The sequence below is a fragment of the Micromonospora desertarenae genome, from assembly GCF_056150265.1.
Window position 1 is genome coordinate 56,466 of the sequence record NZ_JAXCFQ010000006.1, and the last position, 114,289, is coordinate 170,754.

The following is a 114,289-nucleotide window of genomic DNA, read 5'->3' on the forward strand; positions in this document are numbered from 1 at the left end:
CTGTTCGCGGCGCCGGCCGCCAACCTCGCGCCGCGCGACCTGCCGGTCGCCGTCGCCGGCCCGGTGCCGGCCACCGCCGAGTTGGCCGGCCGGCTCGCCGCGGCCCGGCCCGGCGCGTTCGAGGTGACCACCCTGCCGGACGCGGCCGCCGCCGACCGGGCGCTGCGCGACCGCGAGGTCTACGCCGCCTTCGTCGCCGGCCCGGACGGGGTCGCCCTGCACACCGCCGCGGCCGCCAGCCCGACGGTCGCGGCGCTGCTCACCGAGGCCGCCGGCCAGCTCGCCGCCGGTCGGCCGGTGCCGGTGGTCGAGGTGGTGCCCGCCGACCCGGACGACCTCCGCGGCGCCGGGTTCGCCGCCGGCTTCCTGCCGCTGGCGCTGACCAGCATGCTCGCCGGGGTGCTGCTCGTCCTGCTGGTCAGCGGCCGGGCGGCCCGGCTGGCCGGCCTGGCGGCGTACGCCGTGCTGGCCGGCGGGGTCGGGGTGGCCGTGCTGCACGGCTGGCTCGGCCTGCTCGGCGGCGACTGGCTCGCCGAGGCGGCCGCGATCGGACTCTTCGGGCTGGCCACCGCGGGCGTCGTCGCCGGCCTCGGCGCGCTGCTCGGCCGTCCGGGGATCGGGCTGGGCGCGCTGCTGGTCTTCCTGGTCGGCAACCCGCTCTCGGCGGTCGGCTCGGCCCCCGAACTGCTGCCGCAGCCGTGGGGCACGGTGGGTCAGTGGCTGCCGGTGGGCGCCGGCGGCACGCTGCTGCGCTCGGTGGCCTTCTTCAACGGCGCCGGGGCCGGCACCCCGCTGGCGGTGCTCGCCGGGTACGCCGTGGTCGGCCTCGCCCTGGTGCTGCTGGCCCGGCGGGCGCCGGTGCCGGCCGGTGCGCCGGTCGCCGCCCCGCGGCCGGCCCGAGCCGCGGCGGCCTGACCCGCGGCCAGGTCTCCGCCACGCCCCCTACTACAAACTGTCGTTGATAGGGGAAGATGGTCGCCGTGGAAGCTCTGAGACTGATCCTTCGCTACATTCACCTGATCGGGTTCGCGCTGCTGCTGGGCGGGGCGATCGTCCAGTACGTCAGCGGGCGGCTGCGGATCAATCCGGCCATGCTCTGGGGCTCGGTGATCATGTTGCTCACCGGTATCGGCCTCTCCGCCCCGCTGCGCGACGGCGACGAGCCCGACCCGGCGAAACTTGTTACCAAGCTGGTGCTCGCCCTGCTGATCTTCGTCATGGTCTTCTTCTCCCGCAAGCGGGACGTGGTCAACCGTGGCCATTTCCTCGCCATCGTCGGCCTGACCCTGGTCAACGCGGCGGTGGCGGTCTTCTGGCGGTAACGTCCCGGACAGGGGACGGCCCCGGAAAACGGACGTTCGCGACGCCGGGACGCCCACCCGTCGGTGCCGAGAGTGACCTTGCCCACCCAAGGGTTACGTAGGGGTAACAGGCACTCAACAGTCGTGCACGATTGTCGGCCGTTGGGTGGGCGCGGGCGTACGCTCCCGTCCGTAACGTGGGACGCCGGCGGCAAGTCGCCAGGCCGGCTAATGGGCTGCCACCGCGCGACCCGCGGTGTGCAATGGAAGGGAGACGTCTTGCGCTCGGTGCGTGGGATGCGGATCGCCTCGGTCCTCGCGGTGGGTGGGCTCGTGCTGAGCGCCGCCGCGTGTGGCGAGGCCCCCGAGGAGAACAACGGCGCCGGTGACGGCGGCAAGAAGTACAGCGCCTGCATGGTGACCGACGTCGGCGGCATCGACGACAAGTCGTTCAACACCTCGGCCTGGCAGGGCCTGGAGGCCGCCAAGTCCGAGAACAGCAACATCGACATCAAGTACGTGGCGTCCAAGGCCGAGGCCGACTACGAGCCGAACCTGACCCAGTACGTCAACCAGAAGTGCGACTTCATCCTCGCGGTCGGCGGCCTGATGGGTGACGCCACCTCGAAGATCGCCAAGGCGAACCCGAACCAGCAGTTCGGCATCGTCGACGCGAAGCTGCCGGAGAGCAACGTCTACCCGATGCAGTTCGACACCGCCCAGGCCGGCTTCCTGGCCGGTTACCTGGCCGCCGGGATGAGCAAGTCCGGCACCGTCGGCACCTACGGCGGCATGAAGATCCCGCCGGTGACCATCTTCATGGACGGGTACGTCGACGGCGTGGCCCACTACAACAAGACCAAGAACAAGACCGTCAAGGTCCTGGGCTGGGACAAGGCCACCCAGAACGGCTCCTTCACCAACGACTTCGTCAAGCAGGACGAGGGCAAGAAGGTCAGCGACGCGCTGGTCGCGCAGGGCGCCGACATCATCATGCCGGTCGCCGGCGGCGCCGGCCTCGGCACCACCGGTGCGGCGAAGGCCTCGGGCGGCAAGTACAACACCATCTGGGTGGACGTCGACGGCTGCGAGAGCACCCCGGACTGCCCGGCGATCATCACCACCGTGGTGAAGAACATCCCGGACGCCGTCAAGGAGGCCGTGCTCAAGGCCGCCGGTGGCGAGAAGCTCAGCGCCAACCCGGGCTTCCTGGGCACCCTGGCCAACAACGGTGTCTCGCTGGCCCCGTACCACGAGTTCGACAGCAAGGTTCCGGCCGAGCTGAAGGCCGAGGTCGACAAGCTGAAGGCGGACATCGCCGCCGGCACCGTCACGGTCACCTCCAAGGCCCAGCCGAAGTGACGCTCGGCCGGCCAGCCGCGGTGAGACGATCACCGGGATAGGCCGGCGAGCGGTACAGCACGACGATCCGGCCGCCCCGGGCGCCGCGGGACCTCGTCCGCGGCGCCGGGGCGGCCGATCCGCTCCACCCGACGACCGGCCACGCGTGGTGACCGGCCGGCAGCTACGCTGCACCATCGCTTCGCACTCCAGGAGGTTGCGCTGAGACTCGAACTGCGCGGCATCACCAAGCGGTTCGGTGATCTGGTCGCCAACGACCACATCGACCTGACGGTGGAGCCTGGAGAGATCCACGCCCTGCTCGGCGAGAACGGCGCCGGCAAGTCGACCCTGATGAACGTGCTCTACGGGCTGTACCAGCCGGACGAGGGCGAGATCCTGGTCGACGGCCAGCCGCTGAAGCTGAAGGGCCCGTCGGACGCGATCGCGGCCGGGATCGGCATGGTGCACCAGCACTTCATGCTGGTGCCGGTCTTCACCGTGGCGGAGAACATCATGCTCGGCGCCGAGCAGGTGCGCGGCGGCATCGCCGGCCTGCTGGACCGGCGCCGGGCCCGGCGCGAGGTCGCCGAGGTCTCCGAGCGGTACAACCTGCGGGTCGACCCGGACGCGGTGATCGAGGACCTGCCGGTCGGCATCCAGCAGCGGGTGGAGATCGTCAAGGCGCTCACCCGCGACGTCGACCTGCTGATCCTGGACGAGCCCACCGCGGTGCTCACCCCGCAGGAGACCGAGGAACTGCTCGCCGTGATGCGGTCGCTCAAGGCCGCCGGCAAGTCGATCGTCTTCATCACCCACAAGCTCGGCGAGGTCAAGGCGATCGCCGACCGGATCACCGTGATCCGGCGCGGCAGGACCGTCGGCACCGCCTCGCCGGAGGCGAGCCGGGACGAGCTGGCCGCGCTGATGGTCGGCCGCAGCGTGCGGCTCACCGTCGACAAGACCCCGGCCAAGCCGGGCCGGCCGGTCCTGGAGGTCGCCGGCCTGGTCGTCGACGACGACCGGCAGGTACGCGCGGTGGACGGGGTGGACCTCACCGTGCACGCGGGCGAGGTGCTCGGCGTCGCCGGCGTGCAGGGCAACGGCCAGACCGAGCTGATCGAGGCGATCATGGGTCTGCGTCCGCTGCTGGCCGGGACGGTCACCCTCGACGGGCAGCCGGTGCACGGTTGGTCGACCAAGAAGGTGCTCCGCGCCGGCGTCGGCTACGTGCCCGAGGACCGCAGCGTCGACGGCCTGGTCAAGGAGTTCAGCGTCGCCGAGAACCTGGTGCTGGACATCTACGACCAGCCGCCGTTCGGCGCCGGGCTCGCGCTGAAGCCGGACGAGATCGCCCGGTCGGCCAAGGAGCGGATCGAGCAGTTCGACGTCCGTACCTCCTCGGCCGAGGCGCCGGTCGGCACGCTCTCCGGCGGCAACCAGCAGAAGGTGATCGTGGCCCGGGAGCTGTCCCGGCCGCTGAAGCTCTTCATCGCCGCGCAGCCGACCCGCGGCGTGGACGTCGGATCCATCGAGTTCATCCACAGCCGGGTGGTCCGCGAGCGGGACATCGGCACCGCCGTCATGGTGGTCTCCAGCGAACTCGACGAGGTGATCGGTCTGGCCGACCGGATCGCCGTGATGTACCGCGGCCGGATCATCGGCGTGGTCGGCCCGGACACCCCGCGCGAGGAGATCGGCCTGCTGATGGCCGGCATCACCCCCGACGCGACCGGCGCTTCCGGCACCCCCGGCGGCGCCCCGGCCCCGGACGGCGCGGCTCCGGCGCCCGAGGTCCCAGGTAGCGAGGACAAGGCATGACGAACCCAGACCCCCAGCCGGGCTCCCCGGACAAGGAGCCGGCGACCGAGGCGCAGGCCGCGCAGACCGCGCTCGGCAACACCGAGCGCGCCGAGACGGCGACCACGCCGAAGCAGCCGGGCGACGGGGGCCGGCCGTCGCTGGGCCGGCTGTTCCTGGACAACCTCTGGGCCGCCAACACCTTCACGGTGACCCTGCTGTCGCTGGTGCTCGCGATGATCGTCGGCGCGGTGCTGATCATCGTCTCGGACCCGGACGTGCTGGCCACCTACAGCTACATCACCGCCCGGCCGTCCGACGCCATCAACTCCAGCTGGACGTTGGTCAGCGAGGCGTACGCCAACCTGTTCAAGGGCGCGGTCTTCGACCCGGAGGCGTTCTCCGGCTGGCTGAACGGCAGCAACGGCTGGGAGGCGGTCCTCGCGCCGATCTCCGAGACGCTCACCTACACCGCGCCGCTGGTCTTCACCGGGCTCTCGGTCGCGCTGGCCTTCCGGGGCGGCCTGTTCAACATCGGCGCCCAGGGCCAGGCCACCATCGGCGTCATCCTGGCCGCGCTGGCCGGCTTCCTGCTGCCGCTGCCGCCCGGCCTGCACCTGCTGGTCGCGGTGCTCGCCGGTGCCCTCGGCGGGGCGATCTGGGGCTTCATCCCGGGCATCCTCAAGGCCAAGGCCGGTGCCCACGAGGTGATCAACACGATCATGCTCAACTACATCGCCACGTACTTCCTGACCTGGCTGATCGTGCAGAACGGCATCCAGGACCCGAACCGGACCGACGCGATCAGCCGGCCGGTGGACGCCTCGGCCCAGCTGCCCCGGCTGCTCGGCGACAACCTGCGGGTGCACGCCGGCATCCTGCTCGCGGTGCTGGCCACCTGGGCGGTCGCCTGGCTGCTCAACCGCTCCACGCTCGGCTTCGAGCTGCGCGCGGTGGGCGCCAACCCGGACGCCGCGCGCACCGCCGGCATCAGCGTCACCCGGACGTACGTGCTGATCATGGTCTTCGCCGGGATCCTGGCCGGCCTCGGCGGCTCGAACATGGTGCTCGGCTCCACCGCCAGCGCGCTGACTCCGCTGGTGGTGGCGCAGATCGGCTTCGACGGCATCCTGGTGGCGCTGCTCGGCCGGGTGAAGCCGTGGGGCGTGGCGCTGGCCGCGCTGCTCTTCGGTGCGCTCCAGGCCGGCGGCAACCGGATGCAGTCGTACTCGGGGATCTCGCTGGAGCTGGTCACCGTGCTCCAGGCGCTGATCGTCATCTTCATCGCCGCGCCGGCCCTGGTGAAGGCGATCTTCCAGCTCCGGGCCGCGCGGGCCGCCCGGTTGCAGACGAGCCTGGCGAAGGGCTGGTAACTCATGTCCACCATGGCTGTCCCCGACGTCGCGGTCGCCCCGGTCGACGAGGGCTTCTGGACCCGTACCCGCAAGATCGGCCTGACCCTGCTCGGCCTCGGCCTCGTCGGCGCGGTGCTCTTCGGCGCGCTCGCCACCGACCAGCCGGCCCGCTTCACGTTGAGCGAGGACGCCGCCGGCGCCGCGCTGAAGATCAATGGCACGGTCGGCGCGATCGGGTTCGGCGTGGTCGCCATCGCCGCCGGCGCGGCGATGCTCGCCGGGCTGCCGAAGCGCTGGTTCACCCTGGTGCTCGGCGTCGGGCTGGTCGGCTTCGTGCTCTCCTTCCTCTGCTGGCAGGTCTCGGCGGCCCCCGCCGGGCAGAACTTCATGCCGCTGGTGAACATGGTGCGCGGCACGTTCGTGCTGGCCCTGCCGCTGATCTTCGGCGCGCTCGCCGGCGTGCTCTGCGAGCGCTCCGGCGTGGTCAACGTGGCGATCGAGGGCCAGCTGCTGATGGGCGCGTTCAGCGGCGCGCTGTTCGGCAGCATCTCCGGCAGCGTCTGGGTGGGTCTGGTCGCGGCGGCGATCGGCGGTGCCTTCATCTCCCTGCTGCTGGCCGTCTTCGCCATCCGCTACCTGGTCGACCAGGTCGTCATGGGCATCGTGCTCAACCTGCTCGCGGTCGGCGTCACCGGCTTCCTCTACGAGCGGCTGATGCAGACCGACGCGCAGCAGTACAACAGCGCGCCGCGGTTCAGCAACTGGGAGATCCCGCTGCTCAAGGACATCCCGGTGCTCGGCCCGGCGCTGTTCCGCGGCAACATCTTCCTCTACCTCGGGCTGCTGCTGGTGCTGGTGATCCACATCGCGCTGTTCCGCACCCGCTGGGGGCTGCGTACCCGCGCGGTCGGCGAGCACCCCACCGCCGCCGACACGTTGGGCGTCCGGGTGCTCGGGCTGCGCTACCGCAACGTGCTGCTCGCCGGGGTGGTGGCCGGCATCGGTGGCGCCTCCTACACGCTGGCGCTCTACTCGTTCACCAAGAACATGATCGGTGGTAAGGGCTTCATCGCCCTGGCCGCGCTGATCTTCGGCCGGTGGAGCCCGACCGGTGCGCTGCTCGCGGCGCTCTTCTTCGGCTTCGCCGACCAGCTCGGCACCTACCTCGGCGCGATCAACAGCGTGATCCCGAGCCAGTTCCTGGCCATGCTGCCCTACCTGGCGACGATCCTGGCGGTGGCCGGCCTGGTCGGCCGGGTCCGGGCGCCGGCCGCGGACGGCAAGCCGTACATCAAGGGCTGACGGGAGCACACCATGGAGATCGACTGGGAACGGCTGCGGACCGCCGCCACCGAGGTGATGCGGCACGCGTACGTCCCGTACTCGAAGTTCCCGGTCGGGGCGGCCGCCCTGGTCGACGACGGCCGGGTGGTGGTCGGCTGCAACGTGGAGAACGCCGCGTACGGGGTGGTGCTCTGCGCCGAGTGCGGGGTGGTCTCCTCCCTGCACGCCACCGGCGGCGGCCGGATCGTCGCGCTGTCCTGCGTCGACGCCACCGGCGAGCCGCTCATGCCGTGCGGCCGGTGCCGGCAGCTGCTCTGGGAGAACGGCGGCCCGGAGTGCCTGATCGAGGCGAAGGACCGGCCGCTGCGGATGGCCGAGCTGCTGCCGCACGCCTTCGGCGTGGAGGACCTGGAGGCCGTCACCGGCGAGACGCCGGTGCCGGTGGTGCCGGAGCGGCTGGCCGCCTGGCGCGGCCGGGGCACCGTCTTCGTCCACCCGGATCTCTCCGCCGGCCAGCAGGTCTGGACGGCGTACTGGGAGCGGTCCGCCGGGGACGACGCGGGCGCCGAGACCGGGGTGCTGGAGGAGGGCCCGAGCTGGGACGACCCGGCCGAGGCGATCACCTGGGGGCTGGCCCGTACGCCGCGGGTGGTGGTGGTCGACGCGTCGGGCACCATCTTCTGGGCGGGCGAGGGGGAGCCGCCGATGGAGATCCCGGTTCGTTGGTCCGGTGCCTGAGCCTGGGCCTTGCGGTCCAGGGTGGTCGCGCTAGGGGATCGGGCCGGCTCTCGGGGCCGGCCGGGCTTCAGGGCCGGGGCCGACCACGCCCGGCTCCGGGCGGTCAGGCTTGATCCCTCCGCCGGGCGCGGTCGACCCCGGCCCGTCGTGCTCATCCGCCGCGGACCGCGCGCGGTGGAACGTCCGCCCTCATCGGCTGGGGTACGCCGGCCGGTCGCGTAACGACTGATAGGAACTTCAAGGTGAGTGCTTTCACGGCGGTTGACGTCATTCGGACCAAGCGGGATGGCGGGGTGCTGTCGGACGGGCAGATCGACTGGGTGGTGGACGCGTACACCCGGGGGCTGGTCGCCGACGAGCAGATGTCGGCGCTGGCCATGGCGATCCTGCTGCGCGGCATGACCCCGGCGGAGATCGCCCGGTGGACGGCCGCGATGATCGCCAGCGGGGAGCGGCTGGACCTCTCCGCGGTGCGGCGCCCCACCGTCGACAAGCACTCCACCGGCGGCGTCGGTGACAAGATCACCCTTCCGCTCACCCCGCTGGTCGCGGCGTGCGGCGCGGCCGTGCCGCAGCTCAGCGGGCGCGGCCTCGGGCACACCGGCGGCACGCTGGACAAGCTGGAGTCGATCCCGGGCTGGCGGGCCGCGCTGAGCAACGACGAGTTCATCGCCCAGTTGCGCGACGTCGGCGCGGTGATCTGCGCGGCGGGCGATGGGCTCGCCCCGGCCGACCGCAAGCTGTACGCGCTGCGCGACGTCACCGGCACCGTCGAGGCGATCCCGCTGATCGCCAGCTCGATCATGAGCAAGAAGATCGCCGAGGGCACTGGCGCGCTGGTGCTCGACGTCAAGGTCGGCTCCGGCGCGTTCATGAAGTCGGTCGACGACGCGCGCGAGCTGGCCCGGACCATGGTGGAGCTGGGCGGCGCGCACGGGGTGCGGACCGTCGCCCTGCTCACCGACATGTCCACCCCGCTCGGCCTGGCCATCGGCAACGCGCTGGAGGTGACCGAGTCGGTCGAGGTGCTGGCCGGTGGCGGTCCCGCCGACGTGGTGGAGCTGACCCTGGCGCTGGCCCGGGAGATGCTCGACGCGGCCGGCCTGCCCGACGCCGACCCGGCGGCCGCGCTGCGCGACGGCCGGGCGATGGACGCCTGGCGGGCGATGATCCGCGCCCAGGGCGGCGACCCGGACGCACCGCTGCCGACCGCCAACGAGGTCGAGGTGGTCCGCGCGGACGCGGACGGCTTCGTCGCGGCGGTCGACGCGTACGCCATGGGGGTGGCCGCCTGGCGGCTCGGCGCCGGCCGGGCCCGCAAGGAGGACCCGGTCAGCGTGCCGGCCGGGGTGCTGCTGCACAAGCGCCCGGGTGACCGGGTGCGGGCCGGCGAGCCGCTCTACGAGCTGCGCGCCGAGCACGCCGGGCGGATCCCGGCGGCGCTGGCCGAGGCGGAGCGGGCGGTGGCCATCTCGCCGACCGCCCCGGCAGCGACTCCGCTGGTGCTCGAACGGATCGGCTGAGCGGGCGCGCCGGTCGGCATGGTGCTGGTTACCTGGGAGCGTTATTCTCCCAGGCCAGGGGGGAAGACCGGCGCTGAGCCGTCGCGAGCAGACAGGAATTTCGGCCGTGATCGTTGCTGCCCCCGACCCCCGAGAGGTGCGCGAAGCCAGCCTGGACGAGCTGTCCCGGCTGCGCCTGCCGCTGCCTCCGCCGCAGTTCCCGCTGGTCTGGGAGCCGGGCGACCAGATCGAGCTACGCCCGACGGCCGAGATCGAGGCGCGCATCGCGGTGCTGCACCTGATCCTGGCCCGCTGCTTCGGGATGCCGCCGCAGGCGGCGATGAGCTGGCTGCTCACCTCGCACCTGGTCGAGATGGTCACCCCGCCGGAGTGGCAGTTCGTCACCGGCGGTCGGGGTGACCACCGGTCCTTCGTGCTGCACCACGACGCGCTCTTCGCGCTGGCCTGGGTGCTCGGGCTGACCAAGCAGCTCGACCCGACAGTGCCGGTGGACGAGCGGCTGGTGGAGCGGATGCCGTACATCGCCGGTGGGGAGACCTTCGGGCAGTGGCGCTCGCGGATCCTGGCCGCGCCGCAGCACCCCGCCGACGCGGCGGCCCTGCTCGACCTGCACTACTGCCTGGACTGGGCGTACCTGGACGTGCAGCGGGCCGGCCGGAAACCGCCGGGACTGGTGGACGCCAACGCGATCGGGCAGCGGCGCTGGGCGCTGGAGTGGGCGGTGATCCTGCGCGGGCCCTACCACGACGAGCCCCCGGGCTGGGAAGAGGTCGACCTCTCCACCTGACCGGTCCGCCCGCCCGGGGCGGGTCGGGGCGGGGTCACCCTGGGATCGGACGCCAGGTGGTGAGCCGGACCGACACGGTCACCCGGACCGGCTCGGCCAGGGCGGTCACCCGGGCGGCGAGCCCGGCCGGGTCGGTGTGCCAGGCGCTCGGCCCCATGCCGACCAGCGTGGCCACCTCCGGGCCGGTCAGCGCCAGCTCCCGGCGCAGCGGAATCTCGCCGTCCGGGGTGAACCGGCCGCCGAGGCTCTCCGCGACCCGGTCCGCCTTGGCCGGGTCGACCCGGAGCAGGTCGAGCGCGCCGACCAGTTCGGCGAGGTGGTCGGCGGCCGGGGTGACCACCAGCAGTGCCCCGGCCGGGTCGAGGACCCGGTGGAACTCCGCGCCGTTGCGTGGCGCGAAGACGTTGAGCAGCACCGCGGTCGAGGCGTCGGCCAGCGGCAGCCGCTGCCAGGTGTCGGCGAGCGCCGCGGCGGCGCGCGGGTGGGTCCGGGCCGCCCGGCGCAGCGCCGGTTTCGAGACGTCCAGGGCCAGGCCGACGGCGTCCGGCAGCGCCGCCAGCACCGCGGCGAGGTAGCTGCCGGTGCCCGCCCCCGCGTCCACCACCAGGGGGTACGCCCCGGCGGCCGGCGCCGCCGCCGCGACCCGGGCCACCGCCTCGGTCGCCGCCCCGGCGAGGGCGGCGGCGATGACGTCGTAGTGCCCGGCGGCCAGGAAGTCGGCCCGGGCGGCCACCATCTCGGCGGTGTCCCCGGCGTGCGGGGCGCGCCCGGCGAGCAGGTTCACGTAGCCCTGGCGGGCGACGTCGAAGCTGTGCCGGCGCGGGCAGCGCAGCGCGCGGGTGGTGCCGGCGGTCGCCTCGGCCAGCGGTTGGCCGCAGACCGGACAGCGCAACCGGTCGACGATGCGGGCGTCCACTCAGGCGTCCAGGTAGGTCAGCACCGCGCGGACCCGGCGGTGGTCGTCGTCGCACTCGCGCAGGTCGAGCTTGGCGAAGATCGAGTTGATGTGCTTGCTGACCGCCTTCTCGGTGACCACCAGCCGCTGGGCGATCGCGCCGTTCGAACGCCCCTCGGCCATCAGCGCCAGCACCTCGTGCTCGCGCGGGGTGAGCCGGCGCAGCGGCTCCGCCCGGGCCGGCCGGGCCAGCAGCTGCGAGATCACCTCGGGGTCCATGGCCATCCCGCCACCGGCCACCCGGTGCACCGCGGCGACGAACTGCGCCACGTCGGCGACCCGGTCCTTGAGCAGGTAGCCCACCGCGCCGGCGCCGTCGGAGAGCAGCTCCCGGGCGTAGAGCTGCTCGACGTACTGGGACAGCACCAGCACCGGCAGGCCGGGCACCCGGGCCCGGGCGGCGAGCGCGGCGCGCAGCCCCTCGTCGGTGTGCGTGGGCGGCAGGCGTACGTCCACCACCGCCACGTCGGGGCGGTGCTCCAGCAGCGCGGCGAGCAGTTCGTCGCCGGTCTCCACGGCGGCCACCACCTCGTCGCCGTACGCGGTGAGCAGCCGGATCAGCCCGTCGCGCAGCAGCACGAGGTCTTCGGCGATCACGATGCGCACGGCAGCTCCACGTCGATCACGGTAGGCCCTCCGGACGGCGAGTCGATCCGGACCCGCCCGTCGAAGGCGGCGAGCCGCCGCCGGATCCCGGCCAGCCCGCTGCCCCGCTCCGGGTCGGCGCCGCCGCGCCCGTCGTCGGAGACGGTCAGCCGGACCCGGTCCTCGGTCCGCCACAGCCGCACCGCCACCCGGCCGGCCCCGCTGTGCCGGGCGGCGTTGGTGACCAGCTCGGCGGCGGTGAAGTAGAGCGCCGACTCCAGCGGTGGCGCCAGCCGGTCGGGCAGGTCGACGTCCAGGTCGACCGGGAGGGCGGCGCCGAGGGCGAGCGCGGCGAGGCCCCCGGCCAGCCCTCGGTCGGCGAGCACCGGCGGGTGGATGCCGCGGACCACGTCGCGCAGCTCGGCCAGCGCGGTGCCGGCGGCCGACCGGGCCTCGGTGACCAGCCCGCGCGCCGCCTCCGGGTCGCGGGCCAGCAGTTCCTCGGCCAGGCCCAGGTTCATCGCCATCGCCACCAGCCGCGCCTGGGCGCCGTCGTGCAGGTCCCGCTCGATCCGGCGCAGCTCGGCGGCCTGGGCGTCGACGGTCTGCGCGCGGGTGTCGGTCAGCTCCTCGACCCGCTCGGTCAGCGTCGCCCGGGCGGTCGGCCCGAGCAGCGCCCGGGTCAACCGCCCCTCCAGGTGCAGCAACCCCCGGGGCAGCCAGTACGCGCCGACCGCCACCAGCAGCCCGGCCACGGTGGCCAGCCCGGCGTTGCCGGGGGAGTCGATCGGGAGGCCGAGGTAGTTGCCGATCGCGCTCGGCCGTACCGCGTGGATCAGCGGCATGGCCAGGCCCTGCGCGGCGCCGAGCCAGATCGCGACGGCGAACAGCGCGGCCGAGGGGGCGTAGGCGAAGTGGACGAACTGGAACGCGAGGTCCCGGTAGGTGGCCGGGTCGCCGGCCATGGCCATCAGCCGGGCGGTCAACCCACCGCGCACCGGCTGGTACGGGGACCGCACCGGCGGCCCGGGCACCCGCCGGCGCTGCCGGTCGAGCAGCGCCCGGGTGCCGCCGAGGGCGCGGTCCAGCAACGGCAGGCCGACGCCGATCAGGCCGAGGGCGGCGGCGGTCAGCGTGGCCATCGCGAGCGCCACGCCCGCGACGGCCATGCCCAGCCCGACGGCCAGCTGGCCCAGCTCCCGCACCGCCCGCCGCGCCCAGCTCATCGGACCATTGTTCCAGCCGTCGCGGCGGTGGCCGGCCGCTCGGCAGCGGGTGTGCGTACCGGGCGGGGGCGGGCCGGCCAGAACGTGGCCCGCCCGGCGAGTGCGGCCAGCGCCGGCACCAGCAGCCAGGAGAGCCCGAACGTGGCGATCAGGATGCCCACCGCGACGGCGAGACCGACCTGCGCCAGCACCGGGGACGCCACGAGCACCCCGAAGCTGCCGGCCAGGATGACACCGGCCGCGGCCACCGCCGGGCCGGCGCGGCGTACCGCCTCCCGCGCGGCCTGGCGGGGGGACCGTCCCGCGCGCAGCTCCTCGCGGAGCCGGGCGATCATCAGGATGTTGTAGTCGGTCCCGATCGCGGTGACGAAGAGGAACACGACCAGCGGCAACTGGAAGTTCAGCCCGGGCTGACCCCCGACGACCTGGAACGCCAGCACGCTCGTGCCGAGGGTGGCGGCGAAGCCGAGGGCGACGGCGGCGAGCAACCCCAGCGCGGCGAGCAGGCCGCGCAGCATCAGCAGCAGGAGCAGCCCGATCAGGCCGGCGGCCACCGGGAAGACCAGCCGGAGGTCCCGGTCGAGCACGCTGCGGACGTCGGCGAAGGTGGCGGTCTCACCGCCGACGTACGCCCGGGTGCCCGGCGGCGCGGCGGCGCGCGCGGCCGGTCGCAGTTGCGCCGCCACCCCGTCGATCGCCCGCTGCGAGTACGGCGGCTCGGCGAGCAGCAGCCGCACCCGGGCCACGTCCCGCTCGACCTCCACCCCGGCCGGGGCCGCCACGACGGGCACCTCGGCGAGCCGGTCGGCGAACCGCTGGGCGGCGGCCGCGTCCACCCCGGCGCCGGTCAGGTAGACCACGGTCGGGGTGAGCGTCCCGGCCGGGAAGCCCGAGCGGAGCGTCGCCAGGGCGCGGGCCGACTCGGAGCCCGGCGGCAGCACGTCGACGTCGTAGCTCGGCCGGTGGAGCAGCGCGCCGAGGCCGAGCAGCACCAGCGCGGTGACCGTGGCCAGCACGACCCGGCCCGGCCGGCGGGCGACCAGCCGCCCGGCCCGGTCGGGCAGCCCGGCCGCCCCGGCACGCTCCACCGCCGGCGCTGCGCTGGTGGCCGGCGCTGAGATGGTGGGCGGTGCTGGGGCGGTGGGCGGTGCTGGGGCGGTGGGCGGTGCTGGGGCGGTGGGCGGTGCGAGCAGCTTGGCCGGCCAGTAGGCCCGCCGGCCGAGCAGCGAGTAGACAGCGGGGAAGAGGGTCAGCGCGGCCGCCACCATGAGCAGCACGGCGACCGCCAGGGCCGGGCCGAGCACCCGGAACGAGGCGAGCCGGGAGAGCACCAGGGCGCCGAACGCCACCGCCACGACCAGCGCGGAAACGGTGATCGCCCCGCCGATCCGGCCGACCGCGTGCACCATCGCGGCCCGCCGGTCGTCGCCGGTCCGCAGCCGTTCCCGGTAGCGGAAGAGCAGGAAGACCGCGTAGTCGGTGCCGATGCCGAGCAGCACGACCGGGAGCAGGCCGGTGGTGGAGGCGTCCAGGGCGTACCCGAAGACCTTCCCGCCCAGCGCGAGCAGGGCGGTGGCGGCCTGGGCGACCAGCAGCACCAGGAACAGGTTCAGCAGCGCGATGGCCGGGCTGCGGAAGATGACCAGCAGCAGGAGCAGGATCACCAGCATCATGCCGCCGTTGACGATCAGGTCGAGCAGGAAGGCGTCGGCCGCCCCGGCGGCCTCGCCGGTCCAGCCGGCGACCAGTCCGGTGCCGGCCAGCGCGGCGTCCGTGGCCTGCCGCAGCCGCTCGACCGCCTGGATGGTCGCCTCCGCGTCCGGGTCGCCGGGGAAGCGGGCGCCGGCCAGTCGTACCCGGCCGTCGGGTGCGAGCGGGCCGGCGGTCACCGCGCTGACGCCGGCCACCCGCAGCTCCCGCGGCAGCCGGTCGATCCGGGCGTTGTCCGCGGCGGTCAGCGGTGCCCGGTCGGTGCGGCGGACGACCAGCACCGCGCTGCTGCCCGCCGGCGCGGGGAAGACCCGCGCCTCGATCCGGGCGGCCTGCGCCGACTCGTACCGGTCGGGCAGGAAGTCGGCCTGGGTGCTGCCGCCCCGCGGTCCGTCGAGCCCGTAGACGGCGAAGGTGGCGGCGCTGAGCGCCGCGATGGCGAGCAGCCAGCCCGCGATCACCCGCCCGGGGCGCCGGACCACCGCCGTGGCCAATGTCGTGAACACCTGCACACTCCCCGCGTCGGCTGTTGGGTTCCACTGCCGACGCTAGGCAGCAGGACGGGCCGGTTCGATGGTGTGCGCATGCCGGTCCGGTGGTGGTGCACGCACCACCACCGGCTCAGCCGCGTGGCCGGTCGAGGCTGGTCAGGTGGTCGACGACGCGGTGGGTGAGCGCGTCCAACGCGGCGATCTCGTCGGGGGTCAGCAGATCCACCAGGTGCCGCCGGACGGCCGCCACGTGGCCGGGCGCGGCGGCCTCGATCGCCCGCCGGCCCTCGGCGGTGAGGACGACGACCGCCCCCCGCCCGTCCGTCGCGCACTCCTCGCGGGTGACCAGGCCGCGCTGCTGCATCCGGGACAGGTGGTGGGAGAGCCGGCTGCGCGACCAGAGCATCCGGTCGGCCAGCTCGCTGAGCCGCAAGCGCTGGTCGGGCGTCTCGGAGAGGTCGGAGAGGACGTCATAGTCGGGCTCGGAGAGCCCCGCGTCGCGCATCAGCTCGCGGGCCAGTTCGAGGGTGAGCAGGCGGCGCATCCGGTTGTAGCCCCGCCAGGCGCGCTGTTCCTGCTCGGTGAGCCAGCGTGGTTGCTCCATGCGGCAATGGTAGCCATCTGGTTGACATGTCATCAACAAGCTCCTAGGGTGTATGACATGTCAACCAAACTTCCGGGGCGACTGGTCCGGCTCTTCGCCGGTCTCGCGCTCTTCGGCGTCAGCGTGGCCCTGATGGTCCGGGCCGACCTCGGCCTCGCGTCGTGGGACGTGCTGCACCAGGGCCTGGCCGAGCGGACCGGGCTGCCGCTCGGCCAGGTGGTCAACCTGGTCGCGGTCGCCGTGCTGCTGCTCTGGATCCCGCTGCGGCAGCGTCCCGGCTTCGGCACGGTGGCGAACGCGGTGGTGGTGGGCGTGACCGCCGACGTCGTGCTCGCCGTCCTGCCGCCGGTCGGGCCGGTCGTCGCCCGCTCGGGCCTGCTGGTCGCCGGCATCCTGCTCAACGCGCTGGCCACCGCCCTCTACCTCGGTGCCCGCCTCGGGCCCGGGCCGCGCGACGGCCTGATGACCGGGCTGGCCGCCCGGGGCCTGCCGATCGGCCGGGTGCGCACCGCCATCGAACTGGGCGTGCTCGCCCTCGGCTGGGCGCTCGGCGGCACCGTCGGGCCCGGCACCCTGCTCTACGCGGTCAGCATCGGCCCGCTCGCGCAGAACCTCATCCCGAAGTTCACCGTCCCGGCCGCCGGCCGGCCCGTCCCCACTGGAGTGACCCCGCCATGCCCCGCCTGAACGTCATCGTCGCCAGCACCCGGCCCGGCCGGGTGGGCCGCCGGATCGGCGACTGGTTCACCGAGCTCGCCACCCGCCACGGCGCCTTCGACGAGGTGCGCCTGGTCGACCTCGCCGAGATCGCCCTTCCCTTCCACGACGAGCCGCACCACCCGTCCGAGGGGCGCTACCTGCACCAGCACACCCGCGAGTGGAGCGCCACCGTCGACGCCGGCGACGCCTTCGTCTTCGTCATGCCGGAGTACAACTACGGCTTCAGCGCTCCGTTGAAGAACGCCATCGACTACCTCTACACCGAGTGGCAGTACAAGCCGGTCGGCTTCGTCAGCTACGGCATGACCTCCGGCGGCCTGCGCGCGGTCCAGATGATCAAGCAGGTGGTGACCACGCTCAAGATGGTGCCGGCGAACGAGGCGGTCGTCGTGTTCCTGCGGGAGGCGCTGGACGAGACCGGCGCGCTCGTGCCGGACGCCGGGCGGGACGCCGCCGCCGAGGTCATGCTCGCCGAGGTGGCCCGGCTGGCCGACGCCCTGGCGCCGCTGCGGGTGCCCGCGTGAGCGCCCGGCTCTGGGAGCTGTTCGGGCGGCGCGGCCGGGGCGTCCTGGTCACCCTGCGCCGGGACGGCCGACCCCAGCTCTCCAACGTGGACTACCTCGCCGAACCCGGCCTGATCCGATCTTCGACCACCGCCGGCCGGGCCAAGGTGCGCAACCTGCTGCGCGATCCGCGGGCCAGCTTCCACGTCACCACCGCCGACGGCGGGGCGTACGCCGTGGCCGAGGGGACGGTCACCTTCAGCCCACCGGCCGCCGCCGAGGACGACGCCACCGTCGAGGAACTGGTCGAGGTCTACCGGGAGATCCGTGGCGAGCACCCGGACTGGGCCGACTACCGCGCGGCGATGGTCGCCGACGGCCGCCTGGTGCTCCGGCTCACGGTCGACCGGGTCTACGGCTGGCGTCCGTGAGGGCCGGTCGGCTCGGCGGCCGGCCCGCCGCCGACTAGGGTCTGAGCATGGTCGCAACGATCCGCTACGAGGACATCGTCAAGGTTCCCAAGGCGCTGCTGCACGACCACCTCGACGGCGGCCTGCGTCCGGCGACGGTCGTCGAGCTGGCCGCCGAGGTCGGCCACGAGCTGCCCACCACCGATCCGGCGGCGCTCGGCCGCTGGTTCGTCGAGGCGGCCGACTCGGGCTCGCTGGAGCGCTACCTGGAGACGTTCGCGCACACCGTCGCCGTGATGCAGACCGCCCCGGCGCTGCGCCGGGTGGCCCGGGAGTGCGCGCTCGACCTGGCGGCCGACGGGGTGGTCTACGCCGAGGTGCGGTTCGCCCCGGAGCAGCACCTGGAGCGGGACCTGACCCTGGACGAGGTGGTCGAGGCGGTGCTGGCCGGCTTCGCCGAGGGCAGCGCGCTGGCCGCCGAGGCGGGCACCCCGATCCGGGTCGGCACGCTGCTCACCGCGATGCGGCACGCCGCCCGCTCGCAGGAGATCGCCGAGCTCTCCGTGCGGCACCGGGACGCCGGGGTGGTCGGCTTCGACATCGCCGGCGCCGAGGCGGGCTTCCCGCCCACCCGGCACCTGGACGCCTTCGAGTACCTCCAGCGGGAGAACTTCCACTTCACCATCCATGCCGGGGAGGCGTTCGGGCTGCCGTCGATCTGGCAGGCGATCCAGTGGTGCGGTGCGGACCGGCTCGGCCACGGGGTGCGGATCGTGGACGACATCACCCCGGGGCCGGAGCCCACGCTAGGCCGGCTGGCCGCGTACGTGCGGGACAAGCGGATCCCGCTGGAGCTGTGCCCGTCCTCGAACGTGCAGACCGGGGCCGCCCCGTCGATCGCCGAGCACCCCATCGGGCTGCTGCGGGACCTGCGCTTCCGGGTCACCGTGAACACCGACAACCGGCTGATGAGCGGCACCTCGATGTCCCGCGAGATGGCCCTGCTGGTGGAGGCGTTCGGCTACGGCTGGCGCGAACTGCAGTGGTTCACCATCAACGCGATGAAGAGCGCGTTCATCCCGTTCGACCAGCGGCTGCGGATCATCGACGAGGTGATCAAGCCGGCGTACGCCAAGCTGCTGCCCTGATCACCGGCGGTGCGGGTGGCCGGCGAGCAGGCCGGCCACCCCGCGCAGCACCTGGCGGGCCCGGGCCGCCTCGGCCCCCAGGCCGGTCTGCCGGCGCAGCACCGCCGGCTCGGCCCGCAGCAGCGCCACCCCGCGCCGGATCAGCACCCGCGGGGCCTTGCGCTGCTCGGCGAGGTCGCGGGCCAGCCGCCGGACGAAGGTCGCGCCGCGCGGGCGCCGCAGGGCGTACGCCCCGGCGAGCAGCCCCCGCCGGCGGCACTCCTCGACGATGTCGGCGGCGAAAATCCCTTCGGCGATGAAAAGTGGCGAACCGGCCACATCAAATGACCGGGTGGCCACCCGTCGATCCGCCTCGATGGCATAGACCGGTACCTCGGCCCGGCCCTCCCGGGCCAGCCGGGAAATGGCCTCCACGGCGGCCTCGGCGTCCCACGACAGCGGGGACTCCCAGTCCACCTGGCCGTTTCGTCGCGGCAACGTAGGGTCATCACCGTCCTTGTAGAAGTCGTCCAGGCACAGCACCGGAAGCCCGGTTCGCTGTGCTATGTACGACTTTCCGGACCCGGAGGGGCCCGCGAGCAGCACGACGCGGTGGGGGTGATCCATTACCTTCAGTGACTCCGGCCAGACGGATTGCTATCAAATCGCATCAACATCTCATCACACCGTCGGCGACGGCCAACCTGGGCTTTCTCTTTGCCGGGCGGCGTGATGGAATCTCGGATGGTCCGACCCGCCGGGTCGGCCGCTGGGCGTTGCCCAAGGGCAACGCGGACGCTGAATCGCGAGGGCGGTGACGTGAGCAAACGGCCAAAGACGGCGGGCTCCTTCCTGTCGCGGCTGCGCCGGCCGGCCGGTCGGCTCCGCGACATGCCGATCTGGTCCAAGCTCGGTCTCATCATGATCGTGCCGACCATCGCCACTGTCGTCGTGGGTACCAGTGGTCTCGTCGACCACCTGCAGACGCTCAACAACGCCAACCGGGCCGGCGAGCTGGCCAGCCTGGTCGGCTACTCGGGAGAGCTGGTCGACACCCTCCAGGACGAGCGGACGGCCGCGCTGCGGCTGCTCGGCGCGCCGCCGGCCCAGGCCGACCCGTTCAAGGACGCGTACAACCAGGCGAACGGCCGGGTGGACCAGGCCCGCGCGCCCTACTCCTCGCAGCGCAGCGAGCTCGACGACCTGCCGGCGAGCCTCGAGGACGACCTCGACGTGATCGACCAGGACCTCAAGGACCTGCCGGCCACCCGTAGCCAGGTGCTCAACGGCAAGTACGGTCTCGTCCCGGCCGTGCAGCAGTACGACGGGATCATCAACCGGCTGTTGGCCGTCCGCGACTCGGCCACCCAGCTCGCCGGCGACAACAACCTCAGCGACCGGATGCGTGCCGCCACCGCCGTCGCCCGCAACAAGGAGTTCCTCTCCCAGCAGCGGAACGTCGTGCACCGGATGCTGCGGGACAGCAAGATCACCGCCACCCTGCGCACCGACTACATCGCCACCGACACGGCGCAGTTGCAGGCCAAGCAGAACTTCGCCGTGGTCGCCAGCCAGGAGGAGGCCGACTTCTACAACCGGACCGTGGCCGGTCCGGACCTGCGCGAGGCGAACACGTACAACTCCTGGCTGCGTAACACCAACACCGAGGACACCCTGAGCGGCGCGCCGTTCGACGCCAACCAGTGGGACGCGGCGATCGTGGCCAACGCCGACCTGATCCGCACGGTGGAGTCGAAGTTCGACCGCGACGTGGTCGTCCTGGCCGACGACCTCCGCTCGGACGTGCAGCGTCAGGTCTTCCTCGAGTCCGGCCTGCTGCTGAGCATGCTGCTGCTGGCCATCCTCTTCGCCTACCTGGTCGCCCGCTCGATGGCCCGCTCGCTGCGCGACCTGCGCCAGGGCGCCCTCTCGGTCGCCCAGTACGGCCTGCCCCAGGCGGTGGCCCGGCTGCGCGACCCGCAGGTCACCGGGCAGCTCACCCCGACCCAGCTGGCCAACCAGATCGCCGAGCCGCTGCCGGTGCGCAGCAAGGACGAGTTCGGCCAGGTGACCGAGGCGTTCAACGCCGTCCACCTGGAGGCCGTCCGGACCGCCGCCGAGCAGGCCGCGCTGCGCGCCTCCGTCGCGACGATGTTCGTCAACCTGGCCCGCCGGTCGCAGATCCTGGTCGACCGGCTGATCGGTCACCTCGACCGGCTGGAGCGCGGCGAGGAGGACCCGGACCGGCTGGCCGAGCTGTTCCAGCTGGACCACCTGGCCACCCGGATGCGCCGTAACGACGAGAACCTGCTGGTCCTCGCCGGCGCCGACTCGACCCGTGTGCAGCGGGAACCGGCCGCGCTGATCGACGTGCTCCGGGCCGCGCAGTCCGAGGTCGAGCACTACACCCGGATCGAGTTCGGGGTCATCGACCGGGACATCGAGGTCGCCGCGCACGCGGTCAACGACCTGGTCCACCTGGTCGCCGAGCTGTTCGACAACGCCACCGCGTTCTCGCCGCCGGATTCGCAGGTGCTGATCGAGGCCCGCCGGGTCGGCGACCGCGCCTCGCTCTACGTCGAGGACCGCGGCATCGGCATCAGCCCCGACCAGCTGCACGAGCTCAACGAGCGGCTCGCCACGCCGCCGCAGGTGGACGTGGCCGTCTCCCGGATGATGGGTCTGGTCGTGGTCGCCCGCCTGGCGTCCCGGCACGGCGTGAAGGTCGAGCTGCGTCCCGGCGCCGACCGGGGCACCGTCGCCGACGTCACGCTGCCGCCGTCGGTGCTGGTGCCCCGGGCGCTCGCCGGCCGGGCCCAGCCGGCCCCGGCGCTGCCCGCCGGCAACGCCCCGTCGTCCGGCCCGGCGCCCGCCTTCGGCGCGCTGCCGGCCCTCGGCAACCTGCCCAACAGCCCGCGCCCGAGCGGCTCCGGCAACCAGGTCACCCTGGGCGGCCGCCCGTTCGAGCCGGCGCCGCCCCGCAACGGCACCGGCGGCCCGACCCCGGCCGGCGCCGGCCGGGGCATGCCGGCCTGGTCGGATCTCACCGGCGCGACCGCGGCCAACAGCGGCGGCGACGCGTTCACCCCGCGCACGTCCAACGGCCAGCCGATCGACCCGCTGCCGCAGCGCCGGTCGGCCGACGGCGACCCGGCCGGCACCGGCCAGCAGCCCGGCATCCCGCGGCAGCTGCCGAGCAGCCCGGAGGCGCAGCCGTACTTCCCGCCGCCGGTGTCGGCTCCGCCGGTGCCGCCGCACTCGGCGCCGCCGTACTCCGGGCCGCCGGTCTCCTCCCCGCCGGTCTCCGGGATGCCGGTCTCGTCGTCCCCGGTCTCCGGGATGCCGGTCTCCGCGTCGCCGGTGTCGGGCATGCCGGTCTCCGGCCAGCCGATCTCGTCGCCGCCCGGTGGCCCGCTGCCGCAGCGCCCGGTGACGCCGCCGCACACCTCGGCGCCGCCGGCCTGGCCGCCGGTCGCCGGGGCGGACCCGGCCACCCCGCCGGTGCCCGAGCGGCTGGCCGCCGCGCTGGACATGACCACCGAGCTGCCGCGGATGCCGCGTACGGACCAGCCGGCCGCGCCGACCCCGAACCCGGCGGCGCCCGCTAACCCGGCCCCGGCGGCCCGCCCGGCCCCCACGCCGGCCGCTCCGCCCGCACCGGCCCGGCCGACGACGCCGCAGCCGCAGAACCGGCAGCGGTACGCGGACGAGACGATGGAGCTGCCGATCTTCCGGGAGCTCGAGTCCGCCTGGTTCCGTACCCGGCGACCGGGGCCGGAGGAGGCGGCCGGCACCCGCCAGCCGGCGAGCAACGGCTCCGCCGCGACCCAGCAGTTCAGCAAGGTCGACGCGGCGGGTCGCGCCGTGCAGCAGACACCACCCGCAACGACAGGTAACGCACCGATGGCACAGACACCGACGGCCGGAGGAGCGCCGCGCGAGAACGGGGCCACATCGAACGGCGGTCCCCGCCCCGCGTCCGCCGAGAGCCTGCCCAACCGTCGCCCGCAGCCCAGCGAGGGCAACGGCTGGGCGACCGCGGCCGACGAGGGCTGGCGGGCGGCGTCGGCCGCCAGCGCGGTGCCGGTGGCGGCCACCACGCCCACGGGTCTGCCGAAGCGCACCCCGATGGCGCAGCTGGTGCCCGGCGCGGTGGAGAAGCCGACCACCTCGGTGCAGCGGCGGACGCCGGAGTCCGTACGCGGTCTGCTCTCCGCCTACCACCGCGGCGTCCAGCGAGGGCGTAGCAACCCGTCCGACAGCAACCCGACCAGCCCGGAGGCGACTCCGGGAGGGCAGCAATCCTCGCAGTCTGGCTCAGGCCCGGTGGCCGGGAGCGGGCAGAAGGAGCAAGAAGGATGACTACTACGCAGGATCTCGGTTGGCTGCTGGCCAACTTCGCCGATCGGGTTCCCGGTGTCGCGCACGCGGTCGCCGTCTCCGCGGACGGCCTGCTCCTCGCTGCGTCACGGGATCTCCCGCGTGACCGGGCCGACCAGCTGGCCGCCATCGCGTCCGGCCTGGTCAGCCTGACCCAGGGTGCGGCCCGCTGCTTCGAGGGAGGCGCGGTGCTGCAGACGGTGGTGGAGATGGACAATGGCTTCCTGTTCCTGATGTCCATCTCCGACGGCTCGTCGTTCGCCGTGCTCGCCGCCCGCAGCTGTGACGTCGGGCAGGTCGGTTACGAGATGGCGTTGCTGGTCGACCGGGTGGGCGACGCGTTGACCCCGCAGCCGCGCGCGGCCGCGGGCATGTTGGGCTGACGTCCTGCTGACCCCGAGGTCGGCGGCGCAGCAACGACGAGAGAGACGGGCTCCAACGGATGGAGCCGGTGCCGGGTACGAAGGAGGTGAGCGGCGACATGGTCGATCGTGACGAACCGACCGGAGCATTGGTCCGTCCGTACGCCGTGACCCGTGGTCGTACCCGCCCCCGACTCGACATCGCGCTGGAGGCGCTCGTCGAGACGACGGTGCGCGGCCGGGCCACTGCCAACGGCAGTGGCGGGCAGGGCCGCGAGCACCAGTACATCGCCGCGCTGTGTGACGGACGCGTGCAGTCGCTAGCCGAGATCGCGGCGCGAATGCAGCTCCCGCTCGGTGTGGCCCGGGTGCTCATCGCCGACATGGCGACGGACGGCCTGGTCGCGGTCCACGAGCCGACCATCCTGGACGACTCGGACGACGCGGTGGGCACTGAACTGCTGGAGAGGGTGCTGAGTGGACTTCGCAGGCTCTGACATGTCGCACCGGCCGCCGACCCCGAGCGGGCGCGTGACGTCGGCGAAGATCGTTATCGCCGGTGGCTTCGGCGTCGGCAAGACGACGCTGGTCGGCTCGGTCTCGGAGATCACGCCGCTGACCACCGAGGCCATCATGACCTCCGCCGGCGTGGGCGTCGACGACAACCGGCAGGTGCCGGGCAAGACGACGACCACGGTGGCGATGGACTTCGGCCGTATCTCGATCGACCGTGACCTGATCCTGTACCTGTTCGGTACGCCGGGTCAGACCCGCTTCTGGTTCATGTGGGACGAACTGGTGCGCGGGGCGATCGGCGCGGTCGTGCTGGTGGACACCCGCCGACTGGCCGACTGCTTCGCGGCGATCGACTTCTTCGAGCACCGGCGGCTGCCGTACCTGGTGGCCATCAACTGCTTCGACGGGATGCAGTACCACGACCCGCAGGACGTCCGGGACGCGCTGGCGATCTCGAACGACGTGCCGGTGGTGGCCTGCGACGCCCGTAACCGGGAGTCGACGAAGCACGTGCTGATCTCGCTGGTCGAGTACGTGCTCACCATGCGCCGCTCGCGCGCGGTCGCGCCGGCCTGATCGTCCCGCCCAGCGCCCGGTGGCTCTTCCGCCAGCGGGCGCTGCGTGCTGCCCGGGGTCCGGCGCCGTCGCCGTCCAGCGCCCGACCGCCACGCCGCCGTCGGGCACGCTCTGCCGTCCGGGTCGGGGGCGGGCGTACCCGGCCTCGGCGGGCGGAGTGCGGTCCTGCCGCGCGTCGCGCAGTCGTCGGCCACTGTGGCCGGTTCCCGTGGCGGTGGCTCCCGCCCGGCGGGGCCGTCCAGCCCCGTGTGGTGCCCGCTGGCGCGCGGACGTGCCATGGCGGCGCCCTCAGGGTGCCCGACTCGCCCCGGCGCCACTGACGGCGGCGTGAGGGCGCTGCGGCCGATGACGTGCGGGCGTTACCGACGGCGGCGTGAGGGCGGCACCGACGGCGGCGCGGGGCCGCCACTGGCGAGGGCGTGAGGACGTTGGCTACTGCCGGCGCGGTAGTGCCGGTGCCGCCGGCCGTGGGGATGCTGGAGGAACCGCCGCGGGTGCCCACGCCGGTCCGGTCGCCGCACGACAGCGCCCCCGGTCACTGTGGACGTCCACAGTGACCGGGGGCGCGCTGTCCGGTGCGGCGTACCGCCGGTCAGGAGCGGTAGCCGGCGGAGCGGTACTCGTACTCCCGGTCGTCGTCGCGGTCGCCGGTGTCGCGGGTGAAGTCCCAGCCGCCGGCGGCCTCGCGGCCCGGCCGGCCGCCGACCGCGAACCCGCCGATCTCCTGGCCGCGACGCCAGCCCCGGAAGTAGCCGGTGGTGTTCTCGGCGAGGCTCGCCGCGTCGCGGACGATCCGCAGTGGACGCTCCTCGCGCAGCGGGGAACCGGGGACGAGGTTGGCCTGCGGCACCCGCTTGGGCAGCCCGGCCTTGGTCTCGGCGCCCACCGACGGCCGCGCGGCCTGCTCGGCCGCCTGCCAGCCGGTGTCGGCGGTGGTGGACCAGTCCAGGTCGGCCGACTCGCCGTGCCCGACGAACCAGGCGGACTTCGCCTGGGCGAAGATCAGCAGGTCACCGTCGCCCTCGTCGGAGACGGGCGGGGGACGCCGCTCCACCGGCGGCGCCGGCCGGTGCTCGGGCGCCGGGTGCTCGGCACGCGGGGGGACAGGTCGGCCGTTGCGGGGGGCGTTCTCCCGGTCGACCAGCCGCAGCGGAGGGTTCTCCAGTTGCGGGTCGGCCGGCGGGTTCGGCCCGTCGCGCAGCGCCCGGTCGGCCATCGGCGGGGGCTCCACGAGCCGCAGCATCGGCGGCTCCTGGGGCAGGTCGTCGGCGAGCCACGGCGGGGTGACCCGACGCTCCGCACCGGGATCGGTCGGCGCGTCCACGCCCCGCCCGCCCCGATCGCCGTACGAGCCGACCACCGGGTTCTTGGCGGAGCTGTCGGCCGGGTCGTCCGGGTTGTTGACCAGCGGCCAGTTGGCCCGGGAGCCCGGTGGGGCGGACTCCTTGCCCGGTCGGGGCGTGGGCACCGGGATGCTCAGGTCGGTGGCGCTGAACCCGCCGGTGGGCGCCTCGCCGTTGGTCTTCGGCCGCGGCGGGATGACCGTGCGCTGCCGCTCGGCCCGGGCGCTGTTGATCGCCGCGGTGGTCAGCGTGGGCCGGAACGGCTCCCCGGCCTCCGCCGGAGGCACCGTGCCGCGCTGCGCCGGTGCGATCGGCGTGATCCCGGGCGGCGGCGGTGGCGGCGCCGAGATCGGCCGGTTGGTCGGGCCGTCCACCCGGCGCGGGGTGGGCTCGGGGTGGGTCGGCCCGCCGGAGACCGGGGTGCCGGCCGACGCGGCCGGGGCGACCGGCGGCGGCGCGACCGGCGGCGGGGTGACCGGGGCCGGCGCTACCGGCGGCGGGGCGAGCGGGCGGGGCGACGGCGGCGCGGTGGTGCCGGAGACCGGCTCCGGACGGCTGCGCCGCCCGCCGGACGGGGTCGGCTGCTCGGCCGGCCGGATGGTGCGCAGCCCGGCGGTGCTGGTGTTCAGGCCGGGCCGGTCGCCGACCGGCTCGGCCCGGCGGCCGGCGGCGCGGCGGCCGGGTGTCGCCGGCGCGGGCGTGCTGACCCGGGCGCTGAGCGCGCCGACCAGCGCCTCGCAGCCGGCGTCGCAGGCCCGCACCGAGGCGACGGCCTGGCGTACGGTCTCGGCGACGGCGGCGGTGAGGGCGCGGTTCACCGTCGCCCGCCGGGGCGTCTCGGAGATGGCCACGCGCAGCGCGGTGACCGCCTCCTCGATCTCCTCGGCCTCGGCAACCCCGTCGGCGGCCAGGTGGGCCGCGACCGCGTCGGCGGCGACCGAGACCTCCCGCCCCCGGGCGACGGTGCCGGCCAGCATGCCGGGCTCCGGCAGGGCGTCGAGGACGGCCAGCGGGATCGGCTCGGCCGGGTCCGGGTAGGCGCGCAGCGCCGCCGGGTAGAGCTCGCGGAGCACCTCGCGCAGCGCCACGGCGGCCGAGTGCCGGCCACTGGCCAGCGCGGCGTGCGCGGCGAGCACCTGCTTGTAGCCGGCGAGGTCGCGGTGCGCCGGCAGGGTGATCGCGGAGAGCGCGCCGGCCTGGAGTGCGCGGGCCAGGCCGACCGCGCGCCGCTCGGCGGGCGGGGACTGCATCTCCTCCAGCGAGTCGTCGTCGGCGAACCGCTCGGCGAAGTCGTCGACCGAGTCGTCGTCGGCGATCGCCAGGGGACGACCCGCGGCGCTGAGCAGCGAGGTGACCGTGTGGTCGTCGCTGTCGGCGGCGATCGCCGCACCGCTCGGCCCGCCCGACCGCTCCACGAGCAGCGCGACCAGCCGGGCGTAGCCCGCCGCGTCGTCGCCGATCTCGCAGACATGCAGCAGACGGCCTGCGTCGTCGACCACAGCGGACGTCAGCGTCGAACCGGCCGAAGCCGGTCGGTCGGCCGGATCCGCCGAGGCCAGACCGCAGTACACGCGCACGAGCGCCACGGCGTCGTCCTCCTCCCGGGACACAGGTCTTTCTCTGCCAGAGACTGATGCTCCCCGTTAAGGGTCAGTCGCGCCAGTCCACGACCGCAGAGATCTTGCCGACAATGGTGCGCCAACCCAGACTTGCGGTTTGTGCCCCGATTTTCTTGAGCCGGCGCCGGCCGAGGAAACCGCCGATGCCGCCGCTGACCGTGGCCCGCAGCGCCTCGTCCAGGTCGTCGAGGCTGGAGCCGGCGGAGAGCATGTCGAGCACGGCCGGCAGGCGCAGCGCGTACGCCAGGTCGCGGGCGATCTCGCCGGCCTCGATCAGCAGCGTGGTGTCCCAGGCGTCGTGCCCGCCGCGCAGGTTCTCGACCACCAGGTCCAGCTCGTAGATGTCCTCGTCCAGCGGAGCGATGTCGGCCGGCTCCACCCGTTCGGACAATTCATTCCAACTGTCCAGTTGGGACAGATCGTTGGGCGCGCCCGAGCGGACGAAGCTGACCAGCGACTCCGGGGTCTTGAAGAGCAGCAGCCGGCCACGGTGGCTGAGGAAGACCGGGACCTCCTCGTCGCCCGCCTCGTCCTCGGCCTCGGCCTCGTCCGCCTCGTCCGCCTCGTCCGCCTCGGCGTCGTCGGCGTCGTCGGCGTCCTTCGCGCCCTTGGCGCGGCGCCGGGCCTTGGCCTCCTCCTCGTCGCTCTCGGCGAACTCCTGGGCGACCTCCTCGTCGAGGATCACGACGGTCTCGTCGTCCTCGTCCTCCTCGACGACCTGGCGACGGGCCAGGAACGGGTCGTCCTGGTCGCGCTCGGCGACGTCGGTGGGGGTCAGCTCCCGGGCCGGCCGGTACGCCCGCAGCGTGTAGCCGGTGCCGGCGGGCAGGGCGATCTCCACCGGGTCGATCCGCAGCTCGTCCCAGAGCGCGCGGGCGGCCTCGGCCGACGCGGACGCGTTGTCGGACTCGACGCTGCCCTCGGTCTCGTCGAGTTCCGGCTCGTCGGCGTCGGGCCGTTGGGGCGACTGACGGGCCACGCTGACCTCCGTGTGCTTCGGGTTGCCCACCCGTCGGCGTCCCGTGCCGGCGAGTGACTCTGGGCACATACCCTAGTGGGCGGCTCCGGGAGGCCGGTGCCCGCACCCCGGTGGCGATCCGGCCCGCAGACAAGTAGCGTAGCTACACATGAAGGCCCAGGCGCTGCACGGCCACCTCGACGCGCTGCTGCTGGCGGTGCTGGAGCGGGGCGCCCTGCACGGTTACGCGATCATCGAGGCGCTGCGCATCCGCAGCGACGGCCACCTGGACCTGCCCACCGGCACCATCTATCCGGCGCTGCGCCGGCTCGAGCGGGCCGGGCACGTGGCCAGTAGCTGGAGCACCGTCAACGGGCGGGAGCGCCGGACGTACGAGCTCACCGACGCCGGCCGGCGGGCGCTGGCCGGGGAACGTTCCGGCTGGCGCGAGTTCAGCTCGACCGTCGGACGCTTCCTCGACCCCGCGGCCCCGCCGGTCACCCCGACCTGACCCGCCGCGACCGGCCGCGCCGGACGGGCGTCAGCGGGCCGGGGTCAGGGCGGCGGACAGCCAGTAGCGGGCTGCGCGGCCGATCCAGAACAGGGCGGCGCCGACCAGGACCGCGCCGATGATCATCGGCGGCCAGGTGAGGGCCGCCTCCCAGAGCCCCATCGACCAGGCGAACAGCCCGCCGCCGGCGGCCGCGGCGAGGACGAGGACGCCGGTCAGGCTGGCGCCGACCGCCCGGTTGAGCACGGCCCCGCCCGGCACGCCCCACCGGCCCGCGCCGGTGGCGACCAGCAGTCCGGCCGCCGCCAGGACGAACGCGCTGATCCACAGCCAGTCCATCGAGGCGGAGAGCAGCAGGTAGCCGGCCGGCGGCCGGGGCCCCTCGCTCCAGCTCGCCCCCTGCCAGGTCAGGTCGCCGGCGACGATCGCGACAGCGGCCACCAGGACGACCCGCAGCGACAGCCCACGCAGCGCGCCGACCGCCAGCTCGGCCTGGTACGCCGGGGCCAGCTGCGCCGGGCTGCCGAACTCGGTCACCGCGCGGCGCTGCGCCTCCGCCGCCGACAGCCCGCCCTCCCGGTACGCCTCCACGGCGTCCAACAGCCCGTGCCGGGCCTCGGTCAGCAGGTCGGACTTGAGCCGTACCGGCCCGCGCAGCCGGTCACCCAGCTCGCGCAGGCGCTCCTCCACCATCACCTCGTCACCGCCGGCCATGGCACCACCCTGCCACGATCGGCGGCCGGGCGTCGTCGGGGACATCCCTGGGCCGACCCGGAGGCCAGGTCAGGGGGTCAGCGCGAAGTACCCGCGTTCGGCCGCCTCCTGGAGCCGCCACTGGTCCCGGTACCAGCCCGGAGTCGCGACCAGGTCGGCGTGCCGGCCGCGCTGCACCACCCGCCCGGCGTCGAGCACCACTATCTCGTCCAGCCCGGCCAGCCCGCTGAGCCGGTGGCTGATCAGCAGCACCGAGTGCCCGGGCGGGGTGGCGGCCAGCGTCGAGGCGAGCACCGCGTCGGCGGCGGCCGGATCGAGCCCCTCGGTCGGCTCGTCGAGCACCAGCACGCCCGGCGCGGCGAGCAGCGCCCGGGCCAGCGCGAGCCGCTGCCGTTGGCCGCCGGAGAGCTGCCCGCCCTCCTCGCCGACCACCGTGTCCCAGCCGTCCGGCTGCTCGCGTACCCAGTCCAGCAGGCCGGCGGCGGCGGTGGCCGCGGCCAGCTCGTCGTCGCTCGCCCCGGCCCTGCCGAGCAGCAGGTTGTCCCGGACCGAGGCGTGGAAGACGTACGCCTCGGCGAGCAGGCCGCCGACCGCCCGCGGCAGCTCCTGTGCGGAGTACGCCGACAGGTCCCGCCCGTCCAGCGTGACCCGGCCCGCCTCGGGCCGTACCGACCCGGTGAGGACGGCGGCGATGGTGCTCTTGCCAGCCCCGCTCGGCCCGACCACGGCCACCCGGCGCCCGGCCGGCAGGTCGAGGTCGAACCCGACCAGGGCGGGCGCGGCGCCTTCCCGGTAGCGCACCGTCACGTCGCTGAACCGCACGTGATGCGGCGCCGTGCTCACCGCGGCCGGCGTCTCGTCGCCTCCCGGGGCAGCGCGGGCGGCCGTGGCTTCGGTCGGGCCGGCGGTCGGTGTGGTGTCGGTCGGGGCGGCGTCGAGCAGGGCGGCGACCCGGGTCAGGCCGGCGCTCAGCTGGGTCCGCTGCCGGGCGGCGCCGACCAGCGCCAGCGCCACCTCCACGGCGGCGAGCGTGCCCACCGCGAGCACCCCGACCAGCACCCCGTCCACGTCCCGGGCCAGCGCGACGAACACCACGGCGGCGGCGCTCAGCCCAGCGACCAGCACGCCGGCCGCGTCCACCGCGAACCCGGTGGCGGCGAGCCGCCGTTCCAGCCGGGCCAGCCGTGCGGTGCGCCGGCCGGCGGCCGCCAGCGCGGACCCGGTGGCGCCGAACGCGGCCAGGTCGGCGGCGCCGTGGGTGAGGTCGACCGCGTCGGCGGCCAGCGCCCCTCGCAGCGGTGCCACCTCGGCGGCGGCCCGCCGGGTCAGCGCGGTGGCCAGCGCGGGCAGCGCCACGCCGGCGACCAGCAGCCCCACGGCGAGCGTGCCGGCGGCGGCCGGGGAGATCAGCGCCGCCGCGCCCACCGCCACGACGCTGACCAGCGCCGCCGCCGAGGCCGGCACGAGCACCCGCAGGAGCAGGTCCTGCACCGCCTCCACGTCGGAGACCAGCCGGCTCAGCGCGTCGCCGGTGCGCTGCTCGGGGGCCCGGCGGGCGGCGAGGGCGGCGAACACCCGGGTCCGGACGTCGGTGACCAGCCGGAGCACCGCGTCGTGCCCGGCGAGCCGCTCGGTGTAGCGGAACACGCCGCGGCTGACGGCCAGGGCCCGGACCGCGACGATCGCCACCGTGAGCCGGTCCAGCGGCGGCCGCCCGGCCGCGCTCATCAGCAGCCAGGTGGCGGTGGCCATCAGGGCCAGCCCGGCGAACTCGGTCACCGCGGCGAGCAGCCCGGCGCCGAGCAGCCGGTTCAGGTACGGCCGGGCCAGGCGCAGCACCGCCCGCTCGGGACGGGTCGCCGCGATCACCGGATCACCTCCGCGGTCGGCACCGGGGTCAGCTCGGTGACCCGGCCCTCCTCGATCCGCAGCACCCGGTCGGCGTCGGAGAGCAACGCGGGGCGGTGCGCCACCAGCAGCGCCGTGCGGCCGGCGACCAGCCGGCGGGTGGCGGCCAGCACGACCGCCTCGGAGGCGCTGTCCAGCCGGGCGGTCGGTTCGTCGAGCAGCACCAGCGGGGCGTCCCGCAGGAACGCGCGGGCCAGCGCGACCCGCTGCCGCTGGCCGCTGGAGAGGCCGTGCCCGCGCTCACCGAGCACGGTGGCCAGCCCGTCCGGCAGCCCGGCGACCACGTCGTCCAGCGCGGCGTCGCGCACCGCGGCGGCGAGCGCGGCGTCGGGGGTGTCGGGGGCGCCGAGCCGGATGTTGTCGGCCAGCGAGGCGGCGAAGAGGTGGGCGCGCTGCGGCACCCAGGCCAGTTGCCGGCGCCACACCTGCGGATCCGCGCCGGCCAGGTCGACCCCGCCGACGGTGACCCGGCCGCTGGTCGGCGTGACGAAGCCCAGCAGCAGCCCGAGCAGGGTGCTCTTGCCGGCGCCGCTGGGCCCGACGATGGCGATCCGCTCGCCCGGCCGGATGGTCAACGTGACGTCCCGCAGCGCGGTGGTGCGCTCGTACTCGACGGTCACCGACTCGAACCGGATCTCCGCCCGCCCGTCCGGGGCGGGACCGCCCCGCTCGGCCGGTGCCGGTGGCGTGGCCGAGACGGTGAGCGCCTCGTCCAGCGCGGTGAGCCCCTCCATGCTGGCGTGGAACCGGGCCCCGGCCGCCCGCAGCGGCAGGTACGCCTCGGGGGTGAGCAGCAGCACCAGCAGCGCGGTCTGCAGGGTCAGCCCGCCGCCGAGCAGCCGCAGGCCCACCGGCACCGCGACCAGCGCCACCGAGAGGGTGGCCACCAGTTCCAGCACCAGGGCGGAGAGGAAGGCGATGCGCAGCGTCTTCATGGTCGCCACCCGGTGCCCGTCGGCCATCCGGCGGACCACGTCCACCTGTGCCTGGGCCCGGCCGAAGGCGCGCAGCGTGGGCAGCCCGGCGACCATGTCGAGGAAGTGCCCGCCGAGCAGCGACAACCGCCGCCACTGGCGTTCGGTGGCGGCCTGGGCCTGCCAGCCGAGCAGCGCTCCGAAGATCGGGATCAGCGGCAGGGTGACCGCGATGATCAGCGCGGAGCTCCAGTCCGCGAGGAAGATCCGGCCCAGCACCGCCACCGGCACGGTGACGCTGAGCACGAGCTGGGGCAGGTAGCCGGTGAAGTAGGCGTCCAGCGCGTCCAGTCCGCGCCCGGCCAGGGTGGCCAACTGCCCGGCGCGCTGGCCGGCGACCCAGCCGGGGCCGTGCCGACCGACCGCGCCGAGCAGTTCCACCCGCAGCGCCGCCTTGACCGTCGCGGCGACCCGCGCCGACACCGTGCCCTGCGCCCAGACCAGCAGCGACCGCGCGGCGACCGCGGCGACCAGGCCGGCCAGCGCCGGCCGGTCCAGCCGCCCGTCGAACGCGGTCGCCAGCAGCGCCGCCAGCGCGGTGGCCTGGGCCACGACCAGCCCTGCGGCGACCACGCCGAGCAGGGCGAGCACGGCGAGGTCGCGCCGGGCCGCGGGGACCCGGCGCAGCAGACGCGGGTCGAAGGGACGGCGGTTCACCAGTACACCGGTGCCCTGCCGTCAGTCCGTCCCCGGAAAACCCACCAGCACATCAGCTGAAAGCCTAGTAGGGCCGGCAGGAGCGGCACCGTCAGCCAGCCCAGCAGCCGCAGCGTGGGGCCGCTCGCCGCCGCGTCGGCAACGGTCAGCGACGCGCCGGGGTCGATCGTGGAGACCAGCGCGTACGGCCAGAGGGCCGCGCCGACCAGCGCCACCAGCGCGGCCAGGGCGGTGCCGGTGGCGGCGAAGGCCAGCCCCGGCCGCCGGCGGGCGAGCGCCGCCCTGGCCAGCAGCAACGCCCCGGCCAGCAGCACCGGCGCGAGCAGGCCGGCGACCGGCTGCTGCACGGTGTCGCGGACCCGCTCGGAGAGCAGGCCGAGGACGGTGGCCGCGCCGACCGCGGCGAGCGCGACCGGGACCAGCCGGCGGGCCAGCCGGCCGGTCGCCTCGGCGTCGGCGGCCGGCAGCCGCAGGGTGAGGAAGGTCGCACCGTGCGCCGCGACCAGCGCCAGCACGGCGAGCCCGGCGGCGGCCACGAACGGCGTGAACAGGTGGGTGACCCCGGCGACGTGCCCACCGGCGCGCAGCGGTACGCCCTGGAGCAGGCCGGCGAGCAGGGCGCCCCAGCCGAGCGCGGCGAGCAGGCTGCCGATCACCACCACTCGGTCCCATCCGGCCCGGGACCGCTCGCCGGCCGGGCGGCTGCGCAGCTGCACCCCGGCGGTCACCAGGATCACCCCGACCAGCGCGCCGACCACGGCCGGGTAGAAGCCGGAGAGCAGTTCCCCCTCCAGCATCGGGAAGGCGCCGAACAGGATGCCGACGGCGGCGACCAGCCACACCTCGTTGCCGAGGAAGAACGGGCCGACGGCGTTGAGCGCCGCCCGGCGGCGGGCCGGGTCGGTGCCCCGGGCGAGCAGCAGGCCGACGCCGTAGTCGTAGCCGCCGAGCACCAGGTAGGCGGCGAAGAAGAGGCCGAGCAGGGCGTACCAGGCGAGTTCCACGGTGTCTCCCTCAGGCGAAGGCGGGCACGGGACGGGTGTCGGCGGGCGGCTGGGTGGGCGGCCGGCCCAGCGCCGGATCGGCGGCGCCCCGGGCGGCGTGCCGGGCCAGCAGCACCCAGTTGGCCACCGCCAGGGCGCCGAGCAGCAGGCTGAAGCCGATCAGCGAGGCCAGCATCACGCCGGGGGCGACGCCGGAGACGGCCTGGTCGGTGGGGAGCAGGCCGTACGCCACCCAGGGCTGCCGGCCGACCTCGCGGGCGATCCAGCCGAGGATCACCGCGACGAACGGCAGCGGCAGGGCGAGCAGGATCAGCCAGAGCGGGAAGCGTAGCCGGATGGCCCAGTCCCGCCAGAGCAGGGGGAGCAGCAGCCAGAGGGTGCCGAGGGCGAAGCCGATCAGGATCATGAAGCCGAGCCCGACGCTGGCCAGCACGGGCGGGGTGTAGTCGCCCTGGCCGAACCGGGCGGTCCACTCGGCCACCAGGGCGTCCGCCTCCGGGCCGCCGCCGAACTTGGTGGGCTGCACCTGCCCGACCGGCCCGAACTGGGCGAAGCCGAAGCCCTGCACCATGGTGATCGACAGTGCCGCGGTGACCAGGCCGATCCGCAGCGAGGTGCGGAACAGCACGAAGTCCGGGGTGCGCCGGATCAGGTGCCAGGCACTGACCGCGGCCATCAGCATCCCGCCGACCAGCAGCGCCGCGAAGACCACGTGCCCGAAGGCCATGCCGAGGCTGGGGTTGGTGAGCAGGGCGGTGAAGTCGGTGAGGTGGGCGATCCCGTCGCGCACTTCGTAGCCGACCGGGTTCTGCAGCCAGGAGTTGGCCACCATGATCCAGAACGCCGAGGCGTACGCGGTGAGCGCGACCCCCCAGAGCAGCGCGAGGTGGACGCCCTTGCGCAGCCGGTGCCAGCCGAAGATCCACATGCCCAGGAAGGTCGACTCGAGGAAGAACGCCACCAGCGTCTCGATCGCCAGCGGGGCGCCGAAGACGTTGCCCACGTAGCGCGACAGCCCGCTCCAGTTCAGCCCGAACTGGAACTCCATCACGATGCCGGTGGCGATGCCCAGCACGTAGTTGATCACGTAGAGCTGACCCCAGAACCGGGTCAGCCGCCAGTAGACCGGTTTGCCGGTCAGCACCGCGGTGGTCTGCAACCCCACCAGCAGGGTGACCAGGCCGAGGGTGACCACCACGAACAGGAAGTGGATCGAGGTGGTGGTGGCGAACTGCAGTCGGGCGAGGAGGAGGGTGTCCATGGCCGGCTCTCCGTACTGTCGGCTCACTTGTCGTAGTGAGCCTACACGTAGATTACCTACTTATAACTACTACGCTACGTCGTAGGAGAGCGTACGACAAAGCGTAGTAGTTCGGGGGGCGCATCCGGCGCGCCGGAATCAGCTGAGGAAAAGGGAGATCGGCAGGGCGGCCAGCGTGGTGGCCACCGACAGGGCGAGCGCGCCGAGCACCCGCGGCGGCCGGTCGGGCACCTGCAGCCGCCGCACCCGGACGTCCAGGTCACGGTCGCCGAGGCCGAGGGCGCCGGCCGGGGTGATCCGGTCGCCGGCCGCGGCGAACCGGCGCAGCGCACGGCCCAGCGCCTCGGGGTGCGCCTCCCGGGCCTTGTCGTCCGCGCGCATCTCGACCAGCAGGGCGACCCGCTCGTGGATCCCGCGGACCCAGCCGAACCAGGGCAGCGCCCGGCAGAGCGCGGTGAACGGCAGCAGCACCAGGTCGTGCCGCTCCTGGGCGTGCGCCCGCTCGTGGCTGAGCACCGCCGCCAGCTCGGCGCGGTCCAGCAGGCTGAGCGTCCCGGCGCTCACCACCACCTGCGGCTTCACCCCCGGCAGGCAGTACGCCGCCGCGCTCGGGTGGTCGAGCACCAGCGCGCCGGGCGCCGCCGGGTCGTTCCGGGCCACCAGGGCGAGCAGCTCCCGGTGCCGGCGCTGGGCCCGCACGGTGTGCAGCAGGGTGCGTACGGTCGTGGTGAGCAGCACCCCGCCGATGCCGAAGCCGAGGGCGACCAGGCTCAGCTGGACGGCCCCCAGGCCGGGCGGCAGGGTGCCGTGCACCAGGTCGTCAGCCAGGGCGAGCAGCGCGCTGCCGGTCGGCCTGTTGTACGGCGCCAGCCCCACCGCGATCGGCAGGCCCATCTCGGAGAGGCCGAGCGCCAGCCCGACCGCCTGCCAGCAGATGATCGCCACCCGGGGGCTGCGCCACGTCCAGGTGGAGCGGGCCAGCACCTGCGCGGTCAGCAGGCAGGCCGCCATCGACGCGGCGAAGTGCAGAGCGTACGCCACGGCCGCCGCCCTACCGGTCCACGGCCTCGTCGGCGACGGGCGGCCGGACCACCGGGTCGGTCGGCGCCTCGACCCGGTCGGTCAGCTCACCCGCGGCGGCCGGCAGGCCGCTGGCGTCGGCGGCCAGCGCGGCGCGCAGCACCTCGGCCTCGGTGCCGGTCACCGAGCGGGCGAAGCGCACCAGCGCGGCGTCCCGGCTGCCGCCGAGGTCCAGCGCGTCGAGCATGAGCTGGGCGATGTACGCCTCGCGGCTGGCCGCGGCCCGGTAGCGCCAGGCCCGGCCCTCCCGCTCGCGCTGCACCATGCCCTTGCCGGCCAGCCGGTCCAGCACTGTCATCACCGTGGTGTAGGCCAGCTCGCGCCCGGGCAGTGCGTCCGCGACCTCCCGCACGGTGACGCCGTCCGACGTGGCGGGGACCGAGTCCCACAGCACGTCCATCACCGCACGTTCGAGATCACCAAGCCGAGTCACAGGGCAATCCTACTCCCGGTAGTAGATCCCTCCCAGGGCGGTACGGAACCGCCCCCCGCCGACGGTCCGCCAACGGTGGGCAGCGGCCGCAAGCCGGAACCCCCGGACGGACCGTGCTCACGACGAGGTTTCCGGGGAGCCCCGCCGCGGAGGGATCAAGCCTGACCGCCCGGAGCCGGCGGGGCTCCCCGGAAACCGTGCGCCCGGACCGGCTCACACCCCCTTGGGGTGCCAGACGGTCTTGGTCTCCAGGAGGGCGGTCATCCGGGTGATGCCGGGGTCGGCGAACCAGTCGTGGTCGACCGGCGCCGGCCGGAGCACCCGCTTGAGGTTCTCCGCCGCCTTGACCTCCAGGTCGGCCGCCAGGTCGGCGTCGGCCACCCCGGTCAGGTCGATCGCGTTGACGTCCATGTGGCTGGCCAGCGTCGGCACGGTCTCCGACAGCCGGCCGGTGAGGATGTTCACCACGCCGCCGGGCAGGTCGGAGGTGGCGAGCACCTCGGCCAGGGTCACCGCCGCCAGGGGCGCCGCCGGCGAGGCGGCCACCACGACGGTGTTGCCGGTGACGATCGCCGGGGCGATCACGCTGACCAGGCCGAGCAGCGCCGGCGCCGCGGGGGCGACCACGGCCACCACGCCGGTCGGTTCCGGCGAGGAGAGGTTGAAGTACGGCCCGGCGACCGGGTTGGCGCCGCCGTACACCTGGGGGAGCTTGTCCGACCAGCCGGCGTACCAGACCCAGCGGTCGACCGCCGCGTCCACCTCGTCGCCGGGCACGCCGAGCGCGACGAACTGCTCGCGCCGGCCCTCCAGCATCTCGGCCGCCCGGTAGAGGATCTGCCCCCGGTTGTACGCCGTGGCGCCGGCCCAGCCCTTGACCGCGGCGCGGGCGGCGACGACGGCGTCCCGCGCGTCCTTGCGGGAGGCCAGGGAGACATTCGCGTCCTGCACGAGATACGACCGCCCCGACTCGCTGCGTGGGAACTTCCCGCCGATGAAGAGCTTGTACGTCTTGCGTACCGCGACCCGCTCAGACATTGAGGTAGCCCTCCAGCCCGTGCCGGCCGCCCTCGCGACCGTAGCCCGACTCCTTGTAGCCGCCGAACGGCGAGGTGGGGTCGAACTTGTTGAACGTGTTGGCCCAGACCACGCCGGCGCGCAGCCGGTCGGCCATCCACAGGATCCGGGAGCCCTTGTCGGTCCAGATCCCGGCCGACAGCCCGTACGGCGTGTTGTTGGCCTTCTCGACCGCCTCCGCCGGGGTGCGGAAGGTCAGCACGGACAGCACCGGGCCGAAGATCTCCTCGCGGGCGATCCGGTGCGCCTGGGTGACCCCGGTGAAGATGGTCGGCGCGAACCAGAAGCCCCGCTCGGGCAGCTCGCACGGCGGCGACCAGCGCTCGGCGCCCTCGGCGGACCCGGCCTCGGAGAGTTCCCGGATCCGGGCCAGCTGGGCGGCCGAGTTGATCGCGCCGATGTCGGTGTTCTTGTCCAGCGGGTCGCCGACCCGCAGCTGGGCCATCCGCCGCTTCAGCGACTCCAGCACCCGGTCGGCGACCGACTCCTGGATCAGCAGCCGGGAACCGGCGCAGCAGACGTGGCCCTGGTTGAAGAAGATGCCGTTGACGATGCCCTCGACCGCCTGGTCGATGGGCGCGTCGTCGAAGACGATGTTGGCGGCCTTGCCGCCCAGCTCCAGGGTGAGCTTCTTGCGGGTGCCGGCCACCGCGCGGGCGATCGCCCGGCCCACCTCGGTCGAGCCGGTGAAGGCGACCTTGTCCACGCCCGGGTGCTCGACCAGGGCCCGGCCGGTCTCGCCGGCGCCGGTGACGATGTTGACCACGCCGGCCGGCAGGTCGGCCTGCTGGCAGATCTCGGCGAAGAGCAGCGCGGTCAGCGGGGTGGTCTCGGCCGGCTTCAGCACCACCGTGTTGCCGGCCGCCAGCGCCGGGGCGATCTTCCAGGCCAGCATCAGCAGCGGGAAGTTCCACGGGATGACCTGCGCGGCCACCCCGAGCGGCCGGGGGTTGGGGCCGAAGCCGGCGTGCTCCAGCTTGTCGGCCCAACCGGCGTAGTAGAAGAAGTGGGCGGCGACCAGGGGGAGGTCGACGTCCCGGGACTCCTTGATCGGCTTGCCGTTGTCCAGCGACTCCAGCACCGCCAGCTCGCGGGAGCGCTCCTGGATGATCCGGGCGATCCGGAACAGGTACTTGGCCCGGTCCCGGCCCGGCATCGGACCCCAGACCTTCTCGTACGCCGCCCGGGCGGCGCGGACCGCGCGGTCGACGTCGCCGGCGCCGCCCTCGGCGACCTCGGCCAGCACCTCCTCCGACGCCGGGTTGATCGACTTGAAGGAGCCGCCGTCGGTGGGGTCGACGAACGCGCCGTCGATGAAGAGCCCGTACGAGGGCTTGATGTCCACCACCGAGCGGGACTCGGGGGCGGGGGCGTATTCGAACATGGCGCTCAGTCCAGGGTGAAGTAGTCGGGACCGGCGTAGACGCCGGTCGTCAGCTTGGTGCGCTGCATCAGCAGGTCGTTGAGGAGGCTGGAGGCGCCGAAGCGGAACCAGTCCGGGTCCAGCCAGTCCGGGCCGACGGTCTCGTTGACCATCACCAGGTACTTGATCGCGTCCTTGGTGGTCCGGATGCCGCCGGCCGGCTTCACGCCGACCTGGCGTCCGGTGGCCGCCCGGAAGTCGCGCACCGCCTCCAGCATCACCAGGGTCACCGGGGGCGTGGCCGCCACCGGGACCTTGCCGGTGGAGGTCTTGATGAAGTCACCGCCGGCCAGCATGGCCAGCCACGAGGCGCGCCGGACGTTGTCGTAGGTGGCCAGCTCGCCGGTCTCCAGGATCACCTTGAGGTGGGCGTCACCGCAGGCCTCCTTGGTGGCCACGATCTCGTCGTAGACCTCCTTGTAGCGGCCGGCCAGGAACGCGCCCCGGTTGATCACCATGTCGATCTCGTCGGCGCCCGCCTCGACGGCGGCCCGGGTGTCGGCGAGCTTGACCTCCAGCGGCGCCTGCCCGGACGGGAAGGCGGTCGCCACGCTGGCCAGGTGCACGCCGGAGCCGCGGAGCACCTCGGCTACGTGCGGGACCATCGCCGGGTAGACGCAGACGGCGCCGACGTGCGGGCAGGACGGGTCGGCCGGGTCGGGGCGCAGCGCCTTGGCGGCCAGCGCCCGCACCTTGCCCGGGGTGTCCGCGCCCTCGAGGGTGGTCAGGTCGACCATCCGGATCGCCAGGTCGATCGCCTGGGCCTTGGCGGTGGTCTTGATGGAGCGGGTGCCGAGCTGTGCCGCCCGCTGCTCCGCGCCGACCTGGTCCACGCCCGGCAGGCCGTGCAGGAAGGTCCGCAGAGCGGTCTCGGATCGTCCCAGCTCGGAGAGATCCGACCGGGCCGACGTCGCTGTCGCCGTCATGCCTGGAAGTCTACGCATCCGGCCACTCAGTGATCTTGGTCACGGCGCCGGTCGGTGAGCGGCGTCGCTGGTCCGCCCGCACCGGCAGTGCCCGGGCCACCGGTTCGGTAGGTTGAGCGACCGTGGACGTACTCGTCATTGACCACCCGCTCGCCCAGTCGCGGCTGACCGCCATGCGGGACGCACGCACCGATTCCGCCAACTTCCGGGCGGCGCTGCACGAACTCACCACCATGCTGGTGTACGAGGCGGCCCGGTCCTTCCCGGTCGAGCGGTACCCGGTGCAGACCCCGGTCACCGGCACCGAGGGCACCCGGCTGGCCAACCCGCCGCTGCTGGTGCCGGTGCTGCGGGCCGGCCTCGGCATGGCCGACGCGGCGCTCGGGCTGCTGCCGGAGTCCTCGATGGGCTTCGTCGGGCTGGCCCGCGACGAGGAGACCTACGAGCCCCGCGCCTACATGGAGTCGCTGCCCCGGGACCTGGCCGGGCTGCCGGTGCTGGTGCTCGACCCGATGCTGGCCACCGGCGGCTCGCTGGAGCACTGCTGCCGGCTGCTGGCCGACCGGGGCTGCACCGACATCACCGTGCTCTGCGTGCTCGCCGCCCCCGTCGGCATCGCACGGCTGGAGCGCTCCGGCCTGCCGCTGCGGCTGGTCACCGCCTCGATCGACGAGGGTCTCAACGACCGGATGTTCATCGTGCCGGGCCTCGGTGACGCCGGGGACCGCCAGTTCGGCGGCATGCCCCGCTTCTGAACCCGCCGGGCGCGCCCCACGCCGAGTTCGTGCGTGGGGTGCGCGCAGCGGCTAGCGTCACGGGCCATGACTGGTGTTGCGCTCGCCGAAGAGCTGCTCCTCCTCGCCTACGACGACGAGACCGGCAAGGCGACCATGCCGCGGATCAGCCTCGACCTGGGGATGGCCGCGGCCGTGCTGATCGAACTGGCCCTCGCCAGCCGGATCGCGTACTCCGAGGGTGCCCTGACGGTGGTCGACCCGACGCCCACCGGCGAGCCGGTCACCGACGCCGTCCTCGAGCGGATGGTCGCGGACACCCCGCACTCCCCGTCGTCCTGGGTGCAGCGGCTGCGTCACGGCCTGCGCGACCGCATCCTCGGCGACCTGTGCCGCCAGGGCGTGGTGCGGGACGTGGACGAGACCGAGCTGGGCTTCATCCACGTGCACCGGTACCCGGTGGTGGATCCCTCGGTGGAGGCGGACACCCGGCGCCGGCTCGCCGCGGCGCTCACCGGGGCGGCCGTACCCGACGAGCGGACCGCCGCGCTGGCCACCCTGGTCGCCGTGCTCCGGATGGAACCGGCGCTCGGGATCAGCGCGGAGGCGACAGCGGACGCCCGCCGCCGGCTGGCGGAGATCGCCAGCGGCGCCGGCTTCTCCGGCGAGGTCAGCCTGGAGGACTCGGTGGTCCGCCCGTCCGTCGGGCTGGTCGTCGCCGCTCTCGGCCAGGCCGTCGACGCCGCCCTCGGCCCCCGCCGCTGACCCTCCCGGCGCGCCCGCCCGGCGCCGCGGCCACCCGACCCCGGTGCCGCGTGCCGTCACCCGGTCCCGTCGCGCGCCGTCGCCCGGCCCCCGAGGTGCGCCCGCGACGGTGACCGCGCCGCCGGTGTACCTCGGCTAGAGCCCGAGCGCGGCGGCGATCTCGGCGCGGAGGGCGGCGACGGAGTCGGTCGCGCGGGTCCGGGCCGCGGCCACGTCGCCGTCCGCGACCGGTTCGACCACCTCGAGGTACGCCTTGAGCTTCGGCTCCGTGCCCGACGGCCGGATCACCACCCGGGCGGCCCCGGTGCGCAGGATCACCACGTCGGCCTCGGGGAGCAGGTCCTGCGCCGAGGTGACCGGGTGGCCGAGCAGTTCGGTCGGGGTGGCGGCCCGGATCCGGGTCATCGCGGCGGTGATCTCCCGCAGGTCCGCCACCCGCACCGAGAGCTGGTCGGTGTGGTGCACACCGAACTCGGCGGCCAGCTCGTCCAGCCGGTCGGTCAGCGTCCGGCCCTCCGCCTTGAGCCCGGCGGCCAGTTCGGCCACGGTCAGCGCGGCGGTGATCCCGTCCTTGTCGCGTACGTGTTCCGGGGCCACGCAGTAGCCCAGCGCCTCCTCGTAGCCGAAGACCAGCGGGGCGCTCCCGCCGCCGGCCCGGACGATCCACTTGAACCCGGTCAGCGTCTCGTCGTAGGGCACGTCCCGGGCGGCGCACATCGCCCGCAGCAGCGACGACGACACGATGGTGGTGGCGTAGAGGCCGGTCACCCCGCGCCGCATCAGGTGGTCGGCGAGGAGCACGCCCACCTCGTCGCCGCGCAGCATCCGCCACCCGGTCGCCGCGTCCCGGACGGCCACCGCGCAGCGGTCCGCGTCCGGGTCGTTGGCGATGGCGAGGTCGGCGCCGGTCGACTCGGCGAGCGCGACCAGCCGGTCCACCGCCCCCGGCTCCTCCGGGTTGGGGAAGGAGACGGTCGGGAACGCCGGGTCCGGCTCGGCCTGCTCGGGCACCACCCCGGGCACCGGGAAGCCGGCCCGCGCGAAGGCCGCGGTGAGCACCGCCGCCCCCACCCCGTGCAGCGGGGTGTACGCCACGGCGAGGTCCCGCGGCCCCTCCGGTGCGATCACCGCGGCGGCCCGCTCCACGTAGGACGCCACCAGGTCGTCGCCGAGCACCTGGCCGGGCGGGCCGAGCGGCACCTCGGCCAGCGGGCCGACGGCCCGGATCGCCGCCTCGATCCCGGCGTCGGCCGGGGGCACGATCTGCGCCCCGGCGCCCAGTTCGCCGCCCAGGTCGGCACCGAGGTAGACCTTGTAGCCGTTGTCCTGCGGCGGATTGTGGCTGGCGGTGACCATCACCCCGGCGACCGCCCCCAGGTGGCGCACCGCGTACGCCAGCACCGGGGTGGGCAGCGGTCGGGGCAGCAGCAGCGCGGGCCGGCCGGCGCCGGTGGCCACCTGCGCGGTCCGCTCGGCGAACTGGCGGGAGCCGTGCCGGGCGTCGTACCCGATCACCAGCGGGCCGGTGCCGCCCTGGGCGGCGAGCCAGTTGACCAACCCGGCGGCGGCCTGGGTGACCACCGCGAGGTTCATCCCGTTCGGGCCGGCGCGCAGCGGCCCGCGCAGCCCGGCGGTGCCGAACGTGAGCGGCCCGGCGAACCGGTCGGCCAGCTCCGGGGCGCTGGTCGGCAGCCGGTCGAGCACCGCCTGGAGTTCCGCCCGGCTGGCCGGGTCCGGGTCGTCGTCGAGCCAGCGCCGGGCTTGCTCGCGAATGTCGTCGATGTCAGTGGTGTCCGCCGGCATGCCTCTTGATAGCACGCCGGCGGATCACCCCGTCCGCTTCCCCTGCCTCAGCCGGCGTCGGTGAGCTGGAAGGTCCGCACCATCTCGTCGAAGATCGGCTTGCTCTCCTCGAACTTGGCGTCCGTGGAGGTCAGATAGAACGAGTAGACCCGGCCGTCGTGCACCACGCCGCGCCACACGCCGTGCCGCATGGTGTCGCCCTCGCCGCAGGTGTACTCCAGCTCGGCCGCCGGCTTGCCGGCCAGCGTCTGCTCGGTCATCGCGATCTGGTTGTACGGCTTGACGCAGGAGCTCTTCGAGCCCTTCAGGACGCCTTCGGCCACCTCGGCCCAGCGCATCGAGCTGCTGCCGCCGAACTTCTCGCTCAGCACCCGGACCTTGCGGCCGTCGTCCTCCGGGTCCAGGTAGTCGATGTACACGCCGCCGGTCGCCTTCTCCCAGCCCTTCGGCACCATCACCCGGACGCCCTTGCCGGAGTGCTCCTGCATCTCCATGCCGGGCCCGGCCGGGGTAGCGGTGGTGGGCTGGGCCTGGGTCGGCGGCGGCGCGGGGTCGTCGCCGCCGCCGAACAGGACGACCGCCCCGATCAGCAGCACCACGGCCAACCCGCCGGCCGCGGCCAGCTGCACCTTGCGGGGCCAGCCCTTGACGGTGCTGACGAGTTCACCGCCGACCCGCCGGGCGCGGTCGACCGGGCTGCCGGCGGCGGCGGGCGCGGCGGCCGGCGTGGTCCACGGCTGGCCGGTGCCCGGCACCGACCACTGGCCGCCGCCGTAGGTGCCGCCCACCCGCTGGGTGGCGTCCGGCGCGGCGGCGTAGGGAACCGCCTGGGTGGCGTCCGGTCGGGCGCCCCAGACGACCCGCTGGGTCGCGTCGGGCTGCTCCGGGCCGCCCACCCGCTGGGTGGTGTCGGCGCCGCCGTAGGTGCGCCCGGTACGCGGCGCGGCCGGCGGCGACATCGCGCCGGTCGGCGTGTGCAGCGGACCGGCCAGCGCGTCGGCGCTGGTCTCGTCCAACGCGGCGGCGCTCGGCGTGGCGGCCTGGCCGGGGCGCTCGCCCCGGCGCAGCGCGGCCAGCCGGTCGGTCAGCGACTCGCCGGGCGCGAGCATCGCCCGGCCGCCGATCTGCCCGGTGGGCTTCGGTTCCGGCTGGGCCGGCGGCGGGGTCGGCACCGGCCGCTGGACCGGCACCACCGAGTACGGGTCGGTCACCGAGTTCACCGCGGCCGCGGTGCTGGTCAGCGGGCCGGCGAGCAGCTCGCGCAGCATGGCCCGGGCGGTGTGCACGTCCAGCCGGCGGCTCGGGTCCTTCTCCAGCAGGCCCATCAGCACCCGGGTCAGCGGCCCGCTGCGCTGCGGGGTGGCGGGCGGGTCCTCGACCACCGCGTGCATGGTCTCGATCGGGTCGCCCTTGTCGAACGGGGGCCGCCCCTCCACCGCCGTGTAGAGCGTCACGCCCAGCGAGAAGAGGTCGCTCGGCGGGCCGAACTCCTGGCCCATGGCGCGCTCGGGGGAGATGAAGTGCGGCGAGCCGAGCACCATCCCGGGTGTGGTGAGCTGTACGTCGGTGGGCATCCGGGCCACCCCGAAGTCGGTCAGCACGCACCGCCCGTCGGAGCAGATCAGCACGTTGGCCGGCTTCACGTCACGGTGCAGCACGCCGATCGCGTGGGCCACCTCGAGCGCGCCGAGCAGCGCGATACCGATCTTGGCGACCACCCGGGGCGCGACCGGCCCGTCCTCGATCACCATGTCGGCGAGGCTGCGCGCGTCCAGCAGCTCCATCACGATCCACGGCCGGCCGCCCTCGGTGACCACGTCGTAGACCTGCACCACGGCGGGGTGCTGGATGGCCGCGGCGGCCCGGGCCTCGCGCAGGGTGCGCTCGTACATGGCGTCGCGGTCGCTGGGCGCCAGCCCCGGCGGGAGCACGACCTCCTTCACCGCCACGTCCCGGCGCAGGAGTGTGTCTGTGGCACGCCAGACCGTGCCCATGCCGCCGTTGCCCACCGCCGACCGCAGCGAGTAGCGCCCACCGATGGTGGTGCCGGGTGCCGCGCGTCCGGTCGGGGGACTGACTGGTCCGCCGCTCCACGTCGGGATCTGAGTCACAGAAAAGCCACCGGGGGAAATCGAGGGGGCTGGGACACAACCCCCCTATCTTGCTGGTTCCGACGCCCGATGCGAAAGCCGACGCGACGGACGTTTACCTAACTCGACAGTACGTGCCCGGACGTTCACCTTTCGTCGATGCGTGCCGACCCGGTGTGCGGTATCCCTCACCCACCGGGACCGCCCCGCGTCCTACCATCCGGTAATGAGCGAACGGCGGTCAAGCGAGTCCGGTTTCCCGATCAAGGGCGTCTACACGGCGGCCGACCTCCCCGGGGACCTCGACTCCCGGCTGGGCGGCCCCGGCGAGTACCCGTACACCCGTGGCGTCTATCCCACGATGTACACCTCCCGCCCGTGGACCATGCGCCAGTACGCCGGCTTCGGCACCGCCACCGAGTCCAACGCGCGCTACCACCAGTTGTTGCGCGCCGGCACGATGGGCCTCTCGGTCGCCTTCGACCTGCCGACCCAGATGGGCTACGACTCCGACGACCCGATCGCGCACGGCGAGGTGGGCAAGGTCGGGGTGGCCATCGACTCCATCGAGGACATGCGGCTGCTCTTCGACGGCATCCCGCTGGACAAGGTCTCCACCTCGATGACCATCAACGCGCCCGGCTCGGTGCTGCTGCTGCTCTACCAGCTGGTCGCCGAGGAGAACGGGGTGCCCGGCTCGGCGCTCAACGGCACCATCCAGAACGACATCCTCAAGGAGTACATCGCCCGCGGGACGTACATCTTCCCGCCGAAGCCCTCGCTGCGGCTGGTCGCCGACACGTTCGGCTACTGCCGTAAGGAGGTGCCGAAGTGGAACACCATCTCCATCTCCGGCTACCACATGGCCGAGGCCGGCGCGACGCCCGCGCAGGAGATCGCGTTCACCCTGGCCAACGGCGTCGAGTACGTCCGGGCCGCGCTGGCCGCCGGGCTGGCGGTGGACGACTTCGCGCCCCGGCTGTCGTTCTTCTTCGTGGCCCGCACCACGCTGCTGGAGGAGGTGGCCAAGTTCCGGGCCGCCCGGCGGATCTGGGCCCGGCTGATGCGCGGCGACTTCGGCGCCAAGGACCCGAAGTCGATGATGCTGCGCTTCCACACCCAGACCGCCGGCGTGCAGCTCACCGCCCAGCAGCCCGAGGTGAACCTGGTCCGGGTGGCGGTGCAGGGGCTGGCCGCGGTGCTCGGCGGCACCCAGTCGCTGCACACCAACAGCTTCGACGAGGCGATCGCGCTGCCCACCGAGAAGGCCGCCCGGCTGGCGCTGCGGACCCAGCAGGTGCTGGCGTACGAGACGGACCTGACCGCCACCGTCGACCCGTTCGCCGGTTCGTACGTGGTGGAGGCGATGACCGCCGAGCTGGAGGCGGCGGCGAACGAGCTGATGGACCGGGTCTTCGACCACGGTTCGGCGGTGGACGCCATCGAGGCCGGCTTCCAGAAGCGGGAGATCGAGCAGTCCGCGTACCGGATCGCCCAGGAGATCGACTCGGGCGAGCGGGTGGTGGTCGGGCTCAACCGGTTCGCGATCGACGAGGAGGAGCCGTACGAGCCGCTGCGGGTGGACCCGGCGATCGAGAAGGCGCAGGCCGAGCGGCTCGCCGAGCTGCGCCGCTCGCGGGACGGGGCAGCCGTGGAGCGGGCGCTCGCCGACCTGCGGGCCGCCGCCTCCGGCACCGAGAACGTGCTCTACCCGATGAAGGAGGCGCTGCGGGCGCGCGCCACCGTCGGCGAGGTCTGCGGGACGCTGCGGGAGGTCTGGGGGCTGTACCGCCCCTCCGACCGGTTCTGAACCCGACCGCCGGTGGCCGCCGGCGTGTCCCGGCCGGGTCCCTCGCCGGTGGACCTCGGTGCCGGTCCGCGCGGCGCTACAGTTTGTGCAGGTACCCCGCCGCCGATCGGCGGCGCAGGCGTGGAGCGGGCCCGGCGACGCCGCCGGGATCCCCGCGTCCCCCGGGGCGGCGCGGCCCACCGGCCGCGGCGTGTGCCGGGGAGGTTTACGGGTAACCCGGCCGGGTGATCGGGAACGCACACCCTGTGCGGTCGGATGGCGCCCGGACGTGTGAACGTCGGCGGATGCCTCGTTGCGGAGAGTGGTCGGGTAATTGTCGGAGTGTCAGTTCATCGAACCGACTAATGCGACAATTCGGAACAACGGCCCGAGGTCGGCGCTCGACTTCGTGACCCGCGAAACGGTTACGCGTTGTAGGAGGTGTGGGGCAGATGACGGCGTTCAACCGCGATCTACCTGCTGTCCCGCAGATCTACGAGCGCTCTCAGCAGGGCATTCGTGACGCTGTGCGGTCCGATCACTACCGTAACGAGGTTGCGCAGCGTCACCGCCGGAGGTCTAGGCTGTCTGCTGTTCCCGATGATCCATCCATTTCTAGTGATCGAGAATTCGACGTGACGAGTGCGTTGACGCTGCCCACGGGCGGCCAGCTGGCGTCGTCCTGGCCGGAGGCGCCCACCGGGTCCCAACCCCTGCCGTTCGAGCTGGACCACCTTCTCGCCCTCCGGGTACCCGGGCTGATCGCCACCCGCCGTCACATCCACTCGCACCCCGAGCTCTCCGGCGAGGAGTTCGAGACCGCCGCGCTGATCGCCCGGGAACTCTCCCTGGCCGGGCTGAACCCGCGGCTGCTGCCCAAGGGCAACGGGGTCATCTGCGACATCGACGGCCGCCCGGACGGTCCGGTGGTCGCGCTGCGCGCCGACATCGACGCGCTGCCGCTGACCGACGTCAAGGACGTGCCGTACCGCTCCACCGTGGACGGGGTCTGCCACGCCTGCGGGCACGACGTGCACACCTCGATCATGCTGGGCGTGGGCATGCTGCTGGCCCAGCTCGCCGACCTCGGCGAGCTGCCCGGCCGGGTCCGGCTGATCTTCCAGCCGGCCGAGGAGATCCTGCCCTGCGGCTCGCTCGAGGTCATCGAGGCCGGCGGCCTGGACGACGTGGTGCAGATCTTCGCGCTGCACTGCGACCCGAACCTGCCGGTCGGGCAGATCGGCCTGCGGGTCGGCCCGATCACCGCGGCCGCCGACAACGTCACCGTCCGGCTGACCGGGCCGGGCGGCCACACCGCGCGGCCGCACCTGACCGTCGACCTGGTCGACGCGCTCGGCCGGCTGATCACCGAGGTGCCCGCGCTGGTGAGCCGCCGGGTGCCGGCCAACAGCGGGTTGCTGCTGGTGTTCGGCCACGCCTCGGCCGGCACCCGGTACAACGTCATCCCGTCCGAGGCGTGCGCGGCCGGCACCCTGCGGGTGATGGACCGCGACACCTGGGAACTCGCCCCCAAGATCGTGGGTCAGGTGATCCGGGACGTCATCGCGCCGACCGGCGCCACCGTCGACCTGGAGTACCTGCGCGGACGCCCGCCGGTGAGCAACGACTCCCGGGCCATCGGAGTGCTGACCGCCGCCACCGCCGCCGCGCTCGGCCCGGAGGGCGTCGCCGAGACCCCGCAGAGCATGGGCGGCGAGGACTTCTCCTGGTACCTGGAGTACGTGCCGGGCGCGCTGGCCCGGCTCGGCGTCGGCCGCTCCGGCCCGAACGTGGACCTGCACCGCGCCTCGTTCGACGTGGACGAGCGGGCCATCCCGGTCGGCGTACGCGTCATGGTGCAGACCGCGCTGCGGGCACTGGCGGCGGCGCGCTGATCGGCGGCGCCGGCTTGCGACGGCGCCGCCGGCGCAGCACCACCAGCAGCACCGTCAGCGGTACGCCGAGCGCGATCAGCCAGGGCAGCAGCGCGCCCAGCACGGTCAGCAGCAGCGTCATCGAGACGAGGAAGACCTTCCAGCCGCCCTCCAGCCCGACCAGGAAACCGGCCTCCGGCTCCTCCTCCGCGGTGGTCGCGTCCGGGCCGACCAGCGACACGGTGATGGTGGACAGCGCGGTGAGGTCGGCGAGCCGGCGCTTCTTCGCCTCCAGCGAGGCGAGATCGGCCTCCCGGCGGGCCAGCTCGTTCTCCAGCGACACCAGGTCGGTGATCGAGGTGGCCCGGGCGAGCAGGCGGCGGGCGTTCTCCACCCGGGCGCGCTGGCTGGTGATCCGGGCGTCGAGGTCGATCGTCTCCTCGGTGACGTCCTCGGTCTTGATGTCCCGGCGCTGCTGGCGGCCCAGCTTCGCGATCTCGTCGACGACCTCGGTGAACTTCGCCGCCGGCACCCGCAGCTCCAGCTCCGCCACCGCGTCGGCCGCCGAGCTGCGCCGCTCGTCACCGCCGACGAAACCGCCGGCCCGGGTGGCCGCGGCCACCGCCTCCCGCGCGGCGGCGTCCACATCGTCCACCTGCACCCGCATCGTTCCGGTGTAGATGATCGCCCGCTGGTCGATCCGCAGGTCCGGCGCGCCGGCGCCGGCCTGCTCCGGCGCCCCCGGACCGGCCTGCTTCTGGTCCGCCGGGGCACCCCCCTCCTGGCCGGCCGGCGCGCCGGCCGCCGAGTCCCGGGCGCTGCCCGAATCGCCGCTCCCGCAACCCGCGAGCGCCAGCAGCGCGACGAGACCCGCCGCGACCAGCGCCGTCCCGCGGCGACGTGCTTCTCGTCCGTCCATCCCCGTCCCTTCCGTCACCGCCCCGCTCCGGGGCGATACCTCAGACGCGACGCGTCGGCACGTCGGTTCCGGCAGACTGCGCTCAGGACGTCACGATTCGATAATCGAGGAGTCACGATGCAGCTCACCAAGTACGCCCACTCCTGCGTACGGCTCGAGCACGACGGGGGAGTGCTGGTCATCGACCCGGGCGGGTTCAGCGAGCCGGTGGCGCTGGACGGGGCGGACGCGGTGCTGATCACCCACGAGCACCCCGACCACGTCAACGTGGAGGCGCTGGTCCGCCAGCTCGACCGGCGGCCGGTGCCCGTGTACGGGCCGTCCTCGCTGGCCCGCACCCTCGGCGAGGCGGCCGAGGCGCTCGAACCGGTCGAGGCGGGCCAGTCGTTCACCGCCGCCGGCGTGGCGGTCCGCGCCTACGGTGGGCGGCACGCCGTGATCCACCCCGACATCCCGGTGGTGGACAACCTGGGGTACCTGGTTAACGACGTGGTCTACCATCCCGGCGACTCGCTGGTCGTCCCCGACGACGTGCAGGTCGACACGCTCTTCGCGCCGATCCACGCGCCCTGGTCGAAGTTCTCCGAAGTGGTCGACTTCATCCGGGCGGTCGCCCCGCGACGCGCCTTCGCCCTGCACGACGCGCTGCTCAACGACAACGGCTACGGCGTACTCGACCGGCAGTACACCGCGCTGTCCAACTGCGAGTACCAGCGGTTGGAGCCGGGTACCAAGATCGACGGCTGAGGCGATGGCCGGCCCCTCCCGCGACCTCGTCCAGCAGCTCTACAGCACGCCGCCCGACCGGTTCGTCGCGGCCCGCGACGCGGCCGCCGCCGAGGCGCGTCAGGCCGGCGACCCGAAGACCGCCCGGGAGATCGCCAAGCTGCGCCGCCCCACCGTGGCCGCCTGGCTGGTCAACCTGCTCGCCCACCGCCGTCCCGAACTGGTCGCCGACCTGGCCCAGCTGGCCGAGGCGCTCCGTTCCGCCCAGCGGGAGCTGCGCGGCTCCCGGCTGCGCGAACTCTCCGCCCAGCGCCGGGCGGTGGTCGGCGCGCTGGTCGGCGAGGTCCGCAAGCTGGCGGCACAGACCGACGGGGCGCCGCCGGCCGGGAAGCTGCCGCTGGCCGAGGTGGAGGCGACGTTGAACGCCGCGCTCTCCGACACCGAGGTGGCCGAGCAGGTCCGCGCCGGCCGGCTGCTGCGGGCGGCCAGCTACGCCGGCTTCGGCGAGGTGCCCCGCCCGCAACTGCGCCTCGTCACCGGCGGGGAGGAGGCGGAACCGGAGCCGCCGCGCCCGGAACGCGGCCGTCCGGACCGGGCCGCCCTCCGAGCGGAGCAGGCCGAGCGGGCCGCCCGGGCGGAGCGGGCGCGGCAGCGCCGGGCGCTGGAGAAGGAGCTGGCGAAGGCGCGTACCGAGCAGGAGCGGGCGGAGGCGGAGCTGGCCGACGCGGCGGCGGCCGAGCGCGACGGCGCCGCCGCCCTGGACGCCGTGGAGGCGGAACTGGCCGAGCTGGAACGCCGGCGGGCGGTGGTCGAGCAGGAGCTGAGCCGGTCCAAGCTGGCCCGCCGCGCGGCCGAACGGTCGCTCACCGCCGCCCGCCGCCGCACCGGCGAGGTGGAGGCGGCGGTGGAGGCGCTGGACGCCGAAGAGGGGGGCTGACGACGCGGACGGGGCACGGCAGACTGGTCCCCGATGAGCGAGCGGAGCGAGCGAATCATCAGGCTCAGCGCGGCGGGGCCTCATGACGGCACGTAGCGCAGCGGAGTGCCGGCATGAGCGGACGGCGGGGAGCGGGCGGATGACGCCGGAACAGGTCGCCGCGGCCAGCAAGCCGATCGTGCTCGAACTCGGCGACGCGTACACCCGGTGCCCGACCACGCTGCGCCGGGCCCGGCTGCTCGGCATCTCCGGCTGGGCGTTCTACATCACCGGTCGGGCCGGCGCGCTCGGCGACGTCCGGGCCGAGACGGTGGCCGCCGCGCTCGGTTTCATCGAGCCCGGCGCGGTGGCCGACGGCTGGGACGGTGCGGCCCGGACCATCCGGCCCTTCGAGGTGGCCCTCGCCAGCCTGGTCGAGTGCTGCCGCTGGGGCGACGAGCGGCTGGCCACGTCCCCCGGCGTGGAGCGTCTCGCCGACCTGCTCGAACGGGCCGTCCTCGCCGCCGACGCCAGCGGCATGCCGCTCTTCGCCGCCTGGCGCGCGGTGACCGTGCCCGGGGGGACCCCGGGCGCCCGCGCCGCCGCCGGGCTGCGCCTGCTCCGGGAGCACTTCGCCGGTGCGCACCTGCTCGCCGTACGGGCCAGCGGGATGAGCCCGCTGGAGGCGGTGCTGGCCGGGCCGGAGGGGGAGGCCGGCGCGGTGGCCTGCGGCTGGCCGCCGCCGTACCCGCCGGTGGGGCCGCTGGTGCGGCGGCGGCTCTGGGCCGAGGCGGTGACCGACCGGCTGACCACCGCCGCGTTCGCGGCGCTCGGCCCGGCCGACGGCACCGAGCTGCTGGAACTGCTCACCGCCACCCGGGCCCACCTGAGCCCCCGGTGAGACCGGGCCCGGCCGGGCCCCCGGTAATTCGGCGGCGCTCCCCGGGCCGGCCTGCCAGGATCACCCCCGTGAATCTCCCCGCCGGATGGACCGCCCGCCGACCCACCCTCGACGACATCCCCGCGATCCTGGCCGTGGTGCACGCCGCCGACACCTTCGCCGTCGGCTACCCCGACTTCGACGCCGACGACGTGCGGGACGCGCTCACCGCACCCTTCGTCGACCCGCAGCGCGACTCCTGGCTGGTCACCGACCCCGAGGGCGCGGTGGTCGGCTGGGCGATCCTGTCGAACCCGACCGGCGTGGGCCGCGAGTTCGTCGAGGTCTACGTCGACCCGGAGCGCGGCGAGGGGGTGCGCGCCCCGCTGCTCGCCCGGCAGCTCGACCGGATCGCCGAACGGGCCGCCGAGCGGGGCCGGCCGGAGCTGACCGTGCGCACCGCGGTGTTCGCGCCGGAGACGCGCTGGGCGGCCGAGCTGGCCGAGGCCGGGTTCCGTCGCGCCAAGCGGTACGTGCGGATGCGCCGGGAGCTGGCCGACCTGCCCGCCGAGCCGCCGCTGCCGCCGGGCGTGACGGTCCGGCCGCTGCGCGCCGGCGACGAGGCCGACCTGCGGCTGTTCCACCAGATCTACGACACCGCGTTCCGGGACACCCTGGACTACGAACCGGCCGGCTTCGACCGCTGGCGCGAGGCGCTCCGCGCGCACGGGACGCTCTGGGACGAGTGGTTCTTCGCCGAGGTCGACGGGGTGCCCGCGGGGGCGTTGCAGTCCTCCGACCAGGCGCTGGAGCAGGACGAGGGCTTCGTGCGGACGCTGTCGGTGCTGCCCGCGTACCGGCGGCGCGGGGTGGGCGCGGCGCTGCTGTGGCGGGCCTTCACGACGTACGCCGAGAAGGGGCGCAAGTACGCCGGGCTGGGCGTGGACCTGACCAACCCGACCGCCCCGGTGACGCTCTACCGGTCGGTCGGGCTGCGCGAGGTGCGCTGGACGGACATGTACCAGCGGGTCGTACCCGCCACCGGTGTGTGATTGACGACCCTGGCCGGGGCCGCCTGGTCGGGCGGTCCCGGCTGGGAGCAGACTGTGGGTCGTGGGATACGCGCGGCTAGGCCGAAGCGGTGCCGGTGGGGCGGGACCGCAGCTCGGTGACGTAGTCGTCCGGGGCGCCCGCCTTCTCGGCGGCGTTCGCGATCTCCGAGAGGTACCACGAGGTGGGCAGGCCGCCCTCGTAGCCGTCGAAGACGTAGATCCACGCGGTGACGTCCCCGTCGAGGGTGGAGACCCGCACGTGCAGCTTGCGGTACGTGCCGGCGGTCACCCCCTCGATCTCGTCGAGCTGGGCGGCGTCGTACGGGTGGATGTCGTAGAGCGCCACGAACACCCGGTCGCCGGGGGACTCGACGACGGTGCTGACCGCGCCCTCCCAGCCGATCACGTCCTCGCCCGCGAAGGTGAGCCGCCAGCCCTCCAGCCAGCCGGTGCCCACCATGGGCGAATGCGGACAGTAGGCACGCATCCGGGCGGGGTCGAGGTTTGAGCCGTAGGCGGCGTAATGACGCACGGCGATGACGATAGCCCGGCCGGCGGGTGGGGGAGAATACGACGGTGCGTGTCGAGCGCGTTCGGGAGAAGAAAGTCACTGTGAGCATCGACGAAGGGCGAGCGCTGTGAGCCGGATCGTGATCATCGGCGGTGGGCCGGCCGGGTACGAGGCGGCGCTGGTCGCCGCCCAGCTGGACGCTGATGTCACCGTGGTGGAGGCCGAGGGCGCCGGCGGGGCGTGCGTGCTGTCCGACTGCGTCCCGTCGAAGACCTTCATCGCCAGCTCCGAGGTGGTGACCGGCTACCGGGACACCGAGGAGTTCGGCGTGCACTCCGACGGGCTGGAGGCGGTCACCGTCGACGCCCGGGCGGTGCACGAGCGGGTCAAGCGGCTCGCCCTGGCCCAGTCCGCCGACATCCACGCCAAGCTGCTCAAGGCCGGGGTGACCTTCGTCGCCGGCAGTGCCCGGCTCGGCGAGGACACGCTCGGTCACACCCACCGGGTGGTCGTCACGCCGGCCGAGGGCGGCGCCGACTACTCGATCGACGCGTCCACGGTGCTGGTCGCCACCGGCGCCACGCCGCGCCAGCTGCCCACCGCCGTACCGGACGGCGAGCGCATTCTGACCTGGCGCCAGGTCTACGACCTGCCCGAGCTGCCCGAGCACCTGATCGTGGTCGGCTCCGGCGTCACCGGCGCCGAGTTCGCCAGCGCCTACCTGGCGATGGGCGTCGAGGTGACCCTGGTCTCCAGCCGCGACCGGGTGATGCCGCACGAGGACGCCGACGCGGCGATGGCCATCGAGCGGGTCTTCCGCAACCGGGGCATGAGCATCCTGAACAACTCCCGCGCCGACGCGGTCCGCCGGACCGACGACGGCGTCGAGGTCGAGCTCTCCGACGGCCGCAAGGTGTACGGCTCGCACGCGCTGATCGCCGTCGGTTCCATCCCGAACACCGCCAACCTCGGCCTGGCCGAGTACGGCGTCGAGCTGGCCAAGGGCGGCTACGTCACGGTCGACCGGGTCTCCCGCACCAACGTCCCCGGCATCTACGCCGCGGGCGACTGCACCGGCGTGCTGCCGCTGGCCAGCGTCGCGGCCATGCAGGGCCGGATCGCGATGTGGCACGCGCTCGGCGAGGCGGTCCGGCCGCTGCGGCTGCGTACCGTCGCGGCGAACGTCTTCACCGACCCGGAGCTGGCCACCGTCGGCGTCTCCCAGGACGAGGTGGACGCCGGCAAGGTCCCGGCCCGGCAGGTGATGCTGCCGCTCTCCGGCAACGCGCGGGCGAAGATGGCCGACCTGGCCGACGGCTTCGTGAAGCTCTTCTGCCGGCCGGCCAGCGGCCAGGTGATCGGCGGCGTGGTGGTCGCCCCGAAGGCCAGCGAGCTGATCCTGCCGATCACCATGGCGGTGGAGAACAACCTCACCGTCAACGAGCTGGCCCAGACCATCACGATCTACCCGTCGCTGTCCGGCTCGATCACCGAGGCGGCCCGCCAGCTCATGCTGCACGAGCTGGAGTGACCGGCGGTCAGTCCCGGCACTCCAGGCCGACGAGGCCGCGATCGTGCGACGCGGGCCGCAGCGGCAGCCGCTCGGGTCGGGCAGGGCGCTGCCGCCGCGTGCCGAACCAGAGCGCCACGGTGGCGAGCAGGGCCACCTCGGCGAGGATGAGCAGGCGCTCGATCAGGCCGAGCAGGACCCGGTCGCCGGGGTAGGCCGACCAGACCATCACCGCCGCCAGGGCCAGGCTGGCCAGGGCGAACCCGCGTACCCAGCGGCCGGTGGCCGCCGGCAGCCGCCGGGCGAGCAGCCAGCCGCCGACCGGCAGCGCCAGGAAGGCGACCACCGAGGCGTACCGGTGCACGTAGGCGGCGGTGTCCATGGGCAGCCCGGGCTCGTTGGTCGGGACGATCGCCGCGAGCAGCAGCCCGCCGACCCAGGCGGCCAGCAGGATCTCTCCCAGCCGCCCGCCCGCGATCGGACCCGGTCGGGGCCGGCGGTTGTCGGCGGGTGTGACGGCGCGTCGCAGGGCGGGCAGGAGTGCGGCGGTGGCCGCCGCCAGCACCACCATGGCCACGTCGATCACGCCGCCCCGGTCGGAGACGGCGTAGTCGCTGACGGTCAGCGACCAGGGATCCAGGTCCTCGTTGACCTCGAGATGACCGATCACGGCGAGCAGCGCCGCCAGGGCGATGCCGCCGAGGGCCAGCAGGCCGCTGTTCCGGGTTCCAGGCATGCCTCAGCCTGCCGCCGTGGGCGCCTCAGGCGGATCCGGGACGACCACCGAGATCGATCCCGGGGGCGACCCCTAGAGGTCACGCCACGTTGAGGTGGATGTTCCCGATCCTGGCGACCACGTCGAGGTGACCACCGAGGCCCGTGACGTACGCCCGCAACGTGTCGAGGTTGGTGTGTTCCCCGTTCTCGATCTGGCTGATCCGTGCCTGGGAGAGACCTGCCGCCTCGGCCAACTGGCTCTGGGTCATGCCCAGTTGGCGGCGGATCTCCGCCAGCTGGGCGCCGCTCACCGAGGCCAGCATCTGCTCGCGCATCCGGCCGCGCCGGGCCACCCGGTCGGGCTGCTCCCAGGTCGGGTCCAGCTCGCGTGCCCGGGCCTTGACGTCCCGCCAGTCCGATCCGCTGGTCATCGCTCCACCTCGGGATGCAGCCTGACGTCCCACACCCGGTCAATATAAGCCGAGCTTATACCGGTGCGGCCCGAGACACGCTCAGTCGGCGGTCGCCTCGGCCGGGGTGGGGGACTGCTGGCGGGCGCTGAGCAGGGTCATCGCCCAACCGGCGGCGGCGAACCCGAGCGCCGCCACCCCGGCGACCACGGCCAGCCGCCAGGCCGACCCGGTCAGCGCGGTGCCGCCCAGGTGCCCGACCAGCGCCCCGTACGACGCCCAGGCCAGTGCGGCCAGCGTCTCGTAGAGCAGGAAGAGGCGGTACGGGTACCGGCTGCGCCCGGCGGAGAAGCAGGCCGCCATCCGCCCGCCGGGCACGAACCGGCAGAGCAGGATCACCAGCGGGCCGGGGCGGCGCAGTCCCCGGGTGACCCGGCCGGCGACCCGCCGGGCCCGGCCCGGTCGGCCGGGACGGGGCGGTCGGTGGTCGGGCGCGCTCCGGCCGAGCAGGTAGCAGACCAGGTCGCCGGCGAAGACGCCGAGCGCGCCGACGGCGATGGTCAGCGGCAGGTTCAGCCCGCCGTACACGGTGAGCGCGCCGCTGGTGATCATGACGACCTGGGTGGGGATCACCGGCACGAAGGCGTCCGCGACCAGCAGCCCGAGCAGCACGAGGTACGCCCAGGTCGGTGACGCGACCTCAGTGAGTAGTTCGGGCACGACTGCCACCTCGCCGGACGGGGCCGAATGGGTGTACCGAGCCTGACGCCTCCGCCGGCGTCGTCGGGAACGGCCCTGGCCGGTGGTGACCGCCGACACGGCTGCGCCACCCCGGGTTCAACGACCGGACGCCCGGGCCGTGACGCGTGCGCCGGCGGTCGGCGGATCGGCCGCCGTCGGCGTACCGTTGTCGGCGCGCGGCCCAGGACCGTCGGGTCCCCCGTTTCCGACGGCGGGTCGCCGTGGGCCGCCGGCAGGTCCCGTGCCGGCGGCCCACCACCGCCTCCCGTCCGCCCGGCCGCGCTCCGGGAAATGCGGGTGCGGTCCGCGCCGCGGCCGACGTACCGTCGCGGCATGCGCAGTGCGGTGCTGACCACGACGCCGGGAGACCCCGGCGCGCCGTACTGACCTGACCGTCGACGAGGCCCCGGGGCGATCCGCCCCGGGGCCTCGTGGCGTTCCGGACCGGCTCGCCCGTGGGGCGTACCCGAACCAGGAGCGCGACATGATCGATCACCGCAGGCTCGGCCGGGAGCTGGACCTGTTCGTCTCCGACCCGCTGGCCGGCGCCGGGCTGCCGATCTGGCTGCCGGCCGGCGCCGCCGCCCGGCACGCCGTCGAGGAGTACGTGCGGGAGCTGGAGCGCCGGGCCGGCTACCGGCACGTCTACTCCCCGCCGCTGGGCAAACGGCAGCTCTTCGAGATCTCCGGCCACCTCGACTACTTCGCCGACGACATGTTCCCGCCGATGCGGCTCAGCGCCGACGACGAGTTCGTGCTCCGGCCGGCGCTCTGCCCGCACCACGCCCTGGTCTACCGGGCCCGGGGCCGCTCCTACCGGGAACTGCCGCTGCGCATCGCCGAACTGGGCGGGATGTACCGGGCCGAGCGCTCGGGGGTGCTGGGCGGGCTGTCCCGGGTCCGTGCCATCTCGCTCAACGACGCGCACAACTTCTGTGCCCTGGAGCAGGTGGGCGCGGAGGTCGGTGCCATCCTCGGGCTGATCCGCGCGGCGCACGCGGCGCTCGGCGTACGACCCGCCGGCTACCGGCTGTCGCTGCGCGGGCCGGAGCAGCGCTACGTCGGCGACGACGCGCAGTGGGCGCGCGCCGAGGAACTGCTGCGGGAGGCCCTGGCCGGGGTGGAGTACGCCGAGGCGCCCGGCGACGCCGCCTTCTACGGTCCGAAGATCGATATCCAGATCGTCGACGCCGCCGGCCGGGAGTCGACCCTGTCCACCGTGCAGCTCGACTTCGACAAGCCGGCGAAGTTCGACCTCTGGTACACCGACGCGGACGGGGCGCGGCGCCGGCCGGTGATGGTGCACCGGAGCCTGGTGGGCAGCATGGAGCGGCTCTTCGCGTACCTGATCGAGGTGCACCAGGGCGCGTTCCCGGCCTGGTACGCCCCGGTGCAGCTGGTGGTGCTGCCGGTCGACGACGGGCAGGCCGAGGCGGCGGACCGGTTCGCCGCCGACGCCTTGGCGGCCGGGCTGCGGGCCGAGGTCGACCGCGCCGGCTCGCTGGGCGCCCGGGTACGCGACGCCGCCCGGCGCCGGCTGCCGTACGTCGCGGTGATCGGGCCCCGGGAGGCCGCCGACGGACGGGTCTCGCTGCGGCTGCGCGACGGCCGCGGGCTGGACCCGATGCCCGTCGGCGACGCGCTCGGGCTGGTCGCCGGGGTGGTGGCCGCCCGCTCGGCGGACCTGCTCGGCGTCGGCTGAGCCCGCGCCGAGCAGGTCGCCGGCGTCCCCGGCCCGGTCGGTTCCGACCCGGGCCGGGGCGTCCGGCCGTAGCGTGGCGGTCAGGAGGGGACCGTGGCCCACGCAGCTGTCGCGCACCGCACCGTCGACGTCGACGGGATCGACGTCTTCTACCGGGAGTCCGGGCCGCCGGACGCCCCGGTGGTGCTGCTGCCGCACGGCTACCCGTCGTCGTCGTTCCAGTTCCGCAACCTGCTGCCCGCGCTCGGCGACCGGTGGCGGGCGATCGCACCGGACCTGCCCGGTTTCGGCTACAGCGACACGCCGGACCCGGCCCGGTTCGGGTACACCTTCGACGCCTACGCCGCGCTGCTGCGCCGGTTCACCGAGGTGCTGTCGCTCACCCGCTACGTGATCTACCTCCAGGACTACGGCAGCCAGTTCGGGCTGCGGCTGGCGATGGCCGCGCCGGAGCGGGTCGCCGGCCTGGTCATCCAGAACGGCGACATCTACCCCGACCAGCACGGCCCCAAGTACGAGCCGCTGAAGCGGTTCTGGCGCGACCCCACCGACGAGGGCCGGGCCCGCCTCGCCGAGGCGGTCAGCGAGGCGGGCTTCCGCGGCGAGTTCCTCGGCGAGCTGCCGGACCGGTTGACCGACCGGGTCAGCCCCGACCTGTGGCGGCTGTCCTGGGCCCAGGTGCGGGCCGAACCGGCGCGGCGGGACGCCCTGGTCCGCCTCCTGGCCGACCAGGGCAGCACCGTCGCCTGGTTCCCCCGCCAGCAGGAGTACCTGCGCAGCCACCGGCCGCCGACGCTGATCGTGTGGGGACCGCACGACGGCTACATGCCGGCCGGCGCGGCCCGCGCCTACCTGCGGGACCTGCCCGACGCGGAGCTGCACCTGCTCGACGGCGGGCACTGGCTGCTGGAGACGCACCTCGACGAGGTGGTGCGCCTGCTGCGGGACTTCCTCGACCGGGTCCACCGCTGACCGTCACCGCGCCACCGGCTCGGCATCGACCTCGTCGACCACCGGCTGGGCGAACTGGGCCTGGTACAGCCGGTGGTACGCGCCGCCGGCGGCGAGCAGCTCCTCGTGGGTGCCCTGCTCGACGATCCGGCCGTCCTCCATCATCAGGATCAGGTCGGCGTCCCGGATGGTGGAGAGCCGGTGCGCGATCACGAAGCTGGTCCGGTCCGAGCGCAGCGCGGCCATCGCCCGCTGGAGCAGCACCTCGGTACGGGTGTCGACCGAGCTGGTCGCCTCGTCCAGGATCAGCAGCGACGGCTCGGCGAGGAACGCCCGGGCGATGGTGATCAGCTGTTTCTCGCCGGCGCTGACGTTGCTGCCCTCCTCGTCGATCACCGTGTCGTAGCCGTCCGGCAGGCTGCGGACGAACCGGTCCACGAAGGTGGCCCGGGCGGCGGCCAGGATCTCCTCGTCGGTGGCATCGGGCCGCCCGTAGGCGATGTTGTCCCGGATGGTGCCGCCGAAGAGCCAGGTGTCCTGGAGCACCATCCCGATCCGGCCGCGCAGGTCGTCGCGGCGCATCGTGGTGACGTCCACCCCGTCCAGGGTGATCCGGCCGGCGTCCAGCTCGTAGAAGCGCATGACCAGGTTGACCAGGGTGGTCTTGCCGGCCCCGGTCGGCCCGACGATGGCCACCGTGTGCCCCGGCTCGGCCACCAGCGACAGGTCCTCGATCAGTGGCTTGTCCGGCTCGTACCGGAACGACACGTGCTCGAACTCGACCCGGCCGCGCGGGTCGCGGACCCGGGCCGGCTCGGCCGGGTCCGGGCTCTGCTCCTCGGCGTCGAGCACCGCGAACACCCGCTCGGCCGAGGCCACCCCGGACTGGAGCAGGTTGGCCATCGAGGCGACCTGGGTCAGCGGCTGGGTGAACTGCCGGGAGTACTGGATGAACGCCTGCACGTCGCCGAGGCTCATCGCCCCGGTGGCCACCCGCAGGCCGCCGACCACGGCGATCGCCACGTAGCTGAGGTTCCCGATGAACATCATCGACGGCATGATGATCCCGGAGATGAACTGGGCGCCGAAGCTGGCCTTGAACAGCTCCTCGTTCTTGGCGGCGAAGGCGGCCTCCACCTCCCGCTGGCGGCCGAAGACCTTGACCAGCTCGTGGCCGGTGAACGCCTCCTCGATCTGACCGTTGAGCTGGCCGGTGTGCGTCCACTGGGCGATGAACTGGCGCTGCGACCGCTTGGCGATCCGCTGAGTGACCAGCACCGAGAGCGGCACCGCGACAAGCGCGATCAGGGCCAGCAGCGGCGAGATCCAGAACATCATCGCCAGGACGCCGACCACGGTGAGCAGCGAGGTGAGCAACTGGCTCAGCGTCTGCTGGAGGCTGGTCGAGATGTTGTCGATGTCGTTGGTGACCCGGCTGAGCAGCTCACCGCGCGGTTGCCGGTCGAAGTAGGGCAGTGGCAGCCGGTTGAGCTTCTCCTCCACGTCGGCGCGCAGCCGCTGCACGGTCCGCTGCACGACGCCGGTGAGCAGCCAACCCTGCCACCACATCAGCAGGCTGGCGGCGAGGTAGAGCCCGAGCGCCAGCAGCAGCACCCGGCCCAGCGCCGCGAAGTCGACGCCCACCCCGGGCACCACGTCCATCCGGGCGAGCATGTCGGCGAAGCTGTCGTTGCCGGCCGCCCGGGCGGCGGCCACGGACTGCTCGGCGGTGGTGCCCTCCGGCAGTTGCCGGCCGATCACCCCGGTGAAGATCAGGTCGGTGGCGTGGCCGAGCACCTTCGGGCCGATCACGCTGAGCCCGACGCTGACCACCGCCAGCGCGATGATCGCGGTGAGCTGGAGCCGGTGCGGCCGGAGCCGGCCGAGCAGCCGCCGCGCGGACGGCCCGAAGGTCATCGACCGCTCGGCGGGCATCCCGGCACCCATCCACCCGGGGCCGCGCTGCCCACCGCCGGGCAACCGCTTCGGCGTGGGCCCGTCGGCCGCCGGCTTCTGCGCGGGTACGGCCGCCCGCGCTTCCTGCTGCTCGCTCATGCCGGCACCTCCGCCGTCTGCTGGGAGGCGACGATCTCCGCGTAGGTCGGGCAGGTCTTCAGTAGCTGTTCGTGTCGGCCCACCCCGACCACGCCCCCGTTCTCCAGCACGATGATCTGATCGGCGTCGACGATCGTGGAGACCCGCTGGGCCACGATCACCACGGCGGCGTCGGCGGTGACCGGCCGCAGCGCCGCCCGCAGCCGCGCGTCGGTGCCGAGGTCGAGCGCGGAGAACGAGTCGTCGAAGAGGTAGATCTCCGGCCGGCGGACCAGCGCGCGGGCGATCGCCAGCCGCTGCCGCTGCCCACCGGAGACGTTGGTGCCGCCCTGCGCGATCGGGGCCGCCAGCCCCTCCGGCATCGCGGCCACGAAGTCCCGGGCCTGGGCGATCTCCAGCGCCGCCCACAGTTCCGCGTCGGTGGCGTCCGGGTTGCCGTAGCGCAGGTTGCTCGCCACCGTGCCGGTGAACAGGTACGGCCGCTGCGGCACCAGGCCGATCCGGCGCCACAACTCGTCCGGCGCCAGCTCGCGGACGTCGACCCCGTCGACCAGCACCGCCCCGGCCGTCGCGTCGACCAGTCGGGGGACCAGCGACAGCAGGGTGGTCTTGCCGGCGCCGGTGCTGCCGACGATCGCCGTGGTGGTCCCGGCGGTGACCCGGAAGGAGACGTCCCGCAGCACCGGCTCGGCCGCGCCCGGGTACTGGAACCGCACCCCGCGCAGCTCCAACTCGCCGCGCGTCGGCACCTCGGTCACCGGGGCCGCCGGCGGCAGCACCGACGAGTCGGTGTCCAGCACCTCGACGATGCGCTCCGCGCCGACCGCCGCGCGCGGGACCATCATCAGCATGAAGGTGGCCATCATGACCGCCATCAGGATCTGCATGAGGTACTGGAGGAAGGCGGTCAGCGCGCCCACCTGGATCGCCCCGGCGTCCACCCGCTGCGCGCCGAACCAGAGCACGGCGACGCTGGAGACGTTGAGCACCAGCATCACCACCGGGAAGACCAGCGCCATCAGCCGGCCGGTCTGCAACGCGGTCGCGGTCAGCTCGGCGTTCACGGTGGCGAAGCGGCGCGTCTCGTACGGCTCGCGGACGAACGCCCGGACCACCCGGATGCCGGTGATCTGCTCGCGCAGCACCCGGTTCACCGCGTCGATGCGGGTCTGCATGAGCCGGAAGCCGGGCACCATCCGCCGGGTCACCAGCCCCAGCGTGACGGCGAGCACCGGCACGCTGACCAGCATCAGCCAGGACAGCCCGACGTCCTCGCGCAGCGCCATCACCACGCCGCCGACGCTCATGATCGGTGCGGCCACCAGCATGGTGCAGCTCATCAGCACGAGCATCTGCACCTGCTGGACGTCGTTGGTATTGCGGGTGATCAGCGACGGTGCCCCGAAGCGGGCGACCTCGCGGGCCGAGAACCGGTTGACGTGCGTGAAGACGGCGGCCCGGACGTCCCGGCCGAAGCCCATCGCGGTCCGCGCGCCGAGGTGGACCGCGCCGATCGAGCAGACGATCTGCGCCAGGCTGACCAGCAGCATCCAACCGCCGGTACGCAGGATGTAGTCGGTGTCGCCGCGGGCCACGCCCAGGTCGATGATGTCGGCGTTGAGGCTGGGCAGGTAGAGCGAGGCCATGGTGCCGACGAACTGGAGCAGCACCACCGCGGTCAGCGCCCGGTGGTAGGGGCGCAGGTGGTCGCGGAGCAGTCGGATCAGCACGCCGGGCCTCCCGGCAGGTCGGCGCGGCCCGTCACCGGCGGTTCCTCGGCGCTGCCGATGACCTCCAACAGGAACTCGCGGATCACGGCGGCCTTCGCCGGGTCGGCGTCGACCGAGGTGAGCGGGGGATTGGACTGGATCAGGGTGGTCAGCGACCCCAGCCGCTCCCGCCCCGCGTCGGTGATGGCGAGCCGGATGCTGCGCCGGTCGGTCTCGTCACGCTGCCGCTCGACCAGGCCGTCGCGTTCGAGGGTGTCGATGATGCCGGTCAGGGTGGCCGGCCGGACGAAGCAGCGTTGGGCGACCTCGCCATGCGGCAGCGCACCGTGCTTGGCGAGCGTCATCAGCGTGACCATGCCGGCCTGGGTGAGGTTGAACTTCTCCGCCAGCAGGCGGTTCCACCGCTGGCTGACCACATGGCCGGCGACCACCAGGAGCCGGCCGATCGGAACGTCGTCGAGGGTGACCAGATGCACGAGGACTATGTTAGCCCCCTAATCGTCAGGCACCAAACGAAATAGCGGCGGCCACGCCGACGAAGAAGATCTGCTCCACTGTCCGCGGCCCGAGCGGGGTCGCCGGCCGGCCCCCCAGGGTCAGCCCACGCCGCACCGCCGAGACGTTCGCCGGGAACATGGCCAGCATCAGCAGGGCCAGTCCGCCCGCGGCCCAGCGGGCGGTCGCCGGCAGCAGCAGCCCGACCGCGCCCACCAGTTCCAGCACCCCGGTGACCGTCACCAGCAGGTCGGGTCGGGGCAGGGCGGGCGGCACCATCGCGATCATGTCGGCCCGGTAGCCGGGCGCGAAGTGCGCGACACCGGTCACCACGAACATGAGCGCGAGCCCCACCCGCAGCGCGGGATGCCAGCCGTCGAGCGCCCCCAGGCCCAACAGCCCGGCCAGCCGGGCGAGCGCGGTGCCCGACACGAGTGCGATCAGTGGCGCCATCGGTACCTCCCAGGGAACGAATCTTGTCGCCGACAAGATTGCCGGCTACGGTGGCATCTTGTCAATGGAAAGATAGGATCGTCGCATGACCGGCAAACCTGGCTACCATCACGGCGACCTGCGGCGCGCCCTGCTCGCGGCGGCGGTGCAGGCGATCGAGGAGTCCGGCGTCACGGCGCTCAGCCTGCGTGACCTGGCCCGCCGGGCCGGCGTCTCGCACGCCGCGCCGGCACACCACTTCGGCGACAAGGCGGGATTGCTCACCGCGCTCGCCGTCGAGGGCTTCGACCTGCTGGCCGACCGGTTGCACGGCGCCGGCGACGACATGCTGGAGGCCGGTGTGGCGTACGTCGACTTCGCGGTCCGGCACCGCGCCCACTTCGAGGTGATGTTCCGCCCCGAGCTCTACCGGGCCGACGCCGCCGAGGTGCGGGCCGCCAACGCGCGGGCCCGCGCGGCGCTCTACTCGGGAGTGGCGGCGCTGCCGGGCCGGCGGGCGGTCGACCCGGGGCCGGACGCGCTGGCGGCCTGGTCGATCGTGCACGGCTTCGCCACGCTCTGGCTCTCCGGCGCGCTGCCGGCCCGGATCGGCGGCGATCCGCGCGGGGCGGCCCGGACAGTGATCTCCCGCCTCTTCGCCTGGTCTCCGGGCGGACATTGACGTATGTGACGGCCTTACTGTAAACAAGGTGCACCGATGCCTCGAGGAGGTGCCCGATGCGACGGTCCGTCCTGCTCGTGGTGGCCCTGCTCCTCCTGGCCACGGCGGCCCCGCCGGCCGCCGCCGGCCCAGCCCGCTCGCCGGCCGGCACCGCGTCCGGGGCCGGCCCGACGACCCGGGCCGCGACCCCGGTGCAGATCTACGGCGCGTGGCACTGCGGCAACGACTTCTGCACCTGGGGCACGGTCCGCAGCGTCGCCGAGTTCGACGCCCAGAACCGCTGGTTGGTCGACCGGGGCGACGGCCGCCCCTCGGTCAACCTGGTGGTGCTCAGCTTCGTCAACCCGCTGGCACTGCTGCGGCAGACCACCGACCAGGCCACCCTGGACGGGGTGCCGCGGGGGATGACCCCCGAGATCGTCGACTACTTCACCTCGCGGGGCATCCGGGTCATGCTCTCCATCGGCGGGATCACCTACACCGACGACTGGGACGCCGCGCTCGCGGAGAACCCGACGCTGTTCGGCCAGCGCGCCGCCGCGGTGGCCACCCGGCTCGGCGTCGGTATCGAGATCGACTACGAGCAGAACACCGACCCGAACCTCACCGCGCTCCAGGCGTTCATCGACGCCTACCGGGCGGTGCACCCGTACGACGCCACCGGCGCCCGGCCGCAGGCCCGGCTCACCATCGACGTGGCGGCCGGTGACCGCTGGCTGATCGCGCTGAACCGCAAGGCGACCGCCGACTGGCTGCGCACCGACCGGCCGGTGCTCGACTACGCCAACGCGATGGTGACCGCCCGGCCCGCCTCGGCGAGCAGCGCGCAGGCCAACTGGCAGGAACACGTCGACGGCAAGCCGCAGTACAGCCCCCCGGTGCCGCCGCTGGCCCCGGCCAAGTTCACCGGCGGCATCTACATCGCCTACGGCGGCCGGCCGCTGCCCGAGTGCGTGGACTGGGCCACGTCGGTCCAGCGGGCCACCGCCCCGTACGTGCAGACGGTCGCCCCGAACGGCGCGGGCGCGACCGCCGGCATGCTCGGCTTCATGTTCTGGGCCGCCGAACGCCCCGCCACCCGGGGGATCGGCACGGTGCCGCCGTACACCTGCGAGGGCGGCGTCGGTGCCGGCGCCACCGCGCTGGACGTCCCGGTGCCGATGCCGCCGCTGCGGCAGAGCTGATCGGTACGGCGCCCGGGCCGGACGCCGTACCGACCGGCCGTTCACCAGCTGGTGGGCAGCGGCATCCCCTCGGTGTAGCCGGCGGTGCTCTGCACCCCGACCACGGCCCGCTCGTGGAACTCGGCGAGGTTGCGCGCCCCGGCGTAGGTGAAGGCGCTGCGGACGCCCGCGATGATCTCGTCGATCAGGTCCTCCACGCCGGGCCGGTTCGGGTCCAGGTACATCCGGGCCGAGGAGATGCCCTCCTCGAAGACCGCCTTGCGGGCCCGGTCGTACGGGCTGTCCTCGGCGGTGCGGGCGCTGACCGCCCGCGCCGAGGCCATCCCGAAGCTCTCCTTGTAGCGCCGGCCGTCGGGCTCGGTGTAGAGGTCGCCGGGGGACTCGTAGGTGCCGGCGAACCAGGAGCCGATCATCACGTTCGACGCGCCCGCGGCCAGCGCCAGCGCCACGTCCCGCGGGTGCCGTACGCCGCCGTCGGCCCAGACGTGCCGGCCCAGGTCGCGGGCCGCCGCGGCGCAGTCGAGCACCGCCGAGAACTGTGGCCGGCCCACCCCGGTCATCATCCGGGTGGTGCACATGGCGCCCGGCCCGACGCCCACCTTCACGATGTCCGCGCCGGCCTCCACCAGGTCGCGTACACCCTCGGCGGTGACCACGTTGCCGGCCGCCACCGGCACCGCCGGGTCCAGCTTGCGGACCGCCCGCAGCGCGGAGATCATCCGTTCCTGGTGCCCGTGCGCGGTGTCCACGACCAGGGTGTCCACCCCCGCCTCCAGCAGCGCCGCCGCCTTGCCGGTGACGTCGCCGTTGATGCCGATCGCCGCCGCGATCCGCAGCCGGCCCCGGTCGTCGACCGCCGGCCGGTAGAGGGTCGCGCGCAGCGCGCCCTGCCGGGTGAGCACCCCGACCAGCCGGCCCTCGGCGTCGACCACCGGAGCGAGCCGGCGCCGGCCGGCCGAGAGCCGGTCGAAGCCGGTACGCGGGTCGGCGTCCGCCGGCACGGTGTGCAGCTCCGTGGACATCACGTGGCGCAGCTGGGCGAACCGGTCGACCCCCACGGTGTCCGCCTCGGTCACCACGCCCAGCGGCCGGCCCGCCGGGTCGACCACGATCACCGCGCCGTGCGCCCGCTTCGGCAGCAGGTGGATGGCGTCACCCACGGTGTCGGTCGGGCCGAGCGTGATCGCGGTGTCGTGCACCAGGTGGCGCTGCTTCACCCAGCCGACGACGTTCGCCACCACCTCGATCGGGATGTCCTGCGGGATCACCGCGATGGCGCCGCGCCGGGCCACCGTCTCGGCCATCCGGCGTCCGCTCACCGCTGTCATGTTCGACACCACCAGCGGGATGGTGGTGCCCGTACCGTCGCTGGTGGCCAGGTCGACGTCGAGCCGCGAGCCCAGGTCGGAGCGGGCCGGCGCCATGAAGACGTCGTTGTAGGTCAGGTCGTGCGCGGGGACCGCGCCATGAAGGAACCGCACCCGGCCATCATCCGCGACCACCGCTCGGCCCGCCCCCGGTGGTCGCGGAAAACACCCTCGACCCGCCCCGCTCGACCGGTGGGCGGCCCGGTCAGCCGAGCAGCAGCGCGACGGCGAGCGCGGCCATCACGGCGGCGATCAGGCCGTCCAGCAACCGCCAGGCGACGGTACGGGCGAGCAGCGGGGCGAGGCGGTGCGCCCCGATGCCCAGCGCGGTGAACCAGACCACGCTGGCCAGCGCGGCGCCGACGCCGAACAGCCAGCGGTGCGGGTGCTGCTGGGCGATCCCGCCGAGGAGCAGCACGGTGTCCAGGTAGACGTGCGGGTTCAGGTAGGTGAAGGCGGCGCAGGCGAGCAGGGTCGCCCGCAGCGTGGCCGGCGGGCGTTCGGTGGGCAGCAGCGCGCCGGGGCGCAGCGCCCGGCGGGCGGCCAGAGCCGCGTAGCAGAGCAGGAACGCGGCACCGCCCCAGCGGATCGCGGTGAGCAGGACGGGCCGGCCGGTGACCAGGGTGCCGACCCCGGCGATGCCCGCCGCGATCAACAGCGCGTCCGAGGCGGCGCAGGTGACGACCACGGGCACCACGTGTTCGCGGCGCAGCCCCTGGCGCAGGACGAAGGCGTTCTGGGCGCCGATGGCGACGATCAGCGCGATGGACATGGAGAACCCGGCGACGGCGGAGGTGAGCACGGCGACGACGCTAGAGCCGCCGCCGAACATCAGTCCAGCTAAAGATCCTGAGGTGGCTTAAGCTGAACTTATGGAGGGTCTGGACTCGGCGCAGCTGCGGACGCTCGCCGCGGTGGTCGCCGAGGGCAGCTTCGAGGCGGCGGCCCGGCTGCTGCACATCACCCCGTCCGCGGTCAGCCAGCGGGTGAAGGCGCTGGAGGAGACCGTCGGCCAGGTGCTGGTCCGGCGTACCCGGCCCTGCTCGGCGACCGAGGCCGGGCGGCCGCTGCTGCGGCTCGCCGGGCAGCTCGCGCTGCTGGAGCGCGAGGCGCTGGCCGACGCGCGCGGCCCGTTGACCGGCGGCGGCCGGACCAGGGTCGCCGTGGTGGTCAACGCGGATTCGCTGGCCACCTGGTTCCCGGCCGCGCTGGCCCGGCTGCCGCAGCGGTCGGGGCTCTTCTTCGACCTGCGCCAGGACGACCAGGACCACACCACCGAGCTGCTCCGCGACGGCTCGGTGACGGCGGCCGTCACCGCCCAACGCGAGGCGGTGCAGGGGTGCCGGGTGATCCGGCTCGGCGCGATGCGCTACCAGGCGCTGGCCACCCCCGAGTTCGCGGCGGCCCACTTCGCCGACGGGCTCACCACGGAGGCGGTGACCGCGGCGCCGCTGGTGGTCTTCGACCGCAAGGACCGGGTGCAGCACCGGTTCCTGCGCGCCGTCACCGGCCACCCGCTGGAGCCGCCGGTGCACTACGTGCCGTCGGTGCCCGCCTTCAGCGAGGCGATCCGGCTAGGCCTCGGCTGGAGCCTGGTGCCCGAGCAGATCGCCGCCGCCGACCTGACCACCGGGCGCTGTGTGGACCTGGCGCCCGGCCGGCACCTGGACATCCCGCTCTACTGGCAGCACTGGCGGCTGGAATCGGACGTGCTGAACGCCCTCACCGCAGCCGTCCGCGCGGTGGCCGCCGAAACCCTGCGCTGACCGGCGCCGAAACCCCCGCGACCGGCCCGGGTGCGGCCGCCGGACCGGCCGGACGGCAGGGCACGCCCGGTGGCCCGGCGACGGTGCGGCTCGACCCAGCCGGGAGGCGTTCTGCCGGGGTGGGTGAAACGGGGAGCGGTCGCCCGCCCTCGGTCAGGCGATGGTGCAGATGGCCGCGCCCGCGGTGATCACCGCGCCGACCTCGGCGTTCAGGCCGCTGACCGTACCGGCCTTGTGGGCGTGCAGCGGCTGCTCCATCTTCATCGCCTCGAGCACCACGACCAGGTCGCCCTCGGCCACCGTGTCGCCGTCGGCCACCGCGATCTTGACGATGGTGCCCTGCATCGGGGAGGTGAGCGCGTCGCCGCTGACCGCGGTGCCGGTCTTGGCCCCGCCGCCCCGGCGGGCCGGCTTGCGGGCGGCGGGCGCGGCGGTGGCCGTACCCCCGCCGAGGCCGGCCGGGAGGGTGACCTCCAGCCGCTTCCCGCCGACCTCGACCACGACGGTCTCCCGCTCGGCCGGCGCCTCGGCGGCGCCGGCGGCGGCGGTGAACGGCGGGACGGTGTTGTCGAACTCGGTCTCGATCCAGCGGGTGTGCACGGTGAACGGCTCGGCGGTGAACGCCTCGTCCCGCACCACCAGCCGGTGGAACGGCAGCGCGGTGGCCATCCCCTCGACGACCATCTCGTCCAGCGCCCGGCGGGCCCGCTCCAGCGCCTCGGTGCGGGTCTCACCCGTGATGATCACCTTGGCCAGCAGCGAGTCGAAGTTGCCGCCGATCACGTCGCCGGCCGAGATGCCGGTGTCCACCCGCACGCCCGGGCCGCTCGGCAGCCGTAGCGCGGTGACCGTGCCGGGGGCGGGCAGGAAGTTGCGGCCCGGGTCCTCGCCGTTGATCCGGAACTCGATGGCGTGCCCGCGCGGCGTCGGGTCCGCGGTGAACCGCAGCTTCTCGCCGTCGGCGATCCGGAACTGCTCGCGGACCAGGTCGATGCCGGCGGTCTCCTCGGTGACCGGGTGCTCCACCTGGAGGCGGGTGTTCACCTCCAGGAAGGAGATGGTGCCGTCCGCGCCGACCAGGTACTCCACCGTGCCGGCGCCGTGGTAGCCGGCCTCCCGGCAGATCGCCTTGGCGCTGTCGTGGATCTGGGCGCGCTGCGCGTCGGTGAGGAACGGCGCGGGGGCCTCCTCGACCAGCTTCTGGTGCCGGCGCTGGAGCGAGCAGTCGCGGGTGCCCACCACGATCACGTTGCCGTGCTGGTCGGCCAGCACCTGCGCCTCGACGTGGCGGGGCTTGTCCAGGTAGCGCTCGACGAAGCACTCGCCCCGACCGAACGCGGCGACCGCCTCGCGGGTGGCCGACTCGAACAGGTGCGGGATCTCCTCCATGGTGCGGGCGACCTTCAGGCCGCGGCCGCCGCCGCCGAAGGCGGCCTTGATGGCCACCGGCAGGCCGTGGTCGACAGCGAAAGCGATCACCTCGTCGGCGCTGCCCACCGGGTCCGGGGTGCCGGGGACCAGGGGGGCGCCGGCGCGCTGGGCGATGTGCCGGGCGGTCACCTTGTCGCCGAGGTCGCGGATCGCCTGCGGGGTGGGGCCGATCCAGGTGAGCCCGGCGTCGATGACGGCCTGGGCGAAGTCGGCGTTCTCGGAGAGGAAGCCGTAGCCGGGGTGGACGGCGTCCGCCCCGGACCGGGCGGCGACGTCGATCAGCTTGTCGATGCGCAGGTAGCTCTCGGCGGCGGTGTCTCCGCCGAGGGCGTACGCCTCGTCGGCCAGCGTGGCGTGCAGGGCGTCCCGGTCGGAGTCGGCGTAGACAGCGACGCTGCCCAGGCCGGCGTCACGGCAGGCGCGGATGACGCGTACGGCGATCTCGCCGCGGTTGGCGATGAGTACCTTGCGCACCTTGGGGGCTCCTCCCGGGAGGTTACTGACCGGGAGTGTATCGGCCACCCTGATGGCCCTAACGATCGCTCAGTGTGGGATGCCGCACTGTCCAGAGGGCAGTTAGTCAAACTTGTTTATTACGCTTGGTCGGTGTCTGCCACGCGAATGATGATCCTCGGCCTGGTCCGCTGGATGCAGCCGGTGCACGGCTACGACGTCCGCCGCGAGCTGCTCAGTTGGAGCGCCGACAGATGGGCGAACGTGCAACCGGGATCGATCTACCACGCCCTGCGCAAGCTGACCGAGGAGGGGCTGCTGCGCGAGGTGGCCACCGAGCAGGTGGGCGCCCGGCCGGCCCGCACCACGTACGAGGTCACCGCCAAGGGCGAGGACGAGTTCGAGACGCTGCTGCGCGGCCAGTGGTGGCAGGTGCACCAGCCGCAGGACCCGTTCCTGGCCGCGTTCTCCTTCCTGCCCGCGCTGCCCCGGCAGGAGGCGGCGGCGGCCCTGCGCAACCGGGCCAACCTGATGCGGGCCACCGCCGACTCGACCCGCGCGTCGCTGGAGTCCGACTGGATCCGGGCCAGCAAGCCGGCGCACGTGGCCTGGATGTTCGAGCTCTGGGTGGCCCGGGCGGAGACCGAGGCGGCCTGGTGCGAGCGGGTCGCCGAACGCATCGACTCGGGTGTGTCGTACCTGCCTGATGGGGTGGCGGAGGCGGAGGGTTGGAACGGGTGGCAGGAGGGCGGGCACCCGAGCCATGGCTCCGCAACCGAATAGTCAACGTTGACCACAGAAGTTATATCGCGTTAGCCTTTCGCGGTACACGGGGGAGCGCGCGCCGTCCGGCGTCCGTCCCCAGGGGACAGCCGGCCGGCCGCCGCCGGCCCGGACGACCAGGAGCAGAGATGATCGAGACCAGAGGGTTGCGGAAGTCGTTCCGCTCCCGCGCCGGTCGGGAGACGAAGACCGTCGAGGCGGTGCGCGGGGTCGACCTGCAGGTCGCCGAGGGCGAGATCTTCGGCTTCCTCGGCCCGAACGGCGCCGGCAAGACGACCACCCTGCGGATGCTGGCCACGCTGATCGAGCCCGACGGCGGCGAGGCCACCATCGCCGGGGCCGACCTGCGCAAGGATCCGGCCGAGGTGCGCCGCCGGATCGGCTACGTGGCCCAGGGTGGCAGCACCTGGGACGAGTCCACCGCCCGCGAGGAGCTGGTGCTGCACGCCCGGATGTACGGCATCGGCAAGGCCGAGGCGCACCGCCGGGCCGCCCGCGCCCTGGACGCCTTCCAGCTCAGCGAGTACGCCGACCGCAAGTGCAAGACCTACTCCGGCGGCCAGCGCCGGCGGGTCGAGATCGCCCTCGGCATCATCCACGAGCCGAAGATCGTCTTCCTGGACGAGCCGACCACCGGCCTCGACCCGCAGAGCCGGGCGCACATGTGGGACGAGATCCGGCGGCTGCGTACCGAGGGGATGACTGTCTTCATCACCACCCACTACCTGGACGAGGCCGACGCGCTCTGCGACCGGATCGCGATCATGGACCACGGCGAGGTGGTCGCCGAGGGCACCCCGGCCGACCTGAAGCGCGAGATCTCCGGCGACGTCGTGCTGCTCGGGCTGGACGTCGCGGCCACCCCGCAGGCCGCGCAACTGCTCGACAGCGAGCCGTACGTCAACAAGCTGGAGACCGCCGACGAGGGCGGGCTGCGGCTCTACGTCGACGAGGGGGCCACCGCCATCCCGCAGATCCTGCGCCGGGTGGACAACGCCGGCCTGGCGCTGAGCTCCATCGAGCTGCACCGGCCCAGCCTCGACGACGTCTTCCTCACCAAGACCGGCCGCTCGCTGCGCGAGTCCTGACCCGAGACCCGGAGAGACCTCATGAAACTCGCCCGTGACACCTGGCTGATCTTCCAGCGCCAGCTCCAGCTCCTGCTGCGCAACCCGGTCTGGGTCTTCGTCGGCGTCTTCCAGCCGGTGATGTACCTGCTGCTCTTCGCCCCGCTGCTCAAGCCGGCGCTGAACGCGCCCAGCCAGGCCGAGGCCTACAAGATCTTCGTACCCGGCCTGCTGGTGCTGCTGGCCATCTTCGGCGGCCTGTTCCAGGGCTTCGGCCTGATCGCCGAGCTTCGCGCCGGGGTCATCGAACGCTCCCGGGTCACCCCGGTCAGCCGGCTGGCCCTGCTGCTCGGCCGCTCGCTGCGCGACGTGGTGTCGCTGATCGTGCAGGCGGTCATCATCACCCTGCTCGCGCTCCTGTTCGACCTGCGGGTCTTCATCGGCGACCTGCTGCTGGCGTACCTCATGCTGGCCCTGATCGCGCTGATGACCTCGGCCGTCTCCTACGGCGTGGCGCTCAAGGTCAAGAGCGAGGACGCGCTGGCCCCGCTGATGAACACCGTGGCGCAGCCGGTGCTGCTGCTCTCCGGCATCCTGCTGCCGCTCACCTTCGCGCCCGGCTGGTTGCAGGGCATCGCCGACTGGAACCCGTTCTCCTGGGCGGTCGACGGCACCCGCGCGCTCTTCGCCGGCAACCTCGGCGACGACAAGGTCTGGCAGGGGCTGAGCATCATCGCGGTGCTGGCCGCCGCCGGCGTGGTCTGGGCCGCCCGCCAGTTCGCCCGCAGCGTCCGCTGACCCGAGAGTTGCCTCTCATCCGGGGCGGGGTGCCGGCCGAGCGCTTGTAGCGTAAGGCCGGTGCCCCGCCTCACCCGTGACCGCATCACCTGGCTGACCTACGCCCAACTGGGGCTGTGGGGCTTCTTCCTCTACGGGTTCGGCCCGGTCGTGCCGCTGCTCCGCGACGAGCAGGGCACCTCGGCCGCCGTCGCCGGCCTGCACAGCACCGGCATCGCGGTCGGCTCGCTGGCCGGCGGAGCGCTCTTCGCGCCCCTGGCCCGGCGGTTCGGCCGGGGACCGGCCACCTGGCTCGGCCTGGCCGGGGTGGCGGTCGGCGTCGCCGCCCTGGGCACGTTCCGCGCCCTGCCGGCCACGATCACCGCGGTCGCGGTGATCGCCACCTTCGGCATGATGGTGATCAGCGGGGTCAACGTCGTGCTCACCGCCCGGCACGGCCCCGCCGCGCCGGCCGCGCTCACCGAGGCCAACGCCGCCTGCGCCGGCATGGGCATCCTCGCGCCGCTGGTGATCGGCGCCAGCGTCGACGCCGGCTGGGGCTGGCGACCGGTGATGGCCGTCGAGGTCGGCCTCATCACGCTGGTCGCGCTCGTCGCCCTGACCTTCCGGGTACGCCTGCCGGCCGCCGCCGCCGGAGCCCGCGCCGGTTCCGGCGTCCGGGCCGGTGCCGGCGTTGGGGCCGCTTCCGCCGTTCGGGCTGATGCCGGCGTTGGGGCCGGTGCCGGCGTTCGGGCTGGTGCCGGGGCCCGCGATGGCAGCGGGGTGGATCGGCGGCTGTCCCGGGCGTACTGGATCGCCTGGGTGTTGATGGCGGTCACCGGCTCGATCGAGGTGTGCCTGTCACTCTGGACCGCCGACGTGCTCCGCTCGCACGCCGGGATGACCGCCGGCGCCGCCTCGGCCGCGGTCGCGGCGATCGTCGTCGGGATGTTCCTCGGGCGGCTGCTCGGCGGCCGGATCGCGCTCCGGTACCGGCCGGTGCCGCTGCTGCTCGCCGCGCTGGGCGTCTCGCTGACCGGGTTCACCGTGTTCTGGGTGGCCCCGATCGGCTGGCTCGCGGTCGCCGGCCTGGTGGTGCTCGGTCTCGGCAACGCCCTGCACTACCCGCTGGCCATCTCGATCGCGCTCGCCGTGGCCGGGCCGGCGGCCGACCGGGCGGCGGGCTGGGCGTCGTACTCGATGGGGGTCGGCTTCGGCATCGCGCCAGTGCTGCTCGGCTGGGTGGCCGACGGGGTGGGGCCGCACCTGGCGTTCCTGCTGGTGCCCGGCTTCGTCGCGGCCGCCGTGCTGCTCGCCGTCCGCCTCGGCCGCGCGCTGCGCGCGCAGCGCCCGGCCGACCAGCCGCCACTCGCGGCCGTTCCGGGCTGATCCCACCCGTTCCCCGGCCGCCCAGCGCGGCCGGTCGCCCGTTGATCCACACCGTTTCCCGGGCCACCGTCCAGCGCGGCCGGTCGCCTGGGGTTGATCCACACCGTTTCCCGGATATGACGGTGTCCGGATGTCGCGGACACCCCCATATCGCGTATCCCGTGTGGATCAAGGAGCCCACCCGGGGGTGGTGGTCAGCGCACCCGCGCCAGGGTCAGGCCGTCGGCGACCGGCAGCATCACCGCGTCGACCCGGACATCGGCGAGCACCTCGTCGTTGAACGCGGCGATCGCCCGGTCGTCGGCGCTCTGCGGGGCGATCACCCGGCCGCCGCGCAACACGTTGTCGACCGCGATCACGCCGCCTGGACGCATCCGCGGCACCAGCTCGGCCCAGTAGACCGGGTAGCCGGTCTTGTCGGCGTCGATGAAGGCGAAGTCGAGGTAGCGCTCGTGCGGCAGTTCGTGCAGCCGGTCACCGGCCGGCCCGATGCGCAGCTCGATCCGGTCGGCCACCCCCGCCCGGTCCCAGTAGCGCCGGGCGATGCCGGTGAACTCCTCGGAGATGTCGAAGCAGGTCAGCCGCCCGCCCTCGGCCAGCCCTCGGGCGATCGCCAGCGACGAGAGCCCGGTGAAGGTGCCGACCTCCACCGCCTGCCGTACGCCCAGCAGTTGGGTGAGGAAGGTCAGGAAGGCCGCCTGCTCCGGCGCCACCTGCATCTGGGCGTGCTGCGGCAGCACCGCCCGGGTCTCCTCGGCCAGGTCACGCATGATCTCGTCCGGCGGGGCGCCGTGCCCGACCAGGTAGGCGTGCAACTCGTCGGTGAGCGGGATCGACTTGGTGGTCATGGCCGCGACGCTAACCGAGCGGTTCGACCGTCTGGTTGCCGGGCGCGATCTTCGTCCACAGATCGGTGATCCGGCAGTCGAGGTCGGCGAGCAGGCGGCGCAGCAGTGGCAGGCTGAGCCCCACAACGGTGCCCGGGTCGCCCTCGATCCGCTCCACGAACGGCCCGCCCAGCCCGTCGATGGTGAACGCGCCGGCCACCGCGAGCGGCTCGCCCGTGGCCACGTACGTGGCGATCTCGTCGTCGCTGATGTCGGCGAAGTGCACAGTGGTGGAGGCCACCGCCTCGGCCCGCCGGCCCGCCACGATGTCGATCAGGCAGTGCCCGCTGTGCAGCACGCCGCTGCGCCCCCGCATCCGCTCCCAGCGCCGGGTGGCGTCGGCCGCGTCGGCCGGCTTGCCGAGGATCTCGCCGTCGAAGGCCAGCACCGAGTCACAGCCGAGCACCAGGGTCCGCTCGTCGTCGGTCGGGCGCAGCCGGGTGAGCACCGCCTGGGCCTTCAGACGGGCCAGTTCCAGGCACAGCTCCTCGGCCCGGTCGGTGACGACGAGAGACTCGTCCACCCCACTGACCAGCACATCCGGCTCGATGCCGGCAGCCTGGAGGCTCTTGCGACGGGCAGGGCTCGCCGAGGCGAGCACGAGGCGAAGCGGCGCGGCGTCTGACACGTCGCCGACGTTACCGGCCGCCTCGGCCCGGCGTGGGCCGGCGGGCCGGGGAACGGGTTCGCGGGTTGGGAGTCAGCGGCTGATCCGGGGCGGCGGGTCGTCGCTCCTCCGGCGGTGGCGCGCGATCAGCACCCACGCCGTGCCCGCCGCCACCAGCACGCCGAGCGTCACCCAGCCGCGCACGGTGGCCCCGCCGTCGCCGTCGTCGCCCGGGCGGGCGACCGCCGTCGTGCTCGGGGTACCGGCGGCCGGCGCGCTCGCCGTCGCCGATCCGAAACCCAGCGGCGGTACGTCTGCCGTCAGTGCCGCCACCAGGTCGATCACCCCGTAGCCGTACTGGTCGTCGCGGCCGGGCGGCCCCTTGTCAACGGCGGTAGCTGTGAGCCGATGCGCCACCTCCGACGCGGGCAGGTACGGGTACTTCGACCGGATCAGCGCCGCCGCGCCAGCCACGATGGCCGTTGAGTCGGAGGTGCCGGTGCCCTTGCGGTACTTCCCGTCGATGCTCGTGCTGTAGATGTCCACCGCTGGAGCGACTACGTCAATCTCGGGACCGGTGACCGAGACGGCTGCGCGATCGCCGTTTCGATCAATCCCGCCGACAGCAATTACACTCTGCTCCGAGGCGGGGTAGCCCACCGCCGCGTCCTCGGGCCGGTTGCCTGCCGCGGCTACGACGATGACATTCGCTGAGTGCGCAGCGTTGATTGCGTGCCGAAGCCGTTGGTTGGATCCCCCGCTACTGGAAATGGTGATCACGTCGACGCCTGCTCCTATGGCAAATTCGATTGCTTGAGCGAGGTGGTCAGCGTCACCTTCGTTGTTCACCGTTGAAGAGATGATCGGCAGAATCTTTGCCTTTGGGGCTAAGCCCAGCGCGCCCCTGTTTCCGTGACGCCCGTGTGCGGCGACCAGTCCAGCCATTCCAGTGCCGTGACTGTTGTGATCTTGTTGTCCGTCTCCAGATCCGTCGGCCAGCAAGTTGGTGCCTGGGAGAAGGTTCGCGCTGAGATCGGGATGCGGCGCGACACCAGTATCAGGGACTGCGACCGTGACGCCCTCGCCTTGGCTGATTCGATGCGCCTCTGCAACGTTGAGGTACCGAAGGTGCCACTGATCGCCTCGTACACGGTCGACTCCCTCTGGCGTTGGTGCGCTATATGCCGGGACGTGAGACGAAGGGAGAATCTGCAGGAATGACGCCAGCAAGGTGACGAGCGGTATGGCGGCCCAATTTGCCCGAAGCCTCACCGGCTGAAGCCGATGGCAGGACCAGGATCGATTGGACCGTCCTCCTCGGGCGGGCGAACCACTGGGTCTACTCCCTGGTCGGTCCGCCATGGGTGGTCCGGATCCCAGCGGCGTGAATCCTCGTCGCTTTCTTGGCGGCGTCCGTGCCAGCCTTGCCCATCGTTGTGGCGGCTGACATTAGCTGAATTCGACGATGCGCCCCAGCCAGGAGCGCCGCCAAATGGTGGCATTTGGTGGGCTGCGCCGAGGCCACGACCTCCGCCTGGGCGGGAACCAGCTCCGCCGGTTGGCGCGGTGCCCGCTCCACCGCCCCCGATCACTCCGCCGATCGGGTTGATTCGTCGTGGCGGGGTACTACCCGCGCCTGGTTGGCCGAGGCCCATCCCGGGAGCGCCGCCAATCAATCCACCAGGCGGCATCGGTCGGGACGAAGAAGGTTGGGCGACTTGCGACACCCCATTCGTAGCTCCACCGCTCGACTTGCTTGGTGTTCCCGTTTGCTTTTGTCCCGGCGTAGGCACTTCCAGCCGTGGCGTCGCCCCCGGGGGAACGGCTGGCGGTATTCCGACACCGGGGGAGGGTGTTGGCGACGCGGCAGACGTCGCTCCTGCAGGCGGGCCTATCCGTGCTGGTGCAATTCCGGTGGCGGCATTTCCTAAGACCGGTCCGACACCTGGCGCAGTAGGCGTAGGTACTCGCTGCGGAGAACTGGACGTTCGGCTGCTTGAAGTGGGGCTAGGCGTAAGTGCGACCGGGACTGGCACGACTGGGGGGATGGCTGGGGAAGGCCCGCCAGTGTAGATATCGGAGTTCGCGGGATCCTTGCCAATTTGGCGAGGTGCTGTCGGGGGCTTTTGGAGCATTACCTGGGCGTGTTGGAGTTCGGTGCTGAGGCCGTACATGATGCCGCGCGCCTGGACGTTGAGCCGTTCCAGGTCGGCGTCGGTCACCGGCTGGTCCGGGACGCGGCTGCCCATCGCCGCCTTCGGGTCGGCGGCCGTCGCCTCGTACGCCCGCTTCTGCTGGAGCTTGACCGCCCACTCCTCGTACACCTTCTCCAGCTGCGCCCGGCTGCTGCCGATGGCCTGGGTGGCGGCGGAGAGCGCCGTGTAGTTGGCCGTGGCGGCGTCGTGCGTGCGCCGCACCTTGTCGATCAGCTCGTCCAGCTCGCGCAGGTACGCGCGGGCGGCCTCGTTGGTCTCCGGCGGCCATGCCTCGGCGAGTCCGCGCCGGTACTCCTGGAGCCGGGCCAGGTGGGTCTGGGCCAGGTCGCAGACCTTGCGCCAGCCGGCGACCTGCTTCCAGTGGTTGGTGGTGTCGTGGTCCTGCAGGCAGGCCCACATGCTGGCCACGTCCATCAGCCGCCAGTCGGTGAGGCCGGACGTGCGGCCGCTGCCCCGTTCGATCACGGCAGCACCACCGGCCCGCTCTCCGGGCCGGTGGGATCGCCCAGCATCGGCGGGGGAGCGGTCGGCGCGGTCGGGCCGGGGGCGGCGAGCGCCCGCTCGACGTCGGCCACCCGGGCGGAGGAGAAGGCGTCGGAACCGGTGTACTGCTCGGCGACGGTCGCGGCGGCGGCGGCGAGGTGCCCGGTGGCGCCGCCCACGCCCCAGACCATGTCGGCGGTGGCCTGCTGGGTCTCGTGGTGGGTGCGCAGGAAGTCGACCAGCTCGATGAAGGCGTCCGCCGGGTTGGGCACCTTCGCCGTCATGTCCTCGGCGATGTACGACAGGTGCGGTGCGTAGTTGCGTTCCACCTCGGCCTGGAGCCGGTCGGCGAACTCGCGCATCTTGCGGATGTCGGCCTCGATGCCGCCGTAGCCGCGGAGCCAGGACGCTGGGCGGTCCTCCTCGGGGATCATCGGCCCCTCCCTACCTGTTACGGCGCGGTTTCCCTGAGTGAGGTTAGTGGCTGCGCGACGGCGGCGGCAGCCCCCAGGCCGTGGACATCCGTCACCCGGTCTCCGGATCACGGCCAGCGAGCTGCGGTGATCCGTACCCGGAAAAAGTCAGCGGGGCAGGCCGGAGGCGCGCCACGCGCCGGGACCGGCGGCGACGGCCGCGCCGGCCGGTCGCGCGCTGCGCGCCCAGGCCGAGCCGGCGGCCGGCGCGAGCGCGGCGGCCGGCCGCGACCGCACGGCGATCGCGCCCACCAGGGCGGCCAGCTCCTCGGCGGTCGGTACGCCGCGGACGACCCGGAACAGCGGCTCTTCGGCAGACATGCCGCCAGCGTACGCGTCCAGAAGTTGACCTACGCCGCACAGTGGCGTGCCGCCGGTGTGACGGTCGGGCCCTCCGGGTACCGTCTCTGCGATGTCGAACGCGCTTCCCCAACTCGTCGCTGACCGATACCGGCTGATATCGCCGCTCGGTCAGGGTGGCATGGGTCGGGTGTGGAAGGCGCGCGACGAGGTGCTGCACCGGGATGTGGCGATCAAGGAACTGGTCCCGCCGCCCAGCCTCACCGACGACGAGCGCCGCGAGATGCGCGAACGTTCGCTGCGGGAGGCGCGGGCCATCGCCCGGCTCAACCACATCAACGTCGTCCGCATCTTCGACGTGCTCCGCACCGACGGCGACCCGTGGATCGTCATGGAGTACGTGCCGTCGAAGTCCCTGCAGGACACTCTCGCCGAGGACGGCCCGGTGTCGCCCGCCCGCGCGGTGGAGATCGGGCTGGGCGTGCTGGGCGCGCTGAAGGCGGCGCACAAGGCCGGCGTGATGCACCGGGACGTCAAGCCGGGCAACGTGCTGCTCGGCAACGACGGCCGGGTGGTGCTGACCGATTTCGGCCTCGCCACCATCCCCGGTGACCCGAACGTCACCCGCACCGGCATGGTGCTCGGTTCGCCGGCGTACATCGCGCCGGAGCGGGCCCGCGACGGCACCGCCGGGCCGGAGGCCGACCTCTGGTCGCTGGGCGCCACCCTCTACGCGGCCGTGGAGGGCAAGTCGCCGTACGCCCGGCCCTCGGCGATCGCCACGCTGGCCGCCCTCGCCACCGAACCGCTGCCGCCGCCGAAGAACGCCGGGCCGCTCAAGCCGGTGCTCAACGGCCTGCTGCGCAAGGACCCGAACGACCGGATCACCGCCGAGGTCGCCGAGCGGCTGCTCCGCCGGGCCGGCGGCAAGCGGGCACGCACCATCCCGCTGCTCGACGGCGTACGCCGGCCGGGGCCGAACGGCCCGCGCGAACCGCGCCCGCCGCTGGTGCCCGCGCCGCGACCGGCGGAGGAGCACCGGCCGGTCAGCCCGCCGGCGCCCCGGGCGCCGCAGGCACCCGCCTCGACGGCCGCCGCGGGGGCGGCCGCGGAGGACGCCACCGCGAAGGTGCCGGCCGGCTCCGACGCCGCGCCCACGGCGAAGGTCGAGCCGCCGCCGTCCAGCGTGGACGCCGGCCCCACCACGAAGGTCGACCCGCCGGCGCCGGCTGCGGGTGGCGCGAAGGGCGAGCCGCGCAAGCCGGTGAACCCGACCTCCGTCATGCCCGCCCCGGTGAGCCCGCCGTCCGGGCGGGCGCCGGTGCTGGCCTCCGACGGTACGAAGCCGGACAACACCCGGCGCAACGTGCTGATCGGGGTGGTGGTGGCGCTGCTCCTGCTCGGCCTGGTCGTGGTGGTGCCGCTGCTCAACAGCGGTGACGACGAGAACCCGCAGGCCGATCCGACCGGCGCCGCGGCGACCTCGGCCCCGGCGCCGACCTCCGCGGCGGCTCCGCCCCCGCCGACCAGCGCCGCCCCCAGCCCGACCCCCTCCGCCTCGGCGTCGGCGTCCGGCCTGGTCCTGCCGCCCGGCTGGAAGCTGCACAAGGACCCGGCCGGCTTCGCGCTGCCGCTGCCCGAGGGCTGGACCCGCAGCCAGCCTGACGGCACCACGGTGGTGTTCCAGGAGCCGAACGGGGTCCGGGAGCTGCTCGTCCAGTGGACCAGCACCCCGAAGCGGGACGCGGTCGCCGACTGGCGGAGGATCGAGCCGGCGCGGAAGAACGTTGTCAACAACTACGAGTACATCGATATCGTGCGCTGCGACTTCTGGAAGACCTGCGCGGACTGGGATTGGCGGGAGACCCGCGACAACACCCGGATCCGGGTCCGCAACCGCGGCTTCGTCACGGCCAAGGACCGCGGCTACGCCCTCCGCTGGGAGGTGGCCGACAAGGACTGGCAGGCCAACCTGCCCAACTTCGAGCTGATCGCGAAGGGCTTCGTGCCCGACCGCCAGGACTGATCGGCGCGATTTCCGCCGGTGCGAGATTGACTCGCATGGCCTTCCGTTGTCCGGGGTATCTCCACCGGCACGACGGAAGGAGGTACGACATGGGCTACCGACGCAAGGACGCCCGCCCCCGGGTGGCACTGTGGATGCTCGTCGCGCTCGGCGACATCGTCCTGGTCCTGGCCAGCCTGGGGCTGCCGGTGCTGGTCGCGCTGCTCAGCGTCGTGACCGTCACCGTTGCCGGAGTGGCTGGCTGGCGACTGTCGCGGCGCGGCGCCCTCGCCCGCGAGGAGTCCCCGGTCCCGGCGATGGCGAGGCGACGGGCCTGACCCCGGGCCGGGCGGCGTGGCGGCAGCCGGACCAGTTGTCCACCGTACGGTGACAGCCGATCCCGCTGCCGCCAACTGCCTCCCCAGGGGCGGATCAGGGCGGGTCAGGTGTTGTTGGCCAGCGCGATCAGCCGGCTCCGGTCACCGTTCCAGTAGTTGCGGTCCACGTTGCCGGCGATGCCGGCGACGCTGCCGGTGCTGGTGTACTGCCAGAAGCTCCAGAACGGGGCGCCGGGCGGCAGCGTGCCGGGCGAGCTGGCCCACCGGGCGATCCACAGCGGGTGGTTGCCCCACGGGCCGCTCCAGCTGCCGGTGCAGGTGTTCCAGAAGCTGGTGGTGGTGTAGATGACCGCGTACCGGCCGGTGCGGGAGCGGTAGGTGTTCAGGAAGTCCTGCACCCAGTTGCGCATGCCGGTCGTGCTCAGGCCGTAGCAGTAGCCACCGGAGTACGGGTTGGCCTCGAGGTCCAGCGCGGCAGGCAGGGTGCGGCTGTCGGCCGACCAGGCGCCGCCGTTGGAGGCCAGGTAGTTCGCCTGCACGGCGCCGGAGGAGATGTTGGGCCGGGCGAAGTGGTACGCGCCCCGGATGACGCCGGCGTTGTAGGCGGCCACGTAGTTGGTGTTGAACCGCGGGTCCTTGTAGCTGGTGCCCTCGGTGGCCTTGATGAAGGCGAACTGGATGCCGGCGTTGCGGACGCTGGTCCAGTTGATGGCCCCCTGGTAGTGGGACACGTCGATGCCGGGCACGGTGGCGGCCTGCGCGGGTCCGGTGGTGGCCACGAGCCCCGCCGCCGCGGTGGCGAGCACGGTGAGGCCGGCGGCGAGCATTCTGCGCAGCGGTGATCTGGTACGGGTCATGGATGCCTCCAAGGACGCCGATGGGATTGACGCCTATCTTTGGAGGTAAGTGCCCTCGATCACAAGGGGCGCTAAAGAAATCTACATCGATGTCCGACATTGCCTTGCGTCGTTCCGTACGGAATTGGCGCGACGTGTCCAGGTCGACACGCTGCGTGTTGGCGGGGACGCCCGACGTGCCGGGCGCAGCCGTGGCGGGCGCTGCTCAGCGCAGCGATGCGGGGTCGACGCGCCAGCGGAACGGTTCGGTCAGGCTGAGTTCCTCGCCAGCCTTGGCGACCCGGTCCTCGACGTAGTGGGCGTCGTCCAGCCGGAACAGTCGCAACGAGTGGCTCTGGCCGTCCTGCTCGACCAGCAGGTACCAGGGAATCCGGGCGATGGCGTAGAGCTGCATCTTGACCAGCCGGTCGGCGGCCGCGTTCCCCGGTGAGACGATCTCGCAGACCAGGGCGACCTCCCCGGCCTCCACCACGGTGCCCTCGTCGTCGGTATCGGCGACGACCACGTCCGGAATGACGATCCGGTCGACACCGAGCCGGACGTTGACCGCCTCGAACACCGCGAGGCCGTCGGCCGCGGCTTCGACGCTGTTGGCCAGCAGGCGCGACACCCGCTGGTGCCGCTTGCTCGGGACAGGGCTCACGATCAGGCTCCCGTCGAGCAGCTCGATCCGGTTCGGGGTCTCGCCCATGGCGAAGTAGTCGGCCTCCGTCCAGAGTCCGACATGGTTTCCCAGGGGGGCCGCGCTCACCGGCGTTCACCTCCCGCTCCGATCGCCACCCGTCAGTCTCACACGATACGAGCCGACGGACCGCGGTGGACACCTGAACGGGCCGGTAGGCTCGCGCCCCATGGTGTCGATCGACGGGTTGACCGGGATCTGGGACCGCCTCCTGGGGGCGCAGCCGGATCCGCCACCGCTGCTGGTGCTGCTCACCGCCGCCGTCGCGCTGGTGGTGGTCTCGACCCGGCTGCCCTGGCGGATCGCCCGCAACGCGGTCACCATCGCGCACGAGGGGGGTCACGCGCTGGCCGCCCTGCTCACCGGCCGTCGGCTACGCGGCATCCGGCTGCACTCGGACACCTCGGGGCTGACCCTCTCGGCCGGCCGGCCCACCGGCCCCGGCATGATCCTCACGCTGCTCGCCGGCTACCTCGCCCCGCCGCTGGTCGGGCTGGCCGGAGCGTGGCTGCTCGGCGGCAACCGGATCACCCTGCTGCTCTGGGTCGCCGTGGTGCTGCTGCTCGCCATGCTGGTCATGATCCGCAACGTGTTCGGGGTGCTGTCGCTGCTGGTCACCGGTGGGCTGGTGTTCGCCGTCTCCTGGTACGCCTCGCCACAGGTGCAGGCCGCGTTCGCGTACACCGGGGTGTGGTTCCTGCTGCTCGGCGGCGTGCGGCCGGTGCTGGAGCTGCAACGGCTGCGCGGCCGGGGCCGGATGCCGGAATCCGACGCCGACCAACTGGCCGGCATCACCCCGCTGCCGGCGTTCTTCTGGGTGACCGTGTTCGCGCTGGTCAACCTGGCCACCCTGGCCGCCGGCGCGCTCCTGCTGGCCGGCCCGATCCTCACCGACGCCGGCCTCACCCTCTGACCCCACGGTCGCCCGTGGCCGCCGGCGACCGGCACGGAAGCGGGTCACCGGCACGAGCATCGGTGCCCGGCACGAACGACGGCAGGAGACGAGGATGACCGAGCTGATCGAGCGGAACCGGGCGGCGTACGACCGGATCGCGGCGGACTTCGACGCCCGGAACCCCGAGGTGCCGGCGACCTACCGGGCGCTGGTCGACGACTTCCGCGCCCGGGTCGACGGGCCGGTGCTCGACCTGGGCTGCGGCCCGGGCCGGGACCTGGCGTTCCTGGCCGGGCTGGGGCTCGCCGGCGTCGGGCTGGACCTGTCGGCCGGGATGCTGGCCCGCGCCCGCGCCCGGGTGTCGGTGCCGCTGGTGCAGGGCGATCTGCTCCGGCTGCCGTTCCGGCCGGCCACCCTGGGCGGCGTCTGGTGCTCGGCGTCGCTGCTGCACCTGCCGAAGGCCGACGCGCCGGCCGCACTGGCCGGTGTCCGCCGGGTGCTGCGCCCGGGGTGCCCGCTGCTGCTCAGCCTCAAGGAGGGCGACGGCGAGCGCTGGGAACGCTGGCCCGGCGAGGCGGTCGACCGCTACTTCGCCCGCTACCGGCTCCCCGAGATCGAGGCGGTGCTCGCCGGCGCCGGCCTCGTTCCGCTGCGCCGGGAACGGGACAGCTCGCCGGTCGGCGAGTCGTGGCTGGCCGTCCTGGCCGTCGCCGCCTGCTGAGCCGCGCCGGGCACCAGGCAGAATGGCCCCGTGCGATATGTGATCATCGGGGCGGGCGCGGTCGGCGGCACCATCGGCGTACGGCTGGCGGAGGCCGGCCACGACGTCACCCTGGTGGCCCGCGGCGCGCATCTGGACGTGATCCGGCAGCGCGGTCTCACCCTGCGCCAACCGGAGCGCGAGCAGACCGCCCGGCTGCCCGCCGTGGACCGGCCCGGGGATCGCCCATTGCCCGCGGACACCGTGCTGGTGCTGACCGTCAAGTCGCAGGACACCGCCGGCGCGCTCGCCACCTGGGCGGACGCCCCGGTGGCCGGCGGCGGTACGGCGGGGGAGCGGCTGCCGCTGTTCACCGCGCAGAACGGGGTGGCCAACGAACCGGCCGCGCTGCGGCTCTTCGCCGCGGTGCACCCGGTCTGCGTCTGGCTGCCCGCCACCCACCTGGAACCGGGACTGGTGGTGGCCAACGGCCACCCGCACCCGGGGATGCTCCACCTGGGCCGCTACCCCACCGGCTCGGACGCGGTCGACCGGGCCGTCGCCGCCGACCTGACCGGCGCCGGTTTCGTGGCCCCGGTCCGCGACGACGTGATGCGCTGGAAGTACGGCAAGCTGCTGGCCAACCTCGGCAACGGCCTGCAGGCGCTGCTCGGCCGGGACATCCCGGAGGACCTCGCCGACCGGGTGCGCGCCGAGGCCGAGGCGGTGCTCGTCGCCGCCGGCATCGGGTACACCAGCCGGGCCGAGGAGGCGGCCGAGCGGGGTGACCTGGTCCGGCACCGCCCGGTCGGCGGGGAGGAACGGGCCGGCGGCTCCACCTGGCAGAGCCTCGCCCGCGGCGCCGGCTCGGCCGAGGCCGACCACCTCAACGGCGAGATCGTCCTGCTCGGCCGGCTGCACGGCGTACCGACGCCGGTTAACGCCGCGGTGCAGGTGGCGGTCCGCCGCGCGGTACGGGAGCGGATCCCGGCCGGCGGGTTCCCGCTCGCCGAGTTGACGAAGATGATCGGCTGAGCCGGCAACCGACGGCACCGGTTCGCGCGTGTCCCCTGGGACCGCCACGGGGGAGGTAACCAGGTGTCGGACGTCGACGAGTTCGACGAGTTCTACCGCGGCAGCCGGCAACGGCTGCTCGGCTTCGTCTACGTGCTCACCGGCGACTTCGCCGAGGCCCAGGACGCGGTCCAGGAGGCGTACATCCGGGCCTGGCAGCGCTGGTCGACGGTGAGCCGGTACGACGAACCGGAGGCGTGGGTGCGGGTGGTGGCGTCCCGGATCGCGGTGAGCCGGTGGCGCAGCCTGCGCAGCCGGGCGCGGGCCTACCTGCGGCACGGCGCCATCGAGAGCGTCCCCGGGCCGGACACCGACACCGTCGAGGTGGTCGCCGCGCTGCGCCGGCTGCCCGAGGAGCAGCGCACCGCGATCGCGCTCTACTACCTGCTCGGGATGCCGGTCGCCGAGGTGGCCCGGGAGACGGCCGCCCCGGTCGGCACGGTCAAGGCCCGACTCTCCCGGGGGCGGGCCGCGCTCGCCGGGCTGCTCGCCGTCGTTGACCTGGAGGAGGCCGCCGATGCGTGAGGACGTGACGGTCGTCGAACGGCTGAACCGCGCGCTGCGGGAGGTCGACTGGCCGGAGCCGGCCGAGATCCGGGCCCGGGCCCGCCGGCGCAGCCGCCGCACCGCGGTGCTGGCGGCGACCGCCGTGCTCGCCGTGATGTCGGGCTCCGCGTACGTGGCGGCCGGGCGGTCGGTGTCGCCGGAGCCCCTGGTCGCCGCCGCCCCCGTGCCGCCGGCGACCGCCGGGCGGGCCGAGATTCCGCAGGAGGCCCTGCTCGACCCGGGGGACGTGCCGCTGAAGACCGGCACCCGACTCGGTGAGGCCGGCCTGCGGGAGCCGGTGCGCCTCGACCCGATGCTGGAGTCCTGCGGGCGCGAGCGCGGCGTCCCGTCGACCGCCCCCACCTCCCGCTACTCGCGGTCGCAGACCCTGCTGCCGGCGGCGGCCGACGCCAAGCGCCAGCGCCCGCTGCTCACCCAGGACGTCTACCGGGTCGAGCCGGGCCAGAGCCTGGCGGTCTTCGGCCTGGTCAAGCTGCTGCTGCACGCCTGCGCGGAGTGGGAGTTCGACGGTTCCGCCGTGCTGAACGGCCGGGTCGTGCCGACCGTGCAGACCCACCGGTGGGAGGCGCCGGTCAGCGGCTTCGCCGGCGAAGAGTCGGTGATGGTGCGCCACGTGCCGCTGGCGCCGCGCACCCGCCCGGCCGGCAAGCCGATGGCCGAGACCCCGCCGGTCGAGGTCACCATGGTGGTGCGCGTCGGCGACCTGGTCACCGTGGTGGCGACCGGCCCGGACACCGTGGCGGACACGGTCGACGGCAACCGCCCCGACCGCGGCCTCAGCCACGCCGAACTGGAGGCGCTGGGCCGGACCGCGGCGCGCCGGATGTGCGTGGCCGCCAACCCCGCCTGCTGACCGCCGGCGACGATCCGCGCGGCCGCCGGGCAACTCCGGAAGCCGCGCGGCGGGACGGTGCTCAGAGCGGGATGTTGCCGTGCTTCTTGGGCGGCAGGGTCTCCCGCTTGGTCCGCAGGACCCGCAGGGCGCGGACGATCTGGGCGCGGGTCTCGTGCGGCGGGATCACCGAGTCGACGTAGCCGCGCTCGGCGGCGATGTACGGGTTGGCCAGGGTGTCCTCGTACTCGGCGATCTTCTCGGCGCGGACCGCGGCCGGGTCCTCGGCGGCGGCCAGTTCCTGCCGGTAGAGGATGTTCACCGCGCCCTGCGCGCCCATCACCGCGATCTGCGCGGTCGGCCAGGCGAAGTTCAGGTCCGCGCCGAGGTGCTTGGAGCCCATCACGTCGTACGCCCCGCCGTACGCCTTGCGGGTGATGACGGTGACCTTCGGGACGGTGGCCTCGGCGTACGCGTAGATGAGCTTGGCCCCGCGGCGGATGATGCCGTCCCACTCCTGGCCGGTGCCGGGCAGGAAGCCGGGCACGTCGACGAAGGTCAGCACCGGGATGTTGAACGCGTCGCAGGTGCGCACGAAGCGGGCGGCCTTCTCGCTGGCGGCGATGTCCAGCGTGCCGGCGAAGTGCATCGGCTGGTTGGCCACCACACCGACCGGCCGTCCCTCGACCCGGCCGTAGCCGATCACGAGGTTCTGCGCGTAGAGCGGCTGGACCTCCAGGAACTCGCCGTCGTCGAGGACGTGCTCGATGACCCGGTGCATGTCGTACGGCTGGTTCGCCGAGTCCGGGATCAGGGTGTCCAGTTCCCGGTCGGAGTCCGTGACGTCGAGGTCGACGTCCACGGGGTAGACCACCGGCTCGTCCAGGTTGTTCGACGGCAGGTACGACAGCAGCGCCTTGACGTACTCGATCGCGTCCTCCTCGTCGGTGGCGAGGTAGTGCGCGTTGCCGCTGCGGGTGTTGTGCGTCCGGGCGCCGCCCAGGTCCTCCATCGCCACGTCCTCGCCGGTGACCGTCTTGATGACGTCCGGGCCGGTGATGAACATGTGCGAGGTCTGGTCGACCATCACTGTGAAGTCGGTGACCGCCGGGGAGTAGACAGCGCCGCCCGCGCACGGGCCCATGATCAGGGAGATCTGCGGGATGACGCCGCTGGCCCGCACGTTGCGGAAGAAGATCTCGCCGTAGAGGCCGAGCGAGGCGACGCCCTCCTGGATCCGGGCGCCGCCGGAGTCGTTGATGCCGATGACCGGGCAGCCGATCTTCATGGCCAGGTCCATCACCTTGACGATCTTCTCGCCGAAGACCTCGCCGAGGGAGCCGCCGAAGACCGTGAAGTCCTGGGCGAAGACGCACACCTGCCGGCCGTCGATGGTGCCGTAGCCGGTGATGACGCCGTCGCCGTACGGGCGGGTCCTCTCCAGCCCGAAGTTGGTGGACCGGTGCCGGGCCAGCTCGTCCAGCTCGACGAACGAGCCCTCGTCGAGCAGCAGCTCGATCCGCTCGCGGGCGGTCTTCTTGCCCCGCGCGTGCTGCTTCTCCACGGCGCGCGCCGATCCGGCGTGCACCGCCTCGTCGACCCGGCGCTCCAGGTCCGCCAGCTTGCCCGCGGTGCTGTGGATGTTGATCCCGGTCTCGGTAGTCACCCAGGGAATATAACGATGGTTCAGGTCGTCGCCGCTGTGCAGTTCGCCTCAGCTTCGTCGGGGCGACCCGGCGAGCCGCCGACGGGCGGGCCGTAGGCTGGCGGAATGCCGGGCTCGCCGTACACCGATCTGGACCGCCCGCCGCTGTCGGCGGCGCGGCTGCGGCGGGCGCTGGTCGCCCCGTACGGGCCGTGGAACCGGCTGGAGCTGCGGGCGGAGACCGGCTCGACCAACGCCGACGCGGCGCAGGCGGCGCAGGCCGGCGAGCCGGAGGGCCTGGTCGTGGTCGCCGAGCGGCAGACCGCCGGGCGTGGCCGCCGGGGCCGGGTCTGGCAGTCGCCGCCGCGCGCCGGCATCGCGACCAGCGTGCTGCTCCGGCCCGGCGAGGCCGTCCCCGAGCGCGGCTGGCCGGCGGCGCCCTCGACCGGGTACGGCTGGCTGCCGCTGCTGGCCGGGGTGGCGCTGGTCGAGGCGGTGGCCCTGCTGGCGGAGCTGGACGCCGGCCTGAAGTGGCCGAACGACCTGCTGGTCGGCGACGCGAAGTGCGCCGGGATCCTCGCCGAGGCGGTGCCGGCGTCCCGGGCCGGTGAGCCGCCCGCGATCGTGCTCGGCGTCGGGCTGAACGTCACGCTGCGCGCCGACGAGCTGCCGGCGAACCCGACCGGGCTGCCCGCCACCTCGCTCCAGCTGGCGGGCGCGGCGGCGACCGACCGGGATCCGCTGCTGCGGGCCCTGCTGCGCGCGGTCGCCGACTGGTACGACCGCTGGCGCACCGCCGGTGGCGACGCGGTGGCCAGCGGGCTGCGTGACGCGTACCTGGCCGCCTGCGTCACGGTCGGCAAGGAGGTGAAGGTGCTGCTGCCGGACGGGACGGACGTCACCGGCCTGGCCACCGGCGTCGACCCGGACGGCCAACTCCTCCTCCGCACCGCGACCGGTGAGCGCCACCTGGCCGCCGGCGACGTCCTCCACCTGCGGTGACCCCACTGCCCGCGATCGTGCGGTTGACGCCGCGGCGAAAGGGATGAAAGCCCGAGCGAGGGCCGGCGAGTGCACGATCGCGCGTGGCGGGACGTGCCGCCCGCGCGGCTGATGTCCGGGCGCGGGTCGAGCGGTTACGGTCAGCGCGACTGTTCCTGCGAGGAGGTTCCCGTGGCGTTCCCCGAAGACGTGCTCACCGAGGACGAGCACGTCGTGCTGCATCTGCACCCGCACTGGAAGGCCCTGATCCGGCCGGTGGCGGTGCTGGTGCTCGCCGTCGGCGCGGTGGTGGCCGGTGTGGTCCTGCTGCCGTCCGGCGGGGGTGGGTCGATCGCGCTCGCCGTGATCGGGGTGCTGGCCCTGGTGGCGGTGCTCTGGCTGGCGCTCTGGCCGTTCCTGGTCTGGCGCACCACGCACTACCTGTTCACCAACGAGCGGGTGCTGCTCCAGCAGGGGGTGCTCTCCCGGGACCGCCGCGACATCCCGCTCACCCGGATCAACGACCACGCGATGAACCAGCGCTTCGTCGAGCGGCTGCTCGGCTGCGGCACGCTGACCATCGAGTCGGCCGGCGAGCGCGGCCAGTCCGTGCTCCACGACGTGCCCCGGGTGGGCCAGGTCCAGACCAAGCTCTACGAGCTGGTCGAGGCGCACCACGACAAGCACTCGCTCGGCGACGCCGAAGTGCGCGACATCCTCGCCGACCTCAACGAGGGCAAGCCGCTGCGCGATCCCACCACCTGACACCCGCCTGATCTCCGCTCGCCCCCGGCTCCCGGGCCGGTGGGCGCGCGGCGGCTTCGGGTCAGCGGCGTGGCGTGCGGCGGGAGGTGGCCTGGAGTTCGGCGGCGAGTTCGGCCTCGAGCTCGCGGTCCAGGGCGCCGACGCCGGCGTCGAGCGGCACCGGGCGGCCCTGCACCGGGGCGCCCGGGCCGGGCGCCGGTTCGGCGGCCGGTGCGCGTCTCCCGCCGGCCGGTGGCGGCTGGACCTCCTCCAGCTCGGAGATCGACTCGGCCAGCTCGGCCACCGGGTCCATCTCGGCCATGGTGTCCCACTCGTCGCGCGGGATGCTGTGCCAGGTCTGCTCGGCCGGCGCCGGGGCCGGCTGGAAGACGAAGGTGCGGTACGACCAGAACCGGAACAGCGTGGCCAGCAGCACGCCGCCGGTCTTGGCCACGTTCAACGCGAGCAGGCTGGTCACGCCGAGGCCGTACTTGGCCAGGGCGAGCACGCCCAACTCGATGAGCAGGCCGGTCGCATTGAACAGGAAGAACAGGGCGTATTCGCGCCGTAGGGCCGATTTCGGACGGTCGCGGTACGTCCAGTGCCGGTTCATCAGATACGACGTGATCGTCGCCACCACGGTGGCGATGACCGTGGCCTTGAGTTGACCGTCGACAAAAACGGTGAGTGCCAGCGCATTGAACACCGCGTAATTGATGACGGTGTTGATGCCGCCGACGATGCCGAATTTGAGCGCCTCGTGGATGAACTTCTGCCAGCGCTCGGGCAGCAGACGGACAAGACGCATGCGGAACACCTTAGGCCAGTGGACGGGGCCGGCAGGGGCCGGCCGGACGAGGTGGGCGGCAGGTCACGCCTCGGGTCGGTCGTGCGTCACTTCCGGAACGGCCGGAGTTCCCGCTTCCACGAAGACGAACCGTCGGTACGACCAGAATCGGAACAGCGTGCCGAGGCCGGTGCCCACGATGAAGCTGGCGATGTTGTCCGCCAGCGGGGTCTGGAACACCTCCGGCCAGATGCTGCCGAGCCCGTAACGGCTCACCGCGAGGCAGGCGACCGCGATGCCCAGGCCCACCCCGTTGAAGAAGAAGAACAGTGCGTACTCGCGGGCCGGGTTGGCCCCCCTGCGGTGCCGCCACGTCCAGAACCGGTTGCCCAGGAAGGCGACAGTGGCCGCGATGACCGTCGAGATGGTCTTCCCGATGACCGGCTCGACGTCGCGTACGCCGGTCAGGTAGTTGAAGAGCGCGAAGTCGATGAGGAAGGCGATCCCGCCCACCGTGGCGAACTTGCTCATCTCCCGGACGAGATGACCGAACCGGTCGAGCAGCGAGCGGACGAGACCCCGGCGGTTCCCCCGGGAGCTCGGCTCCTGCCGGGAGCTCGGCTCCCCGGTCATCGTCGCGGCCACGGAGCGAGCGTACCGGCTGCCGTCACCCGGTACGGGTAGCAACGGCGAGCCGCCTCGGCGGGTGCGATGTCGATGAACGGAGCGTAACCGTCGGGAGGGGAATCCGGCGTCGATTCGCGGGTAACCAGCCGGCGTGAGCCGGGTCGTACCGCGACGCCCCGGCGGGTCACCGATCCGCCGTCGGTCGAGGGTGCGCGACAGGATTTGCGTGAAACTGCGCGCGAAAGCGGGTATTAGCTCGTGATGCCGCAGCGTGACCGTACCTTGTGCAGTTCTTCACAACCAGTACCACTGACTGGCGAGGTCCACCGGTTTACGCTGAGCCCAATCCCAGGTTTCCACGAAGGCGACGCATCGCGCCGCCGAGACTCGTGCATCCCATACACCGGTCAGCGTCGACCACAAGGAGATGTGTCATGGTTGCTCCGGCTACCGTTCGGGGTATCGATCAGGCCCCGACGTCCCACCCCAAACTTCTCGCCTGGGTCCGTGAGGTCGCCGAACTGACCACCCCCGACCGGGTGGTCTGGGTGGACGGTTCCGACGAGGAATGGCGTCGGCTCACCGATGAACTGGTCGAGGCTGGCACCCTGATCCGGCTCAACCCCGAGAAGAAGCCCAACTCGTTCTACGCGCGCACCGACCCGACGGACGTCGCCCGGGTCGAGGAGCGCACCTTCATCTGCTCCGTCGACGAGGCGGACGCCGGCCCCACCAACAACTGGATGGCGCCGGCCGAGATGAAGCGGACGATGACGGAGCTCTACCGCGGGTCGATGCGCGGCCGCACGATGTACGTCATCCCGTTCTGCATGGGTCCGGTCGAGGCCGAGAACCCCATGTTCGGCGTGGAGATCACCGACAGCCCGTACGTGGTCGCCTCGATGCGCATCATGACCCGGATGGGGTCGAAGATCCTGGAGGCGATGGGCGACGACGCGGACTTCGTCCACGCGCTGCACTCCATCGGCGCCCCGCTCGCCCCGGGCCAGCAGGACGTGGCGTGGCCGTGCAACGAGACCAAGTACATCTCGCACTTCCCGGAGACCCGGGAGATCTGGTCCTTCGGCTCCGGCTACGGCGGCAACTCGCTGCTCGGCAAGAAGTGCTACTCGCTGCGGATCGCCAGCGTGATGGGACGGGACGAGGGCTGGCTCGCCGAGCACATGCTGATCCTGAAGATCACCTCGCCGGAGGGCCGGGTCTACCACATCGCCGGCGCCTTCCCGTCGGCCTGCGGCAAGACCAACCTCGCCATGCTGGAGCCGACCATCCCGGGCTGGAAGGTCGAGACGATCGGTGACGACATCGCCTGGATGCGGTTCGGCCCGGACGGCCGCCTCTACGCGATCAACCCCGAGTACGGCCTCTTCGGCGTCGCGCCGGGCACCGACTGGAAGACCAACGCCAACGCGATGCGGACGCTGGACCGCGGCAACTCCATCTTCACCAACGTGGCCCTGACCGACGACGGGGACATCTGGTGGGAGGGCATGGGCGAGCCGCCGGCACACCTGATCGACTGGAAGGGCAACGACTGGACGCCGGAGAGCGACAGCCTCTCCTCGCACGCGAACAGCCGGTTCTGCACCCCGATCACGCAGTGCCCGATCCTCGCCGAGGACTACTACGACCCGAACGGCGTGCCGATCGACGCGATCCTCTTCGGTGGCCGCCGCCGGGACACCGTCCCGCTGGTGACCGAGGCGCGCGACTGGGTGCACGGTGTCTACATGGGCGCCACGCTCTCCTCGGAGACCACCGCCGCCGCCTCCGGCGCGGTCGGCGTGGTCCGGCGCGACCCGATGGCGATGCTGCCGTTCATCGGCTACCACGCCGGTGACTACTTCCGGCACTGGATCGAGATGGGCAAGGGCGCCGACGGCGACGAGTCCAAGCTGCCGAAGATCTACTACGTCAACTGGTTCCGCAAGGACCCGGAGGGCAACTTCCTCTGGCCCGGCTTCGGCGAGAACTCCCGGGTGCTCAAGTGGATCATCGAGCGGATCGAGGGACGCGCCGAGGCGGTGGAGACCCCGATCGGCATGGTGCCGGCGCCGGACGCGCTCGACGTCGAGGGCCTGGACATGACCCCGGAGGACGTCCGGATCGCGCTCAAGGTGGACCCGGAGGAGTGGCGCAACGAGCTGCCGCTGGTCACCGAGTGGTTCGAGAAGTTCGGCGACAAGCTGCCCGGTGTGCTCTGGGCCGAGCTGGACGCGCTGCGCGCCCGGCTGGACGCCGAGCAGCCGCGCAGGTAGGTGTGACGGTTGCCCGTACCGGGCACCATCGGATCCCATGAGGACGGCCGCCGAGACCGAGGTCCGGCGGCCGTCCGCCGTCCGGGCGCTGACCGCGCTGCTCGCGCTGACCGCGGCGGCCACCGTCGCGGTCGAGCTGCTCAACTGGTGGTACGCCCCGGAGCAGGGCTTCGGGCTGGCCGTCCGGACCGGCTGGGCGATGCTGCGCTCGCTGGGTTTCCTGCTGCTGATCGGGCACGTCCGGCGCGGCCGGACGGTGGCCCGCCCGTTCGGGCTGATCCTCGCGGTGACCACGGTCTTCGCGGTCGGCCGGCTGATCGTGCCCCGGCAGGGGGTGCCGCCGCTGCCGGGCCTGGTCGGCTTCGCCGTGCTCAGCGCACTCTGCGCCGCCGTGGTCTGGCTGCTCTACCGCTCGCCGGCGCTGGCCGGGCACCTGGTGCGGCACCGGCCCCGGCTGGTCATCGACCGGTCGGGAATCTCCTGGCGGGAGACCCCGCCCCGCCGCCCGCAGGTCAGCGGCTGGCTGCTGACCAGCCGCGTGGCCGCGTTCACCTACAGCCCGCTGATGCTGGTCCCGGCGCTGGTGGCCGCCGCCGCGATCCTGGACGGCCGGCTGATCGCCGCGCCGGCGGTGCTGCTCTGGTTCGGCGCCGGCATCGCTACCAGCTACGCGGTGCTGCTCTGCACCGCCTTCCTGATGCGCGGCAAGCGGTGGGCCCGCAGCCTGCTGGTGGTGGTCACCCTCGTCGTGCTCGCCGTCGACATGCCCCTGTGCTGGTGGCTGCTCGGCGTGGACGGCCTGGTCCGCGACGGCGGCCCGCTGGTCGCCGCGGCCGCCCTGACCTTCTACGGCCTGTGGCGCGCCACCCGCGCCGAGCGCACCGCCCCGGCCTGACCTTCTACGGCCTGTGGCATGCCACCCGCGTCAAGCGCACCGGCCCGGCCTGAACGCGACGGGACGGGTGCCGGCCGGTCCCGACCGGTGGCGCTGACCCGGCGGTGCGACGCCCCGGGCGACCACCGCCAGCGGGAACACCACGAGTGCGGTCGGTGCGCTTCAGAGCTGCCCCGTCCATGGGACCAGTGGCCGGCGACCGGCCCTTCGGGCTGGGGCCTGGTCCTTCGGGCTGGGGCCCGGTCCTCTGGGCTGGCGCCCGGTCCTATGGCTGGCGACCCGATCCTCGCGTTCGCGCTCACCCCCGCATGCCCTCACAGACGGGGCAGCTCTGAAGCGTCTGGGGGAGGGGGTAGGCACCTGCCAGCCGGCCGGGGCCAGCCCCGCCAGCCACCACGGGGAGACGCCAGACCCGCTCGCCGGCGTCGAGGTGGCGCTGGGCCAGCCGCCGGGTGACCAGTTCGCCGTCGCGTGGTGTGGTAGCCGTCGCGTGGTGTGGTAGCCGTCGGCGTGGTGCGGTTAGCCGTCGCGTGGTGCGGTTGCCGTCGCGTGGTGCGGTGGTGGAGCGCTGAGACCGGGCGGGGGACTGCTGCGTATGCGGGGAAACGACCGGTCGCCGTGCATCGCCCTGCGGACGGACCCGCTTTCGACCGCCTCGGCGGAAGCCCGTGCGGCCGTGCGACGGGAAGGTCGACAGCGGCCGGGTGAGGGCCGGCCCGATCAGCGAAAACGAGGGACAGGGCCCGGTGCGGTATCGGCGATCGTGAGCGTGCGCGGGGCAGGATGGCCGGTGGGAGCCGCCGGTGTGGGGGACGCCGGGTGACGTGCACGCAGCGCACAGGGCCCGGGCGTAGCCGAGCCGCGGGCCGGAGGGAGGCGACGCGGTGAGCGACGAGTTCGACGTGGTGGTGGTCGGGGCCGGCCCGGCCGGGTCGGCCGCCGCCCTGGCGGCCCGCCGCCGAGGCGCGCGGGTGCTGCTGCTGGACCGGGCCGACTTCCCGCGGGACAAGGCGTGCGGGGACGGCGTCGCCGCGCACGCGCTGGACGTGCTCGCCGAACTCGGGGTGCCCGACGCGGTCGCCGGGTACCCGCCGCTGCCGGCGTTGCGGCTGATCGGCCCGGGCGGCGGCGCGGTGGCCCGGGCGCTGCCCCGGCCCGCGTACACGGTGCCCCGGGCGGTCTTCGACGCCCGGCTGGTGGCGGCGGCGGTGGCGGCCGGCGCGCGGCTGCGCCGCCACGCGGTGCGCCGGGTCGAGGTCCGCGCCGACCGGGTGGTGCTCGACGGCGAACTGTCCGCGCGGGCCGTGGTGGGGGCGGACGGCGCCGGGTCGGTGGTGCGGCGGGCGCTGGGCCACCCGGTGAACCCCGACCGGCACCTGGCGCTGGCCATCCGGGGGTACGCCCCGGCGCTGCCCGGCCCGCCCGAGCAGCTCATCGTCACCTCGGCGCCGCGCTGGCCGGCGTACGCCTGGTCGTTCCCGATCGGCGACGGCCGGGCGAACGTCGGGTACGGGGAGGTGTTGCGCGGCGAGCCGCTGACCCGCGCCCACCTGCTCGACCGGCTCGGCGCGCTGCTGCCCGGGACGGACCCGGCCACGGTCGGTGACCTGCGCGCCCACCACCTGCCGCTGTCCACCCACCGCCCGCCGCCCGGCCGGGGCCGGGTGGTGCTCGCCGGCGACGCGCTCTCGCTGATCAACCCGTTCACCGGCGAGGGGATCTTCTACGCCCTGCTCTCCGGCGCGCTGGCCGGCGCGGCGGCGGCCGGCGCCCCCGAGCAGGCCGGCCGCCGGTACGCCGCCGCGCTGCGCCGCCGCCTCGGCACCCACCTGCGGCACAGTTCGGTCGCGGCCTGGCTGGCCCGGCGGCGGCGGGTGGTCGACGCGGCGGTCCGCGCGGCTCGCCGCGACGACCGGACCTACCGGGCCATCGTCGAGCTGGGGCTGGGCGACGGCCGGCTGGACGCGCGGACGCTGGGCATGATCGTCATCGGTCTGTCGGCGTGGGAACGGGCTCCGGGGCCGTGATCGGCCCGGCAGGTCGCTACGCTGCAAGGTGATGACGCTGCGGAACCTTCTCTACTCCGTGTACGAGCGCCGGCTGACGGCGAAGCTCGCGGGCAAGCCGGTGCCCCGGCACGTCGGCGTGATGTGCGACGGCAACCGTCGGTGGGCCAAGGAGATGGGCTTCGTCGACCCGAACGACGGGCACCGGGTCGGCGCCGCCAAGATCAAGCACGTGCTGGGCTGGTGTGACCAGGCCGGGATCGCGCACGTCACGCTCTATCTGCTCGCCACCGACAACCTGCGCCGGCCGGCCAGCGAGCTGGACCCGCTGCTGGAGATCATCGAGCGCCTGGTCGTCGAGCTGGCCGAGGAGGGCAACCCCTGGCGGCTGCGCATGGTCGGCGCGCTCGACGTGCTCCCGGCGCAGACCGCCGCCTCGCTCAAGGCGGCCGAGGAACGCACCCGGGAGCGCAGCGGCGGAGCCGAGGTCAACATCGCGGTCGGCTACGGCGGCCGGCGGGAGATCACCGACGCGGTGCGCTCGCTGCTGCTGGAGCACGCCGCCGCCGGCGGCACCATCGAGGAGCTGGCCGAGGTGCTGGACGTCGAGCACATCGCCGAGCACCTCTACACCCGCGGCCAGCCCGACCCCGACCTGGTCATCCGCACCAGCGGCGAGCAGCGCCTCTCCGACTTCATGCTCTGGCAGTCGGCGCACTCCGAGTTCTACTTCTGCGAACTCAACTGGCCCGACTTCCGGCACATCGACTTCCTCCGCGCCCTGCGCTCGTACGCCAACCGCCAGCGCCGCTACGGCGCCTGACCGCCGGGCTGCACTCGGGGCGCCGGCGGCGCGGCGTGGTCAGCGGAGGTGGTGGGCGGCCTGGGTGAGGAAGTCGCCCAGGGCGGCGGGGGAGTCGATGGTGAGGTCGGCCGCTGAGGCCACCTCGTCGCCGGTCTCCGGGTTGGCCACGGCGACGCAGACGCCGTAGAACGCCGGGTCGGCGGCGACCCGGGCGCGCAGCGCCGCGAACGCCTTGATGTCGGAGACGTCGTCGCCGAAGTACCAGGCCGCTCCGGCGTCCCGGATCACCTCGCCGATCACCAGCCCCTTGTCCCGGTCGACCGGGGGCTTGAGCTCCAGCACCATCCGGCCGGCCTGCATCCGCAGCCCGAGCCGCTCGGCCTGGGCCCGGCCCCACTCCTCGACGGCGGCGGCGAGCTGGGGTGCGGTGCGGTAGTGCAGCGCCACGGAGAGCCGCTTGTACTCGACCAGGGCGCCGGGCGGCAGCTCCGCCCGGGCCAGGTCGGCCAGGTCGGCCATGGTCGGCACCCAGGGCAGCGCGGCCGGCTCGGTCACCGTCTCGCCACCGGAGTGGCTGTGCTCCAGCCCGTAGAGGCCGTACAGGTCCACGCCGGTGAGCCCGCCGAAGTGGTCACGGAGGAACTCGACCGGCCGGGCGGAGACGATCGCGATCCGCCGGACCGCCGGCGCGAGCGCCTCGATCGCCTCGAGCACCTTCGGCGCCGGCCGCACCGCGGTCGGGTCGTCGCCCACCGGGGCGAGGGTGCCGTCGAAGTCGAAGAAGAGCACGGTCTCGGCCGCCCGGGGCGCGGTCGTCCGCCACGCCTGGTCGACGTCCAACGGGGTCCTCGGCTGCTGGTTGCCCAGATTCAACGGCGGCACGCGCGACAGCGTACCCCGGCTCCGAGGGGTCATTCCTCGGCCGGAAAGGCGGCCTGGCGCGGGAGGTCAGCCTTCGGCGGCTCCCCGTCCCCGGCGTCCGAACGGCACGACCGCCGCGTCCTGGCCGTGGCTGAGCAGGTAGCCCTCCACGAAGCCGGTGTTGCGGTCGCCGGTGTGGGCCTCGATCTCGTTGAGTCGCGCCACCATGAACTCGGTGAGCGCGCTGACCCGGTCGTTCAGCCGGTCGTGCAGCTCGGCGACGACGGCCAGGACGACCGCGGTGCCGGCGGTGGTGAGCGCGAAGAGATTGACGAGCAGGGGAAGCTGCCCGCCGTCGACCGCGAGGGTCACCGCGTTCCCGGTCGCGCACAGTGTCAGCGACACGGTGGCCACTACGACTGCCAACCATTTCAGGGTCATGGACAGACCCCTCCTTCTGTCCCGCAGGGCTGGGTTCGGCCTTGTCCCGTCCCCCCGCCGACGACGAGCCCAAGCAGTACGAATAGGGACGCTAGCGCGCCCGTTCCGGCCCCGGAGCGAAACGAATGAGTCTGACCTGCTGTTCTTTCGCCATCTGAGGAACTAGCCGGCTTGTTTACCTCGCTTTCGGACATCGACCGGCAGGGTTGGGCGGTATGCGAGGTAACGGATGGTCTCTCGAATGTGGAACTTCTCCGCGTCGGAAACGTTGGGGTCGACCAGCCGGCGCAGCAGCGCCTCGACGTCCGGGTCCATCGGCGGGGGCGTCGGGGTGCTCCGCGGCCGGGCGGCCCGGTCCCAGCCCAGTGCGGCGAACGCGGTGGCCGGATCGAGGCCGAGCCCTTCGCAGAAGGCGACCACGCGTTCCGCCTCGGGGTCGCTGGCCCAGTCGCCGCGTACCCAGCGGTTGATGGTCTGTCGGGAGACTCCGGTGCGTCGGGAGACCTCGGTGCCGCTCCAGGCCCGGGTGGCGCGCGCCTCGTCGAGCGCGCGGCGGACGAAGGTGGCGAAGGCGATCTTCCGTGCGTTGGCCGTCTCGGTCACGTCGCGACGGTACGGCCAGTTCGTCGTCGACGGGCGCCCCGGCACGCTCCTGTCACGCTGACGTGACGGGATCTTCGGATTCCCCGTTAACGATCCAGTGCGCTTTTCGAGGGGTGTCACGCGGGCAGAATAGATGCCCGTAGGTGCGGGGGTAAACGGACGAAAAGCTGATACTGTCACGCTCATGAGACAACCTACGGTGTGTCACGTGCTTGAGACGATCAGTGCTCACATGCGTCACGCCCCCGGCGCGAGGGGGGTGTGGTGACCGAGCTCGCTACCCGTGCCCAGGCATTCGCCCTGATCGCCGACGGGGTGGCCGCGGGCCTCAGCGCGCCGTGGCGGCTCTATCTCGCCCGAGGCTGCCGGTTCCTCTCCCTCAGCGTCGCCGACCGGGCCGAGTGGAACGCGTGGCGCACCCATCTCGGCTGCCCCGAACTCAGCGTCCGGGTCTACGACGCCGGCGGCGAGATCCGCCGTTCGTCGGTGGCCGAGGTGGTCCTCGACGGCTGCCGGATCAGCGTCGAGCTGGTCGAGGAGGTCAGCACGGACGACCTGGACCGGCTCCTGGTGGTCGACCCCACCTCGGTCGAGCCGGAGGAGCGATGACCCGGTACCCCCGACCGACCGGAGCCGCCCGATGAGCCCCTTCCTCGCGGTCTTCCTCGTCCTCCTGCTCGGCTCGACCAGCTATGCGGCCGGGCGGCTGCACGGTCAGCTCAGCTACCGGATCGGCTACCGGTTCGGCTACCGGCAGGGCTACTTCGACGGCGACCGGGGCGCCTGGAACCGCCGGCGCCGCGACGCCCAGGCGGCCATCGCCTCCGCGCTGTCCACCCCGCCGCCGACCACCCGGGTCAGCGCCACGGTGGTCCGTCCGGGCACCACGTACACCGGCTCGTCGTTCTCGGCGCCGGCCGCCCCGGTCACCGGGCGGCACCCGACCGGCACCCTCGTCCGACGGACCGGCTGAGCCCGGTCGACGGGGTACCCGAGAGCCCCGCCGGCCGGACCCAGGGCACGGTGCGTCGTCCGCGGCGGACACGCACCGTCGGGGCCACGTCAGACCGGTGACGGTGGTCCCCGCCGGCCGGGATGCGCGCAGGGGGCATGCATCCCGGCCGGTTCCGCCGCGCCCGAGAACGGCTCCGAGCCGGGGTCACACGTCGTTGACGGGAGCGTTACCAGAGATCCACGATCGCCCTCTAGCCGGGACGGTCGCGCGCGGCTAGCGTCTAGGCATGGCACGGGGTTGTCCCGGGCCAGCCGGCCAGCCCGGACCTGCGACCTCGCACACGGGGCCCGCATCCGACCCCGTGTCCCCGGGCACCGGACGAGGCGGAACGCGGGTGGCCGGGTGCCCATCCGCCGGAGCAGGCCTGTGACGACTCGCCGTACGACCGCCGGTGTCGACCAGACCCCGGCCGCGACTGCCACGACCCGCCGCGCCACCCGGAGCCGCCGTACGGCGGCCGCCGCGCCGGCCGATCCCGAGGAGCCCCGACCAGGCGGCCAGGCCTTCGTCCTGGACACCTCGGTACTGCTCTCCGACCCGGCGGCCTTCCACCGCTTCGCCGAGCACGAGGTGGTGCTGCCGCTGGTGGTGATCTCGGAGCTGGAGGGCAAGCGGCACCACCCGGAGCTGGGTTGGTTCGCCCGGCAGTCCCTGCGCATGCTGGACGAGCTGCGGGTGCGGCACGGCCGGCTGGACCGGCCGGTGCCCGCCAACGACGCCGGCGGCACGCTGCGCGTCGAGCTGAACCACACCGACGACGGGGTGCTGCCGCCCGGCTTCCGCAACGAGAGCAACGACGCCCGGATCCTCTCCGTGGCGCTGAACCTGGCTGCCGAGGGGCGCGAGGTCACCCTGGTCAGCAAGGACATGCCGCTGCGGGTCAAGGCCGCCTCGGTGGGCCTGCGCGCGGACGAGTACCGGCACGGCCAGGCCAGCGACCCGACCTGGACCGGGATGTCCGAACTGGAGCTGGCCGAGGAGGAGATCGGCCGCCTCTACGCCGGTGAGACGCTCGACCTGGACGGCGCCGCCGGCCTGCCCTGCCACACCGGCCTGGTGCTGCAGTCGGCCCGGGGCTCCGCGCTCGCTCGGGTGCTGCCCGACAAGACGGTCCGGCTGGTCCGCGGCGACCGGGAGGCGTTCGGCGTGCACGGCCGCTCGGCCGAGCAGCGGATCGCCCTCGACCTGCTGCTGGACGAGTCGATCGGGATCGTGTCGCTGGGTGGCCGGGCCGGCACCGGCAAGTCGGCGCTCGCGCTCTGCGCCGGACTGGAGGCGGTGATGGAACGCCGCCGGCACCGGAAGGTGATCGTCTTCCGGCCGCTGTACGCGGTCGGCGGGCAGGAACTGGGCTACCTGCCCGGATCGGAGTCGGAGAAGATGTCGCCCTGGGCGCAGGCGGTCTTCGACACCCTCGGCTCGGTGGTGCACGAGAACGTGCTGGAGGAGGTCACCTCGCGCGGCCTGCTGGAGGTGCTGCCGCTGACCCACATCCGGGGCCGCAGCCTGCACGACGCCTTCGTCATCGTGGACGAGGCGCAGTCGCTGGAGCGCGGGGTGCTGCTGACCGTGCTGTCCCGGATCGGCCAGGGCTCTCGGGTGGTGCTCACCCACGACGTCGCCCAGCGGGACAACCTCCGGGTCGGTCGGCACGACGGCGTGACCGCCGTCATCGAGGCCCTGAAGGGCCATCCGCTCTTCGCCCACGTCACGCTCAGCCGTTCGGAGCGTTCTCCGATCGCCGCGATGGTGACGGATCTGCTGGAGGACATCCCGACCTGACGACCGTTTCCTGGGCGTTTGTCCGCATTTTCGTAGTGGTGCAAGTCACAATTGAGGCTCTTGGTTTCCCATCAGCCTCACTGTGCGCGATGGTGTCCCACGAGCGCCCAGGTACCGGGAAGATCGTTGGTGATCGTTCGTCACACGGCGGACGGCCCCGGCGGTGCGGCCCGGCGAGCCGGTCGTCACCGGCCCAGGGCCGCCGGCGCTCACGGCGTGGACCGCCCGGCCAGGGCGTCCTCCGTGCCGTGTCCTTGCACCCGACGAAGGGACCACTTCGTGAGTCGGCTGTGGAGCCGGTTCGGCGCCCGCACGGCCGCTGTCGCGCTGCTCTCCGTGGGCGTTGCCGGCGGTTTCTACCTGGGCGAAGACCGGGAGACCCAGCAGCAGGGCCTGACCGCGCAGGCTTCAGTCGCGGTCGAGCAGGCCGAGTTCGACTACCAGCGCGAGCGGCACGCCGCCCACCAGCTGGAATCCGCCAAGCAGCGGGCCGCCGAGTACCAGGCCAAGCTGCGCGCGGAGGCGGCCGCCAAGGAGGCCGCCCGGCGGGCCCGCGAGGCCGAGGCCGCCGCGGCGTCGCGGAAGAAGGCGCGGGAAGAGGCGGAGCGCAAGGCGGCCGAGAGCAAGCCGTACGACGGGCCGATCCCGGCGTCCTGCGCCGAGTTCAGCGGCAACCGGAAGGTCGGGTGCGCGCTGATGCTCGATGCGGGCTTCGCGATCGACCAGTTCCCCTGCCTGAACAAGCTCTGGGACAAGGAGAGCGGCTGGAACCACAAGGCCCGCAACTCCTCCTCCGGGGCGTACGGCATCCCGCAGGCGCTGCCGGGCAGCAAGATGGGTTCGGTCGCCGACGACTGGCAGACCAACCCGGCCACCCAGATCAAGTGGGGCCTCGGTTACATCGAGGGCCGTTACGGCACGCCCTGCAAGGCGTGGGCCCACTCCCAGGACGTGGGCTGGTACTGATCGCGGCGACCATTCCGGCGCGGCGGGCCTGACCCCGCGCCGCGATGTCCGGAACGGCCGGCGGGGCGGGTGGCGTGCCACCCGCCCCGCCGCCGTCGCGGATCGCCGATCCGGGCCCTGAGTGGCGGCGGCCGGCGATTGCTGATAGCCATTGGAGGGTGACCCTGCTCCCCGGAAGCGGCGACCCGCACCGGTTCGGCACCGAGGCGTTCTACGCCGCGCTCGGCCGGGCCTTCGTCGCCATGTGCGCCGTGGTGCCGTTCCTGTTCCTCGTCGAGGCCGCCGACCAGGGCCTGGCCTTCGGGTTGGACGCCGCCGCCGGGATCATCCCGCAGCGCATCGACGGGCTGGACGGGGTCTTCTTCTCGCCGTTCCTGCACCACGGCTTCGACCACCTCTACAGCAACAGCATCCCGCTGATCCTGCTCGGCACCTTCGTGCTGGCCGCGGGCGCCCGCCGGTTCCTCTGGTCCACCCTGGTGATCGTGCTGGTCAGCGGGCTCGGGGTGTGGTTCACCGGCTCGTCCAACTCGGTGGTGGTGGGCGCCAGCGGGGTCATCTTCGGCTACCTGGGCATCCTGCTCACCCGGGGCATCGTCGAGCGGAGCTGGTGGAACTTCGCTGTCGTCCTGCTGGTCGGCCTCCTCTACGGCTGGCAGCTGGTCGGCATCCTGCCCACCGACGACCGGATCTCCTGGCAGGGGCACCTGTTCGGGCTGCTCGGCGGGGTGGTGGCCGCGATCGTCTTCCGGCGCCGCCGCCCCGACCTCGGCGGCCCCTACCACTCCGAGTCCTCGCTCACCCTGCCCTGACCAGGCCACCGGCGTCGCCCGCGGCGCGGTGGGACGTACTTGCCCGGGCCCGCCGCCGGCCCTACCGTCGGGATCAGCACGCGTAGATCCGTGAGCGGAAAGCGACGGTACGCCCATGCGCGAGGTCGATGTCGCGGTGATCGGGGCCGGCCCGGCCGGGCTGTTCGCGGCGTACTACGCCGGGTTCCGCGGGCTGTCCGTCGCGGTGGTCGACGCACTGCCCGAGCCCGGCGGGCAGATCACCGCCATGTACCCGGAGAAGCTGATCCATGACGTGGCCGGCTTCCCGTCCATCAAGGGGCGCGACCTGGTGGCGAACCTGGTCGCCCAGGCCGCCCCGTTCGACCCGCTCTACCTGCTCGGCGCCCGGGCCGAGAAGCTCGGCTACGCCGGCGAGCGCCCGGTGCTCGGGCTGGCCGGTGGCGAGCAGGTGAGCTGCGGCGCGGTCATCATCACCGGCGGGCTGGGCAGCTTCACGCCCCGCCCGCTGCCGGTCGCCGAGCACTTCGTCGGCGCCGGGATCGTCTACTTCGTCCCGCAGCCGGCCGAGCTGGCCGACCGGGACGTGCTGATCGTCGGCGGCGGCGACTCGGCGTTCGACTGGGCGGCCACCCTCCAGCCGCTGGCCCGGTCGGTGACCCTGGTGCACCGGCGGGAGAAGTTCCGGGCGCACGCCGCCACTGTCGCCCGGGTGCTGGCCATGCCGGTGCGGGTGGTGGTCAACGCCGAGGTGACCCGGCTGCACGGCGACGGCTCGGTGACCGGCGCCGAGATCACCGTACGCGGCGGCGCCGCCGAGACCCTGCCGGTGGACACCGTGATCGCGGCGCTCGGCTTCACCGCCGACCTCGGGCCGCTCGCCGAGTGGGGACTGCGGCTGGACCGCCGGCACATCGTGGTCGACAGCGCGATGGCGACCAACCTGCCCCGGATCTTCGCGGCCGGCGACATCACCGAGTACCCGGGCAAGGTGCGGCTGATCGCGACCGGCTTCGGGGAGGCCGCCACCGCGGTGAACAACGCGGCGGTGGCCATCGACCCGAGCGCCCACCTCTTCCCCGGGCACTCCTCCGACGGCACCTGACGCAGCGGTACCGGATGCTGGCCCGGTCGTGGCCGGATCGAGATCCGTTGCTGCGACCGTGGGCCGATGAGCGACCCGAACCCGCAGCGTGACGGCGCGCCGGCGACCCTGGCCTGGCTGGGCCATCCGACGACGGTCGCCGCCCTGGTCCTCCTCGTGGTCAACGACCACCTGCTCAAGCCGGCCTTCCCGGGCCTGCTGACCGGGAAGCTCAGCGACGTCGCCGGACTGGTCCTCGCGCCGCCGCTGGTCGCGGTGCTGCTCACCCTGCTGGCGCCGCGACTGCCGGCCCGAACCGCCGCCGTGGCCGGGCTCGGTCTCGTCGCCGCCAGCTTCACCGCTGTCAAGTCCAGCGGGTACGTCGCCGCCGGCGCGTCGGCCCTCTGGACCGTGACCAGTGGACCGTCGCTGGTCCGGGCGGACCGCACCGACCTGCTCGCCCTGCCCGCTCTCGCTCTGGCCGGGTGGGGCTGGTCCCGGGCCCGGCGGGAACCCGTGCGCGGCCGTTCGGCGCGGCTGGTCCGGTTGCTGGTGCTACTGCCGGCGGCGACGTTCGCCGTGGCGGCCACCAGCGCGGTGCACTACCCGGACGCGTCGCGGGCCGAAGTCGTGGACGGTCGGCTGGCCGCCGGCATCGGCGACAGCTACGACGACCACGCGTCCGGCGTCCCCTCCTGGCGGGTGAGTGACGACGCGGGGGTCACCTGGCGTGACGCTGACCCCCGCGAAGCGCAGGCGCTGGCGGGCGAGCCGGGGTCGGCGGTCGAGCCGTTGCGCCGGAGCTGCTCGGTGGCCGTGCCGGCGCGCTGCTACCGCCTGGTGGCCGGCCGGATCCGGGTGGACGAGAGCGACGACGGCGGCCGCTCGTGGCGACTGGCCTGGGAGGTGACTGAGGCGCAGCGGGCGGTCCTGATCCGCCAGTACCCCCAGTCGGGACGCAACGGCACCCGGATAGTCGGCCAGGAACTGGCCGTGCAGGACACCGCCGACGGCCGGCACGTGGTGCTCGTCGCCAACGGCCGGGATGGCTTCGCCCTCCGTGGCCCCGACGGGACCTGGCAGCGGGTCGGCTTCGTCGGCGCGCAGGTGAGCGGGCATCCGTTCGACGGACGCCCTCCGACGCTCGGCCGGAGCACTCCCGCCGACCGGGGCGGGGATCCGCTCCGGGCCGCGATGTTCGGGCTCACCCTGGGCGTCGCGGTGCTCCTCCTGTCCGCCGCGCGGGCCGGGCGTCGCGCCGGATACGGTCCGTGGCTGCCGGTCTGCCTGGCCTCGCTCGGCGCCATCGCCGCGACCCTGCTGGCCGCGGTGTGGCTGGACCAGTCCGTCACCGCGATCGCGGCGTTGCTCGCCCTCCTCGTGGCGCTACTGGCCGGGATGCTGTTCGCGCTGGTACCGCTCTGGAGCCGGGGCGCACCCGGCCGGTGGAGCCTGGAGGTGCTGCTGGCCGGCGCCGTCGCCGTGGCCCTGGCCGCGCTGCCGTTGACGGGATGGCTCTACGGCCGGCCGGCGTACGCCCGGGTGGCGGTGTTGCTGGCGGTGCTGGCCGCCGGGCCGGGACTGGTGCTGGGATGGCGGGCGGCACGGTTGGTCGGCGCCGGCAGCCCGGATGATCCTGACCCGCCCTGGCCTGCGCCGCGCCCCGCCGGCCCCGCGCCCGGTGTGCCGGACGGCGGCCGGGTCAAGCCGGACGCGGGAGGCCGATGAGGTCGGCCATCAGCGCGATCTGGTGGTCGAAGTAGTGGTCCCGGTGCGGGAGCGCGCGGTTGATCCGGCCGAACAGCTCGAAGCTGATCAGCCCGAAGAGCTGGGTCCAGCCGGCCATGCCGCGGGCCAGCAGCGCCTCGGGCAGGCCGCCACCGAGCTGCGCGGCCAGCTCCGCCAGGTCGGCGCGGAGCGGCCCGGCCGGCTCGGTGGCCGGCGGCGGCTCGATCCGGCCGGCGGCGAACCCGTCGCGCAGGATGCCGATCAGGGTCAGCGGCGGCCGCTGGGCCGGCCCGATGGTGGCGTCCGGGGCGGCGTAGCCGGGCACCGGGCTGCCGTAGAGCAGCGCGTACTCGGCGGGATGGGCGAGCGCCCAGCCGCGGGCCGCGCGGCAGACCGCGTGCCAGCGCCCGCGCAGGTCGGCGCGGTCGCGGTCGGCGTCCGCGGCCTCCACCGCGCTGCCCAGCGCGTCGTACGCCTCGATGATCAGCGCGGTGAGCAGCTCGTCCCGACTGGGGAAGTAGCGGTAGATCGCCGACGAGACCATGCCCATGTCGCGGGCCACCGCCCGCAGGGAGAGGTTGGCGCCGTCGGTGGCCAGGTGCCGCCGGGCCACCGCCTTGATCTCGTCGATCATCTCGGCGCGGACCCGGGCGCGGATCGAGGACGCGGACATGCGTTCACCCTGCCATGGAGAGAGCGCGTATCAAAATCGAGAGCACTGCTCTTGACGCGGCCCGGCCGGCGCGGGCATGCTGGTGCTCTACCGAGAGCAGTGCTCTCAAAACGTATGACCGCTCTGGAGAGTGAATCCTGATGGCACTGCATGTGATCGTCGGCGCCGGTCCGGTCGGCTCGGCCACCGCCCGACTCCTGGCCGACCGGGGCGAGCGGGTGCGGCTGGTGACCCGCCGCGGTGGGGGGCCGGAGCACCCGGGCGTCGAGCGGGTAGCGGCGGACGCCACGGACGCCGAGCGGCTGGCCGAGCTGACCACCGGCGCGGTGGCGCTCTACAACTGCGCGAACCCGGCCTACCACCGGTGGACCACGGACTGGCCGCCGCTGGCCGGCGCGCTGCTCACCGCCGCCGAGCGCGGCGGCGCGGTGCTCGCCACGGTCGGCAACCTCTACGGCTACGGCCCGGTCGACGCGCCGATGACCGAGTCGACGCCGCTGCGGCCGAACAGCGTGAAGGGCCAGGTCCGGGTGCGGATGTGGACGGACGCGCTGGCCGCCCACCGGGCCGGCCGGGTCCGGGTCAGCGAGGTGCGGGGCTCCGACTACCTGGGCGCCGGCGCGCAGTCGCTGGTGACCATGCTGGTGCTGCCCCGGGTGGCGGCCGGCCGGCGGGCGCTGGTGCCGGCCGACCTGGACGCGCCGCACAGCTGGACGTACGTCGGTGACGTGGCCCGGACGCTGGTCGCGGTGGCCGGTGACGAGCGCGGCTGGGGCCGCCCCTGGCACGTGCCGTCACCGCCGGCGGTCTCGATCCGGGAACTGGCCACCCGGGCGGCGACCGTGGCCGGCGCGCCGGCCCCGCGGTTGACCCGGATGCCCGGCCCGGTGCTCTGGCTCGGCGGGCTGTTCGACCCGACCGCGAAGGAGATGCGCGAGGTGGCCTACCAGTTCGAGCGGCCGTTCCTGCTCGACTCCACGGCCACCACGGCGACCTTCGGCATCGACCCCACACCGCTCGACGAGGCGCTCGCCGCCACCCTGCCCGCCCCGGCCCGGGTCACCGGCTGACCCACCGGCGTTCGTCCCGGGTGACGCCCGGCCGTCGGTCGCCGGCCCCACCCGCTCAGCGGATGGCGGGGCGGCGCACGGGTGGGCCCACGGCGGCCACCACCACCGCGACCAGGGTCAGCGCCGCGCCCAGCAGCGTGGCCGGGCCGGGGTGCGAGGCCGCGGTGGGCAGCACCAGGTCGACCAGCACGGCGCCGACCACCTGGCCGGCGATGGTGGCCAGGCCGAGCAGCAGCACGCCGGTGAACCGGACGATCGCGGCGGCGAGCGCGATGAACACGATGCCGATCGGGCCGCCCAGGTAGAGCCAGGGCTCGCTGGGCAGCCCGCCCGTCGGGCGGCCGCGTACCGCCAGGTCGACGGCGAACGTGACGAGCAGGGCCAGCGTGCCGGCGGTGAAGTTGACCAGCGTGGCGGTCAGCGCGCTGCCGGTGGCCACCCGTACCCGGCCGTTGACCGCCTGCTGCCAGGCGATGGCCACCCCGGCGAGCAGCGGCAGCACGGCCAGCGCCAGCGCGGCCGGGTCGCCGAACCGGTCGCCGACGGCGAGCAGCACGGCGACCACGGTCAGCCCGGCGCCGGCCAGCCGCTGGCCGGTGACCGGTTGCCGGCCGGCCGGGCCGACCCCGGCGCGGTCCACGGCCAGGCTGCTCGCCGACTGGCCGGCGACCACCGCCACGGTGAAGACCGCCACACCGAGCGCGCCGATGGTCAGCCCCTGGCTGGCCACGAGGAACGCGCCGCAGACGCCGCCCAGGCACTGCACCGGCCGCAGCTCGCCGGCGGCCAGCGCGCGGCGCAGGGCGGCCAGCCCCCGCCGCCCGGTCGGCGTCGCGGGCACCAGCACCAGCAGCACCAGCAGGCCCAGCCCGAAGGAGACCACCGCGGCGGCGATCCCGTCGGCCAGCCGTACGCCCAACTCGCCGTTGATCCGGGACTGCACGGCCACGGCGACCCCGGAGGCGATCGCCAAGCCCACCCCGACGATCCGGCGGGTCGCCGGCGGGACGGGTCGGACCGTCGTCCCGGCGGCGCTCACTCCTGCTCGGCCAGCGGACGGCCGTCGAAGTCGACGGCCGAGTAGAGCGCCAGCTTCTCCAGCCGGTGGTACGAGTCGATCACCCGGATGGTGCCGCTCTTAGAGCGCATCACGATCGACTGGGTGTACGCCCCACCGGCCTTGTAGCGGACCCCGCGCAGCAGGTCGCCGGAGGTGACGCCGGTGGCCACGAAGAAGCAGTTGTCCCCGGTGACCAGGTCGTCGGTGGTGAGCACCCGGTCCAGGTCGTGCCCGGCGGCGAGCGCCTTCTCCCGCTCCTCGTCGTCGCGCGGCCAGAGCTTGGCCTGCATCGCCCCGCCCATGCACTTGAGCGCGCAGGCGGCGGTGATCCCCTCCGGCGTACCGCCGATGCCCATCAGCACGTCGACGTCCGACTCGCCGCGGGCGGCGGCGATGGCGCCCGCGATGTCCCCGTCGGAGATGAACCGGATGCCGGCGCCGGTCCGGCGGATCTGCGCGACCAGGTCGTCGTGCCGGGACCGGTCGAGCACGCAGACCGTCACCTCGGAGACGTCGGTGCCCTTGACCTTGGCGATCCGGCGCAGGTTCTCGGCCACCCCGGCGTTGATGTCCACCACGTCGGCGTAGACCGGGCCGACGGCGAGCTTCTCCATGTAGAAGACCGCGCTGGGGTCGAACATCGCCCCCCGCTCGGCGACCGCGAGCACCGCCAGGGCGTTCGGCATGCCCTTGCTCATCAGGGTGGTGCCGTCGATCGGGTCGACCGCGACGTCCACCTCCGGGCCGGTGCCGTCGCCGACCTCCTCGCCGTTGAACAGCATCGGCGCGTTGTCCTTCTCGCCCTCGCCGATCACCACCACGCCCCGCATCGGGATCGAGTTGATCAGCTTGCGCATCGCGTCGACGGCGGCCCCGTCGCCGCCCTCCTTGTCGCCCCGGCCGACCCACCGGCCGGCCGCCATCGCCGCGGCTTCGGTGACCCGGACCAGGTCGAGGGCAAGGTTGCGGTCGAGATCCTGTGGGATCCGCGTCCTGGTGTTCGTCATGACGGCTCCTCCTCGCGACGGTGCGGGGTGGGCCGGCAGCATTCGGTGTCGCGGCTGCCGGTTTGTCGCTGATCCTCACACGATGGCCGACCCGACGCCGGGGCGGGGCGGTGATGGCCCGGATACCGCCGGTCGGGCGGTGCGGGAAGATGGCACGGTGGAACCCGCACAGCCTGCCGATCGCGTACCCGCCGACTCGACCCCGCCGGAGGGCCACCCACCGGTGCCGGAGGGCGCCCGACCGCCCGTTGCCCCGGCCGCCGAGCCGGCCCTGGTCGAGCCCGGCCCGGCCGCCCGCGTACCCGGCGAAGGGGCCGGCGGCGCCGAGGTCGACGGCGCCGCGGAGACCGGGGAGGTGCCCGCCCCGCCGCCGCGGGTGGACGCGGGCAAGTCCGAGCGGTCACCCAAGGACATGGCCATCTCGCTGTTGGTGCTGCTGATCCCGATCGCCCTGCTGCTCGCCTTCTACCGGGGCTTCCTCGGCGGCGACGAGCCGATCACCGTCGATCCGGCGCCGGCCGTCGAGTCGGCCCGGGCGGCCAACGCGTTCCCGGTGGCCGTTCCGGCCGACCTGGGCGACGGCTGGCGGACGGTCAGCGCCAACTTCCAGACCGTCGAGGGCGGGTCGACGCTGCGCCTGGGCTACCTCACCCCGGAGGGTCGGGGCGCCCAGCTGGTGCAGAGCAACGTGCCGGCGGAGCGGCTGCTGCCGACCGAGCTGACCGACCAGGGCCAGCCGCAGGGGCAGACCGACCTGGGCGGGCGCACCTGGCAGCGGTACACCGCCCGGGGCAACGAGCAGGCGCTGGTGCTGCTGGAGCCGAACCGGACGGTGATCGTGGTGGGTGACGCCCGGGACAACGAACTGCGCCACCTCGCCACCTCGCTGCGCTGAGGAGCGCCGGCCGACCCCGCCATCGACGACCACTTGTGCGCCCCGGTGGCCCCCACGAGGTCGGTCGGGTCGGTTAGGCTGCCCCGGCTCACCGCCCCGGCCCGGTCCGACCAGCCGGTGGGGTGACCATCACCGTGCCCGCCGACTCCGTCGGCCGGGCGATTCCGCATGCGCAAAGGAAAGCCTGTGAACATTCGACGGTGGAGTGTCGGCGTGCTCGCCGCCTCCCTGCTCGTGCCCGGCCTCGCCGCCTGCAAGTCGGACACCGCCGAGTCGGCGGCCCCCGGCGGGTCCGCGTCGGCCGCTGCCCCCGCCGACCCCAAGGAGGCGTTGCTGGCCTCCACCCGGGAGATCGGCAAGGGCAACTTCACCTTCACCGTCGTCGGCCACCAGTCGACCGGCAAGGGCCTGGTGCACAAGCCGAGCAACAGCGCCCAGTTCACGATGACGTTCGACGACGGCACCGGCGACGTGTCGATGGACGTGGACTTCATCTACATCGAGAAGGAGAGCTGGGTCAAGCTGGACCTCGGCGGCAAGATGTTCGAGGCTCTGGGCGCCGACAAGAACAAGGGCAAGTACCAGCACCTCGACCAGTCCAAGATCGAGGGCGCCAAGGGGCTCCAGCTCAACGCCGAGACGCTCGACCCGTCCGACAGCGCGGCGCTGATCAAGGGCGTCACCGAGGTGCGGCGCACCGGTGAGGGCAGCTTCGCCGGCACGATCGACATCACCGGGGCCACCG

The 114,289-nt window shown here is 73.7% G+C and carries 108 protein-coding genes (2 of these 108 only partly in view); 60 read left to right on the top strand and 48 right to left on the bottom strand.

All coding sequences use genetic code 11. The annotated features are described in order from the left end of the window. From SM577_RS14495 to SM577_RS14535, 9 genes are all read left to right on the top strand, one after another. On the top strand, window positions 1-915 hold the 3' portion of the coding sequence (locus tag SM577_RS14495; RefSeq protein ID WP_474587096.1) for a hypothetical protein. 84 nt of this gene lie to the left of the window's left edge; only the last 915 of its 999 coding nucleotides appear in the window; its start codon lies off the left edge, out of view; its stop codon occupies window positions 913-915. Window positions 916-980: 65 nt separating this feature from the next. Then, window positions 981-1,322 carry a hypothetical protein gene (locus SM577_RS14500; protein WP_302918314.1) on the top strand — a complete coding sequence of 114 codons (342 nt, stop codon included), beginning with the start codon at window positions 981-983 and terminating at the stop codon, window positions 1,320-1,322. A gap of 276 nt (window positions 1,323-1,598) precedes the next feature. Beyond that, a complete protein-coding gene (locus tag SM577_RS14505; protein WP_302918733.1) occupies window positions 1,599-2,663 on the top strand; it encodes a BMP family lipoprotein in 1,065 nt (354 codons plus the stop codon). A gap of 261 nt (window positions 2,664-2,924) precedes the next feature. After that, the gene (locus tag SM577_RS14510; protein ID WP_474587247.1) at window positions 2,925-4,463 is read left to right on the top strand and encodes an ABC transporter ATP-binding protein; all 1,539 of its coding nucleotides are present in this window, start codon (window positions 2,925-2,927) and stop codon (window positions 4,461-4,463) included. Next, window positions 4,460-5,815 (top strand): ABC transporter permease, encoded by a 1,356-nt coding sequence (locus SM577_RS14515; RefSeq protein ID WP_302918312.1) that lies wholly within the window; start codon window positions 4,460-4,462, stop codon window positions 5,813-5,815. The genes SM577_RS14510 and SM577_RS14515 overlap by 4 nt, the downstream gene beginning before the upstream one ends. A 3-nt stretch (window positions 5,816-5,818) precedes the next feature. After that, complete coding sequence (locus SM577_RS14520) at window positions 5,819-7,099, top strand: ABC transporter permease (protein ID WP_474587097.1); 1,281 nt, start codon at window positions 5,819-5,821, stop codon at window positions 7,097-7,099. Between the two features lie 12 nt (window positions 7,100-7,111). Then, entirely contained in the window at window positions 7,112-7,819 is a 708-nt protein-coding gene (locus SM577_RS14525; RefSeq protein WP_302918310.1) for a cytidine deaminase, read from the top strand. Between the two features lie 242 nt (window positions 7,820-8,061). Then, complete coding sequence (locus tag SM577_RS14530; protein ID WP_474587098.1) at window positions 8,062-9,342, top strand: thymidine phosphorylase; 1,281 nt, start codon at window positions 8,062-8,064, stop codon at window positions 9,340-9,342. A gap of 106 nt (window positions 9,343-9,448) precedes the next feature. Beyond that, on the top strand, window positions 9,449-10,129 hold the full coding sequence (locus SM577_RS14535; RefSeq protein WP_302918308.1) for a DUF4272 domain-containing protein: 681 nt from the start codon (window positions 9,449-9,451) through the stop codon (window positions 10,127-10,129). A gap of 34 nt (window positions 10,130-10,163) precedes the next feature. Here the strand turns inward: SM577_RS14535 and SM577_RS14540 are convergent, their stop codons facing one another. The 5 genes from SM577_RS14540 to SM577_RS14560 all read right to left on the bottom strand — a co-directional run bounded on the left by SM577_RS14540 (window position 10,164) and on the right by SM577_RS14560 (window position 15,700). After that, window positions 10,164-11,045, bottom strand: coding sequence for a putative RNA methyltransferase (locus tag SM577_RS14540; protein ID WP_474587099.1), 882 nt, complete (start codon window positions 11,043-11,045; stop codon window positions 10,164-10,166). Then, window positions 11,046-11,690, bottom strand: a complete 645-nt coding sequence (locus SM577_RS14545; protein WP_109901355.1) for a response regulator — start codon at window positions 11,688-11,690, stop codon at window positions 11,046-11,048. Next, window positions 11,678-12,895 (bottom strand): sensor histidine kinase, encoded by a 1,218-nt coding sequence (locus SM577_RS14550; protein ID WP_302918306.1) that lies wholly within the window; start codon window positions 12,893-12,895, stop codon window positions 11,678-11,680. The genes SM577_RS14545 and SM577_RS14550 overlap by 13 nt, the downstream gene beginning before the upstream one ends. Then, a complete protein-coding gene (locus tag SM577_RS14555; protein WP_474587100.1) occupies window positions 12,892-15,111 on the bottom strand; it encodes an MMPL family transporter in 2,220 nt (739 codons plus the stop codon). The genes SM577_RS14550 and SM577_RS14555 overlap by 4 nt, the downstream gene beginning before the upstream one ends. Window positions 15,112-15,226: 115 nt before the next feature. Continuing rightward, window positions 15,227-15,700 carry a MarR family winged helix-turn-helix transcriptional regulator gene (locus SM577_RS14560; protein ID WP_302918304.1) on the bottom strand — a complete coding sequence of 158 codons (474 nt, stop codon included), beginning with the start codon at window positions 15,698-15,700 and terminating at the stop codon, window positions 15,227-15,229. 57 nt (window positions 15,701-15,757) lie between these two features. On the opposite strand from SM577_RS14560, the gene yczE reads away from it, so the two are divergent. Genes yczE through SM577_RS14580 form a run of 4 tightly spaced genes read left to right on the top strand, consistent with a single transcriptional unit; the run spans window position 15,758 to window position 18,481 of the window. Then, on the top strand, window positions 15,758-16,387 hold the full coding sequence (gene yczE, locus SM577_RS14565; RefSeq protein WP_474581136.1) for a membrane protein YczE: 630 nt from the start codon (window positions 15,758-15,760) through the stop codon (window positions 16,385-16,387). Further along, complete coding sequence (locus tag SM577_RS14570) at window positions 16,375-16,944, top strand: NADPH-dependent FMN reductase (protein WP_302918302.1); 570 nt, start codon at window positions 16,375-16,377, stop codon at window positions 16,942-16,944. The genes yczE and SM577_RS14570 overlap by 13 nt, the downstream gene beginning before the upstream one ends. Beyond that, a complete protein-coding gene (locus tag SM577_RS14575; protein ID WP_474581135.1) occupies window positions 16,941-17,354 on the top strand; it encodes a PPOX class F420-dependent oxidoreductase in 414 nt (137 codons plus the stop codon). The genes SM577_RS14570 and SM577_RS14575 overlap by 4 nt, the downstream gene beginning before the upstream one ends. Before the next feature lie 47 nt (window positions 17,355-17,401). Then, window positions 17,402-18,481 (top strand): adenosine deaminase, encoded by a 1,080-nt coding sequence (locus tag SM577_RS14580; RefSeq protein WP_474587101.1) that lies wholly within the window; start codon window positions 17,402-17,404, stop codon window positions 18,479-18,481. Here the strand turns inward: SM577_RS14580 and SM577_RS14585 are convergent, their stop codons facing one another. Beyond that, window positions 18,482-18,937, bottom strand: a complete 456-nt coding sequence (locus SM577_RS14585) for an ATP-binding protein (RefSeq protein ID WP_302918299.1) — start codon at window positions 18,935-18,937, stop codon at window positions 18,482-18,484. Window positions 18,938-19,279: 342 nt separating this feature from the next. On the opposite strand from SM577_RS14585, the gene SM577_RS14590 reads away from it, so the two are divergent. The 4 genes from SM577_RS14590 (at window position 19,280) to SM577_RS14605 (ending at window position 24,294) form a co-directional block, all read left to right on the top strand. Beyond that, window positions 19,280-22,822: a sensor histidine kinase gene (locus SM577_RS14590; protein WP_474587102.1), complete on the top strand. Its 3,543-nt coding sequence runs from the start codon at window positions 19,280-19,282 to the stop codon at window positions 22,820-22,822. After that, window positions 22,819-23,223, top strand: coding sequence for a roadblock/LC7 domain-containing protein (locus SM577_RS14595; RefSeq protein ID WP_109901346.1), 405 nt, complete (start codon window positions 22,819-22,821; stop codon window positions 23,221-23,223). Before SM577_RS14590 ends, SM577_RS14595 begins: the two co-directional genes overlap by 4 nt. A 98-nt stretch (window positions 23,224-23,321) precedes the next feature. Then, a complete protein-coding gene (locus SM577_RS14600) occupies window positions 23,322-23,699 on the top strand; it encodes a DUF742 domain-containing protein (RefSeq protein ID WP_302918732.1) in 378 nt (125 codons plus the stop codon). A gap of 1 nt (window position 23,700) precedes the next feature. Beyond that, window positions 23,701-24,294, top strand: a complete 594-nt coding sequence (locus SM577_RS14605) for a GTP-binding protein (protein WP_302918297.1) — start codon at window positions 23,701-23,703, stop codon at window positions 24,292-24,294. Between the two features lie 592 nt (window positions 24,295-24,886). Here the strand turns inward: SM577_RS14605 and SM577_RS14610 are convergent. Both SM577_RS14610 and SM577_RS14615 read right to left on the bottom strand, forming a co-directional pair. Next, a complete protein-coding gene (locus SM577_RS14610) occupies window positions 24,887-27,247 on the bottom strand; it encodes a transposase (RefSeq protein WP_474581132.1) in 2,361 nt (786 codons plus the stop codon). Between the two features lie 40 nt (window positions 27,248-27,287). Continuing rightward, window positions 27,288-28,265 (bottom strand): DNA primase, encoded by a 978-nt coding sequence (locus SM577_RS14615; protein WP_474587103.1) that lies wholly within the window; start codon window positions 28,263-28,265, stop codon window positions 27,288-27,290. A gap of 118 nt (window positions 28,266-28,383) precedes the next feature. On the opposite strand from SM577_RS14615, the gene SM577_RS14620 reads away from it, so the two are divergent. Continuing rightward, entirely contained in the window at window positions 28,384-28,725 is a 342-nt protein-coding gene (locus tag SM577_RS14620; protein ID WP_109906395.1) for a PadR family transcriptional regulator, read from the top strand. A 30-nt stretch (window positions 28,726-28,755) separates the two neighbouring features. Here SM577_RS14620 and SM577_RS14625 read toward each other — a convergent pair whose 3' ends face one another. From SM577_RS14625 to deoC, 10 genes are all read right to left on the bottom strand, one after another. Beyond that, window positions 28,756-29,439 carry a permease prefix domain 1-containing protein gene (locus SM577_RS14625; protein ID WP_302918294.1) on the bottom strand — a complete coding sequence of 228 codons (684 nt, stop codon included), beginning with the start codon at window positions 29,437-29,439 and terminating at the stop codon, window positions 28,756-28,758. A 69-nt stretch (window positions 29,440-29,508) separates the two neighbouring features. Next, window positions 29,509-31,308, bottom strand: a complete 1,800-nt coding sequence (gene cydC / locus SM577_RS14630; RefSeq protein ID WP_474587104.1) for a thiol reductant ABC exporter subunit CydC — start codon at window positions 31,306-31,308, stop codon at window positions 29,509-29,511. After that, entirely contained in the window at window positions 31,305-32,978 is a 1,674-nt protein-coding gene (gene cydD / locus SM577_RS14635; RefSeq protein WP_474587105.1) for a thiol reductant ABC exporter subunit CydD, read from the bottom strand. Before cydD ends, cydC begins: the two co-directional genes overlap by 4 nt. After that, a complete protein-coding gene (locus SM577_RS14640; RefSeq protein WP_474587106.1) occupies window positions 32,975-33,982 on the bottom strand; it encodes a cytochrome d ubiquinol oxidase subunit II in 1,008 nt (335 codons plus the stop codon). Before SM577_RS14640 ends, cydD begins: the two co-directional genes overlap by 4 nt. Window positions 33,983-33,992: 10 nt before the next feature. Further along, complete coding sequence (locus tag SM577_RS14645) at window positions 33,993-35,243, bottom strand: cytochrome ubiquinol oxidase subunit I (protein ID WP_474581129.1); 1,251 nt, start codon at window positions 35,241-35,243, stop codon at window positions 33,993-33,995. Between the two features lie 138 nt (window positions 35,244-35,381). Beyond that, window positions 35,382-36,284 (bottom strand): M56 family metallopeptidase, encoded by a 903-nt coding sequence (locus SM577_RS14650; protein ID WP_474587107.1) that lies wholly within the window; start codon window positions 36,282-36,284, stop codon window positions 35,382-35,384. 10 nt (window positions 36,285-36,294) lie between these two features. Next, on the bottom strand, window positions 36,295-36,756 hold the full coding sequence (locus SM577_RS14655) for a BlaI/MecI/CopY family transcriptional regulator (RefSeq protein WP_474587108.1): 462 nt from the start codon (window positions 36,754-36,756) through the stop codon (window positions 36,295-36,297). 213 nt (window positions 36,757-36,969) lie between these two features. After that, window positions 36,970-37,794: an aldehyde dehydrogenase family protein gene (locus tag SM577_RS14660; RefSeq protein ID WP_302918288.1), complete on the bottom strand. Its 825-nt coding sequence runs from the start codon at window positions 37,792-37,794 to the stop codon at window positions 36,970-36,972. Continuing rightward, window positions 37,787-39,217, bottom strand: coding sequence for an aldehyde dehydrogenase family protein (locus tag SM577_RS14665; protein ID WP_474581127.1), 1,431 nt, complete (start codon window positions 39,215-39,217; stop codon window positions 37,787-37,789). Before SM577_RS14665 ends, SM577_RS14660 begins: the two co-directional genes overlap by 8 nt. Before the next feature lie 5 nt (window positions 39,218-39,222). Further along, window positions 39,223-40,182, bottom strand: a complete 960-nt coding sequence (gene deoC / locus SM577_RS14670; protein WP_302918286.1) for a deoxyribose-phosphate aldolase — start codon at window positions 40,180-40,182, stop codon at window positions 39,223-39,225. 122 nt (window positions 40,183-40,304) lie between these two features. On the opposite strand from deoC, the gene upp reads away from it, so the two are divergent. Continuing rightward, window positions 40,305-40,937 (top strand): uracil phosphoribosyltransferase, encoded by a 633-nt coding sequence (gene upp / locus SM577_RS14675; protein WP_302918285.1) that lies wholly within the window; start codon window positions 40,305-40,307, stop codon window positions 40,935-40,937. 66 nt (window positions 40,938-41,003) lie between these two features. Continuing rightward, entirely contained in the window at window positions 41,004-41,681 is a 678-nt protein-coding gene (locus SM577_RS14680) for a GOLPH3/VPS74 family protein (protein WP_302918284.1), read from the top strand. A gap of 135 nt (window positions 41,682-41,816) precedes the next feature. On the opposite strand, the gene SM577_RS14685 is transcribed toward SM577_RS14680, so the two are convergent. After that, the gene (locus SM577_RS14685; RefSeq protein ID WP_474587109.1) at window positions 41,817-43,484 is read right to left on the bottom strand and encodes a phospho-sugar mutase; all 1,668 of its coding nucleotides are present in this window, start codon (window positions 43,482-43,484) and stop codon (window positions 41,817-41,819) included. 47 nt (window positions 43,485-43,531) lie between these two features. Further along, window positions 43,532-45,595: a serine/threonine-protein kinase gene (locus SM577_RS14690; RefSeq protein ID WP_474587110.1), complete on the bottom strand. Its 2,064-nt coding sequence runs from the start codon at window positions 45,593-45,595 to the stop codon at window positions 43,532-43,534. A 205-nt stretch (window positions 45,596-45,800) separates the two neighbouring features. Between SM577_RS14690 and SM577_RS14695 the strand changes: the two genes are divergently transcribed. Together SM577_RS14695 and SM577_RS14700 are read left to right on the top strand one after the other, a co-directional pair. Beyond that, entirely contained in the window at window positions 45,801-47,384 is a 1,584-nt protein-coding gene (locus tag SM577_RS14695) for an acyl-CoA mutase large subunit family protein (RefSeq protein ID WP_474587111.1), read from the top strand. A 614-nt stretch (window positions 47,385-47,998) separates the two neighbouring features. Beyond that, on the top strand, window positions 47,999-49,258 hold the full coding sequence (locus SM577_RS14700) for an amidohydrolase (protein ID WP_302918280.1): 1,260 nt from the start codon (window positions 47,999-48,001) through the stop codon (window positions 49,256-49,258). Here SM577_RS14700 and SM577_RS14705 read toward each other — a convergent pair. Beyond that, window positions 49,215-50,156 (bottom strand): DUF4349 domain-containing protein, encoded by a 942-nt coding sequence (locus SM577_RS14705; RefSeq protein ID WP_302918279.1) that lies wholly within the window; start codon window positions 50,154-50,156, stop codon window positions 49,215-49,217. The two genes, SM577_RS14700 and SM577_RS14705, sit on opposite strands and share 44 nt — an antisense overlap. A gap of 117 nt (window positions 50,157-50,273) precedes the next feature. Here SM577_RS14705 and SM577_RS14710 point away from each other — a divergent pair, with 117 nt between their 5' ends. The 4 genes from SM577_RS14710 (at window position 50,274) to SM577_RS14725 (ending at window position 53,730) form a co-directional block, all read left to right on the top strand. Continuing rightward, window positions 50,274-50,903 (top strand): MBL fold metallo-hydrolase, encoded by a 630-nt coding sequence (locus SM577_RS14710; protein WP_302918278.1) that lies wholly within the window; start codon window positions 50,274-50,276, stop codon window positions 50,901-50,903. A 4-nt stretch (window positions 50,904-50,907) separates the two neighbouring features. After that, on the top strand, window positions 50,908-51,819 hold the full coding sequence (locus tag SM577_RS14715) for a hypothetical protein (RefSeq protein ID WP_302918277.1): 912 nt from the start codon (window positions 50,908-50,910) through the stop codon (window positions 51,817-51,819). Window positions 51,820-51,958: 139 nt separating this feature from the next. After that, entirely contained in the window at window positions 51,959-52,699 is a 741-nt protein-coding gene (locus tag SM577_RS14720; protein ID WP_474581121.1) for an SCO6745 family protein, read from the top strand. Between the two features lie 68 nt (window positions 52,700-52,767). Beyond that, the gene (locus tag SM577_RS14725) at window positions 52,768-53,730 is read left to right on the top strand and encodes a GNAT family N-acetyltransferase (RefSeq protein ID WP_474581120.1); all 963 of its coding nucleotides are present in this window, start codon (window positions 52,768-52,770) and stop codon (window positions 53,728-53,730) included. Between the two features lie 76 nt (window positions 53,731-53,806). Here SM577_RS14725 and SM577_RS14730 read toward each other — a convergent pair whose 3' ends face one another. Continuing rightward, window positions 53,807-54,262: a gamma-glutamylcyclotransferase gene (locus tag SM577_RS14730; protein ID WP_302918274.1), complete on the bottom strand. Its 456-nt coding sequence runs from the start codon at window positions 54,260-54,262 to the stop codon at window positions 53,807-53,809. A gap of 106 nt (window positions 54,263-54,368) precedes the next feature. On the opposite strand from SM577_RS14730, the gene SM577_RS14735 reads away from it, so the two are divergent. Further along, the gene (locus SM577_RS14735; RefSeq protein WP_474587112.1) at window positions 54,369-55,772 is read left to right on the top strand and encodes an NAD(P)H-quinone dehydrogenase; all 1,404 of its coding nucleotides are present in this window, start codon (window positions 54,369-54,371) and stop codon (window positions 55,770-55,772) included. A gap of 7 nt (window positions 55,773-55,779) precedes the next feature. Here the strand turns inward: SM577_RS14735 and SM577_RS14740 are convergent, their stop codons facing one another. The 3 genes from SM577_RS14740 to SM577_RS14750 form a co-directional block, all read right to left on the bottom strand. Continuing rightward, window positions 55,780-56,487 (bottom strand): DUF998 domain-containing protein, encoded by a 708-nt coding sequence (locus SM577_RS14740; protein WP_474587113.1) that lies wholly within the window; start codon window positions 56,485-56,487, stop codon window positions 55,780-55,782. A 79-nt stretch (window positions 56,488-56,566) separates the two neighbouring features. Continuing rightward, on the bottom strand, window positions 56,567-56,899 hold the full coding sequence (locus SM577_RS14745) for a helix-turn-helix domain-containing protein (RefSeq protein WP_302918271.1): 333 nt from the start codon (window positions 56,897-56,899) through the stop codon (window positions 56,567-56,569). A gap of 81 nt (window positions 56,900-56,980) precedes the next feature. Beyond that, window positions 56,981-57,598: a DedA family protein gene (locus SM577_RS14750; protein ID WP_302918269.1), complete on the bottom strand. Its 618-nt coding sequence runs from the start codon at window positions 57,596-57,598 to the stop codon at window positions 56,981-56,983. A gap of 409 nt (window positions 57,599-58,007) precedes the next feature. Between SM577_RS14750 and thrS the strand changes: the two genes are divergently transcribed. Together thrS and SM577_RS14760 are read left to right on the top strand one after the other, a co-directional pair. Then, on the top strand, window positions 58,008-59,321 hold the full coding sequence (gene thrS, locus SM577_RS14755; protein WP_474587248.1) for a threonine--tRNA ligase: 1,314 nt from the start codon (window positions 58,008-58,010) through the stop codon (window positions 59,319-59,321). Between the two features lie 93 nt (window positions 59,322-59,414). Beyond that, the gene (locus SM577_RS14760; RefSeq protein WP_474581117.1) at window positions 59,415-60,293 is read left to right on the top strand and encodes an alpha/beta fold hydrolase; all 879 of its coding nucleotides are present in this window, start codon (window positions 59,415-59,417) and stop codon (window positions 60,291-60,293) included. A 3-nt stretch (window positions 60,294-60,296) separates the two neighbouring features. Here SM577_RS14760 and SM577_RS14765 read toward each other — a convergent pair whose 3' ends face one another. The 4 genes from SM577_RS14765 to SM577_RS14780 are packed head-to-tail and all read right to left on the bottom strand — an operon-like array spanning window position 60,297 to window position 65,005. Next, window positions 60,297-62,327: an ABC transporter ATP-binding protein gene (locus SM577_RS14765; protein ID WP_474587114.1), complete on the bottom strand. Its 2,031-nt coding sequence runs from the start codon at window positions 62,325-62,327 to the stop codon at window positions 60,297-60,299. Next, window positions 62,324-64,057, bottom strand: a complete 1,734-nt coding sequence (locus tag SM577_RS14770) for an ABC transporter ATP-binding protein (protein WP_474587115.1) — start codon at window positions 64,055-64,057, stop codon at window positions 62,324-62,326. The genes SM577_RS14765 and SM577_RS14770 overlap by 4 nt, the downstream gene beginning before the upstream one ends. Beyond that, complete coding sequence (locus SM577_RS14775; RefSeq protein ID WP_302918265.1) at window positions 64,051-64,533, bottom strand: MarR family winged helix-turn-helix transcriptional regulator; 483 nt, start codon at window positions 64,531-64,533, stop codon at window positions 64,051-64,053. Before SM577_RS14775 ends, SM577_RS14770 begins: the two co-directional genes overlap by 7 nt. Window positions 64,534-64,558: 25 nt before the next feature. Continuing rightward, window positions 64,559-65,005: a DoxX family protein gene (locus SM577_RS14780; RefSeq protein WP_302918264.1), complete on the bottom strand. Its 447-nt coding sequence runs from the start codon at window positions 65,003-65,005 to the stop codon at window positions 64,559-64,561. 85 nt (window positions 65,006-65,090) lie between these two features. Between SM577_RS14780 and SM577_RS14785 the strand changes: the two genes are divergently transcribed. Further along, entirely contained in the window at window positions 65,091-65,666 is a 576-nt protein-coding gene (locus tag SM577_RS14785) for a TetR/AcrR family transcriptional regulator (RefSeq protein ID WP_302918263.1), read from the top strand. 56 nt (window positions 65,667-65,722) lie between these two features. Then, complete coding sequence (locus SM577_RS14790; protein WP_474587116.1) at window positions 65,723-66,850, top strand: glycoside hydrolase family 18 protein; 1,128 nt, start codon at window positions 65,723-65,725, stop codon at window positions 66,848-66,850. A gap of 41 nt (window positions 66,851-66,891) precedes the next feature. Here the strand turns inward: SM577_RS14790 and SM577_RS14795 are convergent, their stop codons facing one another. Both SM577_RS14795 and SM577_RS14800 read right to left on the bottom strand, forming a co-directional pair. Beyond that, window positions 66,892-68,331 (bottom strand): GuaB1 family IMP dehydrogenase-related protein, encoded by a 1,440-nt coding sequence (locus SM577_RS14795; RefSeq protein ID WP_302918261.1) that lies wholly within the window; start codon window positions 68,329-68,331, stop codon window positions 66,892-66,894. Window positions 68,332-68,422: 91 nt separating this feature from the next. After that, a complete protein-coding gene (locus SM577_RS14800; RefSeq protein WP_302918260.1) occupies window positions 68,423-69,019 on the bottom strand; it encodes a LysE/ArgO family amino acid transporter in 597 nt (198 codons plus the stop codon). 70 nt (window positions 69,020-69,089) lie between these two features. Here SM577_RS14800 and SM577_RS14805 point away from each other — a divergent pair, with 70 nt between their 5' ends. Further along, window positions 69,090-69,983 (top strand): LysR family transcriptional regulator ArgP, encoded by an 894-nt coding sequence (locus SM577_RS14805; RefSeq protein ID WP_302918259.1) that lies wholly within the window; start codon window positions 69,090-69,092, stop codon window positions 69,981-69,983. Between the two features lie 153 nt (window positions 69,984-70,136). Here SM577_RS14805 and SM577_RS14810 read toward each other — a convergent pair whose 3' ends face one another. Beyond that, complete coding sequence (locus SM577_RS14810) at window positions 70,137-71,888, bottom strand: acetyl/propionyl/methylcrotonyl-CoA carboxylase subunit alpha (RefSeq protein ID WP_302918258.1); 1,752 nt, start codon at window positions 71,886-71,888, stop codon at window positions 70,137-70,139. 147 nt (window positions 71,889-72,035) lie between these two features. On the opposite strand from SM577_RS14810, the gene SM577_RS14815 reads away from it, so the two are divergent. The 4 genes from SM577_RS14815 (at window position 72,036) to SM577_RS14830 (ending at window position 75,883) form a co-directional block, all read left to right on the top strand. Next, window positions 72,036-72,650 carry a PadR family transcriptional regulator gene (locus SM577_RS14815; protein ID WP_474587249.1) on the top strand — a complete coding sequence of 205 codons (615 nt, stop codon included), beginning with the start codon at window positions 72,036-72,038 and terminating at the stop codon, window positions 72,648-72,650. Between the two features lie 128 nt (window positions 72,651-72,778). Continuing rightward, entirely contained in the window at window positions 72,779-73,738 is a 960-nt protein-coding gene (locus SM577_RS14820; protein WP_302918257.1) for an ATP-binding cassette domain-containing protein, read from the top strand. Between the two features lie 21 nt (window positions 73,739-73,759). Continuing rightward, complete coding sequence (locus SM577_RS14825; protein ID WP_302918256.1) at window positions 73,760-74,515, top strand: ABC transporter permease; 756 nt, start codon at window positions 73,760-73,762, stop codon at window positions 74,513-74,515. 60 nt (window positions 74,516-74,575) lie between these two features. Continuing rightward, entirely contained in the window at window positions 74,576-75,883 is a 1,308-nt protein-coding gene (locus SM577_RS14830) for an MFS transporter (protein ID WP_474587117.1), read from the top strand. Window positions 75,884-76,077: 194 nt separating this feature from the next. Here SM577_RS14830 and SM577_RS14835 read toward each other — a convergent pair whose 3' ends face one another. The 3 genes from SM577_RS14835 to SM577_RS14845 form a co-directional block, all read right to left on the bottom strand. Continuing rightward, entirely contained in the window at window positions 76,078-76,731 is a 654-nt protein-coding gene (locus tag SM577_RS14835; protein WP_302918254.1) for an O-methyltransferase, read from the bottom strand. A 10-nt stretch (window positions 76,732-76,741) separates the two neighbouring features. Beyond that, the gene (locus tag SM577_RS14840; protein ID WP_302918253.1) at window positions 76,742-77,398 is read right to left on the bottom strand and encodes a Maf family protein; all 657 of its coding nucleotides are present in this window, start codon (window positions 77,396-77,398) and stop codon (window positions 76,742-76,744) included. 72 nt (window positions 77,399-77,470) lie between these two features. Then, entirely contained in the window at window positions 77,471-78,622 is a 1,152-nt protein-coding gene (locus SM577_RS14845; RefSeq protein WP_474587250.1) for a S8 family serine peptidase, read from the bottom strand. A gap of 912 nt (window positions 78,623-79,534) precedes the next feature. Between SM577_RS14845 and SM577_RS14850 the strand changes: the two genes are divergently transcribed. Further along, window positions 79,535-79,762, top strand: a complete 228-nt coding sequence (locus tag SM577_RS14850; protein WP_474581109.1) for a hypothetical protein — start codon at window positions 79,535-79,537, stop codon at window positions 79,760-79,762. 292 nt (window positions 79,763-80,054) lie between these two features. Here SM577_RS14850 and SM577_RS14855 read toward each other — a convergent pair whose 3' ends face one another. Both SM577_RS14855 and SM577_RS14860 read right to left on the bottom strand, forming a co-directional pair. After that, on the bottom strand, window positions 80,055-80,510 hold the full coding sequence (locus SM577_RS14855) for a hypothetical protein (protein ID WP_474581108.1): 456 nt from the start codon (window positions 80,508-80,510) through the stop codon (window positions 80,055-80,057). Between the two features lie 147 nt (window positions 80,511-80,657). Beyond that, complete coding sequence (locus tag SM577_RS14860) at window positions 80,658-80,870, bottom strand: acyl-CoA carboxylase subunit epsilon (protein ID WP_474587118.1); 213 nt, start codon at window positions 80,868-80,870, stop codon at window positions 80,658-80,660. Window positions 80,871-80,961: 91 nt separating this feature from the next. Here SM577_RS14860 and SM577_RS14865 point away from each other — a divergent pair, with 91 nt between their 5' ends. Together SM577_RS14865 and SM577_RS14870 are read left to right on the top strand one after the other, a co-directional pair. After that, complete coding sequence (locus SM577_RS14865) at window positions 80,962-82,875, top strand: serine/threonine-protein kinase (protein ID WP_474587119.1); 1,914 nt, start codon at window positions 80,962-80,964, stop codon at window positions 82,873-82,875. A gap of 89 nt (window positions 82,876-82,964) precedes the next feature. Next, entirely contained in the window at window positions 82,965-83,192 is a 228-nt protein-coding gene (locus SM577_RS14870; RefSeq protein WP_302918248.1) for a hypothetical protein, read from the top strand. Window positions 83,193-83,296: 104 nt separating this feature from the next. Here SM577_RS14870 and SM577_RS14875 read toward each other — a convergent pair whose 3' ends face one another. Together SM577_RS14875 and SM577_RS14880 are read right to left on the bottom strand one after the other, a co-directional pair. Then, window positions 83,297-84,049 (bottom strand): GH25 family lysozyme, encoded by a 753-nt coding sequence (locus tag SM577_RS14875; RefSeq protein ID WP_302918247.1) that lies wholly within the window; start codon window positions 84,047-84,049, stop codon window positions 83,297-83,299. 205 nt (window positions 84,050-84,254) lie between these two features. Beyond that, window positions 84,255-84,800: a Uma2 family endonuclease gene (locus tag SM577_RS14880; protein WP_474587120.1), complete on the bottom strand. Its 546-nt coding sequence runs from the start codon at window positions 84,798-84,800 to the stop codon at window positions 84,255-84,257. Between the two features lie 100 nt (window positions 84,801-84,900). Here SM577_RS14880 and SM577_RS14885 point away from each other — a divergent pair, with 100 nt between their 5' ends. The 5 genes from SM577_RS14885 (at window position 84,901) to SM577_RS14905 (ending at window position 88,820) form a co-directional block, all read left to right on the top strand. Next, a complete protein-coding gene (locus tag SM577_RS14885; protein WP_474587121.1) occupies window positions 84,901-85,644 on the top strand; it encodes a M50 family metallopeptidase in 744 nt (247 codons plus the stop codon). 94 nt (window positions 85,645-85,738) lie between these two features. Beyond that, a complete protein-coding gene (locus SM577_RS14890; protein ID WP_302918244.1) occupies window positions 85,739-86,347 on the top strand; it encodes a class I SAM-dependent DNA methyltransferase in 609 nt (202 codons plus the stop codon). A 30-nt stretch (window positions 86,348-86,377) separates the two neighbouring features. Beyond that, window positions 86,378-87,361: a ketopantoate reductase family protein gene (locus SM577_RS14895; RefSeq protein ID WP_474587122.1), complete on the top strand. Its 984-nt coding sequence runs from the start codon at window positions 86,378-86,380 to the stop codon at window positions 87,359-87,361. 63 nt (window positions 87,362-87,424) lie between these two features. After that, window positions 87,425-87,925, top strand: a complete 501-nt coding sequence (locus SM577_RS14900) for a SigE family RNA polymerase sigma factor (RefSeq protein ID WP_474587123.1) — start codon at window positions 87,425-87,427, stop codon at window positions 87,923-87,925. Next, a complete protein-coding gene (locus SM577_RS14905; protein ID WP_302918241.1) occupies window positions 87,918-88,820 on the top strand; it encodes a hypothetical protein in 903 nt (300 codons plus the stop codon). The genes SM577_RS14900 and SM577_RS14905 overlap by 8 nt, the downstream gene beginning before the upstream one ends. Window positions 88,821-88,881: 61 nt before the next feature. Here SM577_RS14905 and SM577_RS14910 read toward each other — a convergent pair whose 3' ends face one another. Further along, entirely contained in the window at window positions 88,882-90,465 is a 1,584-nt protein-coding gene (locus tag SM577_RS14910) for an acyl-CoA carboxylase subunit beta (RefSeq protein WP_302918240.1), read from the bottom strand. Window positions 90,466-90,570: 105 nt separating this feature from the next. On the opposite strand from SM577_RS14910, the gene SM577_RS14915 reads away from it, so the two are divergent. Together SM577_RS14915 and SM577_RS14920 are read left to right on the top strand one after the other, a co-directional pair. Beyond that, window positions 90,571-91,446: a biotin--[acetyl-CoA-carboxylase] ligase gene (locus tag SM577_RS14915; RefSeq protein ID WP_302918239.1), complete on the top strand. Its 876-nt coding sequence runs from the start codon at window positions 90,571-90,573 to the stop codon at window positions 91,444-91,446. Between the two features lie 171 nt (window positions 91,447-91,617). Further along, window positions 91,618-92,190: a PH domain-containing protein gene (locus tag SM577_RS14920; protein WP_474587124.1), complete on the top strand. Its 573-nt coding sequence runs from the start codon at window positions 91,618-91,620 to the stop codon at window positions 92,188-92,190. Window positions 92,191-92,251: 61 nt separating this feature from the next. Here SM577_RS14920 and SM577_RS14925 read toward each other — a convergent pair whose 3' ends face one another. Further along, on the bottom strand, window positions 92,252-92,977 hold the full coding sequence (locus SM577_RS14925; protein WP_302918237.1) for a GtrA family protein: 726 nt from the start codon (window positions 92,975-92,977) through the stop codon (window positions 92,252-92,254). Between the two features lie 63 nt (window positions 92,978-93,040). Then, a complete protein-coding gene (locus SM577_RS14930) occupies window positions 93,041-93,589 on the bottom strand; it encodes a GtrA family protein (RefSeq protein ID WP_474587251.1) in 549 nt (182 codons plus the stop codon). A gap of 428 nt (window positions 93,590-94,017) precedes the next feature. Here SM577_RS14930 and SM577_RS14935 point away from each other — a divergent pair, with 428 nt between their 5' ends. The 4 genes from SM577_RS14935 (at window position 94,018) to SM577_RS14950 (ending at window position 99,586) form a co-directional block, all read left to right on the top strand. Continuing rightward, complete coding sequence (locus tag SM577_RS14935; protein WP_302918235.1) at window positions 94,018-95,862, top strand: phosphoenolpyruvate carboxykinase (GTP); 1,845 nt, start codon at window positions 94,018-94,020, stop codon at window positions 95,860-95,862. A 37-nt stretch (window positions 95,863-95,899) separates the two neighbouring features. Continuing rightward, window positions 95,900-96,757: a hypothetical protein gene (locus SM577_RS14940; protein WP_474587125.1), complete on the top strand. Its 858-nt coding sequence runs from the start codon at window positions 95,900-95,902 to the stop codon at window positions 96,755-96,757. An 884-nt stretch (window positions 96,758-97,641) separates the two neighbouring features. Then, window positions 97,642-98,784, top strand: a complete 1,143-nt coding sequence (locus SM577_RS14945; protein ID WP_474587126.1) for a geranylgeranyl reductase family protein — start codon at window positions 97,642-97,644, stop codon at window positions 98,782-98,784. A gap of 31 nt (window positions 98,785-98,815) precedes the next feature. Then, window positions 98,816-99,586 carry an isoprenyl transferase gene (locus SM577_RS14950; RefSeq protein WP_302918232.1) on the top strand — a complete coding sequence of 257 codons (771 nt, stop codon included), beginning with the start codon at window positions 98,816-98,818 and terminating at the stop codon, window positions 99,584-99,586. 39 nt (window positions 99,587-99,625) lie between these two features. Here the strand turns inward: SM577_RS14950 and otsB are convergent, their stop codons facing one another. From otsB to SM577_RS14965, 3 genes are all read right to left on the bottom strand, one after another. Continuing rightward, window positions 99,626-100,450, bottom strand: coding sequence for a trehalose-phosphatase (gene otsB / locus SM577_RS14955; protein WP_302918231.1), 825 nt, complete (start codon window positions 100,448-100,450; stop codon window positions 99,626-99,628). Between the two features lie 66 nt (window positions 100,451-100,516). Beyond that, complete coding sequence (locus SM577_RS14960) at window positions 100,517-100,870, bottom strand: hypothetical protein (protein ID WP_302918230.1); 354 nt, start codon at window positions 100,868-100,870, stop codon at window positions 100,517-100,519. 162 nt (window positions 100,871-101,032) lie between these two features. Further along, window positions 101,033-101,473, bottom strand: coding sequence for a helix-turn-helix domain-containing protein (locus SM577_RS14965; RefSeq protein WP_302918229.1), 441 nt, complete (start codon window positions 101,471-101,473; stop codon window positions 101,033-101,035). Window positions 101,474-101,737: 264 nt separating this feature from the next. Here SM577_RS14965 and SM577_RS14970 point away from each other — a divergent pair, with 264 nt between their 5' ends. From SM577_RS14970 to SM577_RS15000, 7 genes are all read left to right on the top strand, one after another. After that, window positions 101,738-102,082, top strand: coding sequence for a hypothetical protein (locus tag SM577_RS14970; protein ID WP_302918228.1), 345 nt, complete (start codon window positions 101,738-101,740; stop codon window positions 102,080-102,082). A gap of 31 nt (window positions 102,083-102,113) precedes the next feature. Next, the gene (locus SM577_RS14975) at window positions 102,114-102,446 is read left to right on the top strand and encodes a hypothetical protein (protein ID WP_088996011.1); all 333 of its coding nucleotides are present in this window, start codon (window positions 102,114-102,116) and stop codon (window positions 102,444-102,446) included. 408 nt (window positions 102,447-102,854) lie between these two features. Further along, window positions 102,855-104,270 carry a PhoH family protein gene (locus tag SM577_RS14980; protein ID WP_302918227.1) on the top strand — a complete coding sequence of 472 codons (1,416 nt, stop codon included), beginning with the start codon at window positions 102,855-102,857 and terminating at the stop codon, window positions 104,268-104,270. A 279-nt stretch (window positions 104,271-104,549) separates the two neighbouring features. Then, window positions 104,550-105,236 (top strand): aggregation-promoting factor C-terminal-like domain-containing protein, encoded by a 687-nt coding sequence (locus SM577_RS14985; protein WP_302918226.1) that lies wholly within the window; start codon window positions 104,550-104,552, stop codon window positions 105,234-105,236. A 158-nt stretch (window positions 105,237-105,394) separates the two neighbouring features. Continuing rightward, complete coding sequence (locus tag SM577_RS14990; RefSeq protein WP_302918225.1) at window positions 105,395-106,048, top strand: rhomboid family intramembrane serine protease; 654 nt, start codon at window positions 105,395-105,397, stop codon at window positions 106,046-106,048. A 115-nt stretch (window positions 106,049-106,163) separates the two neighbouring features. Further along, window positions 106,164-107,132, top strand: a complete 969-nt coding sequence (locus SM577_RS14995) for an NAD(P)/FAD-dependent oxidoreductase (RefSeq protein ID WP_302918224.1) — start codon at window positions 106,164-106,166, stop codon at window positions 107,130-107,132. A gap of 66 nt (window positions 107,133-107,198) precedes the next feature. After that, entirely contained in the window at window positions 107,199-108,839 is a 1,641-nt protein-coding gene (locus SM577_RS15000; RefSeq protein ID WP_474587127.1) for a hypothetical protein, read from the top strand. On the opposite strand, the gene SM577_RS15005 is transcribed toward SM577_RS15000, so the two are convergent. Next, a complete protein-coding gene (locus tag SM577_RS15005; protein WP_474587128.1) occupies window positions 108,814-109,512 on the bottom strand; it encodes a TetR/AcrR family transcriptional regulator in 699 nt (232 codons plus the stop codon). The two genes, SM577_RS15000 and SM577_RS15005, sit on opposite strands and share 26 nt — an antisense overlap. A 140-nt stretch (window positions 109,513-109,652) precedes the next feature. Here SM577_RS15005 and SM577_RS15010 point away from each other — a divergent pair, with 140 nt between their 5' ends. Then, window positions 109,653-110,582: an NAD-dependent epimerase/dehydratase family protein gene (locus tag SM577_RS15010; RefSeq protein WP_474587129.1), complete on the top strand. Its 930-nt coding sequence runs from the start codon at window positions 109,653-109,655 to the stop codon at window positions 110,580-110,582. Window positions 110,583-110,637: 55 nt separating this feature from the next. Here SM577_RS15010 and SM577_RS15015 read toward each other — a convergent pair whose 3' ends face one another. Then, on the bottom strand, window positions 110,638-111,621 hold the full coding sequence (locus tag SM577_RS15015; protein WP_302918220.1) for a DMT family transporter: 984 nt from the start codon (window positions 111,619-111,621) through the stop codon (window positions 110,638-110,640). Then, window positions 111,618-112,649 carry a class II fructose-bisphosphatase gene (glpX, locus tag SM577_RS15020; protein WP_302918219.1) on the bottom strand — a complete coding sequence of 344 codons (1,032 nt, stop codon included), beginning with the start codon at window positions 112,647-112,649 and terminating at the stop codon, window positions 111,618-111,620. The genes SM577_RS15015 and glpX overlap by 4 nt, the downstream gene beginning before the upstream one ends. 157 nt (window positions 112,650-112,806) lie before the next feature. Between glpX and SM577_RS15025 the strand changes: the two genes are divergently transcribed. Both SM577_RS15025 and SM577_RS15030 read left to right on the top strand, forming a co-directional pair. Next, window positions 112,807-113,544, top strand: a complete 738-nt coding sequence (locus SM577_RS15025; protein ID WP_302918218.1) for a DUF4245 domain-containing protein — start codon at window positions 112,807-112,809, stop codon at window positions 113,542-113,544. A gap of 186 nt (window positions 113,545-113,730) precedes the next feature. Beyond that, window positions 113,731-114,289: the 5' portion of a hypothetical protein gene (locus SM577_RS15030; protein WP_302918217.1), read on the top strand. 251 nt of this gene lie beyond the right edge of the window; only the first 559 of its 810 coding nucleotides appear in the window; it begins with the start codon at window positions 113,731-113,733; the stop codon falls past the right edge of the window.

Excerpts from the sequence above, each read along its gene's own strand:
- SM577_RS14785 (WP_302918263.1), top strand. The coding sequence starts at position 65,091 with ATGACCGGCAAACCTGGCTACCATCACGGCGACCTGCGGCGCGCCCTG.
- SM577_RS14905 (WP_302918241.1), top strand. The coding sequence starts at position 87,918 with ATGCGTGAGGACGTGACGGTCGTCGAACGGCTGAACCGCGCGCTGCGG.
- SM577_RS14935 (WP_302918235.1), top strand. The coding sequence starts at position 94,018 with ATGGTTGCTCCGGCTACCGTTCGGGGTATCGATCAGGCCCCGACGTCC.
- SM577_RS15010 (WP_474587129.1), top strand. The coding sequence starts at position 109,653 with ATGGCACTGCATGTGATCGTCGGCGCCGGTCCGGTCGGCTCGGCCACC.
- SM577_RS14930 (WP_474587251.1), bottom strand. The coding sequence starts at position 93,589 with ATGACCGGGGAGCCGAGCTCCCGGCAGGAGCCGAGCTCCCGGGGGAAC.
- SM577_RS14875 (WP_302918247.1), bottom strand. The coding sequence starts at position 84,049 with ATGACCCGTACCAGATCACCGCTGCGCAGAATGCTCGCCGCCGGCCTC.
- SM577_RS14915 (WP_302918239.1), top strand. The coding sequence starts at position 90,571 with ATGCCGGGCTCGCCGTACACCGATCTGGACCGCCCGCCGCTGTCGGCG.
- SM577_RS14705 (WP_302918279.1), bottom strand. The coding sequence starts at position 50,156 with ATGGACGGACGAGAAGCACGTCGCCGCGGGACGGCGCTGGTCGCGGCG.
- SM577_RS14950 (WP_302918232.1), top strand. The coding sequence starts at position 98,816 with ATGACGCTGCGGAACCTTCTCTACTCCGTGTACGAGCGCCGGCTGACG.
- SM577_RS14745 (WP_302918271.1), bottom strand. The coding sequence starts at position 56,899 with ATGACCAGCGGATCGGACTGGCGGGACGTCAAGGCCCGGGCACGCGAG.
- SM577_RS14860 (WP_474587118.1), bottom strand. The coding sequence starts at position 80,870 with ATGTCTGCCGAAGAGCCGCTGTTCCGGGTCGTCCGCGGCGTACCGACC.
- SM577_RS14595 (WP_109901346.1), top strand. The coding sequence starts at position 22,819 with ATGACTACTACGCAGGATCTCGGTTGGCTGCTGGCCAACTTCGCCGAT.
- SM577_RS14550 (WP_302918306.1), bottom strand. The coding sequence starts at position 12,895 with ATGAGCTGGGCGCGGCGGGCGGTGCGGGAGCTGGGCCAGCTGGCCGTC.
- SM577_RS14660 (WP_302918288.1), bottom strand. The coding sequence starts at position 37,794 with ATGTCTGAGCGGGTCGCGGTACGCAAGACGTACAAGCTCTTCATCGGC.
- SM577_RS14825 (WP_302918256.1), top strand. The coding sequence starts at position 73,760 with ATGAAACTCGCCCGTGACACCTGGCTGATCTTCCAGCGCCAGCTCCAG.
- SM577_RS14620 (WP_109906395.1), top strand. The coding sequence starts at position 28,384 with ATGAAGGCCCAGGCGCTGCACGGCCACCTCGACGCGCTGCTGCTGGCG.
- SM577_RS14505 (WP_302918733.1), top strand. The coding sequence starts at position 1,599 with ATGCGGATCGCCTCGGTCCTCGCGGTGGGTGGGCTCGTGCTGAGCGCC.
- SM577_RS14625 (WP_302918294.1), bottom strand. The coding sequence starts at position 29,439 with ATGGCCGGCGGTGACGAGGTGATGGTGGAGGAGCGCCTGCGCGAGCTG.
- SM577_RS14720 (WP_474581121.1), top strand. The coding sequence starts at position 51,959 with ATGACGCCGGAACAGGTCGCCGCGGCCAGCAAGCCGATCGTGCTCGAA.
- SM577_RS14805 (WP_302918259.1), top strand. The coding sequence starts at position 69,090 with ATGGAGGGTCTGGACTCGGCGCAGCTGCGGACGCTCGCCGCGGTGGTC.
- SM577_RS14680 (WP_302918284.1), top strand. The coding sequence starts at position 41,004 with ATGACTGGTGTTGCGCTCGCCGAAGAGCTGCTCCTCCTCGCCTACGAC.
- SM577_RS14645 (WP_474581129.1), bottom strand. The coding sequence starts at position 35,243 with ATGGACACCCTCCTCCTCGCCCGACTGCAGTTCGCCACCACCACCTCG.
- SM577_RS14605 (WP_302918297.1), top strand. The coding sequence starts at position 23,701 with ATGTCGCACCGGCCGCCGACCCCGAGCGGGCGCGTGACGTCGGCGAAG.
- glpX (WP_302918219.1), bottom strand. The coding sequence starts at position 112,649 with ATGACGAACACCAGGACGCGGATCCCACAGGATCTCGACCGCAACCTT.
- SM577_RS14560 (WP_302918304.1), bottom strand. The coding sequence starts at position 15,700 with ATGGAGCAACCACGCTGGCTCACCGAGCAGGAACAGCGCGCCTGGCGG.
- SM577_RS14820 (WP_302918257.1), top strand. The coding sequence starts at position 72,779 with ATGATCGAGACCAGAGGGTTGCGGAAGTCGTTCCGCTCCCGCGCCGGT.
- SM577_RS14835 (WP_302918254.1), bottom strand. The coding sequence starts at position 76,731 with ATGACCACCAAGTCGATCCCGCTCACCGACGAGTTGCACGCCTACCTG.
- SM577_RS15000 (WP_474587127.1), top strand. The coding sequence starts at position 107,199 with ATGAGCGACCCGAACCCGCAGCGTGACGGCGCGCCGGCGACCCTGGCC.
- yczE (WP_474581136.1), top strand. The coding sequence starts at position 15,758 with ATGTCAACCAAACTTCCGGGGCGACTGGTCCGGCTCTTCGCCGGTCTC.
- SM577_RS14710 (WP_302918278.1), top strand. The coding sequence starts at position 50,274 with ATGCAGCTCACCAAGTACGCCCACTCCTGCGTACGGCTCGAGCACGAC.
- SM577_RS14600 (WP_302918732.1), top strand. The coding sequence starts at position 23,322 with ATGGTCGATCGTGACGAACCGACCGGAGCATTGGTCCGTCCGTACGCC.
- SM577_RS14890 (WP_302918244.1), top strand. The coding sequence starts at position 85,739 with ATGACCGAGCTGATCGAGCGGAACCGGGCGGCGTACGACCGGATCGCG.
- SM577_RS14765 (WP_474587114.1), bottom strand. The coding sequence starts at position 62,327 with ATGAGCGAGCAGCAGGAAGCGCGGGCGGCCGTACCCGCGCAGAAGCCG.
- SM577_RS14885 (WP_474587121.1), top strand. The coding sequence starts at position 84,901 with ATGGTGTCGATCGACGGGTTGACCGGGATCTGGGACCGCCTCCTGGGG.
- SM577_RS14815 (WP_474587249.1), top strand. The coding sequence starts at position 72,036 with ATGATGATCCTCGGCCTGGTCCGCTGGATGCAGCCGGTGCACGGCTAC.
- SM577_RS14580 (WP_474587101.1), top strand. The coding sequence starts at position 17,402 with ATGGTCGCAACGATCCGCTACGAGGACATCGTCAAGGTTCCCAAGGCG.
- SM577_RS14570 (WP_302918302.1), top strand. The coding sequence starts at position 16,375 with ATGCCCCGCCTGAACGTCATCGTCGCCAGCACCCGGCCCGGCCGGGTG.
- SM577_RS14740 (WP_474587113.1), bottom strand. The coding sequence starts at position 56,487 with ATGCCTGGAACCCGGAACAGCGGCCTGCTGGCCCTCGGCGGCATCGCC.
- SM577_RS14695 (WP_474587111.1), top strand. The coding sequence starts at position 45,801 with ATGAGCGAACGGCGGTCAAGCGAGTCCGGTTTCCCGATCAAGGGCGTC.
- SM577_RS14780 (WP_302918264.1), bottom strand. The coding sequence starts at position 65,005 with ATGGCGCCACTGATCGCACTCGTGTCGGGCACCGCGCTCGCCCGGCTG.
- deoC (WP_302918286.1), bottom strand. The coding sequence starts at position 40,182 with ATGACGGCGACAGCGACGTCGGCCCGGTCGGATCTCTCCGAGCTGGGA.
- SM577_RS14790 (WP_474587116.1), top strand. The coding sequence starts at position 65,723 with ATGCGACGGTCCGTCCTGCTCGTGGTGGCCCTGCTCCTCCTGGCCACG.
- SM577_RS14870 (WP_302918248.1), top strand. The coding sequence starts at position 82,965 with ATGGGCTACCGACGCAAGGACGCCCGCCCCCGGGTGGCACTGTGGATG.
- SM577_RS14940 (WP_474587125.1), top strand. The coding sequence starts at position 95,900 with ATGAGGACGGCCGCCGAGACCGAGGTCCGGCGGCCGTCCGCCGTCCGG.
- SM577_RS14975 (WP_088996011.1), top strand. The coding sequence starts at position 102,114 with ATGAGCCCCTTCCTCGCGGTCTTCCTCGTCCTCCTGCTCGGCTCGACC.
- SM577_RS15005 (WP_474587128.1), bottom strand. The coding sequence starts at position 109,512 with ATGTCCGCGTCCTCGATCCGCGCCCGGGTCCGCGCCGAGATGATCGAC.
- SM577_RS14685 (WP_474587109.1), bottom strand. The coding sequence starts at position 43,484 with ATGCCGGCGGACACCACTGACATCGACGACATTCGCGAGCAAGCCCGG.
- SM577_RS14960 (WP_302918230.1), bottom strand. The coding sequence starts at position 100,870 with ATGACCCTGAAATGGTTGGCAGTCGTAGTGGCCACCGTGTCGCTGACA.
- SM577_RS14665 (WP_474581127.1), bottom strand. The coding sequence starts at position 39,217 with ATGTTCGAATACGCCCCCGCCCCCGAGTCCCGCTCGGTGGTGGACATC.
- SM577_RS14995 (WP_302918224.1), top strand. The coding sequence starts at position 106,164 with ATGCGCGAGGTCGATGTCGCGGTGATCGGGGCCGGCCCGGCCGGGCTG.
- SM577_RS14715 (WP_302918277.1), top strand. The coding sequence starts at position 50,908 with ATGGCCGGCCCCTCCCGCGACCTCGTCCAGCAGCTCTACAGCACGCCG.
- SM577_RS14865 (WP_474587119.1), top strand. The coding sequence starts at position 80,962 with ATGTCGAACGCGCTTCCCCAACTCGTCGCTGACCGATACCGGCTGATA.
- SM577_RS14925 (WP_302918237.1), bottom strand. The coding sequence starts at position 92,977 with ATGCGTCTTGTCCGTCTGCTGCCCGAGCGCTGGCAGAAGTTCATCCAC.
- SM577_RS14525 (WP_302918310.1), top strand. The coding sequence starts at position 7,112 with ATGGAGATCGACTGGGAACGGCTGCGGACCGCCGCCACCGAGGTGATG.
- SM577_RS14855 (WP_474581108.1), bottom strand. The coding sequence starts at position 80,510 with ATGATCCCCGAGGAGGACCGCCCAGCGTCCTGGCTCCGCGGCTACGGC.
- SM577_RS14515 (WP_302918312.1), top strand. The coding sequence starts at position 4,460 with ATGACGAACCCAGACCCCCAGCCGGGCTCCCCGGACAAGGAGCCGGCG.
- SM577_RS14520 (WP_474587097.1), top strand. The coding sequence starts at position 5,819 with ATGTCCACCATGGCTGTCCCCGACGTCGCGGTCGCCCCGGTCGACGAG.